Source organism: Vibrio nitrifigilis, from assembly GCF_015686695.1.
In the GTDB taxonomy this organism is placed as follows: Bacteria; Pseudomonadota; Gammaproteobacteria; order Enterobacterales; family Vibrionaceae; genus Vibrio; species Vibrio nitrifigilis.
In genome coordinates, this window is record NZ_JADPMR010000001.1 from 115,344 (window position 1) to 230,686 (window position 115,343).

106 protein-coding genes and 1 pseudogene are annotated in these 115,343 nt (G+C 43.2%); 47 read left to right on the forward strand and 60 right to left on the reverse strand.

The window, feature by feature from the left end; genetic code table 11:
- The first annotated feature begins 6 nt into the window (after positions 1–6).
- The 5 genes from I1A42_RS00505 to I1A42_RS00525 all read left to right on the forward strand — a co-directional run bounded on the left by I1A42_RS00505 (position 7) and on the right by I1A42_RS00525 (position 4,665).
- Complete coding sequence (locus tag I1A42_RS00505; RefSeq protein ID WP_196123753.1) at positions 7–801, forward strand: putative hydro-lyase; 795 nt, start codon at positions 7–9, stop codon at positions 799–801.
- 37 nt (positions 802–838) lie between these two features.
- Positions 839–1,588 carry a 5-oxoprolinase subunit PxpA gene (locus tag I1A42_RS00510; protein WP_196122265.1) on the forward strand — a complete coding sequence of 250 codons (750 nt, stop codon included), beginning with the start codon at positions 839–841 and terminating at the stop codon, positions 1,586–1,588.
- Entirely contained in the window at positions 1,579–2,331 is a 753-nt protein-coding gene (pxpB, locus tag I1A42_RS00515) for a 5-oxoprolinase subunit PxpB (RefSeq protein WP_196122276.1), read from the forward strand. Before I1A42_RS00510 ends, pxpB begins: the two co-directional genes overlap by 10 nt.
- Positions 2,328–3,281 carry a 5-oxoprolinase subunit C family protein gene (locus I1A42_RS00520; protein WP_196123754.1) on the forward strand — a complete coding sequence of 318 codons (954 nt, stop codon included), beginning with the start codon at positions 2,328–2,330 and terminating at the stop codon, positions 3,279–3,281. Before pxpB ends, I1A42_RS00520 begins: the two co-directional genes overlap by 4 nt.
- Before the next feature lie 148 nt (positions 3,282–3,429).
- Complete coding sequence (locus tag I1A42_RS00525; protein WP_196122278.1) at positions 3,430–4,665, forward strand: NRAMP family divalent metal transporter; 1,236 nt, start codon at positions 3,430–3,432, stop codon at positions 4,663–4,665.
- 63 nt (positions 4,666–4,728) lie between these two features.
- On the opposite strand, the gene I1A42_RS00530 is transcribed toward I1A42_RS00525, so the two are convergent.
- Positions 4,729–6,309, reverse strand: a complete 1,581-nt coding sequence (locus I1A42_RS00530) for a hypothetical protein (RefSeq protein WP_196122280.1) — start codon at positions 6,307–6,309, stop codon at positions 4,729–4,731.
- Between the two features lie 184 nt (positions 6,310–6,493).
- Between I1A42_RS00530 and I1A42_RS00535 the strand changes: the two genes are divergently transcribed.
- Positions 6,494–7,702 (forward strand): pectate lyase, encoded by a 1,209-nt coding sequence (locus I1A42_RS00535; protein WP_230389321.1) that lies wholly within the window; start codon positions 6,494–6,496, stop codon positions 7,700–7,702.
- A 67-nt stretch (positions 7,703–7,769) separates the two neighbouring features.
- Entirely contained in the window at positions 7,770–12,695 is a 4,926-nt protein-coding gene (locus I1A42_RS00540) for an AvrE-family type 3 secretion system effector (protein ID WP_196122291.1), read from the forward strand.
- Between the two features lie 145 nt (positions 12,696–12,840).
- Here the strand turns inward: I1A42_RS00540 and I1A42_RS00545 are convergent, their stop codons facing one another.
- From I1A42_RS00545 to I1A42_RS00570, 6 genes are all read right to left on the reverse strand, one after another.
- The gene (locus I1A42_RS00545; protein WP_196122293.1) at positions 12,841–13,524 is read right to left on the reverse strand and encodes an HrpE/YscL family type III secretion apparatus protein; all 684 of its coding nucleotides are present in this window, start codon (positions 13,522–13,524) and stop codon (positions 12,841–12,843) included.
- Between the two features lie 14 nt (positions 13,525–13,538).
- Positions 13,539–14,111, reverse strand: a complete 573-nt coding sequence (locus I1A42_RS00550) for a hypothetical protein (protein ID WP_196122295.1) — start codon at positions 14,109–14,111, stop codon at positions 13,539–13,541.
- A complete protein-coding gene (gene sctJ, locus I1A42_RS00555; RefSeq protein ID WP_230389322.1) occupies positions 14,108–14,965 on the reverse strand; it encodes a type III secretion system inner membrane ring lipoprotein SctJ in 858 nt (285 codons plus the stop codon). Before sctJ ends, I1A42_RS00550 begins: the two co-directional genes overlap by 4 nt.
- Positions 14,966–14,978: 13 nt before the next feature.
- Positions 14,979–15,365 carry an EscI/YscI/HrpB family type III secretion system inner rod protein gene (locus tag I1A42_RS00560; protein WP_161157560.1) on the reverse strand — a complete coding sequence of 129 codons (387 nt, stop codon included), beginning with the start codon at positions 15,363–15,365 and terminating at the stop codon, positions 14,979–14,981.
- Positions 15,366–15,433: 68 nt separating this feature from the next.
- The gene (locus I1A42_RS00565) at positions 15,434–16,450 is read right to left on the reverse strand and encodes a hypothetical protein (protein WP_196122297.1); all 1,017 of its coding nucleotides are present in this window, start codon (positions 16,448–16,450) and stop codon (positions 15,434–15,436) included.
- Between the two features lie 86 nt (positions 16,451–16,536).
- Positions 16,537–16,758, reverse strand: coding sequence for an ATP-dependent helicase HrpA (locus I1A42_RS00570; RefSeq protein ID WP_161157562.1), 222 nt, complete (start codon positions 16,756–16,758; stop codon positions 16,537–16,539).
- Between the two features lie 473 nt (positions 16,759–17,231).
- Here I1A42_RS00570 and I1A42_RS00575 point away from each other — a divergent pair, with 473 nt between their 5' ends.
- The 23 genes from I1A42_RS00575 (at position 17,232) to codA (ending at position 38,083) form a co-directional block, all read left to right on the forward strand.
- A complete protein-coding gene (locus I1A42_RS00575; protein WP_196122299.1) occupies positions 17,232–18,770 on the forward strand; it encodes a sensor histidine kinase in 1,539 nt (512 codons plus the stop codon).
- Entirely contained in the window at positions 18,767–19,402 is a 636-nt protein-coding gene (locus tag I1A42_RS00580) for a response regulator transcription factor (RefSeq protein ID WP_161157564.1), read from the forward strand. Before I1A42_RS00575 ends, I1A42_RS00580 begins: the two co-directional genes overlap by 4 nt.
- Before the next feature lie 171 nt (positions 19,403–19,573).
- Positions 19,574–20,386 carry a hypothetical protein gene (locus I1A42_RS00585; protein ID WP_196122301.1) on the forward strand — a complete coding sequence of 271 codons (813 nt, stop codon included), beginning with the start codon at positions 19,574–19,576 and terminating at the stop codon, positions 20,384–20,386.
- 79 nt (positions 20,387–20,465) lie between these two features.
- Positions 20,466–20,789, forward strand: a complete 324-nt coding sequence (locus I1A42_RS00590) for an HrpW-specific chaperone (RefSeq protein ID WP_161157566.1) — start codon at positions 20,466–20,468, stop codon at positions 20,787–20,789.
- 295 nt (positions 20,790–21,084) lie between these two features.
- A complete protein-coding gene (sctW, locus tag I1A42_RS00595; RefSeq protein WP_196122303.1) occupies positions 21,085–22,197 on the forward strand; it encodes a type III secretion system gatekeeper subunit SctW in 1,113 nt (370 codons plus the stop codon).
- The gene (sctV, locus tag I1A42_RS00600) at positions 22,194–24,281 is read left to right on the forward strand and encodes a type III secretion system export apparatus subunit SctV (RefSeq protein WP_196122305.1); all 2,088 of its coding nucleotides are present in this window, start codon (positions 22,194–22,196) and stop codon (positions 24,279–24,281) included. Before sctW ends, sctV begins: the two co-directional genes overlap by 4 nt.
- A 157-nt stretch (positions 24,282–24,438) precedes the next feature.
- Positions 24,439–25,338: an FHA domain-containing protein gene (locus I1A42_RS00605; protein ID WP_196122308.1), complete on the forward strand. Its 900-nt coding sequence runs from the start codon at positions 24,439–24,441 to the stop codon at positions 25,336–25,338.
- Positions 25,332–26,696 carry a FliI/YscN family ATPase gene (locus I1A42_RS00610; protein WP_196122310.1) on the forward strand — a complete coding sequence of 455 codons (1,365 nt, stop codon included), beginning with the start codon at positions 25,332–25,334 and terminating at the stop codon, positions 26,694–26,696. Before I1A42_RS00605 ends, I1A42_RS00610 begins: the two co-directional genes overlap by 7 nt.
- Positions 26,674–27,147 carry a hypothetical protein gene (locus I1A42_RS00615; protein WP_196122312.1) on the forward strand — a complete coding sequence of 158 codons (474 nt, stop codon included), beginning with the start codon at positions 26,674–26,676 and terminating at the stop codon, positions 27,145–27,147. The genes I1A42_RS00610 and I1A42_RS00615 overlap by 23 nt, the downstream gene beginning before the upstream one ends.
- A 2-nt stretch (positions 27,148–27,149) precedes the next feature.
- Positions 27,150–27,626, forward strand: a complete 477-nt coding sequence (locus I1A42_RS00620) for a hypothetical protein (RefSeq protein WP_196122314.1) — start codon at positions 27,150–27,152, stop codon at positions 27,624–27,626.
- A gap of 9 nt (positions 27,627–27,635) precedes the next feature.
- The gene (locus tag I1A42_RS00625; protein WP_196122316.1) at positions 27,636–28,757 is read left to right on the forward strand and encodes a FliM/FliN family flagellar motor switch protein; all 1,122 of its coding nucleotides are present in this window, start codon (positions 27,636–27,638) and stop codon (positions 28,755–28,757) included.
- A complete protein-coding gene (gene sctR / locus I1A42_RS00630) occupies positions 28,748–29,404 on the forward strand; it encodes a type III secretion system export apparatus subunit SctR (RefSeq protein WP_161158531.1) in 657 nt (218 codons plus the stop codon). Before I1A42_RS00625 ends, sctR begins: the two co-directional genes overlap by 10 nt.
- A gap of 21 nt (positions 29,405–29,425) precedes the next feature.
- Positions 29,426–29,686: a type III secretion system export apparatus subunit SctS gene (sctS, locus tag I1A42_RS00635; RefSeq protein WP_161158530.1), complete on the forward strand. Its 261-nt coding sequence runs from the start codon at positions 29,426–29,428 to the stop codon at positions 29,684–29,686.
- 2 nt (positions 29,687–29,688) lie between these two features.
- Entirely contained in the window at positions 29,689–30,486 is a 798-nt protein-coding gene (gene sctT, locus I1A42_RS00640) for a type III secretion system export apparatus subunit SctT (RefSeq protein ID WP_196122318.1), read from the forward strand.
- A gap of 36 nt (positions 30,487–30,522) precedes the next feature.
- Complete coding sequence (sctU, locus tag I1A42_RS00645; RefSeq protein WP_196122320.1) at positions 30,523–31,611, forward strand: type III secretion system export apparatus subunit SctU; 1,089 nt, start codon at positions 30,523–30,525, stop codon at positions 31,609–31,611.
- A 385-nt stretch (positions 31,612–31,996) separates the two neighbouring features.
- Positions 31,997–32,548 carry an RNA polymerase sigma factor gene (locus I1A42_RS00650; RefSeq protein WP_196122322.1) on the forward strand — a complete coding sequence of 184 codons (552 nt, stop codon included), beginning with the start codon at positions 31,997–31,999 and terminating at the stop codon, positions 32,546–32,548.
- A gap of 259 nt (positions 32,549–32,807) precedes the next feature.
- Positions 32,808–33,230: a type III secretion system chaperone gene (locus I1A42_RS00655; RefSeq protein ID WP_161156715.1), complete on the forward strand. Its 423-nt coding sequence runs from the start codon at positions 32,808–32,810 to the stop codon at positions 33,228–33,230.
- Positions 33,231–33,337: 107 nt separating this feature from the next.
- Complete coding sequence (locus I1A42_RS00660; RefSeq protein WP_161156713.1) at positions 33,338–33,559, forward strand: serine kinase; 222 nt, start codon at positions 33,338–33,340, stop codon at positions 33,557–33,559.
- Positions 33,559–34,011 (forward strand): hypothetical protein, encoded by a 453-nt coding sequence (locus tag I1A42_RS00665; protein WP_196122324.1) that lies wholly within the window; start codon positions 33,559–33,561, stop codon positions 34,009–34,011. Before I1A42_RS00660 ends, I1A42_RS00665 begins: the two co-directional genes overlap by 1 nt.
- 82 nt (positions 34,012–34,093) lie before the next feature.
- Positions 34,094–36,151, forward strand: a complete 2,058-nt coding sequence (sctC, locus tag I1A42_RS00670; protein ID WP_196122326.1) for a type III secretion system outer membrane ring subunit SctC — start codon at positions 34,094–34,096, stop codon at positions 36,149–36,151.
- 9 nt (positions 36,152–36,160) lie between these two features.
- Positions 36,161–36,367 carry an HrpT family type III secretion system protein gene (gene hrpT / locus I1A42_RS00675; protein ID WP_196122328.1) on the forward strand — a complete coding sequence of 69 codons (207 nt, stop codon included), beginning with the start codon at positions 36,161–36,163 and terminating at the stop codon, positions 36,365–36,367.
- Complete coding sequence (locus I1A42_RS00680; RefSeq protein WP_196122330.1) at positions 36,327–36,695, forward strand: hypothetical protein; 369 nt, start codon at positions 36,327–36,329, stop codon at positions 36,693–36,695. Before hrpT ends, I1A42_RS00680 begins: the two co-directional genes overlap by 41 nt.
- 146 nt (positions 36,696–36,841) lie before the next feature.
- On the forward strand, positions 36,842–38,083 hold the full coding sequence (gene codA, locus I1A42_RS00685) for a cytosine deaminase (RefSeq protein ID WP_196122332.1): 1,242 nt from the start codon (positions 36,842–36,844) through the stop codon (positions 38,081–38,083).
- Positions 38,084–38,413: 330 nt separating this feature from the next.
- On the opposite strand, the gene I1A42_RS00690 is transcribed toward codA, so the two are convergent.
- The 7 genes from I1A42_RS00690 to citC all read right to left on the reverse strand — a co-directional run bounded on the left by I1A42_RS00690 (position 38,414) and on the right by citC (position 44,455).
- On the reverse strand, positions 38,414–38,707 hold the full coding sequence (locus I1A42_RS00690) for a Fis family transcriptional regulator (RefSeq protein ID WP_161156700.1): 294 nt from the start codon (positions 38,705–38,707) through the stop codon (positions 38,414–38,416).
- 453 nt (positions 38,708–39,160) lie between these two features.
- Positions 39,161–40,108: a triphosphoribosyl-dephospho-CoA synthase CitG gene (gene citG / locus I1A42_RS00695; protein WP_196122333.1), complete on the reverse strand. Its 948-nt coding sequence runs from the start codon at positions 40,106–40,108 to the stop codon at positions 39,161–39,163.
- Positions 40,086–40,622: a citrate lyase holo-[acyl-carrier protein] synthase gene (gene citX, locus I1A42_RS00700; RefSeq protein ID WP_161156696.1), complete on the reverse strand. Its 537-nt coding sequence runs from the start codon at positions 40,620–40,622 to the stop codon at positions 40,086–40,088. The genes citG and citX overlap by 23 nt, the downstream gene beginning before the upstream one ends.
- Positions 40,622–42,148, reverse strand: a complete 1,527-nt coding sequence (gene citF, locus I1A42_RS00705) for a citrate lyase subunit alpha (RefSeq protein ID WP_161156694.1) — start codon at positions 42,146–42,148, stop codon at positions 40,622–40,624. The genes citX and citF overlap by 1 nt, the downstream gene beginning before the upstream one ends.
- 9 nt (positions 42,149–42,157) lie before the next feature.
- Positions 42,158–43,033: a citrate (pro-3S)-lyase subunit beta gene (gene citE / locus I1A42_RS00710; protein ID WP_196122335.1), complete on the reverse strand. Its 876-nt coding sequence runs from the start codon at positions 43,031–43,033 to the stop codon at positions 42,158–42,160.
- Positions 43,033–43,326, reverse strand: coding sequence for a citrate lyase acyl carrier protein (gene citD, locus I1A42_RS00715; RefSeq protein ID WP_161156690.1), 294 nt, complete (start codon positions 43,324–43,326; stop codon positions 43,033–43,035). The genes citE and citD overlap by 1 nt, the downstream gene beginning before the upstream one ends.
- Before the next feature lie 67 nt (positions 43,327–43,393).
- Complete coding sequence (gene citC, locus I1A42_RS00720; protein ID WP_161156722.1) at positions 43,394–44,455, reverse strand: [citrate (pro-3S)-lyase] ligase; 1,062 nt, start codon at positions 44,453–44,455, stop codon at positions 43,394–43,396.
- Positions 44,456–44,727: 272 nt separating this feature from the next.
- On the opposite strand from citC, the gene citS reads away from it, so the two are divergent.
- The 6 genes from citS (at position 44,728) to I1A42_RS00750 (ending at position 51,985) form a co-directional block, all read left to right on the forward strand.
- Positions 44,728–46,074, forward strand: a complete 1,347-nt coding sequence (citS, locus tag I1A42_RS00725) for a citrate/sodium symporter CitS (RefSeq protein WP_161156688.1) — start codon at positions 44,728–44,730, stop codon at positions 46,072–46,074.
- A gap of 60 nt (positions 46,075–46,134) precedes the next feature.
- Positions 46,135–46,398 carry an OadG family protein gene (locus tag I1A42_RS00730; protein WP_161156686.1) on the forward strand — a complete coding sequence of 88 codons (264 nt, stop codon included), beginning with the start codon at positions 46,135–46,137 and terminating at the stop codon, positions 46,396–46,398.
- Between the two features lie 26 nt (positions 46,399–46,424).
- The gene (gene oadA / locus I1A42_RS00735) at positions 46,425–48,221 is read left to right on the forward strand and encodes a sodium-extruding oxaloacetate decarboxylase subunit alpha (RefSeq protein ID WP_161156684.1); all 1,797 of its coding nucleotides are present in this window, start codon (positions 46,425–46,427) and stop codon (positions 48,219–48,221) included.
- Between the two features lie 44 nt (positions 48,222–48,265).
- The gene (locus I1A42_RS00740; protein ID WP_408063521.1) at positions 48,266–49,552 is read left to right on the forward strand and encodes a sodium ion-translocating decarboxylase subunit beta; all 1,287 of its coding nucleotides are present in this window, start codon (positions 48,266–48,268) and stop codon (positions 49,550–49,552) included.
- A 94-nt stretch (positions 49,553–49,646) separates the two neighbouring features.
- Entirely contained in the window at positions 49,647–51,299 is a 1,653-nt protein-coding gene (locus I1A42_RS00745; protein WP_161156682.1) for an ATP-binding protein, read from the forward strand.
- Between the two features lie 2 nt (positions 51,300–51,301).
- On the forward strand, positions 51,302–51,985 hold the full coding sequence (locus tag I1A42_RS00750) for a response regulator (protein WP_161156680.1): 684 nt from the start codon (positions 51,302–51,304) through the stop codon (positions 51,983–51,985).
- Positions 51,986–52,022: 37 nt separating this feature from the next.
- On the opposite strand, the gene I1A42_RS00755 is transcribed toward I1A42_RS00750, so the two are convergent.
- The 3 genes and pseudogenes from I1A42_RS00755 to I1A42_RS25420 all read right to left on the reverse strand — a co-directional run.
- Complete coding sequence (locus I1A42_RS00755; RefSeq protein WP_161156677.1) at positions 52,023–52,301, reverse strand: hypothetical protein; 279 nt, start codon at positions 52,299–52,301, stop codon at positions 52,023–52,025.
- Positions 52,302–52,462: 161 nt separating this feature from the next.
- Positions 52,463–53,101 (reverse strand): methyl-accepting chemotaxis protein, encoded by a 639-nt coding sequence (locus tag I1A42_RS25415; RefSeq protein WP_456243421.1) that lies wholly within the window; start codon positions 53,099–53,101, stop codon positions 52,463–52,465.
- 201 nt (positions 53,102–53,302) lie between these two features.
- Positions 53,303–54,469, reverse strand: a pseudogene (locus I1A42_RS25420) (FIST signal transduction protein); the annotation flags it as partial.
- A gap of 745 nt (positions 54,470–55,214) precedes the next feature.
- Between I1A42_RS25420 and I1A42_RS00765 the strand changes: the two are divergent.
- Positions 55,215–56,768, forward strand: a complete 1,554-nt coding sequence (locus I1A42_RS00765) for an alanine/glycine:cation symporter family protein (protein ID WP_161156674.1) — start codon at positions 55,215–55,217, stop codon at positions 56,766–56,768.
- Positions 56,769–56,871: 103 nt separating this feature from the next.
- Here the strand turns inward: I1A42_RS00765 and I1A42_RS00770 are convergent, their stop codons facing one another.
- The 4 genes from I1A42_RS00770 to guaB form a co-directional block, all read right to left on the reverse strand.
- Positions 56,872–57,819: a bile acid:sodium symporter family protein gene (locus I1A42_RS00770; protein ID WP_196122338.1), complete on the reverse strand. Its 948-nt coding sequence runs from the start codon at positions 57,817–57,819 to the stop codon at positions 56,872–56,874.
- A gap of 430 nt (positions 57,820–58,249) precedes the next feature.
- Entirely contained in the window at positions 58,250–58,840 is a 591-nt protein-coding gene (locus tag I1A42_RS00775; protein ID WP_196122340.1) for an acetate uptake transporter, read from the reverse strand.
- A 335-nt stretch (positions 58,841–59,175) separates the two neighbouring features.
- The gene (guaA, locus tag I1A42_RS00780; RefSeq protein WP_161156668.1) at positions 59,176–60,753 is read right to left on the reverse strand and encodes a glutamine-hydrolyzing GMP synthase; all 1,578 of its coding nucleotides are present in this window, start codon (positions 60,751–60,753) and stop codon (positions 59,176–59,178) included.
- A 121-nt stretch (positions 60,754–60,874) separates the two neighbouring features.
- Positions 60,875–62,335 carry an IMP dehydrogenase gene (gene guaB, locus I1A42_RS00785; RefSeq protein WP_161156666.1) on the reverse strand — a complete coding sequence of 487 codons (1,461 nt, stop codon included), beginning with the start codon at positions 62,333–62,335 and terminating at the stop codon, positions 60,875–60,877.
- 211 nt (positions 62,336–62,546) lie between these two features.
- On the opposite strand from guaB, the gene xseA reads away from it, so the two are divergent.
- Positions 62,547–63,878: an exodeoxyribonuclease VII large subunit gene (gene xseA, locus I1A42_RS00790; RefSeq protein WP_196122342.1), complete on the forward strand. Its 1,332-nt coding sequence runs from the start codon at positions 62,547–62,549 to the stop codon at positions 63,876–63,878.
- Positions 63,879–63,901: 23 nt separating this feature from the next.
- Here the strand turns inward: xseA and I1A42_RS00795 are convergent, their stop codons facing one another.
- The 20 genes from I1A42_RS00795 to trmJ form a co-directional block, all read right to left on the reverse strand.
- Entirely contained in the window at positions 63,902–64,138 is a 237-nt protein-coding gene (locus I1A42_RS00795; RefSeq protein ID WP_161156662.1) for a zinc ribbon domain-containing protein, read from the reverse strand.
- 308 nt (positions 64,139–64,446) lie between these two features.
- Positions 64,447–65,337 carry an alanyl-tRNA editing protein gene (locus I1A42_RS00800; protein ID WP_196122344.1) on the reverse strand — a complete coding sequence of 297 codons (891 nt, stop codon included), beginning with the start codon at positions 65,335–65,337 and terminating at the stop codon, positions 64,447–64,449.
- 109 nt (positions 65,338–65,446) lie between these two features.
- Positions 65,447–66,931, reverse strand: a complete 1,485-nt coding sequence (gene der / locus I1A42_RS00805; protein ID WP_161156658.1) for a ribosome biogenesis GTPase Der — start codon at positions 66,929–66,931, stop codon at positions 65,447–65,449.
- A gap of 151 nt (positions 66,932–67,082) precedes the next feature.
- Complete coding sequence (gene bamB / locus I1A42_RS00810; protein WP_161156656.1) at positions 67,083–68,243, reverse strand: outer membrane protein assembly factor BamB; 1,161 nt, start codon at positions 68,241–68,243, stop codon at positions 67,083–67,085.
- 11 nt (positions 68,244–68,254) lie between these two features.
- The gene (locus I1A42_RS00815) at positions 68,255–68,869 is read right to left on the reverse strand and encodes a YfgM family protein (RefSeq protein WP_196122345.1); all 615 of its coding nucleotides are present in this window, start codon (positions 68,867–68,869) and stop codon (positions 68,255–68,257) included.
- A 39-nt stretch (positions 68,870–68,908) separates the two neighbouring features.
- Positions 68,909–70,174, reverse strand: coding sequence for a histidine--tRNA ligase (hisS, locus tag I1A42_RS00820; protein ID WP_161156652.1), 1,266 nt, complete (start codon positions 70,172–70,174; stop codon positions 68,909–68,911).
- A gap of 24 nt (positions 70,175–70,198) precedes the next feature.
- A complete protein-coding gene (gene ispG / locus I1A42_RS00825) occupies positions 70,199–71,323 on the reverse strand; it encodes a flavodoxin-dependent (E)-4-hydroxy-3-methylbut-2-enyl-diphosphate synthase (protein ID WP_196122347.1) in 1,125 nt (374 codons plus the stop codon).
- A gap of 9 nt (positions 71,324–71,332) precedes the next feature.
- Complete coding sequence (gene rodZ, locus I1A42_RS00830; RefSeq protein WP_196122349.1) at positions 71,333–72,271, reverse strand: cytoskeleton protein RodZ; 939 nt, start codon at positions 72,269–72,271, stop codon at positions 71,333–71,335.
- Positions 72,272–72,701: 430 nt separating this feature from the next.
- Positions 72,702–73,823: a bifunctional tRNA (adenosine(37)-C2)-methyltransferase TrmG/ribosomal RNA large subunit methyltransferase RlmN gene (locus I1A42_RS00835; RefSeq protein WP_196122351.1), complete on the reverse strand. Its 1,122-nt coding sequence runs from the start codon at positions 73,821–73,823 to the stop codon at positions 72,702–72,704.
- 235 nt (positions 73,824–74,058) lie between these two features.
- Complete coding sequence (ndk, locus tag I1A42_RS00840) at positions 74,059–74,490, reverse strand: nucleoside-diphosphate kinase (protein WP_161156644.1); 432 nt, start codon at positions 74,488–74,490, stop codon at positions 74,059–74,061.
- Positions 74,491–74,761: 271 nt separating this feature from the next.
- The gene (pepB, locus tag I1A42_RS00845) at positions 74,762–76,045 is read right to left on the reverse strand and encodes an aminopeptidase PepB (protein ID WP_196122353.1); all 1,284 of its coding nucleotides are present in this window, start codon (positions 76,043–76,045) and stop codon (positions 74,762–74,764) included.
- Between the two features lie 259 nt (positions 76,046–76,304).
- Positions 76,305–76,499, reverse strand: coding sequence for a Fe-S cluster assembly protein IscX (iscX, locus tag I1A42_RS00850; protein ID WP_161156640.1), 195 nt, complete (start codon positions 76,497–76,499; stop codon positions 76,305–76,307).
- Between the two features lie 76 nt (positions 76,500–76,575).
- Positions 76,576–76,914, reverse strand: coding sequence for an ISC system 2Fe-2S type ferredoxin (gene fdx / locus I1A42_RS00855; protein WP_161156638.1), 339 nt, complete (start codon positions 76,912–76,914; stop codon positions 76,576–76,578).
- Positions 76,915–76,926: 12 nt separating this feature from the next.
- A complete protein-coding gene (gene hscA, locus I1A42_RS00860) occupies positions 76,927–78,780 on the reverse strand; it encodes a Fe-S protein assembly chaperone HscA (protein WP_161156636.1) in 1,854 nt (617 codons plus the stop codon).
- 21 nt (positions 78,781–78,801) lie between these two features.
- Complete coding sequence (gene hscB, locus I1A42_RS00865; protein WP_161156634.1) at positions 78,802–79,317, reverse strand: co-chaperone HscB; 516 nt, start codon at positions 79,315–79,317, stop codon at positions 78,802–78,804.
- Between the two features lie 64 nt (positions 79,318–79,381).
- Positions 79,382–79,705, reverse strand: coding sequence for an iron-sulfur cluster assembly protein IscA (gene iscA / locus I1A42_RS00870; protein WP_161156632.1), 324 nt, complete (start codon positions 79,703–79,705; stop codon positions 79,382–79,384).
- Between the two features lie 66 nt (positions 79,706–79,771).
- Positions 79,772–80,152: a Fe-S cluster assembly scaffold IscU gene (gene iscU / locus I1A42_RS00875; RefSeq protein ID WP_161156630.1), complete on the reverse strand. Its 381-nt coding sequence runs from the start codon at positions 80,150–80,152 to the stop codon at positions 79,772–79,774.
- Positions 80,153–80,191: 39 nt separating this feature from the next.
- Positions 80,192–81,406: an IscS subfamily cysteine desulfurase gene (locus I1A42_RS00880; RefSeq protein ID WP_161156628.1), complete on the reverse strand. Its 1,215-nt coding sequence runs from the start codon at positions 81,404–81,406 to the stop codon at positions 80,192–80,194.
- A 25-nt stretch (positions 81,407–81,431) separates the two neighbouring features.
- Positions 81,432–81,953: a Fe-S cluster assembly transcriptional regulator IscR gene (gene iscR, locus I1A42_RS00885; protein ID WP_196122355.1), complete on the reverse strand. Its 522-nt coding sequence runs from the start codon at positions 81,951–81,953 to the stop codon at positions 81,432–81,434.
- A 115-nt stretch (positions 81,954–82,068) separates the two neighbouring features.
- On the reverse strand, positions 82,069–82,797 hold the full coding sequence (trmJ, locus tag I1A42_RS00890; protein ID WP_196122357.1) for a tRNA (cytosine(32)/uridine(32)-2'-O)-methyltransferase TrmJ: 729 nt from the start codon (positions 82,795–82,797) through the stop codon (positions 82,069–82,071).
- A gap of 179 nt (positions 82,798–82,976) precedes the next feature.
- Between trmJ and suhB the strand changes: the two genes are divergently transcribed.
- On the forward strand, positions 82,977–83,780 hold the full coding sequence (gene suhB / locus I1A42_RS00895) for an inositol-1-monophosphatase (RefSeq protein ID WP_161156622.1): 804 nt from the start codon (positions 82,977–82,979) through the stop codon (positions 83,778–83,780).
- A 101-nt stretch (positions 83,781–83,881) separates the two neighbouring features.
- Here suhB and I1A42_RS00900 read toward each other — a convergent pair whose 3' ends face one another.
- The 6 genes from I1A42_RS00900 to queA form a co-directional block, all read right to left on the reverse strand.
- On the reverse strand, positions 83,882–84,436 hold the full coding sequence (locus I1A42_RS00900) for an isochorismatase family protein (RefSeq protein WP_196122359.1): 555 nt from the start codon (positions 84,434–84,436) through the stop codon (positions 83,882–83,884).
- A gap of 78 nt (positions 84,437–84,514) precedes the next feature.
- Positions 84,515–85,462, reverse strand: coding sequence for a protein translocase subunit SecF (secF, locus tag I1A42_RS00905; protein WP_196122362.1), 948 nt, complete (start codon positions 85,460–85,462; stop codon positions 84,515–84,517).
- A gap of 14 nt (positions 85,463–85,476) precedes the next feature.
- A complete protein-coding gene (gene secD, locus I1A42_RS00910) occupies positions 85,477–87,327 on the reverse strand; it encodes a protein translocase subunit SecD (protein WP_196122364.1) in 1,851 nt (616 codons plus the stop codon).
- Positions 87,328–87,348: 21 nt separating this feature from the next.
- Positions 87,349–87,684, reverse strand: a complete 336-nt coding sequence (yajC, locus tag I1A42_RS00915) for a preprotein translocase subunit YajC (protein ID WP_161156615.1) — start codon at positions 87,682–87,684, stop codon at positions 87,349–87,351.
- A gap of 104 nt (positions 87,685–87,788) precedes the next feature.
- The gene (tgt, locus tag I1A42_RS00920; protein ID WP_161156613.1) at positions 87,789–88,928 is read right to left on the reverse strand and encodes a tRNA guanosine(34) transglycosylase Tgt; all 1,140 of its coding nucleotides are present in this window, start codon (positions 88,926–88,928) and stop codon (positions 87,789–87,791) included.
- A gap of 113 nt (positions 88,929–89,041) precedes the next feature.
- Positions 89,042–90,097, reverse strand: coding sequence for a tRNA preQ1(34) S-adenosylmethionine ribosyltransferase-isomerase QueA (gene queA, locus I1A42_RS00925; RefSeq protein WP_161156611.1), 1,056 nt, complete (start codon positions 90,095–90,097; stop codon positions 89,042–89,044).
- 250 nt (positions 90,098–90,347) lie between these two features.
- Here queA and I1A42_RS00930 point away from each other — a divergent pair, with 250 nt between their 5' ends.
- Positions 90,348–90,791 carry a CBS domain-containing protein gene (locus tag I1A42_RS00930; protein WP_161156609.1) on the forward strand — a complete coding sequence of 148 codons (444 nt, stop codon included), beginning with the start codon at positions 90,348–90,350 and terminating at the stop codon, positions 90,789–90,791.
- Positions 90,792–90,929: 138 nt separating this feature from the next.
- On the opposite strand, the gene aceA is transcribed toward I1A42_RS00930, so the two are convergent.
- The 3 genes from aceA to I1A42_RS00945 all read right to left on the reverse strand — a co-directional run bounded on the left by aceA (position 90,930) and on the right by I1A42_RS00945 (position 95,582).
- Positions 90,930–92,240 carry an isocitrate lyase gene (gene aceA, locus I1A42_RS00935; RefSeq protein WP_196122366.1) on the reverse strand — a complete coding sequence of 437 codons (1,311 nt, stop codon included), beginning with the start codon at positions 92,238–92,240 and terminating at the stop codon, positions 90,930–90,932.
- Positions 92,241–92,348: 108 nt separating this feature from the next.
- Entirely contained in the window at positions 92,349–93,944 is a 1,596-nt protein-coding gene (aceB, locus tag I1A42_RS00940) for a malate synthase A (RefSeq protein ID WP_408063522.1), read from the reverse strand.
- A gap of 732 nt (positions 93,945–94,676) precedes the next feature.
- Positions 94,677–95,582 carry a hydrogen peroxide-inducible genes activator gene (locus I1A42_RS00945; protein WP_161158349.1) on the reverse strand — a complete coding sequence of 302 codons (906 nt, stop codon included), beginning with the start codon at positions 95,580–95,582 and terminating at the stop codon, positions 94,677–94,679.
- Between the two features lie 198 nt (positions 95,583–95,780).
- Between I1A42_RS00945 and I1A42_RS00950 the strand changes: the two genes are divergently transcribed.
- Positions 95,781–96,395 carry a peroxiredoxin gene (locus I1A42_RS00950; RefSeq protein WP_161158350.1) on the forward strand — a complete coding sequence of 205 codons (615 nt, stop codon included), beginning with the start codon at positions 95,781–95,783 and terminating at the stop codon, positions 96,393–96,395.
- Positions 96,396–96,575: 180 nt separating this feature from the next.
- The gene (locus tag I1A42_RS00955) at positions 96,576–97,319 is read left to right on the forward strand and encodes a copper homeostasis protein CutC (protein ID WP_161158351.1); all 744 of its coding nucleotides are present in this window, start codon (positions 96,576–96,578) and stop codon (positions 97,317–97,319) included.
- 9 nt (positions 97,320–97,328) lie between these two features.
- Here the strand turns inward: I1A42_RS00955 and phoU are convergent, their stop codons facing one another.
- From phoU to I1A42_RS00975, 4 genes are read right to left on the reverse strand one after another with little or no spacing between them, the layout of a single operon-like run.
- Positions 97,329–98,027 carry a phosphate signaling complex protein PhoU gene (gene phoU, locus I1A42_RS00960; protein ID WP_161158352.1) on the reverse strand — a complete coding sequence of 233 codons (699 nt, stop codon included), beginning with the start codon at positions 98,025–98,027 and terminating at the stop codon, positions 97,329–97,331.
- A 28-nt stretch (positions 98,028–98,055) separates the two neighbouring features.
- Positions 98,056–98,877 carry a phosphate ABC transporter ATP-binding protein PstB gene (gene pstB / locus I1A42_RS00965; RefSeq protein WP_161158353.1) on the reverse strand — a complete coding sequence of 274 codons (822 nt, stop codon included), beginning with the start codon at positions 98,875–98,877 and terminating at the stop codon, positions 98,056–98,058.
- 2 nt (positions 98,878–98,879) lie between these two features.
- Positions 98,880–100,526, reverse strand: a complete 1,647-nt coding sequence (gene pstA / locus I1A42_RS00970; protein WP_196122370.1) for a phosphate ABC transporter permease PstA — start codon at positions 100,524–100,526, stop codon at positions 98,880–98,882.
- 9 nt (positions 100,527–100,535) lie between these two features.
- Positions 100,536–102,725, reverse strand: a complete 2,190-nt coding sequence (locus I1A42_RS00975) for an ABC transporter permease subunit (RefSeq protein ID WP_196122372.1) — start codon at positions 102,723–102,725, stop codon at positions 100,536–100,538.
- A 197-nt stretch (positions 102,726–102,922) separates the two neighbouring features.
- Between I1A42_RS00975 and ppk1 the strand changes: the two genes are divergently transcribed.
- The gene (ppk1, locus tag I1A42_RS00980) at positions 102,923–105,022 is read left to right on the forward strand and encodes a polyphosphate kinase 1 (protein ID WP_196122374.1); all 2,100 of its coding nucleotides are present in this window, start codon (positions 102,923–102,925) and stop codon (positions 105,020–105,022) included.
- On the forward strand, positions 105,006–106,505 hold the full coding sequence (gene ppx, locus I1A42_RS00985) for an exopolyphosphatase (protein ID WP_196122376.1): 1,500 nt from the start codon (positions 105,006–105,008) through the stop codon (positions 106,503–106,505). The genes ppk1 and ppx overlap by 17 nt, the downstream gene beginning before the upstream one ends.
- A 76-nt stretch (positions 106,506–106,581) precedes the next feature.
- Here ppx and I1A42_RS00990 read toward each other — a convergent pair whose 3' ends face one another.
- The 3 genes from I1A42_RS00990 to phoB are packed head-to-tail and all read right to left on the reverse strand — an operon-like array spanning position 106,582 to position 109,567.
- Positions 106,582–107,565 (reverse strand): PstS family phosphate ABC transporter substrate-binding protein, encoded by a 984-nt coding sequence (locus I1A42_RS00990; RefSeq protein WP_161158358.1) that lies wholly within the window; start codon positions 107,563–107,565, stop codon positions 106,582–106,584.
- Positions 107,543–108,859, reverse strand: a complete 1,317-nt coding sequence (gene phoR, locus I1A42_RS00995; RefSeq protein ID WP_161158359.1) for a phosphate regulon sensor histidine kinase PhoR — start codon at positions 108,857–108,859, stop codon at positions 107,543–107,545. Before phoR ends, I1A42_RS00990 begins: the two co-directional genes overlap by 23 nt.
- An 18-nt stretch (positions 108,860–108,877) precedes the next feature.
- A complete protein-coding gene (gene phoB, locus I1A42_RS01000) occupies positions 108,878–109,567 on the reverse strand; it encodes a phosphate regulon transcriptional regulator PhoB (RefSeq protein WP_196122378.1) in 690 nt (229 codons plus the stop codon).
- Positions 109,568–109,756: 189 nt separating this feature from the next.
- Here phoB and rdgC point away from each other — a divergent pair, with 189 nt between their 5' ends.
- The 3 genes from rdgC to I1A42_RS01015 all read left to right on the forward strand — a co-directional run bounded on the left by rdgC (position 109,757) and on the right by I1A42_RS01015 (position 112,480).
- Positions 109,757–110,671 carry a recombination-associated protein RdgC gene (gene rdgC / locus I1A42_RS01005; RefSeq protein ID WP_196122380.1) on the forward strand — a complete coding sequence of 305 codons (915 nt, stop codon included), beginning with the start codon at positions 109,757–109,759 and terminating at the stop codon, positions 110,669–110,671.
- Between the two features lie 144 nt (positions 110,672–110,815).
- Positions 110,816–112,222, forward strand: a complete 1,407-nt coding sequence (trhP, locus tag I1A42_RS01010) for a prephenate-dependent tRNA uridine(34) hydroxylase TrhP (RefSeq protein ID WP_161158362.1) — start codon at positions 110,816–110,818, stop codon at positions 112,220–112,222.
- A 3-nt stretch (positions 112,223–112,225) separates the two neighbouring features.
- A complete protein-coding gene (locus tag I1A42_RS01015) occupies positions 112,226–112,480 on the forward strand; it encodes a YfhL family 4Fe-4S dicluster ferredoxin (protein ID WP_161158363.1) in 255 nt (84 codons plus the stop codon).
- Positions 112,481–112,534: 54 nt separating this feature from the next.
- Here the strand turns inward: I1A42_RS01015 and nfsA are convergent, their stop codons facing one another.
- The 3 genes from nfsA to I1A42_RS01030 all read right to left on the reverse strand — a co-directional run bounded on the left by nfsA (position 112,535) and on the right by I1A42_RS01030 (position 115,135).
- On the reverse strand, positions 112,535–113,257 hold the full coding sequence (gene nfsA, locus I1A42_RS01020) for an oxygen-insensitive NADPH nitroreductase (RefSeq protein WP_196122383.1): 723 nt from the start codon (positions 113,255–113,257) through the stop codon (positions 112,535–112,537).
- Between the two features lie 18 nt (positions 113,258–113,275).
- Positions 113,276–113,608, reverse strand: coding sequence for a DUF1904 domain-containing protein (locus I1A42_RS01025; protein ID WP_161158365.1), 333 nt, complete (start codon positions 113,606–113,608; stop codon positions 113,276–113,278).
- A gap of 348 nt (positions 113,609–113,956) precedes the next feature.
- Positions 113,957–115,135 (reverse strand): AAA family ATPase, encoded by a 1,179-nt coding sequence (locus tag I1A42_RS01030; protein ID WP_196122385.1) that lies wholly within the window; start codon positions 115,133–115,135, stop codon positions 113,957–113,959.
- Positions 115,136–115,343 lie beyond the last annotated feature (208 nt).

A 115,343-nucleotide genomic window follows, 5' to 3' on the forward strand; every position in this document is an offset into this window, starting at 1 on the left:
ATGACGATGACAAATGGACTAGCTTCACTTTCTCCCGCCGACGTGCGTGCCTTCATTCGAACCAATGAACATAAAGGTTCTACCAGTGGATTAGCTAAAGGCTATTTACAAGCTAACTTACTGATTCTTCCTGCTGATTGGGCCACTGATTTTCTACTGTTTTGTCAAAAAAACCCGGTCGCTTGTCCACTGATTGGGGTGTCTGAACCTGGTAATCCTTACATTCCAGAGCTTGGCTATGATATCGATGTTAGCCGCGATGTACCGGAATACCATGTGTTCCATGATGGTGAATTTTCCGAAGCAGTAAACGATCTCGGCCAGCACTGGCGTGATGATTTAGTGATTTTTGCTTTAGGCTGCTCATTCTCATTTGAAGATGCCCTGATGCAAGCAGGATTGAAAGTTCGTAACATCGAACAGAAGACCAATGTCTCTATGTATGACACCAATATTGCATGCTTACCTGCAGGGAAATTCTCGGGCAACATGGTGGTCTCAATGCGACCATTTACGCCTAAAGATGCCATTCGAGCGATTCAAGTCACTAGTCGTTTTCCGAAAGCGCATGGAGCCCCTGTTCACTTTGGCTCTCCTGAAACCATTGGCATTAAAGATATTACGCAACCTAATTATGGTGAAGCTGTCGATATTTATGATGGCGAAGTGCCAGTATTTTGGGCTTGCGGCGTGACACCACAAAACGTGGTACGCCACAGTAAGCCACCCTTTTGTATCACTCACTCACCAGGCAAGATGTTAATCACTGATCTATTGAATAATGCACACGCAGTGCTTTAACCTGATAACAACATCTGAAGCAATACAGGAGACAAGGATGAAGATCAATTGCGATATGGGTGAGAGTTTCGGTAACTGGAAAATAGGACATGACAGTGAGGTCATGCCATATATCGATATGGCTAATATCGCTTGTGGTATGCATGCTTCTGACCCAACAGTAATGCTAAATACTGTCCGTTTAGCCAAACAACACGGTGTCACTATTGGCGCTCACCCCGGCTATGCTGATTTGCAAGGCTTTGGCCGCCGAAATATGGCATTGAGCAGTGACGAACTCACTGCCCTATTTATCTATCAAATTGGGGCATTAAAACTCATTTGTGCCAGTGAAGGCGTTCCACTGAGTTATGTAAAACCTCACGGCGCGCTTTATAACACCATGATGAAAGATGACGAACTATTTGAGACGCTATTAAAAACGATGAAATCAGCCGCGCCAGAATTATCACTCGTTGTCATGGCTGTACCTAATCACCAACAGTATCAAGCAACTGCTGAAAAATATGGGATTACCTTGTGGTTTGAAGCGTTTGTAGACCGCGCATACGGTGAAGATGGACGCCTTGTTCCTCGCTCCGTTCCCGGCTCGGCATACGCCGATCTAGACACCATCGGAGCACAAGCACAATCTCTGATTGAACACCAACAAGTGACCACACTCTCTGGTACCGTTATTCCAGTTCGAGCAGATACGCTATGTATTCACGGTGATGGCCCACAAGCACTCCCAACGGCGAAATTATTGGATAGCTTGATTCATCAGGGACAAGCCGTATGCAAATAAACGCCGTTAATGAAAATTCAGTCATTCTCTATTTTGGTGACGTCATTAGCGCTGAAGTTGCCGATGCTATCGGTGCGGCTGTACCTTTAATTCGTGCTGCATTAAATGAACACTTGGTCGATATTGTTCCATCTTACACATCGATCCTCGTGACATTTGATTTAATGGCGATGGATTGCACTGAATGCATTGCCAAGCTGACTCCTGTATTAGCCAATATAACTTCTGCGCAAAGTGATAAAGAACCGTCACGTTTGATTGAAATTCCGGTGTATTACGGAAAAGAAGTAGCACTTGATGCGGATGACGTCTGTGAACATACTGGATTGAATTTTGAAGAAGTGGTACGTCTGCACACCAGTGAGGCATACCGAGTCTATGCAATTGGTTTTACTCCGGGCTTTGCTTACCTCGGTAATACGCCCGCTGAGTTAGAAATTGCCAGGAAGAAAACACCGCGTTTATCGATTCCTAAAGGCAGTGTTGCCCTTGCCGATCGACAAACTGCAATTTATCCAAAAGTCTCGCCGGGTGGATGGCAAGTAATTGGTAAAACGCCAATGGAACTGATTGATTATCAGCGCGCTAATCTGTCTTTGTTTGAGATGGGTGCAAAAGTGATATTTACAGCCATCACTCGAGAAGAGTTTATTGAGCTAGGAGGCTCACTCGACTCGGAGTTAAACCATCGCCACGAGGGCAATTCGGCAAAAAAGCCTCAGCGTGATAAGGAGATCGCCTGATGTTACGTATTCTTTCCCCCGGCCCTTTGAGTCTGCTACAAGATTTAGGCCGTCAGGGTCATCAACATATTGGTGTTAGCCCTGGCGGACCAATGGATGAGCACGCATTCTTATGGGCAAACCGTCTATTAGACAACACGTTAAATGATGCGCAAATCGAAATCACCATGGGACAATTTCGTGCAGAGTTTACCGCAGAGATCACCTTTGCTCTGACTGGCGCAGATATGGGCGCAAAACTCAACGATAAACCCATAGTGCCTTGGCAGAGCTATCACGCCCAGCCCGGAGATACCATTGCTCTTCGAGGCGCACGTTACGGTACACGTTGCTATCTTGCCGTTAAAGGCGGATTTACATCAGATCCTATTTTGCATAGCCGCACCACGGTGGTTCGCGATCAACTTGGTGGATTAGATCAGCATGGCAGTGCTTTAAAGGCTGGCGATGAAGTGCCATACATCACTCAGCAAGATGACGCTCCACTACGCCACGTACCAAGCCAGTTTGTCCCTGAATATGGACCCAATATTGAATTAGAGGTTATTCCAAGTTATCAGTTCGATCGCTTTGCTCCAGAACAACGTGAGCGATTCTTTAATCATGACTATACCGTGACAACCAACTGCGATCGTATGGGATATCGTTTATCTGGCGAGTCCATTCAATGCCAAGAACAGAAACTAATATCAGAAGGTATTGCACTCGGCGCGATTCAAATTCCAGCGGATGGGCAACCCATTGTTTTGATGCGCGATAGACAAACCATTGGCGGGTATCCAAAAATGGGCTGCGTCTGCGCCAAAGATTTAAGTAAACTCGCCCAAAGCCAACCCGGTACTACCGTGCGCTTTGTGGAAAAGAGCTTAGAGCAAGCGACTCAAGAACGCCGTTTGGAACTGCAGTTCTTCAATCATTATGTGAGTCGAAACCAACGCACAACGGTTTAAAGACGTGCACACCTTTCTCTTTATTTAGAAGTGAAAGAGATGGATTTTGTCGTTCAATGATTCAGAGTTTGAAACGATTTCACTCTGAAAAGAACCCCAAGAGCCCTTGTCACAGGATCGTGACAAGCACAATACAGGAGTTGATACTATGTCCTCAGAAAGAGTCATTACGCAAACGAGCGTCGGTTCTCAAACCAAGAGTAAATCTGGTTTTGATTGGTCGCTTATCATGGGTGCCGCGTTCCTTATGGCCACATCGGCAGTAGGTCCCGGATTTTTAACACAAACCACTGTTTTTACTCAAACACTTGGCGCCAGCTTCGCCTTTGTTATTCTTATTTCCATCTTGCTTGATATCGGTGCTCAGCTCAACATATGGCGTGTTATTGTCGTCTCTAAAAAACGAGCCCAAGATATTGCCAATGATCTATTACCCGGCCTTGGTATTGCTATTGCCGCAGCCGTTGCATTGGGTGGTCTAGCATTTAACATCGGTAATATTGCCGGGGCTGGCCTTGGCGTTAATGTTCTCTTTCCAGGTATCAGCCCTATTGGTGGCGCAGCATTGAGTGCGGTCATTGCAGTTGCGATTTTCCTACTCAAAGATGCCACTAAGGTCATGGACCGTTTTACCATTATTCTGGGCGGTGCTCTGATTTTGATGACCTTATACGTGCTGTTTTCAACCAACCCTCCCGTTGCTGAAGCCGCATATCGCGCGGTAGCGCCAGCGCATTTAGATGTGATTTCGATTGTCACCTTAGTCGGAGGCACCGTCGGTGGCTACATTACGTTTGCGGGTGCGCACCGCCTAGTGGATGCTGGTGTGGTGGGCAAAGAGTCTCTTCCACAGGTGACTCGCGGGTCTTTATCTGCCATTAGTGTGGCATCGATTGTTCGTATTATTCTATTTTTGGCAGCATTAGGTGTCGTGAGTCAAGGTGTGACACTGGATCCAAGCAATCCCCCTGCTTCAATGTTCCAACACGCCGCAGGCGATATTGGTTACAAACTGTTTGGTTTAGTGCTTTGGGCTGCGGCCATCACATCCGTGATCGGCGCTGCGTATACTTCAGTATCATTCCTAAGAACACTCCATCCATTCATTGAACGTCATAGCCGCGGATTCATTATTGGCTTTATTGTTATTTCCACCTTTATCTTCTGCTCAATTGGTAAGCCAATTACGTTATTGGTATTGGTAGGCGCGATTAACGGCTTCATTCTTCCAGTGACACTGGGCACTATGCTGGTAGCTGCACATAAAAAACGCATTGTCGGTGACTATCAACACCCTGTATGGCTATCTGCTATCGGTTGGATCATCTCGATTATGATGGCACTAATGAGCCTGTACAGTATCTATAAAATGGTCTTGGCATAATCCTGTTATTCATTAAGTGACAAGGGCTTCCAGAGAAGCCCTTTTTATTATCCAATCGTATATTTACTCAGACATAAAACGCGAAATGGCATGATAAAGATCATTAATTAACTCACCGGTTTTGCCCGAATTGCGAATCAAAGGTGAACTGTCACACAACTGGTTATTCATATCGAAGGCGGTACGAATCAAATTCAGCATATCTTGTGGCGATTCACTATCCATCAAATCTTTCATCAGACTATCCACAATCAACGCCTTACCTGCCGCTACTTTTGAGTCAAGATTGAGCCAACTATCCGCACTCTTTTTGATATCGTTGGCCCGCTGTTGAAAGCTTTGCTGCAGGCCTACTTTGAGGTGGCTCAGTTTTAGGTCATTCACTCCCCGCATAATGCTACTTTGCAATTTGCTCTGAGGCGCTAATTCATCAATGGCATGCGCCTCTTTTAGTGCTTGCTCTGCTTTATCCGTCAATGACAGCACTTTTTCACCACTAGAGCCTTTACGCCATTCAATGTCATCACTCGCTTTAATGGCCTCTTTCACTGTCGTTTTATCATAGTTTTTTGTCATCATATGGTAAATATCATCAAGACCACGGACGAAATCTTTGGTTGGCAATGCGCCAATCGTGTTCTCGTTAACATGAACACTTAAGGTTTTATCTTTATTTATCTCAACTTGAAATAAGCGACCATATTCAGACTCGATATGATCTTTTATCTTGGTACGAAATTCATCCGGCGTTTTGATATGAAAACCAAGATGATGAAGAGCCTTGGCGTGTTTTGCCAACCAACCACGCCCGCCATGAGAGTGACTATCAAGCGTAGCCTGATTAAAACCCTCTACAGCACTACTGAGCAGTTGTGAGATATTTTGTTGTACACCCGCTTCCGATAAAGACTTGTCCGTACGCTGATCCAACGCCTGTTTACGTTGCGCCAAAAAGTGAATCACCTCCGGCGACTGTTTTCTTAAAGAACCTGCCAAGCTAGACATCTGATCTTTTACATATTTAGATAACAGCGACAAACTATCCATATTATTGATTAACGGTAAAATTTGCCTTGGTTTTTCTTGTAAAAGAGCAACGACATTACGTTCCGACAACACATCCTGCTTCGCATACTGCGCCATCGCTTTGACATCAGCCAAACTGTTTTTCGAGAAATCCTCATTAGCTCCTCTTACACCATGTAATAGTAACGGTGCCATCGACTCCAATTTATCAATGGTTGTATTCAGCTCTTGACGCTGCAAATTCTGTTGCTTAGAAAATGGTTCACCTTGCTGCTCTAGAGCATCACATATTGCAGCAATATCTTTAAACAACGTTAAATGCGTTTTGAATTGGCGCTGGTAATCCTCATTAAGAACCGGTTTTAAGGCCTCTGCTTCGGCTCCTTTGCTGGTTTGTGCCCCTCCTTTTTTGTCACCCACTTGCAGGTTTAATTCGTAGGCCATCCTCTCACCATGAAATTTTGCCATCATTTTGTCGATGGGACTGCGTTTCGCTTTCAGGTGGGCTGATGTATCAACGGTCTCGGCTTGAGTCGATTTCGTTTTTAATGGCTCGGCATCGGAAGTACTTGAAATTGCGTGATGATGCGAAGGGAAAAGAGAATGAATCAAACTCATTACTAAATGACTCCTTTTCTCTTTTATGTAGAAACAAATTGCATATAGTTCCATTATTGACTAATTGATAAATAAAAAGTTCTCATATTAATTCCTTATGGGAACCATTACCTACCGCTACCCACACATACACCAAACCCTCATTCTCTAATAACTGTTTAACCCAACAAAAGGAATGTACACCATGATTAATTTGGGTATTAGCCTCTCTGACTCATCGAGTTGGCAGCAAAACTCCGCGACCTCGGGAGGTAATCAAGGGCAAAGCGCTACGTCAGCATTGGGAGGCAATAATACCTCGCAGTCTCAAGGAAATAGTGATGGTGCGACCATGCTACTTGCGATGTTGGTGATGGCAGCGATGCAAATGATGCAGCAAGGAGGAAGCACTAACCAAGGAAGCAATCAGGGCGGAAGTTCTGATCCTTTTGGCTCATCATCTTCTTCTGATAATGCGTTACAGCAGCTAACTAACCAATTATTGCAAGGCAGTTCAACAGGAACCCAAGGCGGAGGAAGCCAGCTTTCTCAAGCGGCAAGTCCACTCAATCAAGAGGTCGGGAAGATGATGGATAACCAATCCTCTACCTTTTCTTCCCCAACCGACTTATCCAGCTCATCAACCACAGACTCGAGTGCATTAACATCATCACTCGCCGATACTTCTACGGTCACGCCTCAATCTGGCGCAGGTGTCACCACTCAAAGCAGCGATACAACCCAAGTAGCATCGGATTCTACGACAGCCCAACCCCTTTCCAATGCCACCAGCGATACCAGCAGTACCAGCGTCAATATGTTCCCAACCGCATCATCGGATGCCACAGTCGTCAATGAACCTATTGTCGTTAAAGCCGGTGAAACCTTTGATGGACAAGGTAAAACATTCACAGCAGGTTCAAAACTAGGCAGTGGTGACCAAGCGGAAGATCAAAAACCTCTGTTTGAATTAGAAGATGGGGCAACCCTGAAGAATGTTGTGATTGGTGATAACGGAGCTGATGGCGTTCATACCCATGGCGATGCCACCGTCGATAATGTGCACTGGACTAACGTCGGTGAAGATGCACTGACCATGAAAGACAGTGGTGATGTCACTATCAAAAATAGTAGTGCTAAAGGTGCAGACGACAAAATCTTCCAACTGAATGCCGCCGGGACTTTAACACTTGATAATGTTCAAGCTGATGATTTTGGCAAACTGGTGCGCACCAATGGCGGCCAACAAGCAGATTGGGATATTAATCTCAACAACGTTAAAGCCACCAACGGTCACAGTGCGCTCGTACAAAGTGACAGTAATACCGTCAACGTTAATGCCAATAACGTCACGACTGATAACGTAAAAGGTATGTACAAACTACCCGATTCAGCCTCACTCAATATCTCCTAACGATTTAAGCTTATGTCGCGTTGAGCAGCATAAGCTTTTTTGCATCGCTCACAGATAAGGATTACTCATGAAAATAGGTAACAGTGCCCACATATTGGCTGAAACATTACAAGCCAGTCAGGCCGCTCAATCAACTACCCAATCTAATCACCCAAATCTCCAACTTGTTCAACAAAACGCCCAGCCACAGCATAATCAAGTTGCGACACTTGCCGCAGAAGGAAGTCATTTACCGCTTCCCAAAGATGTCACACAGCTTGAAAGCACACCAGATGGTCTCCCTGTTGCTAAGCATCAACATAAAAAGCATCACTCCCTTGCGGAATTGTTAAAAAAAGAAGCACAAAACGATGCGCAGGTAGCATCAGGGCAATCAAATAGAGCGAGTTCTTCATCAGCCGTCATGGCTGAACAGCCTGATCAAACATCAACGTCAGCCCACTCAGCCTCTCAAACGCAACAGCCCGATGTATTAGATGCACCCGAACTCACGCTGAAAAATGGCAAAATCTCTATCGGCGAAGGAACGGCAAAACCGGTAGCGGCATTACTAAAAGGCACATTAGGAAAATCTCAGCAGTCCTACATGGTTCATCATTCTGCTCAAAATGGCGCTCATCAGTGGCTCCAGGACACCAAAGGTAGCATTACCTTTGTAGAAACAGATAAACAAGCTGGTTTGCTGGCCATGCACAAGTCCAAACCCATTACGACGGCACATATGCCAGTCATGGGCCGAGAACTTGAAAGTACCCACACACCTTCCAATGCGATGTTGAGTCATACCAGCGGTGTTTATCAAGATGAATCCGGCCAACAAGCGCGTTTGCACGATGGTAAGCTGTACACATTAAGCGAACATGGTACATGGCAAGAACAAGACCACGCCCAAGGAAAGCTGAGCAAACTGGCCAAACAGCCTCAAGGGGCATTATTTGCGGTTGCTGACGGCAAGCACCTCACTCAACTCGGCACTCAATCTTCACTCAATTCAGAAGATAAATCGATTGATGGCTTTGGTGTTAACCAACAAGGCAAGATTGCGTTGCTATTTAAAGGTGGCGATGACAAACCCGTAACCATCGAGTTTCACTCATCAATCGATGATAAAAATGCCCAATCACCCAAGCTACATTTTGAACCGGCGTTAAAAACTGAGCAGACAAAAGATGAATCACCAGATATCCAATCTTTGGGAATAGACGATCATCATGTCTATGCCATCGATAAAGAAAATCGCCTTTTAAAAGCGGATTTACCCCAACAAGGTCAAAATGAGCTCACTTTCCATGAAATGAAACCGTCTGAACTGAAAACGCATTTAGGTGATGACATTCAGCTACAAGGATTTTTACCCGATGACAATGGTAAGGTCGCGTTATTAGTCAAAGATCATTCAGGTCAAGAACATGCGTGCCCGATGATGAACCATCGTGAAGCGTTTACCCCTGGGTGGAACCTTTCGGATGTATTACACATTGATAATACACAAGGTTTAAAAAGCGTTGACCAGCAAACACTGGATGTTGAAGATTTTGGTCGTCAAGGGAAAATGGCCTTACACGACAACAAACTGTTCGCGAAAGATCCGCAAACACAAACATGGCGCGAACAAGCCGACAACATTGATTCATTGCAACGTGGTCAAGATGGTCAAGCTTACGCCTTACAAAAAGGACAGTTAAAAAAAGTCACGGTCAACGAAAAATCTGGTGCCATTCGCTTTGGTAAAGACAACCTATTTTCTCTGCACCACACGAAAGGCGATTTAAGCTTAGATGATGGTCCGAAAGCGATGCCGGAAGGAAAAATCAAAGCGGCAGCGGTCATCAACAGTAACCAACATGTAGCACTGACAGATAAAGGCGAGTTAGTACACACGCACTTACGCTCGGGCACTAGTCAGCCCATCAACCCAGCCCACCCTGTCACACAAAAAGGGTTAACGGGTGAAGTCAAACAGCTGACTATCGATAAAAATGCCAACCTTTATGCGCTTAACGATGAAGGCAAAGTGTTTAAGCTCAGTAAAAAAGATTGGCAAGGTGTGTTAACTCCGCAGGAGAATCATACGTGGAAGCCTGTTGATGTGCCTCAAAGTGATGGCAAGATTCAACAACTATCACTGAACGCCAAACGTAAAGTCACTCTAACCACCGATAATCACCAAACGTTAGAGCTGGGCAAAGCTGATTGGCAATCAACCCACACAGAAGATCCAACCACCAATGTCAGTAAGCGTGATAATCTCTTTTCACGTTTGTCACACGCAACCAAAGGAACAAAAGTCACCAAGCATGGGGCACAAGTTAACGTCACAGCACAGATGGGGGGAATGTCTGGCGCGGAAGGCGGAAAAATAAATAGTAAATGGACATCTCGCCTTAAAGCTCACGTATTTCAGCCTACGATGGATGTACCACGCCCACTGCAAACCTTTGCAGATTCAACTCAACATAATTGGAAAGGTCGTAACGGCCTCGATGGATTATATAAACAGCAACATGCGCTTTATGAAGAACTCGATCTAACCAGCAAAAAAATCCAAGCGGGCGATGTGCCTGAACGTCCACCGCTCGATCTTAAAACCCGTTTAGAGAAGTTGGATTTGGGCGATGAAGCCAAAGGGCTGAAAGCGGCGATCGAAAACTTGCGACACCATGCAGAGAGCAGTGCTGAACATCAATTGATGACGCTTGGACAACATCAAGGCATCATTGATGACGAAGGCGCAATGAAGTTTGATTACAAACCATCGAAAACAAAAGCATTTACCCAATCGTTCAATATCAACCGTAGTGGTCATAGCCTAACGGATGAACTTCTTCCTTTATGGAAACACACTCCAGCGTCGAAAGAGTCTGTTCCTGGCGATATTCTTACCTCATTTTCAGCATTAAAACTGAATATGAGCCATGAGAAAACGGAGATACCACTCGGCCGTCGACGCGATTCTAACGATCAGATGTCACTGGTGAAAGCCCGTTTGGTGCTCGATTCTTTAACCCTGCAAAAACTCGACGGATTAGTCGAAAAAGCCGAGCTGTTATCGGGCAGTAAACCGTCGACAGAGCAGTTAGCTAAATTGGAAAAAGATTTCCTTGCCATCTCAGATAAAGGCTATGAGCAATCACCAGTCAAACAAGCATCCGACAAAGGCATGCAAAGCAGTAAGCAAGCTGAAGAAAACTACGACGTCACTAAGTATTTTACCCGGGCGATGAAAGATGAAAATCATGGGGTTAATTTAATAACACGAACGTCACTTGAATCAAAAAACCAAACTGAGCTCAATCAAGATCTTAAGTCATTACTGCATAGCCTTAAGCCAAGTGATGATGTGAATGTGAGCCGCGGATACAGTGTCGACGCCTCCGTCACATTTGTCCCGACCGCGTTACAAGGCCAAGCGGTCAATATGTTCCCTACTGCTGGCGTCAGTGAAAAACGTAACTATTCGATCGATTTTAACGGTCAAGAAGATGGCGTTCAGGTGACACTCTCAGGAAACTTAGGCCCAGCAGCATCGGCCAACTTCGGGATCAGCAAAAACACGCTGCCTTATATTTTGAATCAGCCAGGAAATGACTTCAAAACGAGCCTTAATAACGGCCAACAATCCTTTAAACCAGACGTGATGGTCGGCGCAGGGATTACTGCGAATGCCAGTCACGCAAAAGACAATGAAATCACATTTACCCTTAAAGGAAACGATATCGATGAATTTGTCGATGGCCTCACCAATGGCACACTCAAGGCCAATGACTTAATTGCTAAAGGCCAAGAGCACGCATCCATTCATGGCACGAAAACCAGCTTTACTTTAGATATGGCGGTTAACATTGGTGCTCGCGCCCGTTTGGACCTGAAAAAAACCGACGATAACACCACATATTTGCGTGCAGGTGTTGGTTTAAGTGCAGGACTAAACTTGGCAACGGCCACCAAAGATCACCTGCAAACTCAGGGCATCGATAATGGTAAAACAGCGGTCACCTCTAAAAATGGCTTACTCAATACGGCCACGGCTGGGGCAAGTGCTGATGTCACCCTAGGCAATAACCAATCATTTGAAGCAGGGCTATTACCTATGCCGGGCAAAATGGCCGTCAGTGCCTCAGCCGCCATTGATAATGCCGTGCGTGTCAAAGGTGAAATGCGTACTAAGCAAGCTGAGCCAGTCACCGATGAAGCCATCACCAAATTAGGTGAAACACTCACCGGTGCTTTCCCAGATAAATCAACCGCTCATGCGATTAAAGAAATCGAAAAACTTCCGACAGCGGATAAAAAACTAGAGGCGATCAATAAACTGTTTGCTGGCGATTCACCACGCATCGCACTTAATGATACTCAGCATTCAGCCCTTAATGATCTGCACAAAACCAACATCCAACATGATGCCGCTAAAATTAACGGTTCAATGTTGGGCGACTGTAAAATGGCCGTCACTAACTACAACCCACAGCAAATGGATAAACTGGGTGCGATTGACTTCCTCGCATCACTTATCGCCCCATCACATAAACGTGCGTTAACTGAGAAAATCACTCATATGATGCAGCAAGACCCTGATTTTGCCTCGATAGTAAATAAAGCACGTTCACATCCTAACACGCACACTATGGTGACATTAGAGCTCAAAGATGATGTGCGCCAGAAGTTAGAAAAGAACTTCGCGAAAGGTAAGATCAATATGGATGAGGTGAAAAAGACACTAGAAAATCCAGAAAACCGTCGCATAAAGTCAATTGCGGTAATGGAGAAAGGCTCTCATAAAGAAGGATTTTCGGCTCCAACGCCACTAATCAGTGGCTCAAGTAGCGCCACTATTTACATGGAACGTGATGCAGGCAGTATCAACTTCAAATATGGCCGCGACCAAGAAGTGCCTCGTACCTATACCGTGGGAGGGGAAATCACCAACCATCAAACAGATATTACCTCTGCGTTGGTTGATCTGAAAAAACAAGGAATGGAAGTGAAAGCGTAAACGTAACGCGGTGGGTGTGTCTGCTCACCGCGTTACAACCCGTTAAAATAACCATAGATATAAAAAATCACCGCAAAAACGGTGATTTTTTATATCTAGATTGCCAGACAATCAGAAATTCAGCCCATGCGGTGCTTAGAATAATTTAATCCAGTGGTAAATGTTCATTCGATATTAGGTCGCTCTCCGATGAATCGGATTCCACATCACTGGTCAACGTATTAAGAATGGCGGTTTCAATCGCTTTCCATGAACAGGTAAATTGCCCAGATTCAACAGATAAGCAAATGGCTTCTGGGGCTATATTTGTATCCGTTTCTAATGTCCAAGGCAGTTGCGTGTATTCATCAAGTAAAGTTTGAATCGCTGCCTCATCTTGTGGATGACAAGCGATGCTACCACTTGAAACAGGCTTTTGGGTTGCCATGATCCTTTCCACAACGGCACGCATTTTTTCGCTGCTATCTAACGAGCTAAACCATTGATTTAAGCATGAATGGAGCACCTGACTGGCTGATTGTTCAATCATGGTCCAACGCTGCTCATCACTGTCATGCAAAGCTTGGAGCAACGAATTGGCTTGTTGCCACGTATCCTGTTCGATCGCTGTCACTTGCTCAGCAGCCTGCTGTTGAGCTTGCTCTTTTGCTTCCTGAATAATATTTAGCGCCGTTTGCTGGGCTTGGTCGATAATCGTTTGTGCCTGTTCACGAGCCTCATCTAACATAGAATCTGCTTGATAGAGCAAGCGAAAATCGCGCGCTTTAAGCTGCGTTGGAATCTGCCGGCCTTGTAGGCATACAAAACTATGCTCTCGTCTAATAAACATGACCATTACTCTTTCTATGCTTGTGGGGAAGAATTGATACGCCAAAGAATGCTGTGCCAAAGCGGTTGTATACGTAGCTCTGGCAATTTGGCATCAGCAAGTTGATTCAATTTACCAATCTGGGAATACGGAAACCATAACCGAAGACGCAGCCAGATATCCTCAGCAACCCATTGTTTGAGAAGCCAAAGACCAAGGGTATCTTGGTGATTACTCATCATCTCGGCAGGTAACCAGACATTGGGACGTAATGCTTTAGCAATATGCCGACACCACTCCGTATCTGATGGAGATAGCCGCTCATTAGCACTACCTCTTAGCGCAATTTCAGACGCTAAATAACATGCTCTTTGCCGCTGATGCTCATCAACTTGTAACCAGCTTATTAGCGTGTTATCTGGGCTTGGAGCATAACAAGAGTTAAGGGCTAATTTAGCTCTTAACCCTTGCGGTGTCATGGCATCAAGACATTGAGACGTCGCAATAAGATCATGATGTTCCGTAAGCTCAGCTAACCAACTGGCATCCATATTTCGCCAAGGTGTATACCAAAACGTGAGCCAAACAGCATCGCGCTCTATTGTCATAAAGATTCACCTGAAACAGGATCTGAACTTTGAGCGGTATTGGTCACTTCACCGCGGTTTTCTGCGTCTGTTTGAGTTTTCTTACGCGAAAACACCCGCTCACGCCACTCAGGTTTTAGGCCGAACACCAAAGCGATAAACAAAATGAATACACTGATAATCGAAACACCGGCCATCGTCTTCCAAAAGGCAATTTGGCTTTTCTCGATTAAAAATGGCCCCCAGTTCACCCACTGTTGCTGCTCATGGTAGACCGCAGCAGGTACAAAGATAACACTAAGGTCATCAGGGTGATCCGATAAGCCAGGAATACTGGTTCTCACTAAACGTAAAATACGCGGACGGATAACATCAGGATCCAAACCTTGGCGATGCTTAATAAACACGGAAGCAGATGCGGGTTGAACAGGTTCACCAGGGGCAACACGTTCAGGTAAAACCACGTGCACACGGGCAACAACCACACCATCAATTTGAGAAATAGTTGATTCCAGCTCTTGTGATAAGGCGTAAATGTAACGAGCTCGCTCTTCCAGCGGAGATGAAATCACCCCCTCCTTTTTGAACACTTCACCTAAATTCGCTCGCGCTTTCTTTGGCAGTCCAGCAGCTTCTAGAATACGCACAGCACGGGCCATATCGCTAGCATCAACAGATACCGTAACCCCTTCTTTATCCGCTGTTTTATCCGCTTCAATATGATGAAATGCCAATTCAGCAATCACATCATTGGCATCATTTTCAGATAATTTTCTATGCAGTTCTACGCTCTGCTGACAGCCACACAGAATTAAAACTAGCAGACACAATAAACCGCGACTATTAAACAACAAACTGTGCATTAGAGATCGCATAACTCTCCTCCAACTACTGCAAACTCGTTACTTTTTCAATGGCTTGCGTACCTTTGCTGATTAACTTGGTCGTAAGTAAACTTTCCAGATAAAAAGATGACAAAGCACGGTTAGCTTGAATAACATCCTTGGGATCACTCGATCGCGATGCTTTTCTCAGTGCGCGGTTAGCATCATTAGACAGATTCTGCAGTTCTTTAGATGACCCTGCTAACTGATCGACAATTCTCTCAGCCACGTTAGGATCGGTTGCCGTATTTTGGCTTTTTATCGTGGCACTAAACCAAGAAATATCATCTTGAGTCGGTGATTGAGTAGGGCGAGAAAGTGATAAAGATGATGACTCGGTGTGAGTCGCTGTAACAGCCGAATGATTTGATTTAATAGCTTCAAATGACATGAGTTCCTCTCCTGGGCTCATGGAAAAAGCAGGTTGGATGCGGCCAAACCTGCCCATCCTATATCGTTTTACTGAGACACTTTATACAGTGAATCACTAATGATTGAGTTACATAGCATCATGCCATCGGAATCCAATTGTGAATTGCCCATGCTTTTGCCATTCATCAACCCTTTAACGTCTTGCATCGCATTTTTAAACTGACCCATTTCTTCACTATTAAAGTCTTTGCGTTTTTCAATACGATTCGCCCACCCCCCTTTCGGTGGCTCGCCATATTTCTCTGGATGTTGATCCATAAATTTGCCAATCGATTTAGCTAAATCTTTATCTTCTCGACCAAATTTATAACGACCGTGACGTTCTTTGATATCGAGGCCATCAATCGCCGTTTCCCCAACATGAGCAGCGAAATTGCCTCCCATAGAGAAACCCGATTCACCCACAGTAGTGAGATCTGAGCTTATTTGGGATGTTCCCCCTAGAGACGAAGAGCCAAAACCAGCTGCACCAAAACCGCTTGATCCCATCCCCATGGAACCAAAACCATTTGATGAGCCAAAACTATTCTGTCCTAGACCACCGCAAGAATTGCCAGATACCCCACCAAGGCTAGAGCCCCCACCTAAACTTGAACTTGAAGAGCCACCACTCATAATTTGCGAGTAGCTGCCATCCATAATGCTGTTAAGCGCATCTTTTAAGCCCTGTTTAAATTGCTTAAATTCATCTGCGTTAAGACCATTATCTTCTTTCAGTTCATTTTTCCAGTGGTCTTTCCCACCAAAAGCCCCAGTTGGACCTGCGTATTTAGCGCTTTGTTTGTCCATAAAGCTCGCGACCATTTCCATAATTGGATTATCGGTCGTGTCATCGAACGTGGCACCGTTATCATTCTTCTTAAATAGTGCTTTAGTCAGAATGTCTGCCATTGTGTCAGCAATACTACTGCTGCTAGAGCCCAAACCACCAAAGCTAGAACTCATACCGCCACGGCTTGAGCCCATACCTGATGAGTTCAAACCACCCATTTGTCCAAAACCAGAAGAACTGGTAATAGAAAGGGTAAGCGTTGCATTAATCATACATTCCTCCTTGAGGAGTTACGTTTATTCATAGCTAGCTCAAAATAAATGGCGACACAGTGGCCGCCATAGAGCTAATCCGAAGATTAGTAGTTAATTGCTTTACCACTTTGGGTCGCAGCGTTGTTCGCTTTGTTCGCAGAGTCAACGTAACCGTTCATGATGCTGTTCACGGTATCAGTTTGCATTTTTTGAGCTTGAGCTGTCGCATTCATCATTGTTGTTTGTGCTGATGTTTGATCCAACATTGTTAGTGCTGATTGAGAAGCTGCTAGACCTGCACCACCTAAACCACTTAATAGACTCATGGTATATTCCTTTTATATCAGACAATTAAAAACTTAATTTTCACTCAACATGCCTCATGCATGTCTCGCTTTCTAAGTGGTAGGCCATCTCGTTCAGTTCCATAACGAATTACATTTTTCCAAGATTTTTTATTCATTGTCTTTTTCATCAACAGGAACTGATTGATTTCATTTGTTACTTATACTCAAGTCACTTGGGTGAGATATGGAAAGGTAATTGCTCTGCTTTAAAGCGGTTTGTCAGCGTCATCTCCAACATAAATGACCTAACTCTTTTGCTCTGCATTAAGAATATCAGTGGAGATAGTCCGATAATGCAGAGGATTAATTTTTAATCATCCTTTGCTTGTCTCAGACACTCATTTTAGTGCCACATATTATGTTAGATTCGCATCTTTTTTAATCACTGTAATTACTAACAAATTAGTTATTATATGAATTTTTTATCAGTTCACAGATAAGTTTTAGGTATTATGGATAGATTAACCTCCTCTTCACTACACGTGGAACCCCTCGCCGCTCTTCGTCAAGAAAATGCGTTATTAAATACATTAGTAGAACAAGTATATTCACCCGCCATTGCGATTATCGACCCAGACAGTGATTTTCATTTCACCTTCGTCAATAAGGCATTTTGCCGCCTATTTCAATTAGATAAAGTTCAGCTTTATCAACTTCAGCCGTGGCATATTAATCCAGAATTTAATCGGGAATATGTGGTCGAACAATGGATGGAACTAAGGCGTAAAGGAACACTCCGGCTGGAAATGACGTCTCATCTCGAAGGACAAGAGCCACGTTTAATCGAGATTATTGCTAACGATTTTTCCGGTCCTTCACCACACAAAATCATTGTGTATTTAAGAGATATCACCCAAGAAAAGGCCGTTCAACTTGAACACGCTCAACAATGTATTCATAGCCAAACGCTGCACATTGAGCAGCAATACCATAATGTGTTTTCCCATATGGCAGACGATATTTTGTTGCTTGAGCTCGATGAAAATAATGACCTCAGAGTCGTAGATATTAATCATTCGGCGGCCAAACATTTCCCTGAACATCGCACCGTAAAACAGTACATTGGTCAAAAGCTCGTTGACTTACTGCCTAAAGAAAATATCGATGACTTAAAACGGTTACAACGCGAATGCTTATCTACAAAGACGACCTGTCATCAATACAACATTTTTTGTCACTTAGACCATCTCTATTACGACCTCACTATGACGCCCCTATTGGACGATCATCTTGAAATCAAACGAGTGGTGGTGGTGAAACGTGATATCACCGATAAAATTTTACGTGAGCAAGAGCGCAGAGCTCGCTCTCAGGAACTGAAAGCATCTGAAATGCAACTGCGTCGCCTTACCGCACATAACGAAAAAGTACGTGAAAATGAGCGTAAACATATTGCCCGAGAAGTGCATGATGAATTTGGTCAGCGCCTAACCGCTTTAAAAATGGGCATTCAAAGTTTGGCTCTTCAGTTACCGCCTTCAGAAACCAGTGAGCGTTTATTTTCTCAGCTACATGACCACCTAACTGAAACCATTACCTTTGCTCGTCACCTTGTCTCTCGCCTGCGGCCGGGTGCATTAGATATGGGGCTAATGGCAGCCCTGGAATGGCTGGTTGATGATTTTCGGCAACGTAATCCAACCTGTTGTTATACCCTGCGCCATAACCATATCGATGTGGAATTTGATGAAGATAGTTCCGTCGCTATTTTTCGAATTGTTCAAGAATCCCTTAACAATGCCTTAAAACATTCCTCTGCGGATCAAGTACAGATCACCTTGCATAAAGAGAGGGAACAGCTCTCTGTGATCATTAAAGACAATGGCTGTGGCTTTGACCCTTCTCAAGTTCATCATGACTCATTTGGTTTGATTGGGATGAAAGAGCGAGTGCTCAACATGTCTGCAGATTTAGAGGTTACGAGCAAGCCTAACGTCGGTACACAAATCACGCTTACCATTTGCCATTTAGATAAGGAGTCATGGGAATGAGTATTAAGCTGCTAATTGTTGACGATCACTCAATTGTCCGCGAAGGACTAAAACAGTTACTTTCCCTCTATGGAGATATCGACATTATTAATGAAGCGAATAACGGCGAACAGCTGTTAGAAAAGCTTCAACACCAAACGCCAGATATTATTACCTTAGATATTGTTATGCCGGGGTTGAGCGGTACACCTTTGATTGAAAACATTAAATCTCAGTATCCTCAAGTGCCGATTTTAATTTTGAGTATGCATAATGAAACACAAATTATTCGCCGTACATTACGCGCTGGGGCGCAAGGTTATCTAACCAAAGATTGTGATGCACAAACCTTACTTGAAGCTATTCGTTCAATTGCAAACGGCGGCCGCTATCTCGAACGAGAAGTGGCTCAAAAATTGGCTTTCGAGCCAGAACCGTTTGAAACCCAAGAAAAACATCAAGTGCTTTCCAAACGTGAATTTCATGTTTTTTGCCTGTTAGCGCGTGGATTAACGGTCAATGACATTGCCGATCAATTACATATAAGCAATAAAACAGTGAGTACGCATAAGTTTCGTTTAATGCAAAAAATGGACTTGTCGAGCAATAGTGAAATCGTGCGTTACGCCCTCAATCACAACCTAATTCAATAAGTTATAAAACATTCAATTCCTCCTGTTTAGGTGGAACCTCCTCGTTATTTCTGCCACTTACCCAAAGAGCAACATCACTACTTCGTTGAGTGGTGATGTTTGCTCCCCCATTGCACTGGTATCAACACCACCAGCTGCACAATCAATGAAACGGTAATAGGAACATAACGGATGATGTCGTTAACTATTCAAGCCGGAACGTCCGGCGCGGGAATGGGTGGAGGCCTTGGTGGTTTAGGTTCATCAGATCTCTCTTCAAATTCAAGTTCACAGTCTTTAGGTCAATCGAGCCTACTGGGTCAAAGTGGCCAATCCAATCCATTAGAACAACTGGTTGGTATGATGGTTCAAGCCTTGATGCAAGGTGGTAGTGGTAGTAGCCAAGGTCTTGGTTCGCAAGACGGTAGCAGCAGTGGCAGTAGTGATATTAGCGATATGCTAAAAGACATGTTGCAACAGCTAACTCAAGGCAATGGCACGTCAGATTCATCATCAGGCAGTTCAGATGACAGCTCTGGTGCTCAAGGACAAATGAGCACTGAAGACCTAATGAAAATGCTGATGCTAATGATGAAAATGATGATGGGAGATTCCAGCTCATCAGGTTCAGACAGTAGTGGTGTCAGTGGATTAGGCAGCAATAGTGGCTTAGGTAGCAGCAGTGGCTTAAGCGATTCAAGCGGCACAGGTTCAGATAGCTTGATGCAGAACCTAGGTCAAAGCTTGGTTGATATCGGTAACAGCTTGATGCAAGGCTCTGGCGAAAGTGCACTTAATAGTGCCATTAGCCCGACTCAAGACGGTGGCGGTCAAATGAATGAAATGCTCACCGATGTGCTAAAAATGGTTGCCAAAATGATGGATAACAACGGTTCTTCATTTGGTAGTTCCGGCCTTGATAGCTCTTCACTTGGTTTAGGTGGAGGCATGGGGAACTCAATGGGCGGAGACTCATCTGTTTCTCTTTCCATTGGAATGAGTTAATCAACCTTAGTTATAAAACCCAAGCTCTCGCTTTGACTTGGGCAGAGCTTGTGGTTACTACTTCAAAGAGACCCTATCAATGACTCAATTACTTTCTAATCCAACTTCGCCTAAAACTTGGCTAGAACTCGTCGAACAAGGCGATGGCTATTTAACCCCAGAACAAAGACAAGCCTTTGAAAAAGCGATCAATATGGTCGTTGAACGTTTAGCGATTACGCTAGGTAAAGGCAACCAGACTCAAGAAGCCCCAGACAATTTTGATTTCGCCCGTTATATCGAGGGACTTGAAGCTCGCTTTATCGCTGATGCAGAAGGTGAAAATGAACTCGAGCAAGATGCCGCTCTGACAGCTGCACGAGTTGTCACTCATATTGCTGAGATCATTCAGAAAAACGCTTAGTATTCTTGAGCCACGGACTCGCTGCAATCCCCCTCCCCCCTCCCCAAGGGGAGGGAGCTTGTTTAACGCTCGCTGTAAATCCGGTGATCTCCATCCAGCTCTGCTCAAAGGCAAGGGCTTGTTCACCGTAAGGTGCGACTCCAGCGTGCTCGATCTGGTTCTCCTCAAAGGCAAGGGGTCGTTCAACGCTCGTGGTAAATCCAGCAATCTTTATTTAGATGGAACCAGCTTTGCGCTGCCGCCACTTATGAAGATATGACTTGTATCGTCACTAACCTAACAGCGTGATATCACCATGAATATTCAGTCTATTTCTCATTCAACACCACAGCTTGCTCCGCTTAATCAACCCGTGATTAAGCAAGCAGAACAAGCTGTAAAAGCTATGTTTAATCCGGCTCAATCCATGGCAGATTCGATGGAAGAAGTGTCGATGAAATTTAGCGAAAGTGTTGAGAAAAATAGTAAAAGCTTAGAAGAGCGTACTATTAAGCCTCGCTCGGAGCAGCGGATAGAAAAGCTTGCCGAACTTTATGAACTGCTGACTAATCACGACACTCAAACACTGAATCAAGAAGCTCGCCGCATCCTATCGCAAGGACAGCAGCAACTATCTATTGAGCTGTTGTTAGATACAGCCAAGGGCGATCCCGCTAAAGCCGAAGTCATTTTACAAAAAGCCCTTTCTGAGGCTCGAACCACCGGACAAACCGATAAAGCTCAGCACTTAGAAACGTTAGGGCAACAGCTATACGAGCAACACGGTGCAGAAGTGATGGCTGGGTTAAATACGGCGGGTGCATTAGCCATGTTTAGCCAAGATCCAGAACACCGCCAAACGTTACGCCAACTTTACTATCAACACATCGTAGGCCAAGGCTCTCTAGCAACCTTATTTGATGCCCTATTAACCCAATTTGATGAAGCTCATTTTGCGCAAGGATTACATACCTTAATCCGCGCATTAACCGATGATTTAGCGGCGCAATTTCCTTCTCTACCCCAAGGTCAACTACGAGTTATCTTAAAAGATCTCACCGCTAGCCAGCAGCTCAGTCATATTCTCAACAGCGTGCAAGTCATGTTACGTAAGCTTGCGGCTAAAGGCATGATTCAATCAATGAGTGCTGCCAAATTGACGAGAAAATTAGTTGAGTTTACACAATCAAGTTTGTACCCCAGAGAAGTAAAAAACCTCAATACAGAAACCGTTGGTGACGATCCTCTCGCTCATGTGGTGTTTCTGAATGCGCTATATCCTTTGGTACAAAAACTGCCACTTCCGCTATGGAAAGATAACAAAGCCCGTCAAAACACCTTGAACGTCATTTTGCGTTTAATGACTGAATACGCCCATTACGAACGCCAACAAGAATCACAAGCAACAAGGAGTACTCCACGCTCATGACTCGCCTTTTTCTACTTCTAAACCGCTTTGCGATTAGCGCGATGAAGCGCTCTGAAATCGTTGGTGCCACGTTTGTTATTGCCATCGTATTTATGATGATCATCCCTCTTCCAACCGGATTAGTGGATATATTAATTGCACTGAATATCAGTTTATCTTCACTGTTAATTGCCTTGGCAATGTACCTGCCTGGTCCACTGGCTTTCTCATCATTTCCTGCGGTGCTGCTGATCACAACAATGTTTCGTTTGGCGCTGTCGATATCCACCACCCGACTCATTTTGTTAGAACAAAATGCGGGTAGTATTGTGCAGGCTTTTGGCGACTTTGTAGTGGGCGGTAACTTAGCGGTAGGCTTGGTGATCTTCTTGATTCTTACCGTTGTGAACTTTTTGGTTATCACCAAAGGTTCGGAACGTGTTGCCGAAGTTGCAGCACGTTTTACGCTTGATGCCATGCCTGGTAAACAGATGTCGATCGACAGCGATTTGCGAGCAGGCCTACTCGAACCAGAAGAAGCACGCCGTCGCCGCGAATTACTCGCCAAAGAGAGTCAGCTATTTGGGGCTATGGATGGGGCGATGAAATTCGTTAAAGGGGACGCAATTGCCAGCCTTGTGGTGGTGTCAATCAACCTTATTGGCGGCTTTGCAATAGGTACGTTACAGCATGATATGAGCGCCAGTGAATCTATGCATCTGTACTCAGTATTGACCATTGGTGATGGTTTGATTGCGCAAATTCCTGCCCTGCTTATTTCACTCACTGCTGGTATGATCATCACTCGGGTCGCTCCTGATAACCAAGAAGTTGATGCGAACATCGGTCGCGAAATGGCTGAACAACTAACCAGTCAACCTAAGGCTTGGATCATTGCCTCTTGCGGAATGTTTGGTTTTGCTTTGTTACCCGGCATGCCCACTATTATTTTTCTCGTCATGGCTGTCATATCACTCACCTCTGGTTTGTTCCAGCTCTATAAAACCTCGCAGCTGGAAAAAATTAATAGCGCTCACAAGGTGGCAGCGGGCACACCAGCCGAATTTAACGGTGAGGAGGATGTTCGTAAGTTCAATCCAGCTCGTCCCTATATATTGCTATTTAACCCTTGCCGAGCGGGTCTAAATGATCCCTTCACTATGGAGTTGATTCGCTTAGCAAGGCGCTGTCGTAACCGTATTGTGGATAAATTTGGTATCACGTTGCCTTCATTCGATATCGACTACAGTGACGCTGTCGCACCTGATGAGTTTCAATTTTGCGTCTACGAAGTGCCGACATTACGCGCAACATATTCAGAGAGTAAATTCGCCCTGCCACTTGCCATTGCCGATGATGAACTCATTTCTCACGGAGAGATTGGTAAGCAAGAACGTCAAGAAGAAAGCTGGCTTTGGTTGCCCACCGAACACCCTATTTTCAGCCGTGAAGATGTGACACCAATAACCCCAATAGCGCTTGTTATTGAACGGCTTGAACGGTTGTTCTTTGCGACTGGGCCACAATTTATTGGCCTTCAAGAAGCCAAAGCGATTTTAAGTTGGGTGGAGCAAGAACAATCAGAGCTTGCCCAAGAATTACAGCGCGTGTTACCCACCTCGCGCTTTGCTGCCGTTTTGCAACGGTTAGCTGCCGAATGCGTGCCACTACGAGCCATCCGCCCCATTGCTGAAGCGTTAATTGAACATGGCCAATATGAACGCGATGTAGGCGCTTTAACAGACTACGTGCGCATTAGCCTTAAAGCTCAGATTTGCTACCAATACACCACCGATGCTGGATTACACGTATGGTTACTGACCCCAGAAGCGGAAGAGTTATTACGTGATTCTCTACGCCAAACCCAAACAGAATCGTTCTTTGCCCTCCCTCAACAAGCGAGCCATTTGCTGGTTGAGCAATTACGCCAAGCCTTTCCGGTATTAGCATCACCTCGTCCTGTATTGCTAGTCGCGCAAGACTTGCGCCGCATTCTGCGCAATTTACTGCAAGATGAGTTTAACCATATTCCAGTGCTCTCTTTTACGGAGCTGCAAAGCACTGCGCAGATTAATGTTTTAGGACGAATAGCCTTAGAAGGTTAATTGGGAACCGAACACTCAATCGAACCACTCAATGGGTAATCATGAGCAGGCATGCTCATGGTTATTCCAGCCAATCCTGAAAAACTGTTGATGGTTTTTAGTCCCTATTCAGTGGTTTGGTTTTCTTGTTACTTTTATTTGTTAGTGAGTACTTACCATGTATGAGTTACGTGTTTTATCAGGAGTAAATCGCGGTGCATCCTTACCTCTTATCGGTGAGCACTGGCAGATTGGCTCAAATGACTTGGCCGATTTAGTGTTACTGGACGCAGGAATTTTCCCGATTCACTGCGAATTAGTATTTGCAGATGAACAATGGAGCATTGTTGCTCAATCTGGCGAAGTGACCAACCGCGAAGGCCACGTGCTTTCGCAACAAACACCAATAGAGGCAGGTTCGCTATTCGGTTTAAACGGTGTCTGGTTGACCGTTGTGGCAGCGGGTGAATCGTGGAATATTCCACTACCGGAAGCCCCCAGCCAAGAGAACGAGAGTCTCATAACTTCACGCCCAGCAAAGCGTAAAACCCTATTGCCGTTTCTATTTGGTTTTATTAGTGCAGTTACAATCGCAGCCACCAGCACTTGGGCCGCATTGTATCCCGACAATCAGAGCAATATTAAACGACAAGTTGAAGCACCTAAAATTGCAGATAAGCGCCAATCATTACCTCAAGCGCTCGATGTAGAAAAGACCTTGGAAACCATGCTGACTGAGCGTGAACTGAATGCACCTCTCACTCTGCACCACTCAAGCAAAAGTGTGCAAATGAAAGGGGCACTGACTCAAGCTCAAAGTCAAAAGTTAGAGCGCATGTTGGCACGTTTTCACCAGCAATATCGCACACCAATTACGATTGAAAACAGTACCTCATCTATCAAACACTCTTTGCCGTTTAGTATCGTACAAATTACGTCTGGCCCAATGGCGAGTGTTGTCACATCAAAAGGACAACGCCTGTTTGTGGGTGATGAAATTCAGGGGTTGCGCTTAGTCTCAATCGACAGTGGCAAAGTGATATTCAAAGGTAAGAGTGAGTTTGAAATCTCATGGTAATGTCGACTCCATCGCTCGATCAGTGGTGTCATGACAAGTTAGCGCACCTGAACCATCTTGATTGCGTTAAGGTGCAAGGCGTTGTCAGTGACATTAATGGTATTTTGCTAGAAGGTTTATTACCTAAAGCGCGTATTGGCGATCTATGTACCATTCGCAGTCATGGCAAAGAAACGCTTGCAGAGGTGATGGGCTTTACCCAACAAAAAGTGTTGCTTTCAGCACTAGGGAATCTAGAAGGCATCGCGGCCGGAGCTGAGATTACCCCTCACTATGTTCAACATCAAATCGAATGCAGCTATGCGTTACTTGGGTCAGTACTCGATGGTTTCGGCCGCTGTTTATCCGGTGAACATGCGGCATTTTCTTTGCAATCAACCCGCCCCACTTTTCCCGTGATCAACGATGCACTGGCCCCGACACAAAAACCACGAATTAGCCAGCCACTTCCGACAGGTTTAAAAGCGATCGATGGCTTAATGACCCTCGGTGAAGGCCAACGTGTTGGGGTATTCGCTGGTGCAGGTTGTGGTAAAACCACGCTGCTCGCCGAACTAGCGCGTAACATGCCATGCGATGTCATTGTGTTTGGCTTAATTGGTGAACGTGGACGTGAACTGCGTGAATTTCTCGATCATGAACTTGATGAAGAACTGCGTTCTCGATGCGTTTTAGTGTGCAGTACATCAGATAAAACCAGTATGGAACGCGCACGCGCAGCTTCAACAGCCACCGCGATTGCGGAAGGTTTCCGAGCTCAGGGAAAACGCGTGCTATTACTGATTGACTCTTTAACCCGCTTTGCCCGCGCACAGCGAGAACTCGGCCTTGCTGCGGGTGAACCACCGGGTCGCGGCGGATTTCCACCATCGGTTTATACCATGCTGCCACGCCTAGTGGAGCGTGCAGGTAACATGGAAGGAGCCGGTTCGATTACAGCGCTTTATACGGTGTTAATCGAGGGGGATGTGATTGCTGGCGATCCCATTGCTGATGAAGTGAGATCTTTACTCGATGGGCACATCGTTTTATCGCGCAAGTTGGCAGAAAAGAACCATTATCCGGCCATTGATGTGTTAGGCAGCTTAAGCAGGATAATGACCAACGTCACCGACCCACACCATCAGCAGGCATCCGGTACGCTGCGCAATTTACTCGCGGCCTATAAAGACATCGCCATGCTCATCCAGTTAGGCGAATACGAAGCGGGTAACCACGCATTGACAGATTATGCCGTAGAGCATTACCCGGCCATTTTGCGCTATTTACAACAAGGGATGAGTGATCCCATAGAGTTTAGCGACATCCTTACACAATTACAGGACATCACGCTGTATGCGCCGACGGATGCTCATTGAAGACAAAGACATTGAGCCTCAAAGCACACTGGATGAGCAACAACAGATGCTCAATGACACACTGGTGTTACTCAAACCCATTCGAGACCATCGCTACTTAAAAAGCCAGCGTCAATGGCGCAAAGAAAAACAGGCTCTGCGCCAAATAGAACAGGTATATCAACAAAAACAGCAGCAATTAGCGAATCAAGAACAACAACAAATCGACATGCGTAACAAGCTCGATAACCAACACAAAAATAAGCCCATCACGCAGCTCACTCTTCAAGAATGGATGGCCGCTGAACGTGACTTAATCATTGAGATTCAAACAACACAGCAAGCATTACAAACGTTACAGCTTAATTTAACAGAGCAACAGCAGCGGGTTGAACACGCCCAGCAAGCCATGACTCTCCAGCAAAAAGAAGTGACTAAGTTAGATGAAATGCAACGTTGGATAAAGGAGTGATTATGAAAGTCCATACACCGCCGCCCCAACATCATGAAGAGCCTCAGCAGCAAGTGAGCAATAAACCGCGCAATAAACAAGAATCGAATAAATCGTCCCAACACTTGGCCGCTTCACTGCCCGAGTTAGCATTATTTCAACATTATCTATCTCCCGAGAATTCACCTTCGTTTGCTGGCGAAGTGGAAGAGTCTTTTCGCTCTGCTCGTTGGAATGAGCCACTTTGTGATCAACTCTGCCAAGCACTGCCAAAAACAGGGCAATCATCATTAGCAACAGATTTTTCTTGCCAGATTTTGCTCCCCAACGCGGGCGAAGTACAGATGGATGCTTTTATGGAACAAATGACTTGGCATATTCGCCTCAAGTTCTCTCAAAAAGAAGCCTTCACTCAAGCCAAAAATCAACAACGCTATCTTGAACGCAAATTACGCAAAACGTTAGAAGCGCCTGTTTCACTCACTATTACCTCTGCGTAAGGATCTGTTATGACGCCATTTCTTGCCCAACGAAAACTGATTTCTACCCCACATTATTTAGCATCGCAATATATAGGACGAGGATTAACTTCCCGGTATGAAACCGCATTGGGAGAGCTTGTTTTTACTCTGCGTCACCTAGAGAGCTCGTCTCACAACCCCCTAACGTATTTTGCGACGCAACACGGCACACTGGCACTACCCACATCGGGCTTAGAAACTTGGCTAAACCAGTTGTCATCACTGCCATACCCAGCCCCACTGAGCACTGAAGACAATGAACACGCTTGGCAATATGAGCTTTATTGCCAGCATATTTACCCGGCACTTCAGCCATTACTCATTCCCTTCACCACATTAGACAATCCATCAGAGATAATCGAAGGCCAATGGTTTGAGCTGATATGGCAACACAACAACCAACATGGATCGGTCGAGATCTTCACGATCCCCGCTACCATTGCTAGTTGGCTGAGTTCTGGAACTTGGCAGCCCATCAATGAGCTCGATCTCGCTTCATTGCATTGTTCTAGCCCTCTTACTCTGGGTTGTTGCGCTAACGTTTCCTCACTTGAGCAAGGCGATATCGTCATGCTCAGCACGACTTATTTTTCGCCAACCGGATCAGGCGCGATTTCATTAGCAGGTTTGCAAGTTGATATTGAATATCTATCGAGTGGAACTCAACCGCAATATCAGGTCACTCAGGTAACAACATCTTCTGCTTTTGAGGCATTACGAACCGATATGAATGAGTACGACTCTGACCCATTTCACTCTTCTTATGAATCTGACTACGACCAAGCATCGTCATCGCATGATGCACACCTAACGACGTCACTTAAAGTCGTAGCAGGTCAAATCACACTCACTCTGGCTGAACTGCGTCAATTGGGCCCAGGTTCTGTATTGCTTCCTCAAGGAGAAGCCGCTGGGTTTGCTAGCCTATTCCACGGTTCAACCCGCATCGCTCGTGGTGAAATAGTGACGGTTGAAGGTCAGCTTGGCTTGCAAGTGACTGAGGTATTACTTCCAAGCCAAACACCATCAGTGAACACTAGCGATGAATCTTACTCCGACCAAGCAGCGTTGGATGAATCAGCAGAAATGGAGTCGCAAGCATGGGATTAGGCCAAGTCGATCCACTCCTGTTTGCACTGTTTCTAGGTGGGTTATCACTGCTGCCAATCTTACTCATCGTGTGTAGCGCATTTCTGAAGATTGCCATGGTGTTATTAATCACCCGTAACGCAATGGGGGTGCAGCAAGTGCCGCCCAATATGGCCATTTATGGTATTGCGCTGGCAGCAACGCTCTTTGTCATGGCTCCCGTCTTTCATGACATTCAGGGGCGGGTAAAAGAAACACCGCCAGATTTTAGTACGCTAGAGGCGATGCAAGAGAGCGTCAATCACATTATAGGCCCACTGCAGCAGTTTATGGAAAAGAACGCAAACCCTGACGTCGTCGCCCATATTATGGACAATACCGCACGTCTCTGGCCCAAAAGCATGGCTCAGGAAGTGACCAAACACGATCTCTTAGTGGTGATCCCATCATTCATGCTTTCAGAACTGCAAGCTGGGCTCCAGATAGGCTTTCTTATCTATATTCCCTTTATCGTTATTGATCTCATCGTCTCCAATGTGCTGCTCGCACTTGGCATGCAAATGGTATCGCCCATGACCATTTCCTTGCCGCTGAAAATACTACTGTTTGTACTCGTTGATGGCTGGAGTCGGCTATTAGACGGTCTGTTCTACTCCTACATTCATTAACGAACAGGTAAAGGATAAGTCATGGATATGCTGACTATTTTTAAACAAGGAATGATCCTCGTGGTGATGCTTTCTGCCCCACCGTTACTGGTTGCACTGCTCGTGGGGGTATTAACATCGTTACTGCAAGCGCTGTTTCAAGTGCAAGATCAAACCTTACCCTTTGCAATTAAGTTGGTTTCTGTCGCCATTACATTAGCGCTCACCGGACGCTGGATAGGCGTTGAAATCATCTCATTTGCCAGCCAAGTATTTCGTTTTATCGCGATTGCGGGCCATTAATTATGCCATTTCAGATTATTCCGCATTTAAGTGAATGGATACTGGCAATCAGCCTTGCTATGGCCCGGCTCTTTCCTTGCTTGATCTTTATCCCTGTCTTTTCATTTCATGAGCTCAAAGGCGTACTTCGTTATGCCATCGTGGTGATTTTAGCCCTGTTGGTTGCTCCGGGGATTCGAGCGGCTCTGCCTCATGATCATAGTTGGTTCACTCTGGCGGGTTTGTATGGCAAAGAAGTCATGCTGGGGATTTTACTCGGTGCGGTACTTTCCATTCCCTTCTGGATGTTTGAATCCGTAGGCGCTTTATTTGATAACCAGCGCGGCGCATTGATGGGTGGGCAATTAAACCCAAGTTTGGGGACCGACTTTACCCCGCTTGGTTTTCTCTTTAAACAATCGCTCATTATTTTGATGATCACCACCGGCTCATTTTTAGGCTTGCTGCAAGTCATATGGGACAGCTATATGCTCTGGCCACCAACGGTTTGGTTTCCCATGCCAGCTGGCGATGGTTACGCCACATACTTACACCTACTTTCTATTGCCTTTGGCGATCTCGTCTTGTATGCGTCACCACTAGTGGGATTACTCCTGTTTATCGAATTTGGTTTAGCGATATTGAGTCTCTATAGCCCACAATTACAAGTTTTCATTTTATCCATGCCAATCAAGTGCTTGGTCGGTTTGATGTTCATCGTCATGTACATGCCTAATCTGTTTGATTTTATGACAGTACGTCACCTGTCCTGGGACAGCATGTACCAAAACCTCAGCTTGTTCTTTCGTTCCATTCCTTAATTTCTATTTCTAAAAACATGCAGGAGGCCATCTCTAATGAGTGAGAAGACCGAAAAACCTACCCCCAAAAAACTACGAGACTCGCGTAAAAAAGGTCAGGTCGGGCAAAGCCAAGATGTACCCAAGTTATTAATTGTCGCCGCATTATGTGAAGTGATATTAGCGATGGTCGATAACGGTATGGAAAAAATGCAAGCCTTAGTCAGCCCCCCCATTTCGCTTTTTAATCAACCTTTTGGATATGCAGTTAAAGCCGTTGCTGTGCACTGTTTTACCATCGCAGGTTCATTGATGATTTTAGTTCTCGGTATTGCAGTCATGATGCGACTAGCAGGCGCATGGTTGCAGTTTGGCTTCTTATTCGCGCCAGAAGCGCTCAAATTAGACCCTAACCGCCTTAACCCAGCAAACCAACTTAAAAATATGTTTTCGGGTAAAAAGTTATTCGAATTATTCAACAGTCTTTTAAAAGCCATCGCCCTTGGAGTGCTCATTTATTACCTTCTTTATAATGCTTTAAGTACTTTGTTAAAACTTCCACAAGTTAACTTAGCAATAAGCTGGCAAGTCATTGCACACTTATTCAATAAAATAGAACGAGCCTGCTTGGTGGTATTACTCGTCTTAGCTGGAATGGACTTTGGTATCCAAAAGTACTTTTATCTCAAAGGATTAAAGATGAGTAAAGAAGACATAAAAAACGAATTCAAAAGCTCAGAAGGCGATCCCCACACCAAAAGCCACCGGCGTTCTGAAGCCCGCCGCTTGGCAAATGAAGAGCCGAAAAAAGCAAAGAAAGCGCCCACGCTGGATGACGCAGACATGCTAGTTGTCAACCCGACTCACTTTGCCGTCGCTCTCTATTATCGAGCAGAAGTAACACCACTTCCTCGTATTACAGTTAAAGGTCGTGATGAAGATGCACTCAATTTAATCGAACAAGCCAAAAAGAAAGAAATTCCCGTGATTCGATTTATTTGGTTAGCCCGTACGCTATATAAAGAAGAGGAAGGAAGTTTCATTCCAAGAGAGACATTACGTTATGTAGGGAAAATATACCAGGTATTACATAAATTCGACACCGATGATATTAACGATGCCAATCAACATATCGAAGATATATGAAAACTTAATAAAATATTTATTAATAATTAAATCACTAACCTAATTTAGTGACTTTTATTCCAAATAACGTACGGCAAAATAATTAGAATAAATATTCTAATTAATATTAAACAAGCATTCTCTAATTTTAATAATTAAATATGTAGGAATATCCCTACAGAAATTTAATCCTAAAAAAATACCTAAGAAAAACATTACAAAACATTATGCATATTTTAATTTAAGAATATGATTATTAAGAAAATTAAACAACCTTAAGAACCTTTACATTTATTTACAAGGCAATTCTTATTAAAAAACGTGGTGGAACAATTAATTTTTTTCTCTCACTCATTAAGCATTAATAGGTTATTTATAACTAGAAATTGACTTAATGAGGGTATAAATGAATAACGCAATATCGTTCCAAACAATAACTTCAAATAAAATTGACATAGAAGAACTCTATAAAAGTCAGAATAAAAAACTAAGACGTTTTATTCAAAAAAAGATTTGGCACAATGAAGATGCTGAAGAAATACTACAGCTAACTTATCTCGAAGCCATGCGCTGTAAAGATAAATTCACTGGGAACTCTAAACCTGAAACTTGGCTATTTGGTATCGCCGTAAACTTAACCAGAAATTATTTTAAACAGCACTACGGTCGTACCGTTTTGATGGATGAGATGACCGATACCCTGACTCAAGAGTTACAACACGATTGGGATGAAAATCCAGCCACATTAATTGAAAATGAGCGTTTACTAAACAGAACAATGGAAGCCATTACCCACCTCCCAGATGAAACACAATCGATTTTAAAACTCATTGTTGATGAAGACTTTAGTTATCAAGCCACCGCAGACCAAATTGGTATTCCTATCGGTACAATTCGCTCACGATTATCAAGAGCTCGCCAAACACTCAAACATTACCTTGAACCTGCAACAGTATGAGTGAATGGTTGTCTGTTTCTTCTTTTTTCATCTTCTGCTTAGTTAAGTCATAAGTAAGCAGAAGATGTTCCTTCCATAACCCATTACTTCCTAACGAAAGCCTGAGTTTTTTGGGAACCATCCTTATCAATTAACCACCCAGTAAACAATAACTATCGGATCGAAACACCCTGTATTACCTATAAAAATCCGTTACTTAACCACTGCGTATTACTGAGTTTGTCACGCACAGACAAGGACAAATAACGAGGATATTTCCATGACACCAACTCAAAGCAAAACCAACCAATTTCTTAAACAGTTCTCTCAATCAATTAATACTGATCTTTCCCTAAAAAATGGCGTGTGTGCCATCTATAACCACCTTTCTCAGCAAAGTGCGGTCATCGAGGTTCCCGACTTTAGTGACAACATCATTTTTCACTGCACCCTAATGACATTGCCAATGGAGGTCAGTGCCAACACGATGAAAAAGATGTTACTCCTCAATTTTGAAGTCAGTGCAATGCAGGGATGTTGGCTTGCTATCGATGAGCAACAGCAATTGTGTCTTTGCCATCTATTACCTATCGAGAAGACTGATCAGACGCATTTCAACAACACCCTGATTGGCTTTATAGATCAAGTAAAGAACGTCCGCCCATTTATCTCAGAGTGGTTCCGCGCCCCCGTCACTCACTAAAAGAAATTAACCCGCTTTTACAGGGAACCGAATGCCAAATATCGCCACGTAAATCATGTGGCAGCTCATTGAACATAGCGCCATGTCGATTAATTAAGGAGTGAATTATGTCATCGATAGAAAGTACTCGTCATCGTCTGGATATGCAGTTTGAACGTACCCAGAAAAACATGGATAAACTAGTCACAAATTTAGGCAATGCTTCCCTTGGTGATATCTATGCTTTTAATGCTGCGATGCGCCAAAACGCCACCGCAAGTTGGGCAGTAAACCAAGAACTGCAAGTTAAGCATAATTTGGCAAAAGCCATCATTAATGAAATTCGCTAATGATGTTGTCGGTTTCACAAATCACCACCACGCTGCAACACTGGCTAGAGAGCTCTCAAATCCAACTCGAATTTGAGATCGATAGTCAGTGTCTCAGTTTAATCAAAAAGGGCCAAGTCATTGAATTGCGTCTCGCACTTCCCGCGACCGTGCAACAGATACCAGATCCCACACTTTTTCTCCAACTGAGTGAAGTCGGTATTAATCAATTTAATGGCGTGCCAGCGATTAACGAGCAGCATCAGTACTGTATTATCGATTGGTGCCAACTCACCGATAGTGCTACAGCCGCTTTAGCTCCGTTAGTGACCCAGATTGAAGCCCTGATCAACCAACAACAATGTTGGGCTTCGATGCTCAATCACCAAGTACCTAAGCCGCACTCACGACCTTCACCCCAAGTGGTGCCGTTAAGCCTCTCGCAACAAATGCGGCAATTTTCATCTTCTTAGTCGCCTTTACAGCAAGGATTGATCACCGTGATGGGCTCCTCTACGCAGGTAGCCATATGGATAAAGATTTGACGAGTACACTATGAAAAAAAATATGCATTGGCTCCCTATTTTACTGACCCTACTGATCCTCTGCATCAGCAGCGCAGCGCATGGAGCGACCCCAAAAAAATGGCAAAAAACAGCCTATGCGTTTGAAGCTAACCACACCTCTTTATTAGATGCCCTACACCAGTTTTCAAAAACATTTGGTGTAAAACTTAATATGGGCAATGTCCGTGGCGAGTTGAATGGTAAATTACGTGCTAATTCAGCCACCGATTATCTCAATCGTTTAGCTCTCGAATATCAATTCTTATGGTTTGTGTATAACGGCACGCTATATGTCAGCCCACTAAAAGATCAAACATCAACGACCATCGAAGTCTCTGACGATGCGGTATCAGATCTAAAAAATGCGTTAACTCAAGTCGGCCTGCTCGACAAACGCTTTGGTTGGGGGGAATTACCAGATGAAGGTATCGTGATGGTATCAGGTCCAACCCACTATGTAGAACTGGTTAAAAAATTCAGCAAGAAGAAAAAGACCAAAGCAGAAAAAATGGAAGTGATGGTCTTTCCGCTCAAATACGCCTTAGTCGGCGATCGCAACATCAAGTTTCGCGATAAAAAAATCACCATTCCAGGCATTGCTAGTATGTTGCGCGACTTACTAGAAAATAAGAAAGAAGCCCCGCTAGGAATGAACACGAACAATATGACGTTAGGTAGTAGCCTCCAAGCGCTCGGTAATCTGCAATCACTCGCTCAGCAACGCATGCAAAACAAGATGATGAATAACAGCATGAGCCAAACCATGGTGAATCAAGAGCTTAATAACCAAAAATCAGCAGATTCGAAAATCAGCGCAGATACACGCAATAACGCCGTGTTAATTCGTGATGACATTGATAAACACGACATGTATCAATCCCTAATTAATAAGCTCGATCGCCCACGTAACGTCATCGAAATTGACGCGATCATTCTGGATATTGACAAAAACCGCTTAGATCAACTCGGTATTGATTGGCAAGTTGGTGCGGGTAGCACAGAAGCGGAATTTAATGCCAGTGGAGTGAGCCCATTTCTCTCTACCGGTTCGGCTGCAACCGTTATGATTCAAGACTTTGGCCACTTTTTTGCACAAATTCGTGCACTTGAAAGCGAGGGCGAAGCCTCACTCATCGCTAACCCATCGATTTTGACCATTGAAAACCAACCCGCGGTGATCGATTTTAACGATACCGCCTACATCAGTTCCATTGGCGAAAGGGTGGCGAACGTTTCTCCGGTAACCGCAGGAACCAGCCTTGAAGTCGTGCCGCGCATGATTGAATCCCCGAGCGCTAAACTGATTCAGCTCTCGCTTGATATTGAAGATGGCAAAATTGAATACAACGACAACAGCACAACCCCAACGGTCAACCGTGGCACCATCAGCACCCAAGCGATCATGCAAAGCCAACGCTCATTGGTTGTTGGTGGATTTAAAGTCGAGAGCAATTCACAATCCAACAGCAAAGTGCCGATCTTGGGCGATATTCCGGGATTAGGCAAACTCTTTAGCTACAAAGACAATGATCAATCCAAACGAGAACGCTTATTTATCATCACCCCGCGCCTGGTCGGTAATGAACTTAACCCTCATCAATTTGAACCTGAGCGCAATAACGATGAAGTACAAAAGGCTCTCGATAAAGACCGAGCTAAAAAATTGGGTATCACACGTACACAGGTCGCAAAAGCGCTGACTCAATTAAATAATCTCTATCTACCCGATGGGTTTACCTTAGAAAAAAGCATTCCGTATACCTTAGAGCATTATTGTGAGCGTACGGATGGCGTAACGTTCGACCGCACCAATCGTCAATGGTACGGCGGCAAGAAATTCGCCCTATTGGTCGGCACCGTCACCAATCACACCACCCACTCAGTGCGGTTTGATGAAGCCACGTGTACCCATCGCGATACGTTAGCAGTTGCAGTGAGACCTTCGACTCTGATGGCGCCGGGACAATCTGCAGAAGTGATGATGGCAGTGATTCCACCCGATAATAAGAAAACCACTCGTACCTCGTTATTGGATGTTCAACACTAAGGAAGAACGATGAAATTCAGGATATTGTGCATTGCTGTTATCACGTTATTAGCTGGCTGTACTGCGAAAACCACTAGTCATCAATGTCTTTCCAACCATTGTGATCGAGAGATGTCTTCTCCGACTCAATTGGTCATTTGGTGGGGGCCAGCTCTTCGAGACAAGGTGAATAAAGATGATGACACCACAACCTATGATTTGGGAAAATATGACTGAACAACGCTTACAACAATGGCTGCAAAATGTAGCGCCTCATGCAAACAATCATTTTCCTTTACAACAAGGTCTGTCACTTAGCTGTCAAACCATTCGTGAGCACCGAGCCATTATTTTATGGGTTGAGCAAAGCTATTTTCCTATCCAATGGGTTCAAAATGTATTACGCCAAGTGGGGAATAAACTTGAAAGAGATAGGTATTGCAAACCACTTAATCCACAAAACGGGCACTGGCGTTGGTGGGTAGAAGTGCAACCAGAGATGAATAATAACGATCAACTACGGTTAGTTCAGCAGTTAATCGCAATCACTGAATCAGCACTATAGGTGAGCCGTGATATCATGCTCTCACTTCATACCAACCAACTGAAAACATTGGGTCATTGTTGATTTCGTGTCATAGTATGAGTGTGCCCAAGCAGACGACAAAAGCTTGGGTATGACTGCCCATGTATGGATACTGAGAGGTTGTTATGAAAATCATTAATGCTCGCCTGCGCCATCAACCAGAGCTGTTTACTATTATCTGTGAAGATGGCTATTTTTCGCAGATTACAGCTCAATCCCAAACCATTCACGAAAATGCGGATATAGACGCACAAGGAAAGCTGCTGTGTGCACCGTTTGTGGAGCCTCATATTCACCTCGACGCTGTCATGACGGTCGGAGAGCCACGCTGGAATGAAAGCGGCACGCTCTTTGAAGGTATCGCTTGTTGGGCTGAACGCAAACCCATGCTGACCACAGAAGATGTGCAACACCGCGTAACGAAAGCCGCCCGCCTATTAGCCGATAACGGTGTACAGCATGTCCGCACTCATATTGACGTTACCGATCCTAAGTTAATTGCGTTAAAAGCGATTGTGCCGTTGAAGAAAAAACTGGCACCGTGGATGGATTTACAAATCGTCGCGTTTCCTCAAGAAGGCATTCTTTCTTACCCTAACGGTAAAGAGCTAATGAAACTTGCGGTGGAGATCGGCGCCGATGTTATCGGTGGTATCCCTCACTTTGAGTTTACCCGAGAATATGGTGTGGAATCGATGCGCTGGGTGATGGATTTCGCCCGTCAAAACAACAAATTGGTGGATGTACACTGCGACGAAATTGACGATGAAGCTTCGCGTTTTTTAGAAGTGCTTGCCACTGCAGCATTAGAATCTGGTATGGGGAATCGAGTCACTGCAAGCCATACAACCGCCATGCATTCATACAATAACGCCTATTGTTCGAAACTGTTTCGCTTGTTGAAGATGTCTGACATCAACTTTGTTTCTTGCCCAACCTCCAACATTCATCTGCAGGGTCGATTTGATACGCTACCTAAACGCCGTGGCATTACTCGCATTAAAGAACTGACTGCGGCAGGCATGAATGTCGCGTTAGCCCAAGATTCCATTCAAGATCCTTGGTATAGCCTTGGTAATGGCAAATTATTACGCGAGCTCGACTTCGCGTTACATGCTTGTCATATGATGGGGTATCAAGATTTCAATCATGGACTCGATTTTATCACCGACAACGGCGCAAAAGTGCTACATATCAGTGACCAATATGGTATCGAGGTAGGCAAACCTGCCAACTTTATTATCTTAGATGGGGCTGATGATGTAGAAGTGATTCGCGAACAATCTGAGGTATTGTGGTCAGTGCGTCATGGCGAGCTGCTGCTCTCTCGTACTCCTTCGCAAATAAACCACAGATTCACGCTCTAATTGAGCGGCCCCCATTTCAAAGTGGTAATCACAGACACCTTCGTTGCCAAGGTTACCACTTTACTGAATTCTGTCGGTGGGCGTTAGAGCTTGAAACTTGCTTCCTGCAGAAGTTCGTTTCTATTGTGACGATAAAGTTCGGAACTTACTTTGGACAAAGGTGAGTTTGTGAAAGGAAATCAGGCATAGCTCTGGATTTAAGTAAGCATGAATTAGTCGTCCTGACTAAGAAGGTAGGTAGTTTTTATCAAAGCTCGTAGATTAAAGTCTTAGATACTCACAACACTAATTTGTACTAATTCACTTTCATTGATGACTGCACGCACACTTTTACTGTGTTTCGTAACTGATTTGTTTACTTACGTTCTTTAGTTGCACCCCTACCTTATTAAACGCCTTTTGGACAGTTGTTGAGACGTGCTGGCGGCCTTCCCCCTCTAAAAAGTTTGCTCTATCTTGATTCGTTTCGAATACGCAGACTATTTCTAAGCTTTGTGGAAAAGAAGAGAATTTGACCGTATGAGTCACCCAAAGGAAACCATCGTAGCCTTTTAACGTATCTTCACAAACTTCGGTCAACACCTCTCTAATTAGGTTCTCGACCTTCTTATCTGATTTGCGCATGAAGCAAACTTCCTAATTAACACCTTTAAAACGGCTTTATTCTACATTGTCTTAAACGTTAATGTCATCATTCTAATCTTTAATATCTACCAACATTCCTCTTACTCTATTTCAGGTTCAATAGCTTTTGGGTTACAGGTAACCCTCCTAACCAAAAGATGATGTCGTGACGCAAAAAATTATAATTAACCATTTAAAATCAATAATTTAAAAACAAATCTATAGTTAACAGACCTTTTGACCACCAGCAACCCTTCCTAAACAGGAACCTAATGGTGCACAAAAAAAGGGTATGAGGTAGGAGGAGAATTGGTAAAGAAAAGCGATAAGAAAAAAGCAAAGGTATGCAGTTATGTATGGGGTGACAAAAGGCTAAAAGCGACACTCAACTCTGTCATTAGGGGGAGGCGAAAGCAGAGTGCCACTTACCCTGAAATAGGGAACATAGCCAAATTACTCATTATCAAAAAGTTGTACTAATTCGTGAACTAACCAAGAAGAGGCCAGCAGATCAGCACTGCCACCAGGACTTAGGTGCTTGGCGATCAAATCCTTGTCAAACGCCATCAGTTCACTCTCTATATTATGGTATCGATACCCGCCTAATTCCAGTAATTGGCTTGCTCTATTCTGAACAAATCGTAAACCCGCGATACCACCGCGATTTACCAAATTACTGTCATCATTATTGGCCATGATAACCAGCAATGTATGCCATAACGCTTGCTCAGTAGAAACGCCTTCACTTAGGCATTCACGATACGCTGGCAGTGCGTGATTCATAACAGTACTAAGACCAGATGCGGCTTCACCACGAGCACCAGTCAAACCGTATTGCTGATACATTTTCTCTCCAGCCGTTGCCGCTTCACGCTGAGTACATGCTTTTAGCTCATCGTAAACCAAAAACTGGCAAGACTGACGAATCACCTCTTTGATATGCAGCTCATCGACTTTTAAATTTTTACCTTTTAGCCAACCCACAGCGCCGCAAATTAAGCCCAAGTTAAAAATCATCCCTTTATGCGTATTCACACCGTTGGTAGCTTTAAACATAGCTCGTTCGGCTTCAATACCCACTGGGCGTAACACACTCAGTAAATCGGTAACAGGGGTATGGGCATGATGGGAACCTGAAGCAACAAAACGTTCAAGGTAAGGCACAATTGCATCTGCGCTCGCAATGAATGTAGCTAACGTCATATCATCGTGAGAGCCGTTATTGACGGTATCAACAAGACCCGGTTTTGGCGTGAGGTGCACCTCAAGCATCATCGCGTGATATGCCAGATGCGAGACAAGTTTGGGTAAGCTGAATGCCCGTTTACTTGGTGAAGGAGCAGCCACGGTCACCTCTTGGGGAAAGTCTATCAATAACTCAAGCGTAGCATTCATAGTCATGGGTCATTTCCTCAATTTTCGCTAACAGCGTGGCTAAATCATGACGACGTGAACGAGCGCACACTTTAGCATCCTCGTTGCATATGAGACATCGACGTCTTGCCATCTGTGTCCCTTCGCGAGAGATAATTTTTCCATCAACATCAATAACATCGAGATCCATCAACCGACCTAACGGGTGATTAGACTCAATATTCATCATGGCTTTTTTTAGGAGGGAAGCCGAAGGCGCCTGAATAGAGAAGAAAGCTTCTGGTCCGGTGTTTTCAATCACTTTTTGGCTACCAACAATTGTCCAACCTTGCTGTTGGCACATAGACTTGATCGCTTCTAACCCGGTATTCATCACAATCCGGCTGGATTGATTCATTTTTACAGGACCGGGCATATTGACAGTAAATGAAACAATGGGAAGAGAGTGGCGTTTAAGCCACTCTTGTTGTTGTTTCACCCGAGTCTCTTTACGGTCAAGCATTTCATTTAAGCTCACCTCAGAATCGGTTGAAAATGTCATTACTCTTTTACCTGCTTGATTACATCAATGATAGAACCATCACGGTAGTGAACGAAAGCAACAGTACGTTCTTCAAACTCTAAAGGTTCTGGTTTACCTGTTAGTAGTTCAGCGCGTTGTTGTAGTTCAGCCACTTCCATTACTGGTAGACCAGCCGCAATTAAGCGCTCTTTCACTTCAGGGCGGTTAGGGTTAACTGCGATACCTTGGTCAGTCACCAATACATCGATTGTTGAACCAGGAGTCACAACGTTAGTCACTTTTTCAACGACTGTTGGAATACGACCACGAACTAACGGACAAACGATAACCGCTAGGTTAGCAGCCGCCGCTGTATCACTGTGACCACCGGATGCACCGCGGATTACGCCGTCAGAACCAGTAATAACGTTTACGTTAAATTGAGTATCGATTTCTAGAGCACTCAAGATAACTACGTCTAAGCGATCCACAACCGCACCTTTTGACGATGGGTTAGCGTATTCGTTCGCTGAGATCTCGATGTGGTGAGGGTTACGAGACAATGATTCAGCCGCAACAGAGTCAAAACACTGAACGTCTAACAAGTTCTCGATCAAACCTTCTTCATGTAGGTCAACCATCGTTGCTGTGATGCCACCTAGAGCAAATGATGCGCGAATATCTTGACGAATCATTTTTTCTTTTAGGAAACGAGTCACAGCCAGTGATGCACCGCCTGAACCTGTTTGCATTGAAAAACCGTTGTTGAAGTAACCAGAGTTTTCGATGACGTCTGCACAGTATTTTGCAATCAGAAGTTCACGAGGGTTTTTGGTCATACGAGTGGCATCGCCACCAATTTTGCTTGGGTCGCCAACTTCTTCAACTTGAACAACAGCATCTACGTTGTCTTGGTGAATTGATGCTGGGTACGCTGGATACTCAACCAAAGATTCAGTCAGCATAACCACTTTATCCGCGTACTCTGAGTCTACTTTTGCGTATCCTAGAGAACCACAGATAGATTTACCTTTGAAGCCATTTGCGTTACCAAACTCATCACAACAAGGTACGCCGATAAAGGCCATATCAATGTGGATTTCGCCAGATTGAACCAGGTGTACACGACCACCGTGTGAGTGAATGTGTACAGGCTCTTCTAAAAGACCACGAGAGATTTCGTCAGCCAATTCACCACGAATACCAGAGGTGTAAATTTTAGACACCACACCATTTTTGATGTGTTTTACTAACGGTGCATGAACTGAAGTTAATGAACTTGATGCTAACGTTAGGTTTTTAAGGCCCAACTCTGCAATCACATCCATCACCATATTGATGGTTTTGTCGCCGCCACGGAATGCGTGGTGGAAAGAGATCGTCATGCCATCTTTTAAGCCAAGATCTTTAATTGCTTCAGCGAGAGAAGCTTTCATTTTACGGCTTTTTTTATCTGACTCATTCGCCAAGTGCGGAGTCAACTTCAGAGCTTCAGTGTAAGGAGTTAAAGAATAACGTTCCATCTCTTCAGCAGTGAGGGGATTATTTAAAGTACTAACACTCATGACACTACCTTACTGTTTGATACCAGATTCAGCACGTTGAAGTGTCCAGCGTGCGCGTTCAATGATTGGGCTATCGACCATTTTGCCGTTAAGAGAAACCACACCTAAACCATTAGCTGCTGCTTCTTCTGCTGCTTCAATCACAGCATTTGCGTAATCCACTTCTTTTTGACTAGGTGCAAAAACGTTGTGAACCATGTCGATTTGACGAGGGTTAATCAAAGATTTACCGTCAAAGCCCAGCTGTTTAATGAGTTCAGCTTCTTTTAGGAAGCCTTCTTCGTTATTAGCGTCTGAATAAACAGTATCAAATGCCATGATGCCAGCAGAGCGAGCGGCTTGGAGAATAGAACAACGAGCAAATAACAACTCAATCCCTTCAGGCGAGCGTTGAGTTCTTAAATCGCGAACATAGTCCTCCGCGCCGAGTGCAATACCAATCAAACGTTTTGAGCTGTGGGCAATGTCCACACAGTTATTGATACCTTGTGCGCTTTCAATAGCTGCCAATAGTTTGGTGCTACCGACTTCACGGCCACAAGCAATCTCAATCTGTTCAATGGCTTTTTCCATTTCTATGATGTCATTTGGACCGTCTGTTTTTGGCAAACGAATACAATCAGCACCACCGCGAACAACAGCGTTCAAGTCTTTTAGACCAAATTCTGATTCAAGAGGGTTAACACGAACCACTGTTTCGATGTCTTGGTACATTGGGTGTTGAAGAGCATGGAAAACCAACATACGTGCGGTGTCTTTTTCACGTAGAGACACAGAGTCTTCCAAGTCGAACATTAGCGAGTCTGGCTTATAGATGAAAGTGTTGCTCAGCATTGCTGCGTTAGCACCAGGAACAAACAGCATACTGCGACGAAGTTTAATCATTACATGAGGCTCCAATCGATCTCTTGTTCAGCACAAGCACGTAACACGGCAGCTTGCACGCGCGCTTTGATTACACAATCTAACGCACCCTTATCTTCGATAATGATCTTGGCATCTTCTACTTTCATGTTAGAAAGAGTTTCCAATACAACATTTCGAATCGCTTTACCAAACTGCTGCTCGACGGTACTGTCTAGAGACAAATCAATACCGCCACTCACATTAGGTTCGATACGGACCTGAAGATCACTGGATTCCAGTGTTCCCGCAAACGCGGGGTGAGAAATTTTCATTGGTTCGACCTTGATGAATAGTTTGTAAAAAAAACAACCAGCACTACGTTCACAAAAGCATTAGTGACTAAACGGAGACACAATTCGCTGCATTTTGCGTCGGGGCGATGTAGTGCTGATTGATGTACGAATACGTCGTTTGTGGCACAAGACTTCGCACTGCAGGAATGTCTGCCGTACGCAGTAGGTCACGAACTCTTGACGCCGAAATAGGTTCAGCCCCTTGCTGACACCGTTCTATTTCCACCACTTCGATAGCAGGTCCACCCTTTTCTTCTAGATCTTTTTCCAACCATTGACGCATGGCCTGATTGTAATGACGGGTCACAGGACACAATGGCTCACTACCCACGAAACGATGAGTAATACCAAGCGCAGGAGCAATCGCGTTACGGAAAATTTTAAGATCAAGCGCCGTGTGGGCGTAATTGATCACTTGTTGATCTTTTATGAAGTAAGTGGGGAATGTTACTTTCGAAATAATGTAATCAGAACCGGTGTGAATTGTCAGGTTTTTCAGATGCTCAGTGCCCGCACGAATCATGGCTAGTCGACCGTCAAAGGAGAATTCATTACCTTCTTCTTTAACGGCAAACAGATGAACCCAATCACACTGCTGACACGCTTTCTCAACCAAGTATTGATGACCTAGAGTAAATGGATTGGCATTCATCACAATGCCACCAATGGTATTCCCTTCCACTCTTTTTGCTGAGAGTTCCTGACAATAGGTTTTAAGACGCGAAGAACTGTTTTCCATTAACGCCACATTAGGCTCTACTTTTTCGACTAAGTAAAAACCACATTGGCTGAACATAGGAACATTAGTGGGTTTGGTAAATAAGAACAGATTGAACCGACCTAGCTCGTAAGCCAAATTCGTTAATTCACTCATTAATGTTAAAGCAAACCCTGTGCCTTGCAGTTCGGGGGAAATGGCGATTGACTTCAAAACATTACCTGCCAATCCACCACAGGCAATAATGGTCATATCTTCCTGATAAGCCACTACAAATCGTTCCACATCTTCATCAATCCCTAGATCATGTAGAGACAAAAATTGCCTAACAGCCTGCATTCGTTTGCTCTGCTTGATGGATATCCTAGAAAAAGTGTAACTCTCCAACATCACGTGCCTCACCTATCTCTTTACGGCAGCAATAGTGCTCGGTTTGGACAATAAAAATATCGAGCCGAATCACTTTATTATTCAGAATAAAAGTACTTTATGATTTTAATGTTTTTAATTTTTAAAATACTGAAAAATAAACAAAAATTAATTAAAAACCATAAAAGTCATTGAGACTTTAAACGCCACTTTAATCAATGACAGTTTTCACAAATATCGGGAAATTAATCCCATACATTGAATAGGTGTTATTAACCTGCTGGATAATAAAAATGAACGAAAAAACCCTACATATAAATACAAATGCATCTGCTTCAAGCGGATTTTCATTAAAAGACAGTAAAGTGTTCGGCGTACCTCTACCACTCTTTGCTGTATTAGCCGCTATTATAGCAATTGCACATTTTACCGATACCCTTCCAAGCAATATTGTCGGCGGTTTTGGCTTTATGTTTGTTGTGGGCGCTATATTTGGCGAAATAGGTAAACGACTACCTATTTTTAATAAATATATCGGTGGCGCTCCGGTTATGATTTTCTTAGTCGCCGCTTGGTTTGTCCAAATGGGTTGGCTACATCAAAATGAAATCACGACTGTTAGCCATGTGATGAAAAAAACCGGCTTTTTAAACCTTTTTATCGCCGTTTTAATCACCGGTTCTATTCTTGCGGTTAACCGTAAACTGTTGCTTCGCTCTTTAGCTGGCTACATTCCAACCATCCTTGCTGCTGTTGCTGGTGCTTCTTTACTTGGCATACTAGGTGGTTGGGTTTTTGGTATCAGCCCTGCGAAAATGATGATGATGTACGTACTGCCTATCATGGGTGGTGGTAACGGTGCTGGCGCCATTCCTTTGTCTGAAATTTATGCCTCTGTAACCGGTGGTTCAAAAGAACAATATTACTCTGTCGCTATTGCAATTCTAACGATTGCAAACGTCATTGCGATTGTTGCTGCTGCTGTTTTGAATGGGTTAGGCCAACGATACCCAACAATAACAGGTAACGGTGAATTAATTCGTAATTCAAGCTTTGATGTTAAATCAGAAGAAAAAAGCGTTAACGTAACCCCACGTGAAATTGCAATTGGCTTAATGCTAGCTACTTGTATTTATACGTTTTCTTCTTCTCTATCAAAAGATATTTTGCCAGGTTTTGGTGACGTAAAAATTCATACATTCGCTTATATGGTTATTATCGTCGCTATTATAAACGCGCTTGGCTTATGCTCAGACGAAATCAAAGAGGGTGCAAAACGCTTATCAGCTTTCTTCTCTAAACAACTTCTCTGGGTATTAATGGTGGGGGTTGGTATTGCTTATACTGATCTAGGTGCTGTTATTAGTGCTATCTCTTTCACTAACGTCATTCTAGCTGGCCTAATCGTTGTTGGCGCTATCCTTGGTGCTTCTCTAGGTGGCTGGGCTATGGGCTTCTACCCTGTTGAATCCTCAATCACTGCTGGCCTATGTATGGCTAACCGCGGTGGTTCTGGTGACTTGGAAGTACTGGCTGCTTCTAACCGTATGAGCCTTCTATCTTACGCTCAAATTTCCTCCCGTCTTGGTGGCGGTATCGTACTGGTTATCGCGAGCGTGGTATTTGGCATGTTGATGTAATCACCCCCTTGCTCCACTGGCGCGCTTTGCGCGCCTTTTCTCTCTGTCGGAAAACTTGATATGCAAGAAACATCGTTACTTATGGAAGGCGTTAACCTACTCACCCTCGGGATGGGTTTTGTCTTTATCTTCCTAATCTTTTTAGTCTTTGCGATCACGGTAATGTCTAAGTGTGTTGCGCGTTATGCGCCGCCACCAGCTGCGCCAAAATCGAAAACAAAAACTCAGTCTGCTCCTGTATCTAATCCCGCACAAGATGATCAATTGATCGCAGTATTAACTGCCGCGGTACATCACCACAGAGCTCAAAGACAAGCTAATTAAAAAATACAACAAAGGAGAATTTTGAGATGACTCAGGCAACCAAGCGTGTTGGTATTACTGACGTCGTATTACGCGATGCCCACCAATCTCTTTTTGCAACTCGTCTTCGTCTTGAGGACATGCTTCCTATTGCGGAACAACTCGATGATATCGGTTACTGGTCTCTAGAGTGCTGGGGCGGTGCAACCTTCGATAGTTGTATTCGCTTCCTTGGCGAAGATCCATGGGAACGCCTACGTGCATTAAAGAAAGCAATGCCAAAAACGCCACTACAAATGTTACTACGTGGTCAAAACCTTTTGGGTTACCGTCATTATGCTGATGACGTAGTTGATACATTTGTTGAACGTGCAGTGAAAAACGGCATGGATGTGTTCCGCGTCTTCGATGCGATGAATGACCCTCGTAACATGCAACAAGCCATTCGTGCGGTGAAAAAACAAGGCGCGCATGCACAAGGTACTTTGAGCTACACCACCAGCCCTGCTCACGATTTACAAACATGGGTAAACGTAGCACAAGAGTTAGCTGAAGAAGGTGTTGATTCTATTGCAATTAAAGACATGTCAGGCATTTTAACGCCTTACAAAGCTGCAGAATTAGTCTCTACCCTGAAAAAACAAGTTGATGTTGAATTACACCTTCACTGTCACTCAACAACTGGCATGGCAGATATGACTCTGCTTAAAGCCATCGAAGCAGGTGTCGACCGTGTTGATACCGCTATTTCAAGCATGAGTGGTACTTATGGTCACCCAGCAACTGAATCTTTGGTTGCGACTCTGCAAGGTTCAGGCTACGACACTGGCTTAGATCTGCACAAGCTAGAAAAAATTGCGGCTTACTTCCGTGAAGCGCGCAAAAAATATCATGAATTCGAAGGCATGATGAAAGGCTCTGACTCACGTATTTTGATTGCTCAAGTACCGGGCGGCATGTTAACCAACATGGAAGGCCAGCTAAAACAACAAAATGCCTTGGATAAATTGGATCAAGTACTCGAAGAAATCCCTCGCGTGCGTGAAGATCTTGGTTATATCCCATTGGTCACTCCAACCTCGCAAATTGTCGGTACACAATCTGTTATCAACGTCTTAATGGGTGAGCGTTACAAAACCATCACCAAAGAAACGGCGGGGATTTTAAAAGGTGAATACGGCCGTACTCCTGCACCAGTGAATACCGCTCTTCAAGAACGTGTTCTTGACGGCGGCGAAGCGATCACTTGTCGCCCAGCAGATAAACTGGCACCTGAGATAGTTGAGCTACAACAAAGCGTTATTCAACAAGCCAAAGAAAAAGGCATCCAACTTAGCGACAACGTAATTGATGACGTATTGATGGTCGCTCTATTTGATCAGGTGGCGTGGAAATTCCTCGCAAACCGCAACAACCCAGATGCATTCGAACCTGTACCGCAAGCTAAAACTAAGGAAGAAAAAACCGTGGCGAACTCTAAAGCTCCTGCTGATAACGGCGTTTACACCATTACTGTTAACAACCAAAGCTATGTGGTGAAAGTGACTGAAGGTGGTGATATCAGCCAAGTTTCAGCGGCTCCAGCGGCAGCACCAGTTGCGGCCCCCGCTCCAGCAGCCCCAGTAGGTGCAGGTGAAACAATGAATGCACCTCTTGCTGGTAACATCTGGAAAATTAAAGCAAAACCTGGCGAACAAGTGGCTGAAGGTGATGTATTGTTAATTCTTGAAGCGATGAAAATGGAAACCGAAATCCGCGCACCTCACGCAGGAACTGTAAGCAGTGTTGACGTAAGCGAAGGCGATTCTGTTCAAGTTGGAGATTCTCTGCTGGTTTTAGCGTAATTTAAGGTGAGGTAGTTACCACTATGATGGATAATATCATCGCAATGGTGAATGACTTTGGCTTTTTCCACCTTAATTGGGGTCAAGCCATCATGATAGTGATTGGGCTCGTATTGCTCTATCTTGCTATCGTGAAACAATTCGAACCATTGCTTCTCGTTCCAATCGGTTTTGGCGGCATCTTGTCAAACTTGCCAGATGCAGGCCTTGCCATGTCAGCCGTTGAAAACGCACTATATGCAGCCAAACCAGATGTGTTAGCCGCATTTGCTCACGTATTAAATGTGGGTGCAACAAGCAGCGTGGCTGTATTGAAAGAAGCGATTCATTCAGCAACACCAACACAGTTGGCGAACTTGCATCTTCTCGCTGAACAGTACTCATACACTGATGGTATGTTGCACCAATTCTATAGCGTGATCATCGCATCAGGCGCAGGCCCATTAGTAATCTTTATGGGGGTGGGTGCAATGACAGACTTTGGTCCGCTATTGGCTAACCCTAAAACGTTACTGCTCGGTGCTGCTGCGCAATTTGGTATCTTTACCACTATCTTAGGTGCATTAAGTTTAAGCTCTTTAGGGGTGATGAACTTTAGCGTCGCTCAAGCGGCTGCTATCGGTATCATTGGTGGTGCAGATGGCCCAACCGCGATTTATGTTTCTAGCTTACTATCACCAGAACTACTTGGTGCCATTGCAGTAGCGGCATACTCGTACATGGCTTTGGTGCCTATGATTCAACCGCCAATCATGCGTGCACTAACCACGGATGCTGAGCGTCAAATCAAAATGAGCCAGTTACGCCAAGTAAACAAATTGGAAAAGATCATTTTCCCATTAATGTTATTGGTACTGATCGCCATGTTACTGCCTTCAGCAACACCTCTACTTGGTATGTTCTGTTTCGGTAACTTGATGCGTGAATGTGGTGTAGTAGAACGTCTTTCTGATACAGCGCAAAATGCGTTAATCAATATCGTGACCATCTTCTTGGGCCTTTCTGTTGGTTCTAAATTGATGGCAGATAAGTTCTTGCAACCACAAACCATCGGTATTTTGTGCTTGGGCATTATTGCTTTCTGCGTTGGCACTGCAGCCGGTGTTTTAATGGCCAAACTGCTTAACCGCGTCAGTAAAGATCCAATTAACCCATTGATTGGTTCTGCTGGGGTTTCTGCTGTTCCTATGGCCGCTCGCGTATCCAATAAAATTGGTTTAGAAGCTAACAGTCAAAACTTCTTATTAATGCATGCGATGGGTCCAAACGTCGCTGGTGTTATCGGTTCTGCTGTTGCCGCTGGCGTGATGATCAAATACGTATTAGGCTAATAAATTCAATAGCTTTTTGAGTATTTTGTAAATTTGATTGGGGTTTTAGACCCCAATCAATTTTTATATTTTCTAACCACCGTATACTCCCCTTATGGCATACAATCTTTCGTCTTTTTTGCATAAAACTATCTGTCGTAACCTTTCTTTTCAGCAAAGGGTATTTTTATTACTTCTTGCTGTTGTCGCTACTCAGCTATTTTTGGTGGCTGGATTCTTTCACCAATCGTTAAGTAGCAGCCTTGAACATCAGGTTACAACCAAAGCCCTGATCCAAGCGAAAGAAATTGCTAGTGACCCGAACTTTGTCGCATTACTTGAAGAGAAAAATATCCATAAAATTCAGAAATATGTAGACAGACTTCAGAAAATCACTGATGCTGATTTTATTGTTATTGGTAATAAGAAGGGAATTCGACTCGTTCACCCTGAAAAAGACAAAATTGGGATGCCAATGATCGGGGGCGATAATATTAAAGCCCTCAAATATGGCACAAGTTACACCACCATGAAGAAAGGAAGCCTCGGCATTTCCATTCGTGGTAAGGCAGGAATAAAATCACCGGACGGAAAAATCATTGGCGTGGTGTCTGTCGGGTATTTACTCGATAGCGTAAGTTATTGGCTAATGTTTTATTCCTACCCGGTAATATTCGCACTGATTGTACTCATGATTTTTTCTTCGCTCGGCGCATGGCTATTTACCCGCCATATTAAGCAACAAATGTTTGATATGGAGCCAGAAGAAATTGCCATGAATTTGCATTTACAAAACTCTATATTGCAAAGTGTTTACGAAGGAACCATTGCAGTGAGCCGGCAAGGTGAAATTCTTTCGGTCAATACCAAGGCATTAGATACGCTAGGTATTCCGCATCCACCGCAATTTTTAATTGGCCGTTCTATTCAAGAATATGTCACACCTTGTGAGTTTTTCCTTGGTGCTAATGCCTTCGGTGAGTATGAGTCTAAAGCAGAAGAGCTCATGCAAGATGAGTTGATCACCTGTAATGGTGAAACGTTAGTCGCGAATCGCGTTAATATTGAAGACGGCGACTCCCATATAGGCTGGGTGGTTAGCTTTAGAAAACGCAATGATTTCAATACACTAACATCACAGATATCACAAATCCGCCAGCACAATGAAAGCTTAAGAGTCATGAGCCATGAGTTTGCAAACCGACTTTCGGTGATTGGAGGATTAATACAAATTGGTGCTTATGATCAAGCGATTAACACCATTCGTAAAGAAACACAGCAACAGCAACAATTGGTCGACTTTATCGCCCAAACCTTTCAATCCAAGGTAGTTGCAGGACTGTTACTAGGGAAATATACCCGAGCTAAAGAGTTAGGGTTGACTCTAGAATTTGATCCAACCTGCCAATTAGAGCAGGAACCTACATGTATGACCCCAGATGAGTTAGCGGCTATTTTAGGTAACTTATTGGATAATGCATTTGAAGCGACACTGAAAAACCCGCAAAGTAATAAGGTGATTACTTTACTGTTAACCGATTCAGGAGAAGAGCTAGTGATGGAAGTGGCAGACAATGGCACTGGTATTCCTCACGAAATCTCTGACACGCTTTTCTCTAAAGGTGTATCCAGTAAAAATCAGCCAGGTCACGGCATCGGACTGTACTTAGTCCATCAATATGTGACCCAAGCGGAAGGTACCATATTAATAGATGAAGCTGAGCCTCAAGGAACAATATTTTCAATTTTTATACCCAATAAGAGCTGAACATGATGGAACACATTGATGTACTTATCGTCGAAGATGAACCAAATATCGCCGAAGTACATAACTTTTACTTACAGCGTATGAATCGATTTAGACCCGTCGGTGTTGCTACAACTGTCGCCGAAGCTCGTAACATGATTCGTATTCTTAAGCCTAAGCTGATTTTACTTGATAACTTTTTACCAGACGGTAAAGGGATAGAATTATTAAAAGAACTGACATCAGTGACTCATCCTGCGGATGTGATATTTATTACCGCAGCCTCAGATATGGATACCGTGCGCGAAGCGGTGCGCTGTGGTGTGTTTGACTATTTACTTAAGCCGATAGCTTATGATCGAATGGAAGACTCTTTAGAGCGTTATTTGAAATACATTAGCTCTCTTAGAGCAAGTGATAACGTCAATCAACGCCATGTCGATGAACTGTTTAATTTCCAAGCCAAAACTCAACATCTCGAAGCCTTGCCCAAAGGTATTGATGAGTTAACTTTAGAAAAACTAAAAGAAATTTATTTACAACATGATCAAGCCTATACCGCAGAATCTCTCGGTAAAGCTATCGGTATCAGTAAAACGACCGCCCGTCGCTATCTAGAATACTGCGTAACTAGTGGTTTCCTAGAAGCGCAAATCCTACATGGTAAGGTTGGTCGTCCAGAGCGTATCTACCAAAAAAGACGTTAAGCCATCATTCGTCTCTCGTGGTATACAATTCAAACACTCACAATGTTAGATCGCAGGGGATCGCTTCAGTTTGATCCCCTATTTCTAACGTACCGGTGAGATTCTTGCAGTGCGCTTCACATAGCGGTATCACAAATATCTTACCTTTATCAGGCCCTGACACACATTGAACCAGCACACCATCTGAAGCGGGTTCTAAACAGTGCGCTTCAGAACAATATACATCGTGGCCTTTGCTGTAATGCTGCCAATACTCCAACCATAGTTCACGTACTTCATGTGTTTTTAAGTCTTCGGATACTTTTTTTACTATCATGGTTCACCACTACTTTAGCAGGTAAATACGTTTTTCTATTAAACGCTTTTTACCCACTAAGAAGTATGCTGAAACTCAAATTTCCTTATGGTCTATAGCTATTTTTTAATTTTTAATTGTTTAATTAAAAAACACTTACCCCATCACAACATGATGAGATTTTAACCGTTATGGCTATTAGCGATTGTTGATAATTTATCAATTAGAGTAATTTCTTCTTCAATCACATTAATACGTTCGTGAGTTTCATGAGCACGTTGAATATCTTGCTCAGCCGTTGCCGCTGTTTGTTCCGAACTTTGCGACATAATAGTTAACTCAGAGCTGAACTTTTCAGAATCGGTTTCAACTTTGCTCAGTACAGTATTAATGCTATCAATGCCTTTATTAATGTCTGAGATAGAATCCGTCACTTCTTCAATGGTTTCGCCTGTTTCCTGCACACTCGTTTGAGTACGTTTTGATAAAGCACGAACCTCATCAGCTACCACAGCAAACCCTCGTCCAGCTTCACCAGCTCGAGCGGCTTCTATGGCTGCGTTCAGAGCTAATAAGTTCGTTTGCTCCGCAATACCACTGATCGACTGAATGATATTCACAATGCGATCAGCGCTGTCTTTCAGCTTATCCATACCTTGCATTAAGTTCTGCCGCTGAGACTGCTGCTGAGCAATCTGAGTCATAAAGGCTTGGAATTGACCGCCAAGCTCTTTCTGTTGAGCTGCCGCACTGGAAGCTTGAGAAGCACTGCCTTCTAACTGCGCAGTTGCCGCTTGTAGCATTGGATGAATCTGACTCATATGACTAATAACACTGGCTTGCAATGTATTAATCTTCTTCGTACTCACTAATCTTGAATGCAGGTAATAGCTTGCAAATGAAGCCAAATAGAATGGGAAGTTATCCGCATATTCATCGCGAAAATTATCGTTTTCTCCGACTTTAAAGAACGCAATAGAGGTCACAGTCTGGTTTTGGTGCAGACCTAGAAACTCCCCAAACGTTGAAAAACCAGAGAGGCAGACCCCGGAAAATGTATCAACTTTGCCAAGACTGTCAGCATTATTTAAACGCCTTAAAATACAGTCATTGGCCACCATAGCAACAGGCTGACCTGGTTTGCCATCCATAAATCGCTTGTAATCTGACGTCGTCGTTTGGCTGAAATCTTTGGCTTTAACTAAAAATAGCCGCTCACCAAAAGCAAAATCCCCAAAGAAGCTAATACTGCCATCGGGATTAATCGCCGCGACGGAGCGAATGAATAGCTCACCATTAATATCAATACCAAAAGAGTACTTACCTAATTTGTCACCCACCTGTTCAGGCCCGCATTTAAAATGACGAGCTAACCAATCAACCGGTGACATCAAATCCATACTGTCATCAAGAACAGAATGCAACGTTCGTGTGAATGGGTTGAAATCAACCACATCAAATCCACGCGAAGTGTTCTCAAAGTTGTGGCTTTTAAATATTCCGTAACGATATTCAGGCGCTATTTTGCTAAAGCAGACGAGCACTCGATTGGCTTGTACTTGTCCATCGAAGGCTATTTTGGCACTTTGGAAATCCAACTTACCACCCGCACTTCCCCCAATGAAATAACAGGGGAATTTACGTGTTTTATAGAGTGCTTGGGTAAAGAAATCCTCACTTGCAGTCAAACCGTCAAAGTAAGTAAATGCAATTGTATCGTGGCTATCGACCGAAAAAGGCACTCTAATTTTATTAATCTCGCTGGCTATCTTAGCAATACGATTTTCAGACTGAGTATATAGATTGCTACCACTGGGCGTTTCATTGTTGAAGAGTGGAATGGAATGAATGGAGAGTTTTTTCAAAAGGCGTTTACTAAAAGCGTGAACAACAATCCCATCCCAAGTATTTGGGGTGTCGTGATACAACTTAGTACCACCCCCCAGCTCACCCGCGGTCATAATGCCAATCACGTGTTCAGCAAAAGGTGTTGCTTGTTTCAGCTTACTATTGACTGAACTGAAGTCGCAGTGTGGAGAAATGAAGGCAATAACGAGAGCGGTTCCACCAGCTAAGTTAAACGGAGCCATACTCGCTTCAGTAATATCCTTGCTGCTTATCGTTTTCGAGATCGACACTTGGGCAGATTCTGCTAACGTCTTTGCTTGTTGATTCTTTCTAAAAAACATCCCGACTCCCCTTAACACAGTAGGTCGCTCTTTACGTTATGAGTATTGTGCATGTGATACATCACTTCACTTTGAGCATAATAGATAAATAAGACTTATCCTGTGTGGGGGTAATTTTTTATACTCTAGAGATATAATTTTCACTCAAGCTGTTAACGGGATCTCATCTACTTCCTATCGATCAGCGAAAAACATACACATTTATGAGTCTTACTGCATTTTTATACTTAACTCACCTAAAGCTTCTGTTTCAGCAACAATGTATTTGTTCTTAGTCACTGATTTGAAAATAGAGTCGTCGTGCAAGAAAACGATCACTTCCATTTATTCTAATATAAGTTCGCAATATCGTTCGGATAAGAATAATTTACTAACAAAGCGTTAACCAGCCTCATAAGCGACTAAATAGCGTCAAACGACAGCTTTCAACCGATAAAAAATGGTAGAAATCAGCATATCATCCCAATCAAATTTTATTTTCTAGATATAAACCCCAAAAATAAAGTCACAGATAAATAGTTTAGCTAGCTTAATGCTGGTAATACAATATATCACTTCAAATTAACTCAAAAGCACAATATATAGATAAAAACCATTCCCATTGATACTTTAAATACTCTAGTATGTGGCACGAAAAACATAATAATCAAAATAATCAAATCGCTTAAATGGGTTCATATAGCAGGATTGATCTGCCTATAACCGTAATTTAAGTATAAAACACAACAAACAGGGATAATTCTACATGCAGTCATTTGTGGATTTTTTAAATGGTATTATTTGGAGCCCAGCGCTTATTTATTTGTGCTTGGGCGCAGGGTTGTTTTACTCGATTTTGACGCGTTTTGTTCAAGTTCGTCACTTCTTCGAAATGTGGCGCTTACTTTTCTCAGGTAAAAGTTCAACCAAAGGTATCTCTTCCTTCCAGGCACTCGCTGTTTCTTTATCAGGTAGGGTCGGAACAGGTAATATCGCAGGCGTTGCGGCAGCCATTGGTTTTGGTGGCCCTGGCGCAGTATTTTGGATGTGGGTTGTTGCTTTCTTCGGCGCGGCAACCTCTTATGCTGAATCGACCTTAGCGCAAATCTATAAAGAAGAAGATAATGGCGAGTTTCGCGGTGGTCCAGCCTATTACATCGAAAAAGCGATGGGACAAAAGTGGTATGCATGGATTTTCGCTATCGCAACCATCTTTGCTTGTGGTGTGTTACTTCCTGGAGTTCAGTCGAACAGCATCGGCAATGCCGTAGAATCTGCGTTCGGTTCAGGTGGCATGATTGAAACCGCTATTGGTACATTCAGTTTCGCTAAGATCCTCACAGGCACACTGATTTCTATTCTACTGGGCTTTATCATTTTTGGTGGTGTAAAGCGCATTGCGAGCTTCACTCAAGTCGTTGTGCCATTTATGGCATTAGCCTACATCATTACCGCTTTTGTTATCATTCTTCTGAATATCGGCCAAGTACCACATGTGTTTGGTTTGATTATCAGCGATGCCTTTAGCCCAATGGCTGGCTTAGGTGCAGCTATCGGTTGGGGGGTAAAACGTGGGGTTTACTCTAACGAAGCAGGCCAAGGTACAGGCCCTCACGCGGCAGCAGCAGCTAACGTCGAGCACCCAGCACAACAAGGCTTAGTACAATCTTTCTCTATCTACATCGATACATTGTTAGTTTGTTCTGCGACAGCATTTATGATTCTTATCACAGGCGCTTACAATGTGAGTGGCCCAGAAGGAACCTTCCTAGTACAAAATGTGGCAGCGAATATTTCACCCAATGGTCCGGTATTTACCCAACTAGCGATTGAAACTGCCCTACCTGGCGTGGGTAAAATCTTCGTCGCATTTGCACTGTTCTTTTTCGCCTTTACTACTATTTTGGCTTACTACTACATTGCAGAAACAAATATCGCCTACATTCGTCGTACGTTCAAAACAGAAGCTCTAGGCTTTTTGTTGAAAGTGGTACTTTTAGCTGCCGCATTTTATGGCACAGTAAAAACCGCTAACCTAGCTTGGGCAATGGGTGATATCGGTGTGGGCTTAATGGCTTGGCTAAATATCGTTGGTATTTTAACGATCTTCTTCTTGGCAAAACCGACCATGCTGGTGCTTAAAGATTATGAACGTCAGCAAGCAGAAGGCGTTGATGAATACCTTTTTGATCCCAAAGCATTGGGGATTAAAAATGCGACCTATTGGGAAGAAAGATACCAACGAAAAACCGCGCAAACTAACGAGTATGAAACATCAGATCAATGGGCACCTAATCAAGCACTCTCAGCAGAGTCCTAAGGTTTCCATCTCTTAAATACATAAAAAGGTTAGCATTCGCTAACCTTTTTTTATTTCAAATCTAGATGAGAAAGAAAATCGAATGTTGCCGAAAGAAGCTCAATTAAGCTTGAGCTTCTGCTTTCGAGTTTTCATCACTACCTTCTAAAGGTTTCTTCGCCCAATAACCAGCCAAAATAGAACCTGATAGGTTGTGCCATACAGAGAATAATGTTCCTGCTACTGCAGATGCTGGAGTAAAGAATTTCATCGCTAACGCAGTCGCCAGACCTGAATTTTGCAGGCCAACTTCAAAAGCGACGGTGCGGCATGTACGTTCTTCAAAACCAACTAAACGGCAAATCCAGTAACCTAATGTTAAACCGATACTGTTATGCAATATAACCGCAACAGCGACAATAGGACCAATTTGAGTTAGCTGATGTGAATTTAACGCCACCACAATCGCAATGATTGAAACGATAGCGAGCATAGAAATTAATGGCAGTACAGGCTCCAATTTAGCAGTAAAAGAGTGAGCTAACCGATTGACTAAAATCCCAATAGCAACTGGAACTAATACAATTTTCACTAGGCTAATCAGCATTCCCATCACTGGTACATCAACACTCTTACCTGCTAATGCTTCGACGAGAAGCGGGGTAACCACCACCCCTAATAAGGTTGAAATAGCCGTCATGGTAATAGAAAGCGCAACGTCCCCTTTCGATAAGTAACACATCACATTCGATGAAGTTCCACCAGCAACACTACCAACCAACACCATGCCAACCGTTAGCATCGGATTAAACTGTAATAGTGTACTAACTAAAAGAGCCGCGAGAGGCATGATGCTAAATTGCAGAACAAGCCCCACCCCAATTGCTTTTTTATTTTTCACAACATTAAGAAAATCTTTTGGCTGCAGGGTTAATCCCATTGCCAGCATAATGACGGTTAATAGTGGGACAATGTCTGATTTGAATCCTGTAAACCAGCTCGGTTGCCAGAAAGCGCAAAGTGAGCAAAGTACGGCCCATAGAGGGAAAAGATTAGTGATAGTCCTTAACATGATACATTCCTGTCGCTTGTTTAGGCAGAGGAGACCAAATGAATACCCCTAATCAACGGCAGTTTTTATCGGTATTCGCATCCCTGCACAACAAGTGTGTTTGTTGTTTAATAAATAAAGAAGTGCCTAGATTCCACTCTTCCATTCCCTGTCAACCAGCAACTAAAAATGCCGATTAACTGGAACTATGTCTAACAATATTAAGCTTCTCGTTAAACTTAATATTGTGACTAAAGAGCAGAGAAAATAACCATCAACGGCTGATGTCAGCTCCTTGCTGAACACTTCAAAGGTGATCGCCTTAACACTACCGCGTTTTGTTTAAATTAACACCTAGTTTTTTACACTTACCCAACAGATCAGAACAGGTCATACCAACAAAAAAGCCAGCAATCATGCTGGCTTTGGTTTCATCAGAGTAATATCGCTATTAATGTGCTGCAGCTACGTTTACTTGAGCATTTTTCTTAGCGCCCACAGGCAATACTTCACGACCGTATTCATTATTTAGAACACTTGCCATTGCAAAGTAGATTGCACTTAAACCACAGAAGATACCTTCAAAACCAGCGATGTGGCCGATAGTTTCGTTACCAGTAAACGCGTGAGCAGCAAGCAGTGCAAATAGAATAGTCAATGAACCAAATACCACTTGCTTCGCCACTGGGTAACATAAAGAGCCAATGAACATAAAGCCAGTAAATAATCCCCAAAGCGCTAAGTACCAACCCATGAATGATGCAGGGCTAGCAGGAAAACCCATTTTTGGTAATGCAATCAAACCAACCAAGGTTAACCAAAATAGGCCGTAAGAAGTAAACGCCGTCGTACCAAATGTATCACCACGTTTGTAACACATGATGCCAACAATAACTTGTCCCAAACCACCGTAGAAGATACCCATAGCAAGGATCATTGAATCTAATGCAAAAAACCCTGCGTTGTGTAAGTTAAGTAAGACTGTAGTCATACCAAAACCCATTAATCCTAACGGAGCTGGGTTCGCTAATTTTGTCGACATTCTGAATATCCTGAAGTAATAAAAATAATAATAAAGCGCGGATTGTAATGAAGCTTTGGATAAAAGATAGCTAGCAAAAATGAAATGTTAGATACAAATATTGATGTTATGAATGTGTATTTGATATGTCTAGGTTTAGTGACGTTTCATTCTGTTTTTAAACGCAAATTTTCACCATATTCACGCCATGACTCGATACATAAATTGAGCGTAGAAATAGGCTTGTTGCTTACACTCTGTAATCCTACATTTTGAGGTCATTTGGATATACAGAAATAAAAAAACCCCAGACTTTCGTCTGAGGTTTATATCTATTCATCAAGTGCTGAGGAGGATTATTCCCACTCGATAGTTGCTGGTGGCTTACCAGAAATATCGTAAACAACACGTGAAATGCCATCAACTTCGTTAATGATACGGTTAGAAACCTTACCTAGGAAGTCGTATGGTAGGTGTGCCCAATGCGCAGTCATAAAGTCGATAGTTTCTACCGCACGTAGCGATACAACCCAATCGTATTTACGACCATCACCCATTACGCCAACAGAGCGTACTGGTAGGAACACAGTAAATGCTTGCGATACTTTGTTGTAAAGATCAGCTGCGTGAAGCTCTTCAATAAAGATAGCGTCAGCACGACGTAGCAAGTCACAGTATTCTTTCTTCACTTCACCAAGAACACGCACACCTAGACCAGGCCCAGGGAATGGGTGACGGTAAAGCATGTCGTATGGAAGACCCAGTTCTAGACCTATCTTACGTACTTCATCTTTGAACAACTCACGTAGAGGTTCAACCAAGCCCATTTCCATATCGTCTGGCAGACCGCCAACATTATGGTGAGACTTGATGACGTGCGCTTTACCCGTTTTAGATGCTGCAGATTCGATAACGTCAGGGTAGATAGTACCTTGAGCAAGCCATTTAGCATTCTTAAGTTTGCTTGACTCTTCATCGAATACTTCAACGAAAACTCGACCGATGGTTTTACGTTTTGCTTCTGGTTCATCGATGCCAGCTAGTGCATCAAGGAAGCGAGCTTCAGCATCGACTTTGATGATGTTCAGACCGAACTTATCACCAAACATGTCCATAACTTGTTGACCTTCGTTCAAACGAAGCAAGCCGTTATCTACGAATACACAAGTCAATTTATCGCCAATTGCTTGGTGAACAAGCATTGCCACAACTGATGAATCAACACCACCAGAAAGACCTAGAATGACTTCATCGTCGCCCACTTGCTCTTTAATGCGAGCAACGGCATCTTCAATGATAGAAGCTGAAGTCCATAGACGATCACAACCACATGCGCCCATTACAAAGTTTTCTAGCATTTTCATGCCTTGCTTTGAGTGAGTCACTTCTGGGTGGAACTGTACGCCGTAGTATTTTTTATCTTCGTTTGCCATCGCTGCGTATGGGCAAGTATCAGTAGTACCGATAGTTACGAAGTCTGAAGGGATCTCAACCACTTTATCGCCGTGGCTCATCCAAACATCAAGAAGAGGGCTGCCATCTTCGGCTAATGCATCTTGTAGACCAGCAAACAGTGCAGACTCAGCAGTCACTTTTACTTGAGCATAACCGAATTCACGTTCTTTAGAACCGGCTACTTTACCGCCCAGCTGCTCAGCCATTGTTTGCATTCCGTAGCAAACACCCAACACTGGCACACCTGAATCAAATACATATTGAGGAGCACGTGGTGAGTTTTCTTCGGTAACACTTTCCGGACCACCAGAAAGAATAATACCATCAGGATTAAATTCGCGGATGTCCGCTTCTTCTACATCCCAGCTCCATAGTTCACAGTAAACACCAATTTCACGTACGCGACGTGCAACAAGTTGAGTGTATTGTGAGCCAAAGTCTAGAATTAGAATACGTTGGTCATGAATGTTCTTAGTCATATTGAGCAGTCTTACCAGCTAAGTTTAGAAACGGAGGCGAGTATAACGCCTCCTTCAGAGTCTTCAAGTAAAAAAGCAAACGTTTACCGTCGCTCTTTTACTGGGCGCGAGTCATTCGCAATTAAGCGCGGTAGTTAGGCGCTTCTTTTGAGATTTGTACGTCGTGAACGTGAGACTCTTTGATACCAGCACCTGAGATACGAACGAATTGAGCTTTAGTACGCAGTGCTTCGATATCAGCAGAACCAGTCAGACCCATACAAGAACGTAAACCACCCATTTGTTGGTGTACGATTTCTTTTAGGCGACCTTTATAAGGAGTACGACCTTCGATACCTTCTGGAACAAGTTTGTCAGCAGCGTTATCAGTTTGGAAGTAACGATCTGAAGAACCTTTAGACATTGCACCAAGAGAACCCATACCACGGTATGCTTTGTAAGAACGGCCTTGGAACAAGATAACTTCGCCAGGTGCTTCTTCAGTACCAGCAAGCATTGAACCAACCATAACAACAGAAGCGCCTGCAGCAATCGCTTTAGAAATATCGCCAGAGAAGCGAATACCACCATCAGCAATGACTGGAATACCATACTCATCAGCAACGGCAGCCGCATCAGCAACAGCAGTTACCTGAGGAACACCTACACCTGTTACGATACGAGTAGTACAGATAGAACCAGGGCCGATCCCCACTTTAACTGCGCTAACACCTGCATCGATCAGTGCACGAGCACCTTCTGCAGTTGCTACGTTACCGCCAATGATGTCCAAATCTGGGAATGCAGCACGAGTTTCACGAATACGTTGTAGAACGCCTTCAGAGTGACCGTGTGAAGAGTCGATAAGTAGTACGTCAACACCAGCTTCAACAAGTGCAGCAACGCGTTCTTCATTACCAGCACCAGCACCAACAGCTGCACCAACACGTAGACGACCATGTTCATCTTTACATGCGTTCGGTTTACGTTCAGCTTTATGGAAATCTTTCGCAGTGATCATGCCTTTCAGTTGGAATTCTTCGTTCACAACAAGTACTTTCTCTACGCGAGCACGGTGCATGCGTTCTTGAACTTCTTCGCGAGAAGCACCTTCAGGTACAGTTGCTAGACGATCTTTAGGCGTCATCACAACAGAAACTTGTTTAGTTAAGTCAGTAACGAAGCGAACGTCACGGCCAGTGATGATACCCACTAATTCGTTGTTTTCAGTCACAACAGGGAAACCAGCAAAACCATGCTTTTCAGTCAATGCTTTCACATCGCTGATTGTTGCTTCTGGGCGAACAGTTACAGGCTTAGCAACCACACCAGCTTCAAAGATTTTCACACGGTGAACTTCTTCAGCTTGCTGCTCAATAGACATGTTTTTATGGATGAAACCAATGCCACCTTCTTGCGCAAGAGCAATGGCAAGGCGAGCCTCTGTCACTGTGTCCATAGATGCTGAGATCATAGGAATGTTCAGCGAAATGTTTTTAGTCAGGCGAGTGCGAAGATCGGCTGTGTTAGGTAGGACAGTAGAGTGTGCTGGGACGAGTAAAACGTCGTCAAAAGTCAAAGCTTCTTTTGCGATTCGTAGCATTTGCAATATCTCACAACATTAGGCGTTAAAAGTAAAAAAATCCGCTTCATCGTTTCGCATAATAAAGGGATTCATATTTGATATTGCGAAGGGATTATACGCCCAGAAGATGAGCTTTACCACACATTTTTTTAATTTTTATTTGCAATCCCCCCCTTGATATGTATTATATTGCCGCTAACTTCCATACTCACGTCTCGGAATATTAGTCTTGCCTTCACTATCGAATCAGAATATCTACACTGTTTCTCGCCTCAATGCAGAAGTTCGCTTACTCCTTGAAAATGAAATGGGAATTGTCTGGTTGGTGGGTGAAATATCCAACTTTTCAGCCCCTGTTTCAGGCCACTGGTACCTCACGCTCAAAGATTCTCGTGCTCAAGTACGCGCCGCCATGTTTAAAGGCAATAATCGCCACGTGCGTTTTCGTCCACAAAACGGCCAACAGGTATTAGTAAAAGCGCGCATGTCACTGTATGAACCTCGTGGTGATTACCAAATCATCATTGAAAGCATGCAACCTGAAGGTGATGGACGCCTGCAGCAAGAGTTTGAACAGTTAAAACTTAAACTGGCAGGAGAAGGGTTATTCGCACAAACCTTAAAGAAACCTTTACCGGAAAACCCTCAACGCGTCGGAATTATTACCTCTAAAACGGGCGCTGCTCTGCACGATATTCTCAACGTTCTTAAACGTCGCGATCCCAGTTTACCTATTGTGATTTATCCAACAATGGTACAAGGCGAAGAAGCCGCAATACAAATTGCGCAAGCAATTGGCCGTGCGAATACTCGTAACGAGTGTGATGTATTGATCGTTGGCCGTGGAGGCGGTTCGTTAGAAGATCTTTGGTGTTTTAATAATGAAATCGTGGCTCGCACTATTGCCGCCAGTCAGATTCCAATTATTAGTGCAGTAGGCCATGAGGTCGATGTGACGATTGCCGATTTTGTTGCCGATGTTCGAGCGCCGACACCTTCAGCGGCTGCGGAATTAGTAAGTCGCGATAACAGCCACAAAAAACAAGCATTTGCTAACTATCAGCATAAATTGACCAGCGCATGGCGCTATTATGTTGCGCAGCAAAAATCGTACATTAATCAATTGCAGTACCGGCTGGATAAACAGCATCCAATGTACCGACTCCAGCGTCAACAACAGCGACTTGATGAAAGAGAAAATCGTCTTAAACAAGCGATTACTCATCATTTAAACGATACTCGTCGCCATATTTCCAGCCAAGAATATCATTTACAGCTACAATCGCCTGTTAAACGCATTGGTGAACAAAAACACGCTTTACAGATCGCTCAACAAAAGCTCAATGAAGCGATGCAACGTAAAATGATGAAAAGCCGTTACCAATTTGGGTTACTCGCAGAAAAATTGGATACGGTAAGCCCCCTATCTACACTTTCTCGCGGCTACTCAATTACCCAGACCAACAAAGGTAAAGTCATTCGCCACGCCTCAGACGTAAAAAGTGGTGACCAGATAGTCACCCGCTTAGCGGATGGTGAACTAACATCAACGGTAATATAATAAAGCACGCCACAAGGAAAACCTTATGGCGTGTTTGGTATGATTTGCATTTCAATTCGTACTGTCGATTTAGATTTCAACTCATTGCACGTTGGACAAAAGTAACTTACCGACCCACACGCTTGCAGTTTTTCTAGTTCATTATCACATGTAGGACAGAATGCGACTTTCTTAAAATGCCGTGCACACTCACCACACAGGTAATGTGGACCTTCCCATGTCAATTCTTTATGGCATATAGGGCATTTATTCATACTCATCACTTATTGCTCCGTTGCATTCGATCTACACCAGCAGATCTATTACCACTAAAAGATCTATGTCACATTTTTATGCAAAAATAGATTAATTTTCAATCCAGGATTTAAGATCTTTGGCAAGATCTTTTATGGATCTAACGCTTTATCTATCTTGATCAGCGATCTGCCCTAAAAAGAACTTTTATATAACCACATCCCGAAAGCATAAGTTACATGTTCTGTTTTTCAATTTATAGTAGATATATATTCTAATCACTTAATGGTAAACACTAATTTTCAGCATTTAATAAAAGGATCATTTATTCTGATCATTCAGTTACAACAGTGTGTATTTCGATATTCTGGTCACCAGAATGCTCAATATTCACGCGGATTGATGAATAGTCAGACAATGATCGAGCGTGTGTTCCACCACATGGGATCGTAGCAACACCATCACTCCCTAAATCACACTCCCAATAGCGAGAATCGGTTAAATGGGTTCCACTACAAATCAGCTTAATATCATGATTTAATTCTACCCAAGATTCGAGCTGATGATTCACACTTTGTTCGATCAATGTGAGTTGAGAAAGAAAATCTACCGAGTTAAACCCTCTTTTACGTAATGTTTTACCTAGTCGATATCCCACTCTAGCGCATAATGGCTCAATTGAACTCGATTCTTGAGCATAGCTGTGAAAGTCGTAATGGTTAAGGCTATCTTTTCGATCTGCGTCTTTGCGCCAATACCCTTGTTCAGTCAGCACTTTATTCAATGCAAGACTAGTAAGATGCTCGGCACTGTGGGCAAGACTCAATTGCCATTGATAGGTTTCATCAACCACTAGCCGTAGTTTTTGCCTAGGTTGTAAATCAATCAGACCATCTTCAATACGATGGACAACAACAAATACCCAACCTTCAGTGTCACGCTTTACCGGAATGTCTTGAGCCACGTAAAGTGTGCCCGTTGCTAACTCTATCGCGCCGGTTAAACAATCAATAACAACGGCGGTTTGACCATTACACTCAACATAACCTTTATCGGCTGGATGATCAGGCCAAATATGACTCACGGGATGAAAAGAGGTCTTATCGGTAACGATATCGATTGTATTATCATGTGTTTTAACACAAATAATCTCACTATCGATAGGAGCAGAGGAACGAGGAAATATCACCTCAGTAGAGTGGAAGATGAGTGCAGTGTTATCCATTAAAAAGCCCTAATATGATCGCCATTGAGCGAACCGAAAGAATTAAGAGCTCCAGAATAACAAAAAGCCCAAGAAAACTTGGGCTTTTTCAATGATTCTATCGGTAAAATTACTTTTTACGTGATTTCATTGCTGACATTAAACGTTTACGTTTACGCTCTTGAGACAAAGTTAACTTACCGCCTTTATTCTCAAATGGGTTTTCGCTGCTTTGGAATTGCACACGAATTGGTGTACCCATGATTTCTAATGAACGACGGTAGTAGTTCATCAAGTAACGTTTGTATGAATCAGGCAGTTCATTCACTAAGTTACCGTGGATAACGATAATTGGTGGGTTATAACCACCAGCGTGCGCATATTTTAGTTTCACACGACGACCACGAACTAATGGTGGCTGATGATCTTCTGTTGCCATTTTCATAATACGAGTTAGAACAGAGGTTCCAACGCGTGTGGTTGCTGATTTATACGCTTCTTGAACAGATTCATATAAGTGCCCAACACCAGTACCATGTAACGCAGAAATAAAGTGAATACGTGCAAAATCAACAAAGCCTAAACGGCGATCGAGTTCTTTTTTCACGTGTTCTTTTACATCAGTATCCAAACCATCCCATTTGTTTACTGCAATCACAATTGAACGACCAGCGTTCAATGCAAAGCCAAGTAAGCTCAAGTCTTGGTCAGAAATATTTTCACGAGCGTCGATAACCAATAGCACTACGTTGGCATCTTCAATCGCTTTCAATGTTTTAACAACAGAGAATTTTTCTACAGTTTCATTAATACGTTTACGACGACGAACACCAGCCGTATCAATCAAAACATATTCACGACCATCACGTTCCATTGGAATGTAGATAGAATCTCGTGTTGTTCCTGGCATATCGTAAACAACCACACGCTCTTCACCTAAAATGCGGTTAGTCAGTGTTGATTTGCCAACATTAGGACGACCGATGATCGCCAGTTTGATCGGTTGATTTTGCAAACGAGCAAACTCAGCTTCCGCTTCTTCTTCAGTGTATTCGAGCTTTTCTTCTTCAGAATCAACAATACCTGTAAGATCTTCAAGCGCTTTTTTCTCAGCTTCCATTTCTTCAATAAATGGATTCAGTGCACGCTCAATCAAAGCGCTCACACCACGACCATGTGCCGCAGCAATTTGGTAGATACGATCCATACCAAGCTGCCAGAATTCTGCACTAGCAGCGTCTGCATCAACACCATCGACTTTGTTTACTACCAAGAAAGAAGGTTTTTCTGATTTACGTAGATGGTTAGCTATTGCTTCATCTGAAACTGTTAATCCAGCACGACCATCAACTAGGAACAGAACGACATCCGCTTCTTCAATCGCAGCAAGCGATTGTTCCGCCATTTTGTGTTCTACACCTTCTTCCGTACCATCGATACCACCTGTATCGATGACGATAAATTCATGCTCACCGACTTGAGCGCGACCGTATTTACGATCTCGAGTCAAACCAGGAAAGTCTGCGACTAATGCATCCCGTGTGCGAGTCAGTCGATTAAATAGCGTTGATTTACCAACGTTAGGACGCCCAACAAGAGCAACAACAGGTACCATAATAACCTCTACAAATCTTCGTTCTTATGTAGTTATAGGTAAATATTCTCTTTCGAGGTAATTTTTACCTAAAATCACATGTTATTTTGACAGTAATAAAACGGCTCCTAACCGTCACCAGTCAGGAGCCATTTGTGAATTATATCACGATTTATTGTTTGATCGTCAGTTTCTTTACAGAACCATCACGAGTCACAACAACATAGCCATTATCAACAGTAATCGGTGAAATAGCTAAGCCGCTACTATCGATATTCTGTTCAGCAACAAACTTACCGGTCTCACGATCGATCCAGTACAAATAACCTTGAGAATCACCAACAACGACATAGCCGTTAATCATCACAGGTGCTGTAACTAGACGATTTTCTAACTTGTTGTTTTTCCAAAGTTCAGTGCCACTTCGAGCATCAACAGCAACTAAGTGATCGTTATCCGTCACAAGAAAAATAGAGCTACCATCGGTTGCAATATTTTCAGACGACGAATAGTTGCGTTTCCAAATTGGGTTACCGGAACGTAAGTCCATCGCCACAAGTTGGCCATTGTAACCGACTGTGTACAACGTTGAACCAACCAGCAACGGTGAAGAATCGACATCTACCAAACGATCAATTTCCGTTGCACCTTTAGGTTTACCGATCGGGTGCTGCCAAATTAGTTGACCACGCTCAACCACGGCTGCCGCAAGGCGACCAGAAGGTGTTCCCCAGAACACACCACCAGAAAACGCAACAGGTTGGCTATCGCCACGTAAAGTTAATGTTGGCACTTCAGTATTGATCACCCACTCTTGCTTACCTGTTTTCTGATCCAGAGCGATCAAGGTACCACGACTGGTATTGACCAAGACTAAATTACTATCCGTTGCAGGTGTGGCTAGTACTTCACCATCAACAGGCTGTGACCACACTTGTTTACCAGTTTTTTCATCAAGCGCGATGACGCGACCATTTTCACTGCCGATATAAATCTGACCATAGGCAGCAGCAATACCACCGGAAAGACGCGCACTCGTATCACCTTCTAGATCGGTTTCCCAGAGCGTATCCCCAGTTTTAGGATCGAGAGCTTTTACCAAACCGTCACGATCAGCTACAAATACTTTATCGTAATTGTAGTTTGGTGTTAGCTGTGAAAAGTAATCGCCAACACCAGAACCAATCGATGCACTCCACTGAGTCTCAGAAGAAAGTTGATTTTTCACCTGAGGAACGGGAGCCATAATGACGTTATCTTCCTCACCTGCACAACCCGCAAGCAAGCCGAGTACTGATGCTGATAAAAGCACCTTGTTGAACATCTTCTTCATCAACTTGGCCCTTATTTGGCTAGATCGTCCAGTTTCATTTTGAGCGTTTGGCTTGCATCGTTAGCCTGTTGAGCTTGAGTGTATGCTGAGTAAGCACCCTCTTTGTCACCTTTTGCTAATAAGATATCGCCACGTAGCTCTTCAACACGACCTTTCCATGACTCAGCTTTAATGCTATCGAGAGACTTTATGGCCTCATCCTGCTTACCTTGCTCTGCTTGAATACGAGCAATACGCAGTGTAATCACTGGAGTTAATGCAGAATCATCAGTATGAGCTTGTGCCCATTGCAGCTGTTTCAATGCGTCATCAAGTTTACCCGCAGTAACCTGCGCTTTTGATAACTGTACAGCAGCTAACACTGCGTATTGAGTATCTTTGTTAGCGTCAATATACTGCTGAATTTCTTGATCTGATTTAGCGCCATTTGTCGCTAAAGCTTGAACAATTTTGGTGTAATTCGCCGATGCCGCTTCTTGTTCAGCAACCATAGAATCTTGGTAGTAACGCCAGCCAAATAGGCCACCTAGACCGATAATAGCGCCGATCACTACAGCTTTACCGTTCTCTTTCCACCAATCTTTGATCGCGTCAACGGTCTGTTCTTCAGTATCGTAGAGTTCCACTTCCTGTCCTTTTAAATAAGAGTTCTCAAAAATCAGCGTTTAGACGAGATGAGCCAGTTGGCTTGCAACCTCAGCCTGAGCAATCGTAGTTTGCTCACCACCAGCCAGATCTTTAACTACAACAGTGCTATCCGCTACTTCGTTTTCACCAAGAACGAGCGCAACAGCTGCACCCACTTTATCGGCACGTTTAAATTGTTTCTTAAAGTTACCGCCACCGCAGTGGGTCATAATGCGTAAACCGGGTACTTGTTCGCGTAACTGTTCCGCCAACTGCAGACCAGCAACTAAAGTCCCCTCACCCGCTGTCACCATATAAACATCAACAGCACGGCGTAAATCTAGGTTACCAACAGTTTCCATCATTAGAACTAAACGCTCTAGACCCATCGCGAAACCAACTGCAGGGGTTGCTTTACCACCAAGTTGCTCAACCAAACCATCATAACGGCCACCACCACAAACAGTGCCTTGAGCACCTAGGCTTTCAGTGATCCATTCAAAAACAGTGCGATTGTAATAATCTAATCCACGTACTAAACGTTCATTTACGGTGTATTCGATACCAGCCGCATCAAGAAGTTCACACAAACCAGCAAAATGTTGTTTTGATTCTTCATCTAAGTAATCAGACAGTTTTGGTGCATCACCAAGAATGGCTTGGATCGCTGGGTTTTTAGTATCGAGAACACGCAAAGGGTTGGTGTACATACGACGTTTAGCGTCTTCGTCCAATACTTCTTCGTGTTGTTCTAAGAAAGCAATCAAAGCAGTACGGTATTCAGTACGAGCGTCTAAAGAACCAATTGAATTTAACTCAAGACGTAAATGGTCTGAGATTCCCAGTTCACGCCACAGACGTGCGGTCATCATGATCAATTCAGCATCAACATCTGGACCATCAATACCAAAGACTTCGACACCACACTGATGGAATTGACGGTAACGACCTTTTTGTGGACGTTCATGACGGAACATTGGTCCCATATACCAAAGACGTTGTTCTTGGTTATACAGCAAACCATTTTCGATGCCAGAACGAACACAACCAGCAGTACCTTCAGGACGTAGAGTCAAACTGTCGCCGTTGTCGTCAAAGGTGTACATCTCTTTTTCAACAACGTCAGTAACTTCACCAATCGCACGTTTAAATAGATGAGTCATCTCAACGATTGGCATACGCACTTCGCTATAGCCATAAGCGCTGATTACATTTTTTACAATGCCTTCCACTTTTTGCCAAAGTGGAGACTGAGTTGGGAGGCAGTCATTCATACCTCGGATTGCTTGAATAGTTTTAGCCACAATTCTTACCGTAATTCGTTGAGATTAATCTTTGTCTATTTGCTTTACGTCGATACGATTTTTTTCGTCGAGCACCGCTGCTTTTGCGCGAATTTTTGCTTCTAGTTGGTCCACTAAGTCATCATTGTCAAAACGGACTTTTTGTCGCACACCATCTTCATAGAGAGCACTTTTACGGTTACTGCCAGCTAGACCTAAATGAGCGGCTTCTGCTTCACCAGGACCATTAACAACACAACCGATCACAGACACATCCATTGGTGTTAATACGTCTTCTAAGCGCTGCTCTAACGCATTGACTGTACCTATCACATCAAACTCTTGACGAGAACAAGATGGACACGCAATGAAGTTGATGCCACGAGAGCGAATACGCAACGATTTCAGAATATCAAAGCCTACTTTGATCTCTTCCACCGGATTGGCCGCTAATGATACACGTAAAGTATCGCCAATGCCCTCATTCAATAGCATACCAAGACCAACAGCAGATTTAACCGCACCAGCTCGAGCACCACCAGCTTCGGTGATCCCTAAATGCAGTGGTTGATCGATCTGTTTGGCCAATAAACGGTAAGCATCAACAGCAAGGAAAACATCGGATGCTTTCACACTGACTTTGAATTGATCAAAGTTAAGACGATCAAGAATATCGACATGACGCATTGCTGATTCAAGCAACGCTTCAGGTGTCGGTTCACCGTATTTTACTTGCAGGTCCTTTTCGAGCGAACCACCATTCACGCCAATACGAATTGGAATATTTTTATCGCGTGCACAATCTACAACGGCACGAATGCGCTCTTCTTTACCAATATTCCCTGGGTTTATACGTAAGCAGTCCACCCCGTATTCTGCTACTTGTAGTGCAATACGATAATCAAAATGGATGTCAGCGACTAAAGGAACCGATACTTGTTGTTTGATCAATTTAAACGCTTCAGCAGCGTCCATAGTAGGTACAGAAACTCGAACGATATCTGCGCCAACTTTTTCTAGCGCTTTGATTTGAGCGACTGTTGCTTCTACGTCAGTCGTTCTCGTATTCGTCATAGACTGTACGGCGATAGGTGCCCCATCGCCAATGGGGACGTCACCCACATAGATTCGTGTGGATTTACGACGTTTAATAGGAGACTCGTGTTGCATAGTAATATTCTAAGGTAAAGTCAATCGTGCTACTTTGCCAGAAGTATACCGAGAAAGGTCAACTGGTTCACTGGCAAATGTCATTTGAACGGCTTCCGGAGCACCAAGCACGACTTTAAATGGTTTTTCACCATGCAGAGTCAGTGACTGCCCTTCTTTCTTAATTCCGGTTACCAGCGTTTTGCCCGTTGCATCCGTTACTTGAATCCAACAATCCGCAGAGAATGACATCGTCATCGTTTCTAGGTTTGCCGTTGATTGCTCCGGAGCCTCAGGTACTTGTTCAGACTTATCTTCAACTGCAGCAGTATCGTCAGCTGTCGTTGACTGAGTGTCCTCTGCTGCTTGTTCATCCGTTGATTCAGCGGGTTGAGAGGGTTCTGCACTTTCTGGTTCGTCTGCAGGCGCTTGCGCTTCTGTCGACGTGTCTTGTGCATCTTTGGTTAAACCGCTAACCGTTGCAAAATCTTCTTTTTCCTCTGCCGCTGAGCTTTCAGTCGCAGATCCAGCTTCTTGAGGCGTTAACGTGTCTTGATGGCTATTTTGCCACCACCATAAAGAGGACATGCCAATTAATACAATGAGTATGGCCCAAGTAATGGTCATAATGCGGTGATCATGCTTTTCACGTTTGGTCTTTTTGGAAAAGCTTTGCATCGGCTGTTCTTGTACCGGCGGCTTACAATGCTCTTGATAAGAGTGCAAAATTTCTTTATCGGTAATACCGACCGCTTTTGCATAGGAGCGTAGGTAGCCACGAGTGAAAGTCGCTACCTGCTCTGAGTCGAACTCGTTACGTTCAATACTAGTAATAATGGACAAACGCAAACGCAAACGGTCTGAGATCTGCTTTTGCGACAATCCTAATTCTTCACGTTTGTTTTTTAGCAACGTCCCTGGTTGGAGGGTGCTTGGTTCAATCGTAGTGTCGTCTTGTTCTATATTCATCCGCGATGTCAATCTCGTGTTTGTGTGCTCAAGTCAAAAGCCTATTGCTAGATCTTTTTTATTAGAGTTAGTCGTAGTTAGGTCGGAAGACTTCAACAAGGTGAAACTATACTATTGTCAATAATAACGCTGTCTCGAAGCTATTTCGAGATTAGTGAATCATTCTAATAGATATTAGACGTTAAACAACAATGAATTGGACAAGAAATCGCAAACTGGTCAAGGTTTTTCGTTAATTTGACAAACTAACTGCTTAAATAATACCTTTCGCAGCGAAAAGATAGCCATAACATGTGTAAAAAAGAATCATAAAAACAAAGACATTACTTTTTTAGATAAATACGAAATACGTTTAATAGGCCAAACTGGATAAATATTGCCAATAAAAAAATAGGCCAGATAAATCTGGCCTATTTTGTCAATTTGGCATTTAAATCGCCTTAAATGGAATCGCTTGCTCAGCTAATTCTTTGGCTTTAGTTCGTTTTGTACGGTCAATAACATCACCGACCAACTGACCACATGCCGCATCAATATCATCACCACGAGTTTTACGTACCGTAACCGTGTGTTCATATTTCATCAACGTTTTCTGGAAACGGTCAATACGTGAATTACTCGGTTTATTGTATGGAGAACCTGGATACGGGTTAAACGGAATCAGGTTGATCTTACATGGGGTATCTTTCATTAGCTTCGCTAACTCTTCCGCATGTTCTGTACCATCATTAACATGGTCAAGTAGTACGTATTCAACGGTCACTTTACCGCGGTTAGCGTTTGACGTTGCAAGATAACGGCGCACGGTACCCAGAAATGCTTCGATGTTCCAACGATCGTTAATTGGCATAATGTCACTGCGCAACTTATCGTTTGGTGCGTGTAGTGAAATAGCCAACGCCACATCGATATTATCAATCATTTGTTCTAGGCCAGAAACCACACCCGATGTTGATACGGTTACACGACGCTTCGATAAACCAAAACCTAGATCATCCAACATAATTTCTAGAGATGGAATCAAGTTCTTCATGTTAAGCAATGGTTCACCCATCCCCATCATCACCACGTTAGTGATAGGACGACGACCCGTTTCTTTTTCTAAACCAATCTCACGTGCAGCACGCCACACCTGCCCAATGATTTCAGAAACACGGAGGTTACGGTTAAACCCTTGCTGTGCCGTTGAACAGAATTTACATTCCAAAGCACAACCTACCTGCGAAGACACACACAAGGTTGCACGATCATCTTCTGGGATATAAACGGTTTCAACGTCTTGATCGCCAACGCGCATTGCCCATTTAATGGTACCGTCAGAAGAGTGCTGAGCAGCAGAAACATAAGGAGCTCGGATTTCACACTTGTGCTGCAATTTTTCCCGTAGCTTCTTATTAATGTTGGTCATATTGTCGAAATCATCACAGCCAAAGTGATAAACCCACTTCATAACCTGATCAGCACGAAACGCTTTCTCACCCAATTCTTCAGCGAAAAAAGTACGCATACCTTTGCGATCAAAGTCGAGTAAATTGACTTTCTCATTAGTCATGAAGGCCTCTCAAAGATGGAACAATAATTAAGGGCGCGAATTGTACAGCCTTTACGCAGTTACAACAAGCATTGCAAAGCCCCGTTTTTTCTAAGGTAATGCTAAATCTATGATTCCTCTTACCTCTGTGTTGAATTCTTATCCAACGCTTTGCAAACACTATAGCGTAGAAATCACACAATCAAAAAAGCCTCCTAAAAAGGAGGCTCAAAAATTCGACTCTACGAGTGATATATCAACGTGTACGAGGGCAAATTTCTGCTGCAGGGAAGAAATATTCGATTTCACGAGCTGCAGATTCAGGGCTGTCGCTACCGTGTACAGAGTTCTCGCGCATGCTTAAGGCATAATCGTTACGTAATGTGCCGCACGCTGCTTCTGCTGGATTGGTTTTTCCCATTAATTCGCGATAACGAGTAATTGCGTCTTCTCCTTCAAGAACCTGAACCATGATTGGCCCAGACGTCATGAACGCTTTAAGATCATTAAAGAACGCCTTGCCTTCATGTTCTGCATAAAAGCCGCTCGCTTGATCTTCAGTCAAGTGAACCATTTTTGCAGCGATAATCTTTAGCCCTGCTTTTTCAAAGCGGTTATAGATTTCGCCGATTAGATTACGTTCAACCGCATCCGGCTTAATGATGGAAAATGTTCTTTCTAGAGCCATAAGATGTCCTTTTGTGCTTTTGTTTATTGTTATACCTGCTGATAAAGGAAGAACGAGATAGTGAACAACACTCTCCACAGCGAGGTAACATTCCTCATGCTCAAATAGGAAATAAGCTTCCCAAATCAAGCATAGTGAACAATGGCCATTCAATGTAATGAATATCATCACAAAACCATCGTTTTGTAACCTTTGAGCAAGGTTTTAGTATAAAAACAGGTGACACTTGGCCACCTGCGCTGACTTTATTTATCGTTTTACTATGAAGGTGTTACTTCATTAATAGCGTCGCGAGTGTTTTCACGCCTACGCCTGTGGCACCTGCAGCCCATTTATCTGATGCTGATTTACGGTAAGTTGCTGCACAATCGAAATGCAACCAACCGTTTTTATAATCTTCAACAAAGTAAGATAAAAACGCAGCAGCAGTGCTTGCGCCCGGTACGTAATCACCAGAGGCAATATTTGACATATCAGCAAAGTTAGAAGGCAACATATCTCGGTGGAAATCACACAGAGGTAGGGCCCATACCCCTTCACTCTCTTCTTTAGCACATGCCAATACTTTTTGTGAAAGCACTTCGTCAAAACTTAGCAATGCATGAAAATCATTACCTAATGCGTTCTTAGCCGCCCCTGTTAATGTGGCACAATCGACAATTAATTCAGGATTTTGCTCACTAGCGTAGATTAAACCATCGGCTAATACTAATCGGCCTTCTGCGTCGGTATTCATCACTTCAACCGTTTTACCATTTTTGTAAGTGATGATGTCGCCAAGTTTTAGAGCGCGGCCAGAAATCATATTTTCCGCACAGCATAAAATCAGTTTCACACGCTTATTGCAACCACGCAAAATAGCTAGAGCTAAAGCGCCAGTGACCATGCCCGAGCCACCCATATCAGATTTCATTGCGGTCATAAAATTAGAAGGTTTAATGCTATAACCACCTGAATCAAACGTAATGCCTTTACCTACAAGACACGCATAAACAGGCGCATTTTCATCACCTGTTGGATTGTAATCGAGTTGTAGCATCGCAGAAGTACGTTCTGAACCACGACCTACTGCATAAATCCCTTCCCAACGATCTGTTAGCAGATCTTTATCTTTTACGATTTTGTAAGTAACGTGTTCAGGAGCAAGTGATTTAATAAATTCACCCGCCATAGTCGCTAATTGGCGAGGAGCCACTTCTTCCGCACTTTTATTGATAATATCGCGAGCCCAATCGGTCGCTTTAATTCGTGCTTCAAGCTCCTGTTGGCTTGCCGCATCTAATTCTGACCAAGTTACTTGGTTACGTTTTTTCGGTTCACGATATCCTTGATAGAAAGCCCAAATGCTTTCTAGTGTCCAACCTTCTCCAGTTAGCACAACATTATGTAGACCTTGACCATCAAGTTTACGAGCAGCACGTTGAATCGCCGTAAAATCACCCGTGTCTTTAAGATGAATAACGACACCTTGCTCATTATAAGAAAGTAATGCACCCTCACCCCACTGAGGCTGAGCTGATTCGGTGCTGATAAAAACAGACATCTGTGTAGACATGGTTTCTCCTTGTCTTTAGAAATATGGCTTAATACCACATCTGAATATTCTCAAAAGAAACAACCGATGGGTATAACCTGTGCCATTTAGAGTAATGCCAATGGTGAGACGCATCAATTGTGAAACACCGATTGAAAGCAGTTATTTTTATTGTAAACCTTTGGATAATAGCATTTTGTCTCAGCAAAATGTCAACCCAATAAAAAACGGACCATTAGGCCCGTTTCTATGTTTTATTGTTGCCTATATTTATAAAGGCTTAATCAAGCTCATCCATCCAACATAGGATAATCGCTTCAAGAATTTTTTCATTTGAACGCTCAGGTTCATCTTCAAAATCCTCAAGATCTAGAATCCACTGGTGTAGATCGGTAAAACGTACGTTTTTAGGATCAACATCTGGATATTTTTCACAAAGCTCAATCGCAATATCGAGTGAATCGGTCCATTTCATGATGGTTAACTCCAGTGTTATTACGGCAAGTACCCATTTAAACAAGTACTATTTAACAAGGTAGATGCCGCCTTAATTAATGGTCTTCTTTGGCGTGGTTAAGAGAATACTTCGGAATCTCAACCACTAAATCTTCATCCGCTATACGAGCCTGACACCCAAGACGCGACTCAGGCTCTAAACCCCACGCTTTATCTAACATGTCATCTTCTAACTCATCACTCTCTTCTAACGAGTCAAAGCCCTCACGGATAATGACGTGACAAGTTGTACAAGCGCACGATTTTTCACAAGCGTGCTCAATCTCAATCCCGTTTTTTAATGCAACGTCCAGAACTGATTCACCGGCTTTTCCTTCCAGTTCAGCACCTTCTGGGCATAAATCTTCATGAGGTAAAACAATAATTTTAGGCATGTTATTTATCTCTTAAATCTCGTCAACTGAATGACCAGCTAATGCGGCGCGAATAGATTTATCCATTCGGCGTGATGCGAAATCTTGACTTGCTTTGTCCGTGTCTTTAATTCCCTGTTCAATCGCATCGGCGTCATCGCCGTTACGTAATTCGATCAATTTCTCAATGGCAGCCAGCAATGCACTGCGCTCTTGATCTGATAATAGATCATCACCGTCTGCTTGCATGGCTGAGATTAAGCCTTCGATGACTCGGTCTGCTTCAACACGCTGCTCTACCAACGCTCGCGCTTTCATATCATCTTCAGCAAAACTCATTGAATCACGCAGCATGTTCGCAACTTCATCATCACTTAGGCCGTATGATGGTTTAACTTGAATGTCTGATTGCACTCCAGTGCTCTTTTCCATCGCTGTCACAGAAAGCAAACCATCCGCATCAACTTGATAAGTCACGCGAATATGTGCAGCACCAGCTGCCATAGGTGGAATCCCTTTTAAAGAGAAACGAGCGAGGGAGCGGCAATCATCCACCAATTCACGTTCACCTTGCACAACATGGACGCTCATACCAGTTTGACCATCTTTGAACGTGGTAAACTCTTGAGCTCGAGCAACTGGAATCGTGGTGTTACGAGGAATGATTTTCTCAATCAACCCCCCCATAGTTTCAATACCAAGTGATAGCGGAATCACATCTAAAAGTAACATTTCAGAATCAGGCTTATTACCCGCTAATACATCAGCCTGAAGCGAAGCACCAATTGCCACCACTTCATCTGGGTTAATACTTGTTAGCGGAGTACGACCAAAGAACTCCCCGACCATCTCTCTCACTAGGAGAGTACGAGTCGAGCCACCCACCATCACAACTTCCAATACTTCTTCTTGTGTGACGTCTGCGTCACGCAATGCTCGGCGGCAAGACATTAAGGTTTTCTTCACGAGAGGACGAATAAGATCATCAAACTCTTCACGTGATAAAGAACCTTGCCAACCTAATACGTCGATTTGCGCGACATCAGATTCAGATAAATCAATCTTTGCTTGGGTAGCAGCATTCAAGAGTGCTCGATACTCTTCTTTAGAGAGTTCGCCCACTTTAGCCATTTTCTCTTTCAAACAATCAGCGACTAGATGATCAAAGTCATCACCACCTAACGCAGAATCGCCACCAGTCGCCAGCACTTCGAATACGCCTTTTGATAAACGTAGAATCGAAATATCAAACGTACCACCACCTAAATCATAAACAGCAATCACCCCTTCTTGACCTGAATCCAAGCCATAAGCGATCGCTGCAGCAGTTGGTTCATTCAAAAGACGTAATACATGCAACCCAGCAAGGTTGGCCGCATCTTTTGTTCCGGCACGTTGCGCATCATCGAAATAAGCGGGCACAGTAATCACAACACCAGCAAGCTCACCATTTAATGCTTCTTGAGCACGAGCCCCTAACGCTTTAAGAATATCCGCAGAGACTTGAATTGGGTTCTTATCACCATGAGGGGTACTAATAATAGGTAACCCTTTCTCGCTTGATTTAAACTGATAAGGCAAATTTGGGTAGCGAGTTTTAATATCGTCCAGAGAACGGCCGAGAAGGCGCTTAACTGAACTGATGGTATTGGTCGGATCCAATTTTGCGCGTTCACGAGCGTCATACCCAACACTGACTTCTTCGTCAGAGTAACTGACTATAGAAGGCAAAATGCTACGACCTTGATCGTCATTAAGGGTTGTCGCGGTGCCACTACGTACGGTAGCTACTAGTGAATTGGTAGTACCAAGGTCAATCCCGACGGCGAGTTTATGCTCGTGTGGTGCAGAAGTTTGACCTGGTTCTGCAATTTGAAGTAATGCCATGGATGGGTCCTTGTTGTCGAATTAGCCGAGTAATTTTTCTTCGACTTTTTCTATTTCGTTCTTTAATTTGGCGATGAATTTTAGCTTGCGAACTGTGTCTGCTGCTGCTTCCCACTGAGCTTCGTTAAGTTGCTGCTCAACAGTAGCTAAATACGTTTTTAGCATCTTCGACACTTTGCCATCAAAATCAAACAATGCGCTTTCTGGATCAGAACTTTGAGCTACCGCATCAAGCTCTTCACGTAACTCCATCTGCTCCATAAGGAACATGGGATCTTGCAACGTTTGTTGCTCGCCACGTAATTCGATGCCATGCAGTTCTATCAAGTATTCTGCACGACTAATCGGCGTTTTTAATACTTGATAAGCGTCATTGATCTCAGTGGCTTTTTGCACCGCCATAACCCGGTCTCGCTCTGACGCTGATGCGAAATTATCTGGGTGAAAACGTTTTTGTAACTCTCTAAATTGAGAAGAAAGAAGGCTACCATCCAGAGTAAACTGAGTTGGTAGCCCAAATAATTCAAAATAATTCATCGAAAAGCCGGTCCTTGAATTCGGTTTCGGAGCATCAAGCTCCGAATGCCCAAAGATTTAACCGTTAAACATTGAAGCTTTCGCCACAACCACATTCGCCTTTAACGTTAGGGTTGTTAAATTCGAAACCTTCGTTTAACCCTTCTTTTTTGTAATCCAGCTGAGTACCGTCGAGATAAACCAAACTTTTGGCATCAACAATAACTTTTACGCCATTGTTCTCAAAAACCTGGTCTTCCTCATTAAGTTCATCTACGAACTCCAGCACGTACGCCATTCCAGAGCAGCCCGTTGTTTTAACGCCTAGGCGTAAACCGATGCCCTTTCCACGATTATCGAGAAAAGTTTGTACGCGATGAGCTGCGGTTTCTGTCAGGGTAATGGCCATACTACAACCTTAATGATTTAAATTAACAAGGCGAGTGGGAGACTTGCCCCCACTCGAAATAAATATCTACTGCTGTTTTTTCTTGTAATCTGCAACAGCGGCTTTAATTGCATCTTCTGCAAGAATTGAACAGTGAACTTTCACTGGTGGCAATTCAAGTTCTTCAGCAATTTCAGCGTTTTTGATCGCTGCAGCTTCATCAATAGACTTACCTTTAACCCATTCAGTTATTAGAGAGCTTGATGCGATCGCACTACCACAACCGTAGGTTTTAAATTTTGCATCTTCAATGATGCCTTCAGCAGATACTTTGATCTGCAGACGCATTACATCACCACAAGCAGGAGCACCAACCATGCCGCTACCTATTGCTGGATCTTCTTTGTCAAAAGAACCAACGTTACGTGGGTTCTCATAATGGTCAATAACTTTTTCGCTGTATGCCATGGTAAATTCCCTCGAATTTTTATGTTCCTGGTGGAATGATTAGTGGCTCGCCCACTCAACAGTGCTTAAATCGACACCTTCTTTGTACATATCCCAAAGAGGTGATAAATCACGTAACTTTTCAACAGCGCTACGGATCTGTTTCACTGCGTAATCCACTTCTTCTTCAGTGGTGTAACGACCGAATGAGAAACGGATTGAGCTATGAGCTAGCTCATCATCAAGACCAAGAGCACGTAACACGTATGAAGGCTCTAAGCTTGCTGAAGTACATGCACTACCTGAAGATACTGCGATATCTTTTAGAGCCATCAGCAAAGATTCACCTTCAACAAAGGCAAAACTAATATTCAGGTTATTTGGAAGACGCTGTTCTAGGTCACCATTGACCGTTACCGCTTCCATATCTTTAAGACTGTCTAACATGCGGTCACGAAGTGCTTTAGCGTGATCGTAGTTATACTGCATCTCTTCTTTTGCGATACGGCACGCTTCGCCCATACCTACAATTTGTTGAGTCGCTAACGTACCAGAACGGAAACCACGCTCATGACCACCGCCATGCATTTGCGCTTCTAGACGAACACGAGGTTTACGACGTACATAAAGAGCGCCGATACCTTTCGGTCCATAGATTTTATGCGCAGAAATAGAGATCAAATCGATCTTCATTTCTTGAACATCAATAGGTAGTTTACCTGCAGATTGAGCCGCATCTACATGGAAAATAATCTTACGTGAACGGCACATTTCACCGATTGCTGCGATGTCTTGCACCACACCAATCTCGTTGTTTACATGCATGATTGATACAAGAACAGTATCGTCACGCATTGCCGCTTCAAGTTTTTTAAGATCAATTAAGCCATTAGTTTCAGGCTCTAGGTAAGTCACTTCATAACCTTCACGCTCAAGTTGGCGACAGGTATCCAGAATCGCTTTATGCTCTGTTTTAGAAGTGATGATGTGTTTACCTTGCTTACCATAGAAGTGCGCAGCACCTTTCAAAGCAAGGTTATCAGATTCTGTAGCACCCGATGTGAAGATAATTTCACGTGGGTCTGCATTAATAAGATCAGCCACTTGCTCACGGGCTGTGTCAACCGCTTCTTCTGCCTGCCAGCCATAACGGTGCGAACGAGACGCTGGGTTACCGAAAATCCCATCGATCGTCATGTACTGAACCATTTTTTCAGCAACACGCTCATCAACTGGACAGGTTGCTGAATAATCTAAATAAATAGGCAGTTTCATTTTCTACTCCAATGTAAAATTGCCGCTACGAGCGAGCATTAATACCTACGGGTGCTGCACCAACGGTGACTGAATTTGAATTTTTGTGTGCCAGCCCGTGGTCTACCGTAAGACTAACGTCTTGACGGTCTGAAATTTCTAGTACTTCATTATCAATCATCAGCTCACCAAGAGTGATGTTGTTTAAAAAGTCACTGATACGTGAACTTAGATCACGCCAAAGTGTATGGGTAAGACAACGAGTGCCACCCTGGCAATCACCTTTGCCATTGCATTTTGTTGCGTCAACAGATTCATCAACCGCGGCAATCACAGTACCAACGGAAATCTCTGTTGCTGCAGTCCCTAAGCGATAACCACCACCCGGGCCACGAACAGAGGCCACTAGTCCAGCTTTACGCAGTTTGGAAAATAGCTGCTCTAAGTAGGAAAGTGAAATACCTTGTCGTTCTGATATATCTGCCAAAGGTACTGGGTTTTCTTGCGAATGTAACGCCACATCAAGCATGGCTGTTACTGCATATCTTCCTTTCGAGGTCAGTCTCATATCACACCGTATCCACATTAATTATGTGGATGTAGTTTTTCATACCTGAGTAAATTGGTCAAGTATTTATTTGACTAATTTACTCAGGTATTCACCCCTTAATTTTACATGGGTATTATTTGTTTTGACCACTTTTCTCAATTGCAGACAAAACACCCCGTAAAATATTCAATTCTTGAACTTCAGGGCGAGCTCGACTAAATAAACGACGCAGTTTATTCATGACTTGCCCTGGCTGCTCCTCACTAATAAAGTGAGTATTCACTAACACTTTTTCAAGATGCTGATAAAAAAGTTCTAGCTCTTTTTGGCGTGGATACTCATCTACACTCGCTACTGGGTATTGTGCCGCTTCTTGATTCAAAAAAGCCACACGTATTTCATAACAAATCGTCTGTACCGCCATAGCCAAGTTCAGCGAACTGTATTCTGGATTCGCTGGAATACTCACATGATATTGGCATTTTTGTAATTCGCTATTGGTTAAGCCTGTACGCTCACGACCAAATAAAATAGCCGCTTTATGCTTACGACCTTCAGTCGCAAACTTTTCACCACACTCTCGAGGGTCTAACATTGGCCACTCTAACGTGCGTGAACGTGCGCTAGTTCCCACCACTAGTCCGCAATCTTCAATCGCTTCATCCAGACTCGAAACAATTTGTGCATTTAGCGCGATATCACTTGCACCAGCCGCCAATGCCATCGTCTGTGCATCTACTTCACATTGAGGATTTACAAGTACCATATGGCTCAATCCCATCACTTTCATTGCGCGGGCTGCCGAACCGATATTTCCTGAATGGGACGTTTCAACTAAAACGACTTTAACATTGTTTAACATGCAGTGTGATACCTCTCAAATTATTGCGTTAGGAGTTTATCATAAACCTGAGTAAAATGGTCAGACCCTTTTTCCTATACAATTATTAACTGAACAGAAAATAACCACTTTCTTTTTCTCTTCTATCTGGTATACTCCGCCCCGCTTTTTCGTTCTTTAACATCCGTTGGGAAATTCGTATGCATCCTATGCTAAACATTGCTATTCGCGCTGCGCGAAAAGCAGGCAACCATATTGCTAAATCTTTAGAAAACTCTGAGAAAATCGAATCCACTCAGAAAGGCTCAAATGACTTTGTTACTAATGTAGACAAAGAAGCTGAAGCCATGATTATCGCTACTATTCAAAGCTCATACCCTGAGCACTGCATCGTAGCTGAAGAAAGCGGTCTTATCGAAGGTAAAGATAAAGACGTACAATGGATCATCGACCCACTGGATGGCACCACTAACTTCATGAAAGGCCTACCTCATTTTGCTGTCTCTATTGCTGTTCGCTTTAAAGGCAAAACTGAAGTAGCGTGTGTTTACGACCCAATGCTAAATGAGCTATTCACTGCTCAACGTGGCTCAGGTGCACAACTAAACAATGCACGTATCCGTGTAAAACAACTGAAAGACCTTCAAGGCACTGTTCTTGCTACTGGTTTCCCATTCAAACAAAAGCAACACTCTGAATCTTACATGAAGATCGTATCTTCACTGTTTGTTGATTGTGCTGATTTCCGTCGTACAGGCTCTGCAGCTCTAGATCTTTGTTACCTAGCAGCTAACCGTGTTGATGGTTACTTTGAACTTGGCCTAAAACCTTGGGATATGGCAGCAGGTGAACTGATTGCTCGTGAAGCTGGTGCTATCTTAACTGACTTCGCTGGCGGTACTGATTATATGAAATCAGGTAACATCGTTGCATCAAGCGCTCGCGGCGTAAAATCAATTCTAAAACACATCCGTGAAAACGGTAACGAAGCGATCTTGAAATAATACTAGCTCCGTCACAGCTGAATACACAAAAGCCCAGACACGTGTCTGGGCTTTTTTATTATTTGTCGCCAATAAAATGATGACTTAGCACTTCATCTCAATTACTTATTCAGTAATCCTAGTAGCTCTTCGGTGGTACCAATTTCACCAAGCATCGGGAAAATACCAGTTACTGAATTTTTGTGGTTGTCCAAACTCTTGTCGGTCATTGAATCTTCAATCAACACCACGTTATAACCCAATTCATAGCCTTGGCGAGCCGTTGACTCAACCCCCATGCTAGTTGCAATACCGACCACAACAATTTGCGTCACGCCTGCTTGTTGTAGCTGTTCGTGCAAATCAGTATTAATGAATGCTCCCCAATTGCTTTTCGTAATTAAGATATCACTATCTTTACGTGGCAATTCTTCAATTAAATCCGCCCAGTTAGCAGGGAGCTCACCACCTGAATGAGGTAAACTTGTACGCCCTGGAGCACCACCAGCGACATTTACTAACACAACAGGTTGAGACTGCTCATGAAATGCATTGATAAGTTTGATTGAGTTAACGATCGTTTGAGCCGCATTTTCTTTTGGTGGCAGAACCACAATTCCTTCTTGAAGATCGATAACGACTAGAGCTGTTTTAGAATCTAATTGCGTAATTGCCATAGATTTCTCCTTCACTTATATCAGTGTATTTTATAATTTGTAATAAAAAAGCCACTGCATGCAGTGGCTTTTTTCGGTTTAAGGATGGCGGTCAAACTCCGCGCCTTCTTTTTCAACCTTGACAGGCATGAGATGCTCTTTAGTGATTCCGAGCTTCAATGCCAACGCTGAGGCCACATAAATTGATGAGTAAGTACCAACAGTAATACCTAACAATAAGGCTAGCGCAAATCCGTGAATCATTGCACCACCTTCAACAAATAGAGCAATAACCACGAACAATGTCGTTCCTGATGTAATCAAAGTACGACTTAGTGTTTGAGTAATCGAAGTGTTCATAATCTCCGCAGGTAAGCCTTTACGCAGCTTGCGGAAATTTTCACGAATACGGTCAAATACCACGATAGTATCGTTCAATGAGTAACCCACTACCGTGAGCAATGCCGCTACGATAGTTAGGTCTACTTCAATTTGTAAGAATGAGAACACACCTAATGTGATAGTTACGTCGTGTGCCAATGACAATACAGCACCAGCAGCTAAACGCCATTCAAATCGCGCTGATACGTAAATCAAGATACAAATCAACGAAACTAAGATGGCTAAACCACCGTCTTCGGCTAGCTCACCACCTACGTTTGGACCCACAAATTCAATACGACGCATTTGAACAGCTTTACCTGTTCCTTCTTTGATCGCACTGATGATTTGGTTACCCAGCACTTCGCCTTTCATGTTATCACGAGGACGTAAACGCACCATGACTTCACGAGTAGAGCCAAAGTTTTGTACAGTCGCGTCATCAAAACCTTTAGCGCCTAATGCATTACGTACACTATCGAGGTTAGCAGGTTGTTCAAAGCTAACTTCAATTAAAGTACCACCGGTAAAATCTAAGCCCCAGTTCAAACCTTTTACTGATAAACACGCAATCGATGCGATGATCAATAAACTTGAGAAAACGAAGGCAAATTTGGACCGACTCATAAAGTCGATCATTGTTCCTGGTTTCAGAATTTGAAACATAATGATTCCTAACCTTAGATCGACAATTTCTTAATGCGTTTACCACCATACATTAAGTTCACGATACAACGTGTACCAATGATTGCGGTAAACATGGAAGTCAAAATACCAATGGATAGCGTCACAGCGAAACCTTTAATAGCACCAGTTCCCACTGCAAATAGAATAATCGCAGTAATTAACGTGGTGATGTTGGCATCCGCAATAGTACTAAATGCATTTGCATACCCTTGGTGAATCGCTTGTTGTGGATTGCGTCCATCCTTAATCTCTTCACGAATACGTTCAAAGATTAGAACGTTAGCGTCCACCGCCATACCGACGGTCAATACGATACCCGCGATACCCGGCAAGGTCATTGTTGCCCCCGGAATTAACGACATAATACCGATTATCAAGACTAAGTTTGCGATTAGAGCAATATCAGCGATCAGGCCGAATTTACGATAATAGATGAAGGTAAAGATCATCACGGCAACTAAGCCCCAAACACAGGCTTGCACACCCATATCGATGTTTTGTTGACCCATTGACGGACCAATAGTACGTTCTTCAACAATTGAGATTGGAGCAATCAACGCACCTGCACGCAGTAATAGTGCTAAGTTGTGCGCTTCAGAAGCAGAATCAATCCCAGTAATACGGAAGCTACTACCTAACGCAGATTGAATCGTTGCTTGGTTAATCACTTCTTCATGTTTCTGAAGAATAACTTTACCTTTTGGTGTTTTCTTACCGCTATCTTTGTATTCAGCAAAGACGGTCGCCATTAACTTACCAATGTTCTTCTTAGAAAACGCCGCCATCTTGCTACCACCTTCACTGTCTAGTGAGATGTTAACCTGTGGACGACCATATTGGTCAGTACTTGAACTTGCATCTGTAATACTAGAACCGCTTAGAATCACGCGTTTTTTCAGTACAACAGGACGACCTTTTTGGTCGTACTTGATTTCACTACCCGCAGGAGCATGACCAGCTGCTGCTGCAGAAAGATCTGCACTTTCATCGACTTGACGGAACTCAAGTGTCGCGGTCGCGCCTAAAATTTCTTTTGCACGAGCAGTATCTTGAACACCAGGAAGTTCAACAACGATACGTGATGCACCTTGGCGTTGAACCAGAGGTTCAGCCACACCCAGTTCGTTAACACGGTTACGTAAGATAGTGATGTTCTGTTCAACGGCGTAGTTACGAATCTCTTGTAAACGAGCTTCCGTAAACGTCGCGGTTAACACATGATTACCACTGCTTTCTTCAGTAAAGACCATGTCTTGGTGTTTACCGCTTAGCAATGTTTGCGCTTTTTCTAGCTGCTCTTCACTACGTAGGGTGATATCAACAGATTGAGGTTTTGAACGCACAGCACGGTAACGAATACGAGCTTCACGTAACTCGGTACGGAAAGCATCTTCTTGCTGACCAACCAATTTTTCCATCGCAGCATCCATATCAACTTCCATTAGGAAGTGTACGCCACCACGAAGGTCTAAACCGAGTTTCATCGGCGCTGCGCCAATCGCTTGAAGCCAAGTTGGTGTAGACGGAGCTAAGTTAAGCGCCACTATTTTGTCTTTACCAAGAGCTTCTTTGATTGCATCACGAGCAGTTAATTGAGTATCGGTGTCTTTGAAACGGGCCAAGATAGAGCCATTTTCAAAGGCAACAGATTTGTGTGGGATATGCGCAGTATCGAGCGCATTAGTGACAGTATCCAGCGTTGACATATCAACAGAGGCGCCACGCGCCCCTGTAATTTGAACTGCCGGATCTTCACCGTAAATATTTGGAAGTGCATACACAGCTGCAATTAAGATGGCGAATAACACCATCAAGTACTTCCATAACGGATAACGGTTTAGCACAGCGAGGATCCTTGAGCTGTATTATAGAGATTTCAGTGTACCCGCTGGTAACACTGCAGTAACGAAGTCTTTCTTGATTACGACTTTGCTATTTTCATTCAGTTCAATAACGATATAGTCATTGTCTGGAGTGATTTTGTTGATTTTACCAACAAAACCGCCACTGGTTAGAACTTCATCACCTTTGCTCATAGAAGACATTAGGTTTTTATGTTCTTTCGCACGTTTAGCTTGTGGGCGATAAATCATGAAGTAAAAGATGACTGCAAACATGCCAAGCATGATAATCATTTCATAACCGCCACCTTGTGGAGCAGCACCTTCACCTGCGGCATGCGCTACAGAAATTAGACTCATTGAGAAACGTCCTCTAAGTTATTGTTTATTTAATCTGATTTAAATTGGGCTGAGCCAAACTAAATTCAAGCCAATCGGCTGGATATTCTAGTCTGGCCCCAAAATCAAGCGAGTTCTTTTTGAAGAGGTGGCACTTCGCGGTTACGGCGTGCGTAGAACTCTTCAACAAATTGCTCAAAACGATCTTCATCAATCGCTTGACGAATACTTTCCATTAAACGTTGATAGTAACGCAAGTTATGAATCGTGTTGAGACGAGCACCAAGAATTTCGTTACAACGATCTAAATGATGCAGATACGACTTCGAATAATTTCTGCAAGTGTAACAGTCACACTCAGGATCAAGCGGTGTCGTATCGACTTTATGTTTCGCATTACGGATCTTGATCACACCACCGGTGACAAACAAGTGTCCGTTACGCGCGTTTCGAGTAGGCATCACACAATCGAACATATCAATTCCGCGACGAACCCCTTCGACTAAATCTTCTGGTTTACCCACACCCATGAGGTAACGCGGCTTATCTTCAGGTAACTGCGGACAAGTGTGTTCCAGCATACGGTGCATTTCTTCTTTTGGTTCACCTACCGCTAAACCACCGACTGCATAGCCATCAAAACCGATATTTGTCAGTCCTTCCACTGAAGTATCACGCAAGTCTTCGTAAACACTCCCCTGCACAATACCAAATAGTGAGTTTGGATTCTCTAGTTTATCGAAATGATCACGTGAGCGTTGTGCCCAACGTAGTGACATTTCCATCGATTTTTTTGCTTCGTCATGTGTGGCTGGATAAGGCGTACACTCGTCAAAAATCATGACGATATCTGAACCTAAATCCTGTTGAATTTCCATGGATTTTTCCGCATCCATGAAAATTTTATCGCCGTTAACAGGGTTACGAAAATGTACGCCTGCTTCCGTGATTTTACGAATATCACCTAAGCTAAATACTTGGAAACCGCCTGAGTCGGTTAAAATTGGGCCTTGCCAGTTCATAAAGTCATGCAGGTCACCATGCAGTTTCATCACCTCTTGTCCGGGGCGAAGCCACAAGTGGAAGGTATTACCAAGTAAGATCTGCGCACCAGTTTGCTCTACTTCTTCTGGTGTCATACCTTTTACGGTGCCGTAAGTGCCCACTGGCATAAATGCCGGAGTTTGCACCGTACCGCGTTCAAAAGTCATTTGACCACGACGGGCGTTACCATTTTTCTTTTTCAGTTCGAACTGTAATTTCACAAAGCCTCCAATGTCAGAGAAACAGTCTGACGGGGTAAAAGTCGTTAAGTTTATAACCCTAACAACTTGCTATTGATAATAAACATTATTTATCTAAACGACTCAATTGTCGTCTATTTTATCGTTTTTTTAGTAATGAACATGGCATCACCATAACTAAAGAAACGATAACGCTCTTGTACAGCATGACGATAAGCAGCCATTGTGTGTTCATATCCAGCAAACGCACTCACCAACATGATTAATGTTGATTCAGGTAAGTGAAAATTAGTAATCAACGCATCTACCAGCTGGTATTCGTAACCAGGGTAGATAAAGATTTCAGTGTCACCGAAAAACGGAACCAATTCAGTCCCATTTTTTAGAGCATCTTGCGCAGCACTTTCTAGAGAACGGACCGAAGTCGTCCCTACTGCGATCACTCGTCCACCTTGTTTACGAGTAGCAGCAATCGCGTCAACGACTTCCTGAGGTACTTCAACGTACTCAGAATGCATATGATGGTTTTCAACATCTTCAACTCGAACTGGCTGGAACGTACCAGCACCAACGTGCAAGGTCACGTACGCGAGTTCGACACCTTTTGCCTGAATTTGTTCAAGTAAAGGTTTATCGAAGTGCAAACCCGCTGTAGGAGCAGCGACTGCGCCAGGTTTTTCGTTGTATACCGTTTGATAACGCTCTTTATCCGCATCGTCATCAGGACGGTCGATATAAGGAGGTAACGGCATATGGCCGATCGCATTAAGAATCTCTAGTACCGCTTTATCACTGGTAAAGCGAATTTCAAATAACGCATCATGGCGAGCAACCATTTCTGCTTGGTATTCGTCGTTTTCACCCAAGTAAAGTTCTGTACCTGGTTTTGGTGGCTTAGAGCAACGAACATGAGCCAAAATCGAATGCTCATCGATCATTCGTTCTACTAATACTTCCAGTTTGCCACCAGAAGCTTTACGACCAAACATACGAGCAGGAATCACTCGAGTGTTGTTAAACACCAGTAAATCGCCCGGTTTAACAATATCTAGAACATCTTTAAATGTCCCATCAACAAGTTCGCCATCATTGCCATTGAGCTGCAATAAACGACTTGCGGTACGCTCCTCAGTTGGATAACGAGCAATAAGCTCATTTGGGAGGTCAAAATGAAAATCTGAAACGTGCATGACTTCTGATCTTAATTTAGTGAATGTGTGCGATAGATAATTTCGCGGCGCGCTAGTATATACCGAAGTTTTAACAAGATACAGAAAAGGCCTTTTTCTAACCAACAATAGGAAGCGTAACCAACCTCAAATAATCGTATGTTTGTTATTTAAATCTGCTAAAAAGAGCAACAAATAATGATTCATCTCTCATTCAAATTTTTCGTCAATCACTATAGTCAAAAGACAGGACTGACAATAGGAGATGGCCATGATTAAAGTTGAAGATATGATGACTCGCAGTCCACATACTCTGTCGCGAACCCATACTATTTCTGATGCTAACAACATGATGAAAGCACTTGATATCCGCCATATTCCTATTGTGGATAGCAATCATCAGTTACAGGGTGTGGTTTCGCAAAGAGACATTTTGGCAGCACAAGAATCAAGCTTACACGGTACGCCAAACGAGCAGTCTTACACCGCAGATACACCACTGTATGAAATCATGCATACCAATTTAATGACAGTAGCACCACAAGCGGGACTTAAAGAAAGCGCTCTTTATATGCAAAAACATAAAGTAGGCTGTCTCCCAGTACTCAGCAAAGGGCAATTGTGTGGCATCATCACCGAAACCGATTTTATTTCTATCGCAATAACTCTATTAGAACTTCAAGAAGAAACGGAACCTGAAGATTTTGACGACTAATTCACGTTGAAACACGATGAGATAATGGCTTTCAGTTTTCTATAACTTATAAAAAAAAGAGCGGCTTAGGCCGCTCAAATTCGATATCAAGATATCAAAACATATAAGGAAGTTTGCAAAAAGGAAGTGCGGATTAGGTTAGAACTGATCCTCTTCAGTCGAGCCGGTTAGTGCCGTTACTGACGAATTGCCCCCCTGAATGGTATTCGTAACTTTATCGAAATAGCCCGTTCCAACTTCTTGTTGGTGTGCCACAAAGGTATAGCCTTTTTCTGCTGCGGCAAATTCTTTGCGCTGTACCATTTCCACATAGTGACGCATACCTTCCCCTTGGGCATAAGCATGAGCCAATTCAAACATGTTGAACCACATGTTGTGGATACCAGCTAGAGTAATGAATTGGTATTTGTAGCCCATATCGGATAACGCTTGCTGGAATTCAGCAATGGTTTTGGCATCCAAGTTTTTCTCCCAGTTAAAGGAAGGAGAACAGTTATAAGCAAGCAGCTGATCCGGGTATTCTGCTAAGATAGCTTCAGCAAACTTACGAGCTTCTTCCAAGCAAGGTTTTGCTGTTTCACACCATACAAGATCCGCATATGGCGCATAAGCTAGGCCACGAGAAATCGCTTGGTCAATCCCCGCTTTAACACGGAAGAATCCTTCTTGGGTGCGCTCACCGACGATAAAGTCACTATCATAAGGGTCACAATCAGAAGTTAACAAATCAGCCGCGTTGGCATCAGTACGAGCAATCACAAGTGTTGTTGTACCGGCGACATCTGCCGCTAAACGAGCCGCAACTAATTTTTGTACCGCTTCTTGAGTTGGGACCAGAACTTTTCCGCCCATGTGACCACATTTTTTCACCGAAGCTAATTGGTCCTCAAAGTGCACCCCAGCAGCACCCGCTTCTATCATTGATTTCATGAGTTCATAGGCGTTAAGCACGCCACCGAATCCCGCTTCTGCATCAGCGACAATAGGTAAGAAGTAATCAACACCACCTTCATCTTCAGGTGTCGTGCCATTCGTCCATTGAATCTGGTCTGCTCGTCTAAATGAGTTGTTGATGCGTTTAACTACCGCAGGTACCGAATCCACCGGGTAAAGAGATTGATCTGGGTACATGGTTGAAGCCGTATTGTTATCTGCAGCAACCTGCCAACCAGAGAGATAAATAGCTTCAATCCCAGCTTTCGCTTGCTGAACCGCTTGTCCGCCTGTTAAAGCCCCTAAGCAGTTCACGTACCCTTTTTTTGCACTTCCATTGACCAACGACCAAAGCTTATCAGCACCACGTTGGGCAATGGTATTCGCTGGTAAGACTGAGCCGCGTAAGTTAACGACTTCTTCGGCAGTATAGGTACGTTTCACGTTTTTCCAACGTGGATTCGTTGCCCAGTCTTTCTCTAGTGCTTCGATTTGTTGACGACGAGTCAGTGTCATGGTGTATCCCTCTTATAATGTAGGCTTAGGCCTGCTTCCTTTCGCTACCGATACCAAAGGTATGATATTGAAATGGTGGTTACTGTTTCACGTTATTGGTTGGATTGGTTATGGCAAATAGTCATAGCCGGGTATCGTTAAGAAGTTGGTCAGCTCATCGCTTGTCGTGAGCCTTTCCATCAATTCAGCCGCTTCAGTAAAACGCCCATTAGTAAAAGCGTCTGAACCAATTTCTTGTTTAACAACCTCAATCTCTTCATTGAGGTACTGGCGGAACAGCGTTTTGGTAATCACCTGACCGTTATCGAGTGTTTTACCGTGCTGTATCCATTGCCAAATGGAAGCACGGGATATTTCCGCTGTAGCCGCGTCTTCCATGAGCCCATAAATTGGCACACAGCCATTGCCCGAAATCCAAGCCTCGATGTATTGCAGAGCAACACGAATGTTGTGGCGCATTCCGTGTTCGGAGCGTGGGCCATCACAAGGTTCAAGTAACTCTTGTGCAGTAATAGGAGCATCAGATAAACGAGTGACATTTAATTGATTTTGACGTTCACCAAGCACCTGATTGAATACATCCATCGCCGTATCAGCTAACCCAGGGTGAGCAACCCAAGTTCCATCATGGCCGTTATTCGCTTCCAAAGATTTGTCATGGACTATCTTCTCTAAGACCTTGGCATTTTCCCCAGGATCTTTGGCTGGAATAAATGCCGCCATTCCCCCCATAGCAAACGCCCCACGTCGGTGACAGGTATAAATGAGTAGACGTGAGTAAGCATTGAGAAAAGGCTTATCCATAGTGACGACTTGGCGATCAGGCAGGACACGGTCACCATGTTTTTTCAATGTTTTGATATAACTGAATATGTAATCCCAACGGCCGCAGTTGAGGCCAACAATATGCTCTTTTAACGCAAAGAGAATTTCGTCCATTTGGAATACGGCTGGGAGAGTTTCAATCAATACAGTGGCTTTGATGGTTCCAGTATCAAGACCAAAGAAGTTTTCAGTGAAATGGAACACATCGCTCCACCACTTCGCTTCCTGATGGCTTTGTAGTTTGGGTAGGTAGAAATAAGGTCCACTGCCTTTTTTCAACAACGCTTGATAGTTATTGAAAAAGTACAGCGCAAAGTCCAGTAAGCATCCCGGAATGGTTTGCCCAGCAAATGACACATGCTTTTCAGGTAAGTGCAGACCCCGAACTCGGCAAATGAGCACTGCCGGATCGTCTTTTAGTTGATACTGCTTACCATTGCTCGGATTGGTATAGCTGATCGTACCATTGATGGCGTCTCTCAGGTTTACTTGACCATCAAGAACCTTTTCCCAATCAGGTGACATCGAATCTTCAAAATCAGCCATAAACACTTTGACGTTCGCGTTTAATGCATTAATCACCATTTTTCGGTCTGTTGGACCAGTGATCTCAACACGGCGATCTTGTAGATCATTGGGTATACCTAAAATTTTCCAACTTCCCTCACGTATATCTTGCGTGTCAGAAAGAAATCCAGGTAATGCTCCTTGATCGATTTTTTGCTGAAAAATTTCTCGAGATTTAAGCTGTTGCTCTAAACGAGGAGCATAACGCTCACACAGTTGAGCTAATAAATCTTGAGCGGCAGTGGGGAATATTTCTTGATGCTCAGCTTTGAGAGAACCAAGAATTTTCAACTTCGAACGAACTTCTTCCATTGATGCGTGTGTACTTTCAGCCAGCATATATTTATTCCTTCGCTGATTTAAATCACATTTGTAATTTAAGAACTACAAAATTCCCTGTTTAATTTGTGAAGTAAAAACACTTTTGATAGTTACCTTAGATAAATAAGTCCCGATAACTAAAAAACATCTCACTTCGATAAGTGCTTATAAAACTAATATATAAAAGGGATTTTAGAAAGAGGGAGGAATAGTAAAATGGTAAATTCGAAGTTTTATTCGGTAACTCTATTTATGAATGGCAATATACTTATTTGTAATTAATTACGTAATAAAATTACACACAAAGAAGACGTATTTTTATTTGAAATGGAGGGGAATAGATAATATCCGGTAATAAATATTGGCTGATTTTTCACACTTTTTTTTAAAAGAAAAAGACACCGTATTGCTAAGCAACTGCTTCAATATGTGTAAAATTCACATTGTGAAGATTGCCAATTTTATGAAACCTTCTCTCAAAATAAGCTGTAAAATTTTACAATAAAAATAATACTAACAGTTTTTAATGCTAATTAAATAAAATTTATTAGCATTAAAAACTAAAAAAATAACACTTTTATCTTTAACAACCTACTAGATAGAGAATATCAAGCCACATCAATGAATGTAACGATATGAAAATCACGATTTAAGCTGTACAGGTAAGGCTATATGCTCAAGTAATAGAGGATTACTCAAGCACATTTACAAGAAAGAGAGTTACTATAGAAGCCCAGAAACAACATCCGCCAATTGATTAAATGTATTGGTTCTTGAGGAACTAGGACGCCATACTAAACCGATATTGCGATACGCCTTTTGGCCTGGAGGATCAACCACGACCAAATTTTGGTTATCTAACAAACCATGATCAATCGCCATTTGTGGAATAAATGTCGTCCCTAGGCCATTGGCTACCATTTGAACTAGGGTATGTAAGCTCGTCGCCGTAAATGGGTTGATCTTTTCTTTATCGGTTAGTTTACATGCAGAAACCGCATGCTCAGTCAGACAGTGTTCATTTTCTAACAGGAATACTGATTGATCGGGTAAATCATCATACTTTATCGGAACACGAATTGAATTAGCCTGATTACGGCTAATCACCATCCGAAATGGATCTTGTCCAACAATACGACTGTCCATCTCACCAATATCAACAGGTAATGCTAAAACCAATACATCCAATTCACCAGAACGTAACGCCATCAATAAATTGGTGGTTGTATCTTCACGTAACAGAAGATGCAATTTAGGAAAACGTAGATTAATTTCTTGTACAAGGTCACCAAGCAAAAATGGCGCAATCGTTGGAATACAGCCGAGTTTTAGCTGACCTTCCATCAAATTGCCTTGGCATAATTTCCCCAGCTCAACGAGATCCTGACCTTTCGCTAATAACTCTCTTCCCAACTTAACGACTTCTTCACCAGCCTGAGTAAAGACTAAAGGCGTTTTTTTATCCTTTTTCTCGTAAAGCGCACAACCAATCAGTTCTTCTAGGTTTTGGATCCCTTTACTTAGGGTCGATTGGCTAACAAAACATCGCTGCGCCGCATCGCTAAAATGGCGGGTTTCATGTAAGGTGATGAGGTAGTGCAGTTGCTTTAAACTTGGCCACTTATTCATAATAATATTAATATTTTATTTCAATTTATCGTTCAGGCTTTGCCGCGCCTGTTCATCGCTTTTTTCGATTGACACAATCTATTTTATTCGCTTTTTTCTATACTAACCTTTGTACTATAGTTTGTCTTGTAGTTACACGGAAATGAGTTAACTCAACGTGTTTTAACTCAGATAAAACTAAAACATTAGGAGCAAAAAATGGTACTAGTAGGTCGCAAAGCCCCTGACTTTACTGCTGGAGCTGTTCTAGGCAACGGTGAAATCGTTGATTCATTCAACCTTTCTGATTACATCAAAGGTAAGAAAGCTGTTGTATTTTTCTACCCACTAGACTTCACTTTCGTTTGCCCATCTGAAATCATCGCATTCGACAAACGTCTAGCTGACTTCCAAGAAAAAGGCTGTGAAGTAATCGGTGTTTCAATCGACTCTGTATTCTCTCACAACGCATGGCGTAACACTTCTGTAGATAAAGGCGGTATCGGTGAGGTTAAATACCCACTTGTTGCTGATACTACTCACGAAGTTGTTAGCGCTTACGATGTTGTTGATCCAAATGGTCCTGGCATTGCACTTCGCGGTTCTTTCCTAATCGACGAAGAAGGCGTTGTTCGTCACCAAGTAATCAACGATGGTCCTCTTGGTCGTAACATCGATGAAATGCTACGTATGGTTGACGCACTAGCATTCCACCAAGAACACGGTGAAGTATGTCCTGCACAGTGGGAAAAAGGTAAATCAGGTATGAAAGCTTCTCCAGACGGCGTTGCATCTTACCTAGCTGAACACACAGCTGACCTAGATAAAAAATAAGAACACTTTATCGCCCGTGCTCAACTCGGGTGAGTGGTTGGAATTAAGAGCAAAAGCCAAACCAATCAGGATAAAGTAAAGCCTTCAAATCCCGGAGCCATCGCTCCGGGATTTTTTTATGATCCAATCAGCGCTAAACTGTTACATTGCTCTCCCCCGTTTAGAAAGGAACCTAAACACATGAATTATCAGTTGGAAGTCTGTATCGATAATATCGAGTCTCTTCAATATGCACTAGCAGGCGGCGCAACTAGAATTGAACTTTGCTCTTCGCTTGATCTTGGAGGCTTGACTCCCAGTTTTGGTTTTATGCGCTTGGCATCTAACTTAAGTTCCGCCCCAATTTATGCCATGATTCGTCCCAGACAAGGGGATTTTCTTTATGTTCCATCGGAAATTGAACAGATGATGTGGGACATTGAATCAGCAGCAAAGGCTGGATTAACTGGCGTTGTTCTAGGCGTGTTAACCGAAGATAGTGACGTGAACAAACATGCACTTAAAATCCTTGTCGACTACGCTCATTCTCTCTCTCTAAATGTGACATTTCATCGTGCGATTGATGTATGTCGCGATTACCGACAAGCAATGGAAACAATCATAGAGCTAGGTTGTGAGCGAGTACTTACATCAGGTCAAGCAAGTTCAGCGGAAAAAGGAATTGCTGCGATAAAAGAGATGGTGACCATTGCTAACGGTAGAATCGCTATCATGGCTGGTGCGGGTGTTAATGCAGGGAACGTTCGTGCAATTATCGAACAGACTGGAGTTCAAGAAGTCCATATGTCCGGTAAAACCTCTCGCCCAAGCAAAATGAAACCTACCGCGCAAGAAGCCTATATGGGTAACGAAGAGTGCGATGATTCGCTCATTCCCATTACCAGTACCGCAGCTATTGAAGCGGTCGCACATCTCTTACGTTAAATGATTTTCTTATGATCGGATCATATCATCAATGGATTGTTCGCCAATATGGCGAACATCTTTGCCTTTAACAAAGTAGATGATGTATTCACAAATATTTTGGCAACGATCACCAATACGCTCAATAGCTCTTGCCGACCACATCACTTGTAAAATATGGGGAATATTTTCGGGAGTCTCCATCATGTACGTCATTAATTGCCGAATCACCGCTTCAACTTCACGATCCAACCCATCATCAAGCTTATAAATTTCCGCAGCGGCTTCAACATCCATACGAGCAAATGCATCTAACACTTGATGCAACATAGAAATGGCTGAGCGGCATAATGGCTCCAGTGATACTTGAAATTGACGCTCGTCAGAGGGGCTTTCAATGGTGACATAAGCCATTTTAGTGGCAACATCACCAATACGTTCCAAATCGGTGATTGTTTTGATGATCGCCATAATCAAACGCAAATCTTTAGCCGTTGGCTGACGCTTGGCGATAATCCGCGTGCAGGCTTCATCAATAGAGACTTCCAACGCGTTAACTTTATGATCGTCTTTAACCACTTTACGTGCTAATTCGGCATCATCCTTATGTAAGGCATGCATAGCATAAGACAACTGCTGCTCAACCAGCCCCCCCATTGTTAACACATGAGTACGAATGGATTCTAGTTCAGCATTAAATTGCCCTGAGATATGTTTACCTAGCTGCATATACGTTCCTTTACTACTCTGGGTAACATTAACCGTAGCGACCAGTAATATAGTCTTCCGTCTTTTTCATCGATGGGGATGTAAAAATTGAATCCGTATCTGAATACTCGACCAACTTCCCCATATGGATAAACGCTGTGTAATCGCTTACCCGAGCAGCTTGCTGCATGTTATGTGTCACAATCACAACGGTATAACGCCGTTTAAGATCATGGATAAGTTCTTCAATGGTCAGGGTTGAAATAGGGTCCAACGCAGATGTGGGCTCATCAAGCAAGAGCACTTCCGGTTCAATAGCAATCGCTCTTGCGATCACTAGACGCTGTTGCTGTCCCCCGGATAAACCAAATGCATTTTCATGTAACCGATGTTTTACTTCATCCCATAACGCCGCGGCTCGTAATGATCGCTCAACGGCATCATCCAAAGTACGACTATTTTTCACACCCTGTAAGCGCAGCCCATAAACGACGTTTTCATAAATGGATTTAGGAAAAGGATTCGGACGCTGGAATACCATCCCAACACGACGGCGCAATGTAGGAACATCGACATCATGATGATAGACATTTTTACCGTGAAGTTTCACTTCACCCTCGATTCGGCACCCTTCAACAAGATCATTCATCCTATTAATGCACCGCAACAAGGTTGATTTACCGCACCCAGATGGTCCAATGAATGACGTCACTTTTCCCTTTGGCAAACGCATCGTTATATCAAAAAGCGCTTGATAATCTTGATTATAATAAAGATTAAGCCCTTCAATCGAAATCGCTGTTTGCTTATCTGTTAGGTTATTCACGTCGAGTGGCGTTTCATATCCTAACGTTTGATTCACTGAAAACATGCTTAATCTTGTCCTAATGTTCGGTATTTCTCCCGCAAATTATTGCGAATACTAATTGCGGTTAGGTTTAAACTAATAATAACAGCTACTAATAAAAATGCTGTGGCATAAACGAGTGGTCTAGCAGCTTCAATATTGGTGGTCTGGAAACCAAGATCGTAAATATGAAATCCTAAATGCATAAATTTACGTTCTAAATGCAAGTAAGGAAACTGATTATCTACAGGTAAATTAGAAGCAAGCTTCACCACTCCCACCAGCATCAAGGGCGCAACCTCTCCCGCGGCTCGAGCAATCGCTAAGATTAAACCAGTGATCATGGCTGGACTCGCCATCGGCAATACTATTTTCCACACCGTTTCAAATTGCGTTGCGCCAAGCGCCAATGAACCATGACGAATTGAGTTAGGTATTCGAGTCAGGCCCTCTTCAGTGGCAACAATAACGACAGGCAATGTTAATACCGCTAGAGTCAATGCAGACCATAACAAGCCCGGTGTACCGAATGTTGGCGCAGGTAAACGGTCAGCAAAAAATAACTTATCGATCTCCCCACCGATGGTATAAACAAAGAAACCAAGTCCAAATACACCATAAACGATGGATGGAACCCCCGCTAAATTAATCACGGCAACACGAATTAGCCGCGTAAACATATTGTCTTTGGCGTATTCATGAAGGTAGACCGCTGCGACTATGCCTAATGGCATCACAACGATCGACATTAATAACACAAGTAAAATCGTGCCAAATATGGCAGGGAATACTCCCCCCTCTGAATTGGATTCTCGTGGGTTATCCGATAAAAAAATCCAAACACCTTTGGCCCAATGTGTCACTTTTTCAGTCCAAGACATCGCGTTGGGATACCACATCCTTAGTACCTGAGCGATTGGCACTAACACTTTCTCACCGGTCATATCCTGTAAAATAACGGCTTGCTGCCCAAGCTGATCTCGCAATTGGTCAATCTTATCTTCGGCTAAAGACATACGATTATCGAGATCGTTTTTATTAAGTCGATACTCGGTTAGATAAGCGGGCGTCATCGTACCATTCAATTCTTTACGCCGCTTTTCTAGTCGTAACATCTCTAGTTTATGACCATAGACTTTGACCTTTTGTTCAATGAGTTCATGAACTTGCGATCTGATTGCTTGAGCCTGAGCCATACCTTGTGCTACATGATCTTTTACCTCTTTTTCGATGCGGCCTGAGGTTGAAACATAACCTACCGGAAGGCCATAAAATTGGCCATTATTCTCCCGATCAATGACAGCCCAGCCTTGAGGTTGTGTCTCATCATGAAGCTTCACATTCAAAATAGAGATAAAATCCGCAGGGTTTCTCTCGCGATTAGCAATCTTGATATTTAAACGTATTGCCGACTCTTTTCCTTGTAATTTCTTATTCAATCCGGCGGCATGAATATGAGAGATTGGCACTTCATCGCGACTATAAAGTTGACCGACTAACATTTTATTATCTTCGGTATGCCACATATAAAGTGGCGCAGGCCAAAAATACGTCAACCCTTTCCAACCAATTAATAGTAGTAACCCCAGCACCGAGATTAAACTGATGCTTACAGCTCCTCCTGTTAACCAAATCCAGGGAGCACCTGAACGAAACCAATTAAGTAGTCTCATATATGATCCCTATAAAGCACGATACTTTTCTCGTAAACGTTGGCGAACCCATTCAGCTAACGAGTTAACAGCAAATGTAAAAATAAAGAGGATTAATGCGGCTAAGAACAAAATTCTAAAGTGTGAACTGCCCATCTCAGATTCGGGTAACTCAACAGCAATAGTCGCCGAGAGCGTACGCATTCCTTCGAAGATATTCCAGTCCATAATTGGCGTGTTACCCGTTGCCATTAATACGATCATCGTCTCACCAACCGCGCGACCTAATCCCATCATGATGGCAGAAAAAATACCGGGACTTGCAGTTAACAGCACCACATGAATCAGCGTTTGCCAAGGAGTCGCCCCAAGCGCTAACGAACCATCCGACAAATGTTTAGGCACAGAAAAAATAGCATCTTCAGCGATCGTAAAAATCATCGGAATAACGGCAAACCCCATGGCAAACCCAACAACCAAAGCGTTACGTTGATCAAAATCGATACCGTGTTGAACTAAAAAGACGCGGACATCCCCACCAAATAACCAAGCTTCAATCTGCTGGTTATAGTTCATAACTACCGCTATCACGAGAACGATCACGGGCATCAGAATAATAACATGCAAACCGCTCGGAATTTTTCTTAGCCAATGACGCGGTAATGTTGTCCAAATAAATCCAGCGACCATTGTTGATAACGGTAACAAGATCATTAATGACACCACTGAAGTAAGATGACTCTCAACTAGTGGGGCGAACCAAAGTCCGGCAAGGAACCCGATAATAACGGTAGGTAAAGCCTCCATCAGTTCAACGGTAGGTTTTACGATACGACGCATCTTAGGTGTCATAAAATAAGCGGTATAAATCGCACCAAATACCGCAATGGGAACCGCAAATAGCATTGCATAAAATGCAGCTTTGAGCGTACCAAACGCTATCGGCACTAAACTGAACTTAGCTTCAAATTTATCGCTCGCAGAAGTCGATTGCCAAACATACTGAGGCTCTGGGTAGTGCTCATACCAGACCTTCTCCCATAATGATGATATGGACACTTCCGGATAATCATTCGTCATTTCAGAAACAGCAAACTGCTGACCATTCCATGTCAGAACATAACGCTCGTTATCAGACATTGCAGCTAGTAACGGTGCCTTCGAAAATACCTTTTTAGAAAACACAGTCTTATGGCTTGTGGTGTAGTGATCTTGCACCGTACCATCACGGTGAAAACTATAAAAACCTTTGCGATAGGTATCTGGTAATAAGAACTGAGTTTGCTTTGCAAGCTGAAATTGTCGGATTTCTTGTAGGCTTCTTTGTCCATTATTTAACACATCAAACCACTGACTCACCGTATCATTTTGATAGCGAACCAATAAGGAGTATGCGCCCGCTAATAAACGAATGTTAGCGACTTTCTCTTTGGGATGTTTTTCTGCTAAATCGATGATTTCCCGTACCACAAAGCGGTCTTTTTTACGCTCAGACACAATTAAATCATTACCGTTACGTAAATATAAAGTCTTACCATCAGGCGTCATCAACAGTTGATCAAGGTGATCAAACAACGATGGGAATCGATATTGATGGATTAATTGACTATCACCTTTCGTTCCCCATCGTAACAATACCGACTTATCTGCTAGATAAGATGCAAATGTCACCTCATCGCCAGTGACGACAAAAGTAAAATTGTTCACCTCACTATCTGCTGGTGCTAATTGATAATTATATTGCGTCAAATACGGCTTGAACTGTCGAGTATTACTGGTAATCTGATACTTAAACTGGGGTTTGGCGATGACAACGTGATTAGAAGGATCACGCAGCGCAAACCAGCCATAATCAGAAGGCATCGTGGCAATTTGACTGATGGGCATCATCAGTTGCTGCGAAAACTCAGGTTGTTGTGATTTTGTTCCTAGTGACCAAAATTGAGCCATACCATCGTCGTTTAACGCAAACAAATGTTTACCATAATCGTCGATAGCTATTCTTTTCACATGAGCAATAGGAAGTGCTTGGTGAATCACTTGAGAATGAAACTTAGCGCCACTAAAAAGTGGAATGACAACTGACGCAAGATAGACAAAAATCAGGACTAAGGCACCAAGAACTGCGACACCTCCACACTTAACAGCGATACGGATGAATCGATCTTTAAAAATCCTTTGTCGGTCTCTTTGATTCAAAGAGAAATCGCTTTGCGCCATGAATTACTCTACCTGAGATGCCCTTCGGGCAGTATATGTCGTTTAAATGACAGATATATTACATCGTCTATTTAAGCGCCTGAAAAAACAAGAAGTCTTTAATTTAGAGGCGTATTGTTACATTCTGCAATAAAACTGTCATATAAAAACCCTAATTTGCATGGTTAAGATTGATTTTCCGGTGAAAGGTGTTGTAAATGAGTGGCGACAAACTCTACATAGACAAAGAATTAAGTTGGCTCTCGTTCAATGAGCGAGTGTTACAAGAAGCCGCAGATAAGACTGTACCACTGATAGAGCGCGTTCGTTTCCTCGGTATCTTCTCTAACAATTTAGATGAATTTTACAAAGTTCGCTTTGCTGACGTAAAACGCAGGATTTTAATTAATAGCGAACAAGGCGGCAATGACAGCGACAAACACCTTCTCGCTCAGATGCAGCAAAAAGCCCTCAAATTAGACAGAGATTTTGACAATCTATATAACGAACTGATTCTTGAAATGGCTCGCCGGCATATTTTTTTGGTCAACGAAACTCAACTTGATGAAAGCCAGAAACGCTGGATCACTCGTTACTTCAATAATGAAGTTCTCCCCCACATCACACCATTGCTCATGAATGATGATATTGATGTGCTGCAATTCTTGAAAGATGAGTACGCTTACATCGTTGTCGACCTGAAAAAAAATCAACACTCTAACTATGCGCTTGTTGAAATACCGACGGATCATTTGCCACGTTTTGTACTTGTCCCTGAAGCCAAAGGGAAAAGACGTAAGACTGTCATATTACTGGATAACATTATTCGTTTTTGTCTTGATGAACTTTTCCGCGGTTTTTTTGATTATGATGAACTCTCTGGCTACGCGATGAAAATGACCCGTGATGCAGAATACGATCTTAGCCACGAAGTCGAATACAGCTTGCTAGAACAGATGTCTGAAGGGTTAAGCCAGCGTTTAACCGCTATGCCTGTACGCTTTGTCTACGAGCGGGAAATGCCTGAAAAAATGCTTAGCTTTCTGTGCGATAAATTGAAGATCTCACATTACGATAGTCTGTTACCCGGTGGGCGCTATCATAATTTTAAAGACTTTATTGGTTTTCCCAATTTAGGGCGAGCCTACCTAGAAAATAAACCCATGCCGCCGATGAAATGTTCGGATTTCGAGGGGTATGCCAACGCATTTGATGCTATTCGTGATAAAGATATTTTGTTGCACTACCCTTATCACCAGTTTGATCACATCACAGAATTAGTGCGCCAAGCGTCGTTCGATCCCAAAGTGATCAGTATTAAAATCAATATTTATCGAGTGGCTAAAAATTCTCGTCTGATGAACTCTCTCGTTGATGCTGTCCACAACGGTAAACGTGTGGTCGTAGTCGTTGAGCTACAGGCTCGCTTTGATGAAGAGGCCAATATTGAGTGGTCGAAGATTTTGACCGAGGCTGGTGTACAAGTCATCTTTGGTGTACCAGGAATGAAAATTCACTCCAAGTTATTACTTATCTCACGTAAAGAAGACCATGAGTTTGTCCGTTATGCCCATATCGGAACGGGTAACTTTCATGAAAAAACAGCTCGTATTTATACTGACTTTGCGTTTTTAACAGCGGATACTGACTTAACAACGGAAGTGCGTAACGTATTTGCCTACATAGAAAACCCTTATCGCCCGGTAAAATTCAATCAACTTATCGTGTCACCGCGCAACTCTCGTCAGCAACTTTATCGAATTATTGATAACGAAATAGCTCACGCAAAAGCAGGCAAAAAAGCAGAAATTAAACTAAAGGTGAATAATCTAGTTGATAAGGGCTTGGTCAACAAACTCTACGGAGCCAGTGCCGCGGGTGTGAAAATTAATATGATTATTCGGGGCATGTGCTCACTCGTTCCCGGAGTGGAAGGAGTGAGTGAGAACATCCGTATCATCAGTATTGTCGACCGATTCTTAGAGCACCCACGAGTGATTATTACTCATAATGACGGCGATCCTCAGGTATGGATTTCTTCTGCTGACTGGATGACTCGAAACATTGATTATCGCATTGAAGTGGCAACTCCCATCAAAGATCCACGTTTAAAACAACGAATTATTGATATTATTAATATTCAGTTTACCGATACCGTTAAAGCCAGAGTTATCGACAAAGAGATGTCTAATCACTATGTTGATAGAGGAAACAGGAAAAAAATTCGTTCACAAGTCGCAATTTATGACTATTTAAAAAATGTCGAACGGCGCAATCGAAAAATGATGAAAGAAGAGACTCATGAATCAACCTTATGACACGCGAGATATCGCAGCAATTGATTTAGGTTCAAACAGCTTCCATATGGTGGTCGCCAAGGTTATTGGTAAAGACTTACAAATTATCAGTCGCCACAAACAGCGAGTGCGTTTAGCGCTTGGCCTAGACGAACAAAAAAACTTAGATGATGACGCTATCGAGAGAGGATTAGACTGTCTCACTATGTTTGCCGAGCGCCTACAGGGATTTTCGGTGGATAACGTTCGTATTGCTGCAACTCATACTCTTCGTCAAGCTAACAATACTCAGCTGTTCATCCAGCGCGCTAAGGAAGTGCTTCCGTTCCCTATCGAAGTCATTCCAGGCACAGAAGAAGCGCGTTTGCTTTACCTTGGTGTTGCTCACACGCAACCCCAGGCGGAGTCTATGCTCGTGGTTGATATTGGTGGAGGCAGTACAGAGCTCGTCATTGGTCAAGGTTTTGAAGCTGAACTAGTCAATAGTAAACAAATGGGCTGTGTGAGTTACACCAACCGCTTTTTTGCTAACGGGAAATTATCCAAAAAGAATTTTGCTCTGGCGATTCTCGCAGCTCAGCAACGACTTGAATCCCTTGCCTCACGCTATCGGAAAAAAGGCTGGCAAGTTGCATTTGGCTCATCAGGTACTGCAAAAGCCATTTATGAAGCGCTGATTGGCATGGGTTACTCCGACGGTATTATTACCGCTGAACGCCTAGATAAGCTGATTGATAAGCTCTGCTCTTGGCCAACCATCAATGATATCCGACTCGATGGGTTATCAGATGAGCGTAAACCTGTATTCGCCGCGGGCGTTGCTATTATGTCGGCTATTTTTAATGATCTGAAAATAAAGGAAATGCATTTTTCAGACGGTGCGTTGCGAGAAGGTCTCCTATATGAAATGGAAGACCGCTTTAAATACTCCGATATTCGCTTAAGAACAGCCGAAGCGCTTGCAAATAAACACGCCGTCGATCTTGAACATGCAGCTAAAGTGCGTGGTCACGCGCGTGAATTTTTAGAGCAAGTCTCTACAGAAATTGGGATCAAAAAAGAGAGTGAATTAGTTTCTCTACTCGAATGGGGAGCTCTACTTCATGAAGTGGGTCTTAACATCAGTTATCAAGCTTTTCACCGTCACTCAGCCTATATTTTACGTAATACTAATATGCCTGGCTTTAACAGTGAGCAGCAGCAAGTGTTGGCGACGCTGGTGCGCTTTCAACGCAAAGCTCTCAAGCTCAATGAAATGGGTTCTTTTTCATTATTTAAGAAAAAACATGTGTTAGGAATAATCCGCGTGCTACGCCTAGCTATTTTAGTCAATGGACAGCGCAATGATGACCCGTTGCCTGAGTTGGCGTTATCGATCGAAGATGACACATGGTCACTCACATGCACTAATCCCAACTGGCTTGAGGAAAATCGCCTACTCCATGCGGATTTACTAACGGAACAACAATATTGGAATAGCGTGGGCTGGGAGCTAAATTTCTAATCTTAAGAACCGTGTTTAAACTACGTTAGAGAGCAATGGTCAGCTCTTCCTTTACTGACCATTGTCTTTACTCAACCTAATCATAGATGCCCACTTTGGCTAATTCATGTTTCGCCAGTTCGGCTGGAACTGCTAAATACCCTTCCCTTTGTACCAATCTTTGCCCCTGTTTAGAGTAAATAAAGCGCAAAAATTCACGCTCAATGGGTGATAATGGATGCGCAGGGTTTTTATTCACATAAATATACAGGTAGCGAGATAATGGATATCGTCCGGTGAATATATTTTCTTGGGTTGGTTCAACATAATCATCCCCTTCTCGTGAAATAGGGATTAACTTCACACCAGAAACACGATATCCCATGCCCGAATAACCGATCGTCGTGATTGAAGATGCCACTGACTGGACAACAGAGGCAGATCCAGGCTGCTCATTCACACCGCGTTTAAAATCACCACCACACAAGGCTACTTTTTTAAAGTAACCATAAGTGCCTGAGACAGAGTTACGTCCAAACAGCTGGATACTGCGCTTTCCCCATTGATAAGGGATACCTAATTGAGACCAAGTGGTCATCATCTTATTGCCACCACAATTGAGGGTCGATGAAAAAATAGCATCGATTTGCTCGAAACTAAGCCCCTTAATTGGATTGTCTTTATGTACAAAAATACCTATAGCATCGATAGCGATTTTTAATTCTGTTGGAGGGTACCCATGGTCACGCTCAAAAACATCATTTTCACGTGAACGCATCTTACGACTCATAGGACCGAACTGAGCAGTGCCTTCATTAAGCGCTGGTGGGGCGGTAGCAGAACCAGATGCCTGAACTTGTGCATTGATATTAGGATAAATAGATTTGAATTCTTCAACCCATAAGGTTGTTAACCCCGCTAGGGTATCTGATCCCACACTAGTTAAACTGCCTGCAATACCAATACTTTTTTGATAAGTCGGCAGTTCAGAGCAATGTACCGCCATTGAGGCGGTACATGAAAATAAGCTAATAATAGCTAAAGCAAAATATTTAAAATTAATTGGTTGTTTCTTCGTCATTTACAATCAATCTCTTTGGTAACACGAAGGAGAACTGACTACCAACACCAACTTCGCTTTGAATTTCTAGTCTGGACTCATGATGAGACAACGCGTGCTTCACAATAGCAAGCCCAAGTCCACTTCCGCCAGTATCGCGCGAACGAGCTTTATCAACACGATAGAATCGCTCTGTTAAACGGTGTAGATGTTGCGGTTCAATACCATCTCCAGTATCGGCAACCTCAAGACAAGCACCTTGGATTGAGCGATACCAACGCACCGTAATTTCAGCGCCTGGTGGTGTGTATTTCACCGCGTTATACACCAAGTTTGAAATGGCGCTGTGTAATTGTTCTTCGTCGCCCAATACTGTTAAAGATTTATCCACTTCAAAATGGAATTGATGCCCAGCATCTCCACTTAAACTTTGAGCTTCTTTTTCTAAAATCTCAAGCATCGCAGGAACATTCACTTTGTCTTCTAGTTCATGCATTGGAGATGCTTCGATTTTAGATAACGTTAGCAACTGGTTCACCAAGCTATTCATACGCGCTAACTGTTGCGTCATTACCCCATGCGCCTTGCTCCACATAGGTCCAACAACCATATCCGGATCTTCGGTCATTTCTAAATAACCTTGTAAAACAGTCATTGGGGTGCGTAATTCGTGAGAAACGTTAGCAAAAAAGTTACGTCGCATACCTTCAAGCTGTTTGAGTTGGGTGACATCACGTACCACCATCAAATGTTCACCTTCGGTATAAGGCACGATACGCAACTCCAATGAACGAGCGACGTTAAGTGGTGAACGCATTTCCAGAGGCTCAGTAAAGTCATCTTTTTGCAGGTATTTAATGAAATCAGGTGTACGAATAAGATTGGAAATAGGCTGGCCCGCATCATCTGGCCAATGGAACCCCAGTAGGTGTTGCGCTAAGCGGTTACACCAAACAATGTTGCCTTCAGATCGAAATACGACCACAGCATCAGGTAACGATTCTGCACCGTTACGGAAACGACGAATTAAATTACTAAGCTCTTTACGTTTTTTACGCTGCCGCTGCTGCAGACGGTATAAGCCATTAAACAAGGACTCCCACTGTCCGGAACCGGATGGTGGCGTTAAGCGTTTTTCGTCCCATAACCACGCGGATAAACGAATTTGATTGCGTAGATGCCACAATAACTGTAACACTGTTGCAGCAAATAATAGCCAAGACAGATACCCAAAGATCGAACCAACTATGATCCAAGGTAAGTAAAAAAAAGCCAGCTCCCAAGCCAGCTTTCTCCAAGTGAGTCGTTCAACCATAGTGCTCTGAGACGATCCTTATGCTTTGGTTGAGAAACGGTAACCAGCTCCACGTACCGTTTGAATTAGTTTGTCATGCCCAGCATCTTCCAACGCTTTACGTAAACGTCGAATATGAACATCAACAGTACGGTCTTCAACATAAACATTGGTACCCCATACGTTGTTCAGCAGTTGCTCGCGGCTATAAACACGCTCTTGGTGAGTCATAAAGAAGTGTAACATCTTAAACTCTGTTGGCCCCATGTCGAGCGCAGAATCATCAGAGGTAACGCGATGAGAAACAGGATCCAACTTCAAACCTTGAACATCAATTACATCTTCTAATGCCGTTGGTGTAACACGACGAATCACTGCTTTTAAGCGCGCCACCAGCTCTTTAGGTGAAAATGGCTTAGTGATATAATCATCAGCACCAACTTCAAGGCCTCGTACTTTATCTTCTTCTTCACCACGAGCAGTCAACATGACAACCGGAATGTTACGTGTTAATTCTTCACGTTTCATGTGCTTGATAAAGTTGATACCACTACCACCAGGTAGCATCCAATCCAACAAAACGAGATCAGGGAAGGGTTCACAGAGTCTACTGACCGCAGTGTCATAATCTTCTGCTTCCACTGCTTGGTAACCTTTCTGTTCGAGTACAAAGCACAACATCTCACGAATAGGTGCTTCATCCTCAACCACCAGAATCCTTCTAGACATAATTAAATAACCTTTGCTTTTAATTAACGTTATGCATTATCAGAAATAATTATGACACTTTTGTGACCCTTGCAAACAATTTTTCATATAACTTTCGCATCAAATTCATTCAAATCAACACACGATTGTCTAGGACTTTGTATTAGAGATCCCCTATCATAGTCGGGTTCGAATAAGGAAAAGAGAAATATGTGGTTTAAAAACTGTATGGTTTACCGTGTGAATCGCGATGTAGACTTTAATGCTGACAAGCTCGAAGAACAACTGGCCGAATTCCGTTTTACTCCATGTGGCAGCCAAGACAAGCAAAAATTTGGTTGGGTTCATGCGATGGGTAAACACGGTGACATGATGACTCATGTAAGTGAAGACCGCATCCTAGTCTGTGCCAAAAAAGAAGAAAAAATGCTTCCTGCTTCAGTCATCAAAGAGTCTTTAGCAGACAAAATTGAAATACTTGAATCGCAAGAAGGTCGTCCACTGAAAAAAACAGAAAAGGACACCATCAAAGAAGAAATAGTGATCGATTTACTGCCTCGCGCTTTTTCTCGTAGCCATTTAACGTATGTTTTAATTCTACCGAGCCAAGGACTTATCCTAGTAGATGCAAGCAGTTACAAAAAAGCTGAAGATGTGTTGGCTTTATTGCGGAAAAGCATCGGTAGCTTACCTGTTGTTCCTGCTATCCCTGAAACACCAGTAGAAGCAACATTAACGAAATGGGTACAAAATGGGAATCTTCCGCAAGGCTTTAATCTTTTAGATGAAGCGGAGCTTAAATCGGTGATGGACGATGGAGCTATTGTTCGCTGTAAGAAACAAGAACTGACTAGTGATGAAATCTTAAGTCACATTCAAGCGAATAAAGTCGTGACAAAGCTTGCGCTTAATTGGCAAGAGCGTATTGATTTTATCTTGGCAGAAGATTGCAGTATCAAACGCATCAACTTTAGTGATGAACTAAAAGATGAGAACGAAGATATCCCTCGTGAAGATCAAGCCGCTCGTTTTGATGCCGATTTCTCCCTCATGTGTGGCGAATTCAGCGCATTTCTACCTAATTTATTTGAAGTATTAGGTGGCTTGCCATCCGCTGAAAACTAATCGCTTCAACGCTTCAACTGTAAGAGTTGGAGCGTTTTCTCAATTGCCCCTATTCATTGTAATGTATTTGGCGTAAAATTTGCGCCCCTCCAATACCATCAGGTGGTATTGGCCTGACTTGAGATCAGAATTGAGAAAGAAGCAATGACTACAGAAAAACCATTCGTTCCTGAACTATTATCACCAGCAGGTAGCCTTAAAAACATGCGTTACGCCTTTGCTTACGGTGCAGATGCCGTCTATGCAGGCCAACCGCGCTACAGCCTTCGTGTACGTAATAATGAATTTAACCATGAGAACCTAAAAGTCGGTATCGACGAAGCTCATGCCCTTGGTAAAAAATTCTATGTGGTATGTAATATTCAGCCACATAACTCTAAATTAAAAACCTTTATCCGCGATTTAAAACCCGTTGTAGACATGGGCCCTGACGCTCTTATCATGTCTGACCCAGGTTTGATCATGATGGTTCGTGAAGCTTTTCCAGACATGGTTATTCACCTATCAGTACAAGCGAACGCAGTAAACTGGGCAACGGTAAAATTCTGGGCAGCAAATGGTGTAGAGCGCGTAATTGTTTCACGCGAACTGTCTTTGGAAGAAATTGCTGAGATTCGTGAAAACTGTCCTGATACAGAAATCGAAGTCTTCGTACACGGCGCACTTTGCATGGCTTATTCTGGTCGTTGCCTACTATCTGGCTACATCAACAAACGCGATCCAAACCAAGGAACGTGCACTAACGCATGCCGTTGGGAATATAAAGTCGAACAAGGTAAAGAAGACGACGCAGGTCAAATCGTTGAAGCCTTTGATCCTAAAGCCGACCAAGCTCAAGCTATCGAAGTTCAAAATGAACGCCCAGATGCGGCTATTGGCCTAGGAAAACCTAGTGATGAAGTTGTTCTGCTTTCAGAAAGTCACCGTCCAGAAGAGAAAATGGCAGCCTTCGAAGATGAACATGGCACTTACATCATGAACTCGAAAGATCTTCGCGCCATTCAACACGTTGATCGTTTAACAAAAATGGGCATTCACTCATTAAAAATTGAAGGCCGTACTAAATCCTTCTATTACTGCGCTCGTACAGCGCAAGTTTACCGCAAAGCAATCGATGATGCCGTTGCTGGAAAACCTTTTGATGAGTCATTAATGACCACGCTAGAAAGCCTAGCTCACCGTGGTTACACTGAAGGATTCCTTCGCCGTCATACTCATGATACTTACCAAAACTATGACTACGGCTACTCAGTGTCTGACGCCCAGCAATTTGTTGGTGAATTTACAGGGAAACGCCGTGGTAACCTTGCAGAAGTGGAAGTGAAAAATAAATTCCTAACAGGCGATCAATTAGAGCTCATGACGCCAAATGGTAATGTTATCTTCACACTTGAAACAATGGAAAACCGCAAGAGCGAAGTCGTAACTGATGCAAAAGGTAGTGGCCATTTTGTCTTTATTCCTGTTCCAGAAGAATTGAATCTTGAGTACGCATTGCTAATGCGTAACCTACAATCAGGACAAGATACGCGAAATCCAACAGGCAAATAAACCATGGCATTGTTGATTAAATCAAAATGTACTAATTGTGATATGTGCGAGCCGGAGTGCCCAAACAACGCGATTTTCATGGGGGAAGAGATTTATGAAATCGATCCGAACCTATGTACTGAGTGTAAAGGTCACTATGAAAAGCCGACCTGTCAGTCAGTTTGCCCAATAAATAACTGTATCATTACCGATCCAGACAATGTTGAAACTGAAGAGCAATTACTCGAGAAGTTTGTCATTATCCAAGGTCTAGCCTAATGAAAAGCCCAATCTATCGATTGGGCTTTCTTATATTGTTTCAATGCAAGATAACTATTTTTCAGCCAAACCTTTACTGTTCAAATAGTCCTTAATGTATGGGCGAGACTCTTGGCTCAGTTTTTCAGTAATCTGTTCTGACCATCCCTGCTGCTTAGTATTACTAGAACGAGATGCATAATACTCATGCATAGTTTGGTCATATTGTTTTACTTGTTCAACATCTAGAGGTTGGTAGCTATTTTCATGAACAATCACATCAGCAGGTAAGCGTGGCTTCAGTTGTGGATCTTGATCAGGCACACCTAAACACATACCAAATAACATTGCAGTGTGCTTAGGCAATTCAAGTAATGCATCGACCTCTTTAGGATTATTACGCAGCCCACCGATATAGACACCACCGAGCCCCATAGACTCAGCTGCCAATAAACAGTTCTGCGCCATTATCCCAGCATCAACTGCACCAATTAGAGTCAGCTCCATAAATTCAGGTTTAACCGCCTCATTCAGAGTGTAGTGGCGTGCATAATCAATACAAAACACCAAAAACTCAGCAGCAGACTCAACATAAGCTTGATTACCCGCATACTTAGCTAATTGTTTACGCTTTTCAGGATCGGTCACGCGAATGATAGAAATTACTTGTAATAGGCTAGATGAAGAAGCGGCGATACCACTTGCAATGATAGTATCGAGTTGATCTTTACTGATCGGAGTCGATTTAAAAGATCGAATCGAACGATGACCTTGAATTGTCTCTATAACCGAGTTCATTATCACTCCTTTTATGGTTTAGTAGTGTTGCCCGTTATCGTAGTACTCATTTGGATTCAACGCTGTAAATACAACTGCAACATCCACTTCTTTCTTTAATACGTCTCTGACTTTATCGGTAATGATTTGCGCTACTTGATCCTGAACTTCTTGGCCACGGTTAAACCAGCACACTTCAATAAAGGGATACGCGGCAGACACTTCACCGTCAAAGAAGAAGGTAGAGAAAAGATATTCAAGGGTAAAATCTTCTCGAGGACAAGCCATTAAAGGCTGAAGTTCATCAACTAGGGTTTCAGAGATTGCTTGCACCGTTTGTGGTTCAAGGGCGCGAAATCGTAAATGTGGCATTGGTAAAATCCTTCTGTTTTACACGATGATAACAGTTAAGGAAACATGCTGCGAATAATGAATAATTCAAGAAAGATGAATTTATCTGCCAATAGGAAAATAAAAAAGGCGATCATTCAGCCTTGATCGCCTTTAACCAATCTTCTTTCCTTCACTCGATGACTGGTATCAGATTATCTGTAACGTCTAACTAACCACAGTGGGACTTGATAACCTACCGAGATATACCTTGATTATCCCGATACAAAACACTCTATCACAGTATCCTTATTAATTAAATGATAATAATTATCATTTAATTAATATTGGTAAAATATCACATCTACAACTTCATCTAGTCATCAAGTTCTAGCTTGGCCAATGCCAAATCGGAGTATCAAACATACCTTGGTCACATATGTAAGTTTCCCCAAGCTCTTTATCTAGACGAATGGCATTACATTCGGGATATTCTTCCAGAGCCCAAACGAGTTCTTGTGCATGTGAAACCACCCAAACTTGGGTTTCATTAGCGGCTTTGATAATGAGACGACCTAAGGCAGGAAGCAAATCAGGATGCAGGCTTGTTTCTGGTTCATTTAGCACCAGTAAAGATGGCGGACGAGGAGACAACAAAGCGGCAACAAGTAACAAATAACGCAATGTCCCGTCAGATAGCTCAGCGAGCGACAGTGGACGTAGTAGACCATGTTGGTTGAATTCGAGGGAAAAACGCGACTCATAAACTTTGGTAAACGAGATGCTCGCACCAGGGAATGCATCGCTAATCGCACTCTGCATACCTTCTCTATCCCCTATTTCATGGATCGTACGTAAAGCTGCTACCAGATCATGACCATCGTGGCTTAAAACAGGTGTACGAGTACTGATTTGCGGCTGGCGAATAGGAGAATCACGATCCGTACGAAAGGAATCATAAAAACGCCAGCTATCAATCTGCTTCTTGACAGCAAACACCTCTGGGGCTGCCATAGGATCGGCAAGTTCAGATAAGAGACTGTCGAATGTCGCTAAATGCTGAGCATGAACCTGCCAACTACGCCCTTGTCTAACCTTCGCGGCAGGACCAACACGATCCACTAAGCAGCTAGCAGGTCGATAGTAATCTCCTGCCCAGATACATTCTCGACGAACCACAGGATCAGCGGTAAACATTGTTGGATCGCTCCCTCCACCAACAGGGGGAGTCGGAAGGCCCAAAGAAATACAAAAGCCAAAATCATCACTAGAAAATCCAAGGTCAATACGAGTCAATGCCTTTTCATGCTTGCCTTGAACGTCACTTTTACCAGCTAATTCCGCTTTGGTAAAACTGGTGGGGCCAGCCCAAAATGAAGAGAGGATACCACCATCATGAGCTATCGAGGATACAACGTTACCTTTTGCTACGTCAGATAACAGTCGCAGTGATTTATAGAGGTTCGACTTACCACTGCCATTAGGACCAGTCACGACATTGAGCCGACTCAATGGAATGATAACGTTTTTAAGTGAACGGAAATTGCTGACAGAAAATGATTTGAGCATACTAACCAACGGAATTTAATTTCATTATAAGTTGATTATGATAAATAAATATCTTGAAGACTACCTCATTAAAAACATTAAGAAAGTTTAATAAATGAAGAAAGTTATCTTAAATGACATAAGCTTAGGGATAATTCTCATCACGGGTAATACAGATTATACAAAAAAATGAATACAAAAATCTTTGCCATTGCTGCTAATGGCAGGG

Coding starts and splice junctions, on each gene's coding strand:
- I1A42_RS00950 (WP_161158350.1), top strand. CDS start 95,781: ATGGTACTAGTAGGTCGCAAAGCCCCTGACTTTACTGCTGGAGCTGTT.
- pstB (WP_161158353.1), bottom strand. CDS start 98,877: ATGTTTTCAGTGAATCAAACGTTAGGATATGAAACGCCACTCGACGTG.
- rodZ (WP_196122349.1), bottom strand. CDS start 72,271: ATGAATATAGAACAAGACGACACTACGATTGAACCAAGCACCCTCCAA.
- I1A42_RS00615 (WP_196122312.1), top strand. CDS start 26,674: ATGCGCCGACGGATGCTCATTGAAGACAAAGACATTGAGCCTCAAAGC.
- citC (WP_161156722.1), bottom strand. CDS start 44,455: ATGTTGGAGAGTTACACTTTTTCTAGGATATCCATCAAGCAGAGCAAA.
- I1A42_RS00835 (WP_196122351.1), bottom strand. CDS start 73,823: ATGACTAATGAGAAAGTCAATTTACTCGACTTTGATCGCAAAGGTATG.
- I1A42_RS00530 (WP_196122280.1), bottom strand. CDS start 6,309: ATGAGTTTGATTCATTCTCTTTTCCCTTCGCATCATCACGCAATTTCA.
- citS (WP_161156688.1), top strand. CDS start 44,728: ATGAACGAAAAAACCCTACATATAAATACAAATGCATCTGCTTCAAGC.
- sctT (WP_196122318.1), top strand. CDS start 29,689: ATGCCATTTCAGATTATTCCGCATTTAAGTGAATGGATACTGGCAATC.
- sctU (WP_196122320.1), top strand. CDS start 30,523: ATGAGTGAGAAGACCGAAAAACCTACCCCCAAAAAACTACGAGACTCG.
- I1A42_RS00975 (WP_196122372.1), bottom strand. CDS start 102,725: ATGGCGCAAAGCGATTTCTCTTTGAATCAAAGAGACCGACAAAGGATT.
- fdx (WP_161156638.1), bottom strand. CDS start 76,914: ATGCCTAAAATTATTGTTTTACCTCATGAAGATTTATGCCCAGAAGGT.
- I1A42_RS00955 (WP_161158351.1), top strand. CDS start 96,576: ATGAATTATCAGTTGGAAGTCTGTATCGATAATATCGAGTCTCTTCAA.
- I1A42_RS00590 (WP_161157566.1), top strand. CDS start 20,466: ATGACTCAATTACTTTCTAATCCAACTTCGCCTAAAACTTGGCTAGAA.
- I1A42_RS01030 (WP_196122385.1), bottom strand. CDS start 115,135: ATGCTCAAATCATTTTCTGTCAGCAATTTCCGTTCACTTAAAAACGTT.
- secF (WP_196122362.1), bottom strand. CDS start 85,462: ATGTTTCAAATTCTGAAACCAGGAACAATGATCGACTTTATGAGTCGG.
- I1A42_RS00660 (WP_161156713.1), top strand. CDS start 33,338: ATGTCATCGATAGAAAGTACTCGTCATCGTCTGGATATGCAGTTTGAA.
- iscR (WP_196122355.1), bottom strand. CDS start 81,953: ATGAGACTGACCTCGAAAGGAAGATATGCAGTAACAGCCATGCTTGAT.
- I1A42_RS00755 (WP_161156677.1), bottom strand. CDS start 52,301: ATGATAGTAAAAAAAGTATCCGAAGACTTAAAAACACATGAAGTACGT.
- I1A42_RS00575 (WP_196122299.1), top strand. CDS start 17,232: ATGGATAGATTAACCTCCTCTTCACTACACGTGGAACCCCTCGCCGCT.
- I1A42_RS00505 (WP_196123753.1), top strand. CDS start 7: ATGACAAATGGACTAGCTTCACTTTCTCCCGCCGACGTGCGTGCCTTC.
- I1A42_RS00540 (WP_196122291.1), top strand. CDS start 7,770: ATGAAAATAGGTAACAGTGCCCACATATTGGCTGAAACATTACAAGCC.
- ppk1 (WP_196122374.1), top strand. CDS start 102,923: ATGAGTGGCGACAAACTCTACATAGACAAAGAATTAAGTTGGCTCTCG.
- guaB (WP_161156666.1), bottom strand. CDS start 62,335: ATGCTACGAATCGCAAAAGAAGCTTTGACTTTTGACGACGTTTTACTC.
- codA (WP_196122332.1), top strand. CDS start 36,842: ATGAAAATCATTAATGCTCGCCTGCGCCATCAACCAGAGCTGTTTACT.
- I1A42_RS00605 (WP_196122308.1), top strand. CDS start 24,439: ATGTATGAGTTACGTGTTTTATCAGGAGTAAATCGCGGTGCATCCTTA.
- guaA (WP_161156668.1), bottom strand. CDS start 60,753: ATGACTAAGAACATTCATGACCAACGTATTCTAATTCTAGACTTTGGC.
- citF (WP_161156694.1), bottom strand. CDS start 42,148: ATGAGTGTTAGTACTTTAAATAATCCCCTCACTGCTGAAGAGATGGAA.
- nfsA (WP_196122383.1), bottom strand. CDS start 113,257: ATGAACTCGGTTATAGAGACAATTCAAGGTCATCGTTCGATTCGATCT.
- I1A42_RS00570 (WP_161157562.1), bottom strand. CDS start 16,758: ATGAGTCTATTAAGTGGTTTAGGTGGTGCAGGTCTAGCAGCTTCTCAA.
- ispG (WP_196122347.1), bottom strand. CDS start 71,323: ATGCAACACGAGTCTCCTATTAAACGTCGTAAATCCACACGAATCTAT.
- I1A42_RS00610 (WP_196122310.1), top strand. CDS start 25,332: ATGGTAATGTCGACTCCATCGCTCGATCAGTGGTGTCATGACAAGTTA.
- I1A42_RS00580 (WP_161157564.1), top strand. CDS start 18,767: ATGAGTATTAAGCTGCTAATTGTTGACGATCACTCAATTGTCCGCGAA.
- I1A42_RS00585 (WP_196122301.1), top strand. CDS start 19,574: ATGATGTCGTTAACTATTCAAGCCGGAACGTCCGGCGCGGGAATGGGT.
- I1A42_RS00770 (WP_196122338.1), bottom strand. CDS start 57,819: ATGTTAAGGACTATCACTAATCTTTTCCCTCTATGGGCCGTACTTTGC.
- hscA (WP_161156636.1), bottom strand. CDS start 78,780: ATGGCATTACTTCAAATTGCAGAACCAGGTCAAACTTCTGCACCACAC.
- pepB (WP_196122353.1), bottom strand. CDS start 76,045: ATGTCTACACAGATGTCTGTTTTTATCAGCACCGAATCAGCTCAGCCT.
- sctC (WP_196122326.1), top strand. CDS start 34,094: ATGAAAAAAAATATGCATTGGCTCCCTATTTTACTGACCCTACTGATC.
- phoR (WP_161158359.1), bottom strand. CDS start 108,859: ATGGTTGAACGACTCACTTGGAGAAAGCTGGCTTGGGAGCTGGCTTTT.
- oadA (WP_161156684.1), top strand. CDS start 46,425: ATGACTCAGGCAACCAAGCGTGTTGGTATTACTGACGTCGTATTACGC.
- bamB (WP_161156656.1), bottom strand. CDS start 68,243: ATGAAGAAGATGTTCAACAAGGTGCTTTTATCAGCATCAGTACTCGGC.
- iscX (WP_161156640.1), bottom strand. CDS start 76,499: ATGAAATGGACCGATTCACTCGATATTGCGATTGAGCTTTGTGAAAAA.
- I1A42_RS00775 (WP_196122340.1), bottom strand. CDS start 58,840: ATGTCGACAAAATTAGCGAACCCAGCTCCGTTAGGATTAATGGGTTTT.
- I1A42_RS01025 (WP_161158365.1), bottom strand. CDS start 113,608: ATGCCACATTTACGATTTCGCGCCCTTGAACCACAAACGGTGCAAGCA.
- citX (WP_161156696.1), bottom strand. CDS start 40,622: ATGACATTTTCAACCGATTCTGAGGTGAGCTTAAATGAAATGCTTGAC.
- I1A42_RS00745 (WP_161156682.1), top strand. CDS start 49,647: ATGGCATACAATCTTTCGTCTTTTTTGCATAAAACTATCTGTCGTAAC.
- sctR (WP_161158531.1), top strand. CDS start 28,748: ATGGGATTAGGCCAAGTCGATCCACTCCTGTTTGCACTGTTTCTAGGT.
- aceA (WP_196122366.1), bottom strand. CDS start 92,240: ATGACACTGACTCGTCGTCAACAAATCGAAGCACTAGAGAAAGACTGG.
- yajC (WP_161156615.1), bottom strand. CDS start 87,684: ATGAGTCTAATTTCTGTAGCGCATGCCGCAGGTGAAGGTGCTGCTCCA.
- I1A42_RS25415 (WP_456243421.1), bottom strand. CDS start 53,101: ATGAGTCAGATTCATCCAATGCTACAAGCGGCAACTGCGCAGTTAGAA.
- sctV (WP_196122305.1), top strand. CDS start 22,194: ATGACTCGCCTTTTTCTACTTCTAAACCGCTTTGCGATTAGCGCGATG.
- phoB (WP_196122378.1), bottom strand. CDS start 109,567: ATGTCTAGAAGGATTCTGGTGGTTGAGGATGAAGCACCTATTCGTGAG.
- I1A42_RS00560 (WP_161157560.1), bottom strand. CDS start 15,365: ATGTCATTTGAAGCTATTAAATCAAATCATTCGGCTGTTACAGCGACT.
- I1A42_RS00930 (WP_161156609.1), top strand. CDS start 90,348: ATGATTAAAGTTGAAGATATGATGACTCGCAGTCCACATACTCTGTCG.
- hscB (WP_161156634.1), bottom strand. CDS start 79,317: ATGAATTATTTTGAATTATTTGGGCTACCAACTCAGTTTACTCTGGAT.
- aceB (WP_408063522.1), bottom strand. CDS start 93,944: ATGGAAGAAGTTCGTTCGAAGTTGAAAATTCTTGGTTCTCTCAAAGCT.
- I1A42_RS00765 (WP_161156674.1), top strand. CDS start 55,215: ATGCAGTCATTTGTGGATTTTTTAAATGGTATTATTTGGAGCCCAGCG.
- phoU (WP_161158352.1), bottom strand. CDS start 98,027: ATGCAGCTAGGTAAACATATCTCAGGGCAATTTAATGCTGAACTAGAA.
- I1A42_RS00525 (WP_196122278.1), top strand. CDS start 3,430: ATGTCCTCAGAAAGAGTCATTACGCAAACGAGCGTCGGTTCTCAAACC.
- trhP (WP_161158362.1), top strand. CDS start 110,816: ATGACTACAGAAAAACCATTCGTTCCTGAACTATTATCACCAGCAGGT.
- I1A42_RS00510 (WP_196122265.1), top strand. CDS start 839: ATGAAGATCAATTGCGATATGGGTGAGAGTTTCGGTAACTGGAAAATA.
- citG (WP_196122333.1), bottom strand. CDS start 40,108: ATGACTATGAATGCTACGCTTGAGTTATTGATAGACTTTCCCCAAGAG.
- I1A42_RS00550 (WP_196122295.1), bottom strand. CDS start 14,111: ATGACAATAGAGCGCGATGCTGTTTGGCTCACGTTTTGGTATACACCT.
- I1A42_RS00740 (WP_408063521.1), top strand. CDS start 48,266: ATGGTGAATGACTTTGGCTTTTTCCACCTTAATTGGGGTCAAGCCATC.
- citE (WP_196122335.1), bottom strand. CDS start 43,033: ATGATTAAACTTCGTCGCAGTATGCTGTTTGTTCCTGGTGCTAACGCA.
- queA (WP_161156611.1), bottom strand. CDS start 90,097: ATGCACGTTTCAGATTTTCATTTTGACCTCCCAAATGAGCTTATTGCT.
- I1A42_RS00625 (WP_196122316.1), top strand. CDS start 27,636: ATGACGCCATTTCTTGCCCAACGAAAACTGATTTCTACCCCACATTAT.
- citD (WP_161156690.1), bottom strand. CDS start 43,326: ATGAAAATTTCTCACCCCGCGTTTGCGGGAACACTGGAATCCAGTGAT.
- sctJ (WP_230389322.1), bottom strand. CDS start 14,965: ATGCGATCTCTAATGCACAGTTTGTTGTTTAATAGTCGCGGTTTATTG.
- I1A42_RS00730 (WP_161156686.1), top strand. CDS start 46,135: ATGCAAGAAACATCGTTACTTATGGAAGGCGTTAACCTACTCACCCTC.
- I1A42_RS00900 (WP_196122359.1), bottom strand. CDS start 84,436: ATGGCAATTACGCAATTAGATTCTAAAACAGCTCTAGTCGTTATCGAT.
- pxpB (WP_196122276.1), top strand. CDS start 1,579: ATGCAAATAAACGCCGTTAATGAAAATTCAGTCATTCTCTATTTTGGT.
- iscA (WP_161156632.1), bottom strand. CDS start 79,705: ATGGCCATTACCCTGACAGAAACCGCAGCTCATCGCGTACAAACTTTT.
- ndk (WP_161156644.1), bottom strand. CDS start 74,490: ATGGCTCTAGAAAGAACATTTTCCATCATTAAGCCGGATGCGGTTGAA.
- der (WP_161156658.1), bottom strand. CDS start 66,931: ATGGTACCTGTTGTTGCTCTTGTTGGGCGTCCTAACGTTGGTAAATCA.
- I1A42_RS00880 (WP_161156628.1), bottom strand. CDS start 81,406: ATGAAACTGCCTATTTATTTAGATTATTCAGCAACCTGTCCAGTTGAT.
- I1A42_RS00650 (WP_196122322.1), top strand. CDS start 31,997: ATGAATAACGCAATATCGTTCCAAACAATAACTTCAAATAAAATTGAC.
- iscU (WP_161156630.1), bottom strand. CDS start 80,152: ATGGCATACAGCGAAAAAGTTATTGACCATTATGAGAACCCACGTAAC.
- I1A42_RS00990 (WP_161158358.1), bottom strand. CDS start 107,565: ATGACGAAGAAACAACCAATTAATTTTAAATATTTTGCTTTAGCTATT.
- rdgC (WP_196122380.1), top strand. CDS start 109,757: ATGTGGTTTAAAAACTGTATGGTTTACCGTGTGAATCGCGATGTAGAC.
- I1A42_RS01015 (WP_161158363.1), top strand. CDS start 112,226: ATGGCATTGTTGATTAAATCAAAATGTACTAATTGTGATATGTGCGAG.
- I1A42_RS00800 (WP_196122344.1), bottom strand. CDS start 65,337: ATGGATAACACTGCACTCATCTTCCACTCTACTGAGGTGATATTTCCT.
- ppx (WP_196122376.1), top strand. CDS start 105,006: ATGAATCAACCTTATGACACGCGAGATATCGCAGCAATTGATTTAGGT.
- hrpT (WP_196122328.1), top strand. CDS start 36,161: ATGAAATTCAGGATATTGTGCATTGCTGTTATCACGTTATTAGCTGGC.
- pstA (WP_196122370.1), bottom strand. CDS start 100,526: ATGAGACTACTTAATTGGTTTCGTTCAGGTGCTCCCTGGATTTGGTTA.
- I1A42_RS00535 (WP_230389321.1), top strand. CDS start 6,494: ATGATTAATTTGGGTATTAGCCTCTCTGACTCATCGAGTTGGCAGCAA.
- suhB (WP_161156622.1), top strand. CDS start 82,977: ATGCATCCTATGCTAAACATTGCTATTCGCGCTGCGCGAAAAGCAGGC.
- I1A42_RS00750 (WP_161156680.1), top strand. CDS start 51,302: ATGATGGAACACATTGATGTACTTATCGTCGAAGATGAACCAAATATC.
- sctS (WP_161158530.1), top strand. CDS start 29,426: ATGGATATGCTGACTATTTTTAAACAAGGAATGATCCTCGTGGTGATG.
- I1A42_RS00795 (WP_161156662.1), bottom strand. CDS start 64,138: ATGAGTATGAATAAATGCCCTATATGCCATAAAGAATTGACATGGGAA.
- I1A42_RS00620 (WP_196122314.1), top strand. CDS start 27,150: ATGAAAGTCCATACACCGCCGCCCCAACATCATGAAGAGCCTCAGCAG.
- I1A42_RS00665 (WP_196122324.1), top strand. CDS start 33,559: ATGATGTTGTCGGTTTCACAAATCACCACCACGCTGCAACACTGGCTA.
- I1A42_RS00690 (WP_161156700.1), bottom strand. CDS start 38,707: ATGCGCAAATCAGATAAGAAGGTCGAGAACCTAATTAGAGAGGTGTTG.
- I1A42_RS00565 (WP_196122297.1), bottom strand. CDS start 16,450: ATGATTAATGCAACGCTTACCCTTTCTATTACCAGTTCTTCTGGTTTT.
- sctW (WP_196122303.1), top strand. CDS start 21,085: ATGAATATTCAGTCTATTTCTCATTCAACACCACAGCTTGCTCCGCTT.
- I1A42_RS00680 (WP_196122330.1), top strand. CDS start 36,327: ATGATGACACCACAACCTATGATTTGGGAAAATATGACTGAACAACGC.
- I1A42_RS00655 (WP_161156715.1), top strand. CDS start 32,808: ATGACACCAACTCAAAGCAAAACCAACCAATTTCTTAAACAGTTCTCT.
- I1A42_RS00945 (WP_161158349.1), bottom strand. CDS start 95,582: ATGAATAAGTGGCCAAGTTTAAAGCAACTGCACTACCTCATCACCTTA.
- trmJ (WP_196122357.1), bottom strand. CDS start 82,797: ATGTTAAACAATGTTAAAGTCGTTTTAGTTGAAACGTCCCATTCAGGA.
- I1A42_RS00545 (WP_196122293.1), bottom strand. CDS start 13,524: ATGTTTATTAGACGAGAGCATAGTTTTGTATGCCTACAAGGCCGGCAG.